Consider the following 115343-nt stretch of genomic DNA (forward strand, 5'->3'; position numbering starts at 1 on the left):
TGAAGGCCGCGGGCATGTGTTGAACGACCAGAATCGGCGGGCTGTCCTTGGGCATTGCCTTGAGCACCGAGAACAGCGCCTCGACACCACCGGTGGACGAGCCGATCGCAATGATCGATCCCTTGCCGACGCCGCCACCTTTGGCGGGCGTGAGATTTGGCGTTGGCCCTGGCCGCACCGAAGCGCGCGCAGCGGCCTTGACCTTCTCGCACAACAAAGCGGCGTCATGGGCGATTTCCTCGGGGTTGCCGCTCGGCTTTGCGATATAGTCGACAGCACCGAGGCGCAGCGCCTCGATCGTGACTTCGGCACCGTGCGCGGTCAGCGTCGAACACATCACCACCGGCATTGGCCGCAGGCGCATGACCCGTTCCAGGAAGGACAGGCCGTCCATGCCCGGCATCTCGACATCGAGCGTCAAGACATCGGGATTGAGCGATTTGATCATCTCGCGCGCGGCAAATGGCTCGGGCGCCATGCCGACGACTTCAATTTCTGGGTCGGCCGACAGCATCATCTTCAGCGTCGCGCGCATCGTGGCGCTATCGTCGACAATCAGGGTACGGACTCGGCGGTTCATGCTTGGCCCTCGATTTTGGCATAGATGGTCTGGCCGCTCGATCGCATCCGGGTCGCCGAGGCCCCGATGAGACGTTCCGAGTGGCCGATGTAGAGATGTCCCGTCGGCGCCAGTTGATCGACGAAGCGTTCTTCCAATTCGGCCTTCGCGATCTCGTCGAAATAGATCATCACGTTGCGGCAGAAGATCACGTCATAGAGCTGGCGCAGCGGCCACGGTTGAAACAGGTTCAGCACCTTGGCGGTGACGAGTGCGCGCGCTTCGTCGACCATGACATAATCCTCGCCGTCCTGGCGCATCCATGTCGAGCGATACTCGGCGGGAATGGGCCGCACGGTCGCGGCGTCGTACACGGCGCGGCGGGTCGCCTCGACCACGGGCGGTGACAGATCGGTCGCGAGCAGCCGGACATCGGCGTGGCGCAGCCAGCTTGCCGAGGCCCGATCGGGCCCGAGCAGGCACATCGTGATGCTGTACACTTCCTCCCCGCTCGAACATCCCGCCGACCAGATACGGATCGGGTGGCCCTTGGCAGCCCGTTGCTTCAATGCGGGCAGGACGACCTTGCGGAAATGGTCGAAATGGTGAACTTCGCGGAAGAAATGCGTGTGGTTGGTGGTCAACGCGACCACCATTGACGCCCGTTCCACGTCGTCGGACTGCACCATCGCCACATAATCGCGGAAATGGGCAAGTCCGTGCTGACGAAGCCGCTTGGCCAACCGTGACTGGACAAGGGTCATTTTACCCGAGCTGAGCGCAATGCGCGCATCGCTCTGCATGATCGCCGCGATCGCCGCGAAATCCGACGGTGTCAGTTCCGCGTTCGTGATGGTCGTACCGCCGGCGGGCGCGGCGGCGGCGCCCCCGGCGGGGCTCACGCTGCGAGATCCAGATGTCGGGTGAGCGAAAGGCCATCGAGATCGAGCAAGAGGATCATTTGCCCGGCATCGTCGCCGCGTGCTTCCATCGTGCGCGATTCAACCCGGACCAGGCCCAGGATGACGCTCGGCTCGCCGATTTCGACGTCCGGGGCCGGCTGGATTTCCTGATCGCCGATCGAGACGATGTCGCTCACCTCATCAACCAGGAAACCGGCCTGCTTGTCGCCGATCGAGACCACCAGCACGCAGCTCCGCGCATGGATCTTGCTCGGTTCCCAGCCCAGTCGTTCGGCGAGGCCGATGACGGGAACGACGTTCCCGCGCAGGTTGGTGACGCCCTTGATGAAGGAAGGAACGGTCGGCAGCGGGGTGGGTTCTTCCCACTCGCGGATTTCGATCAGCGAGTGCATGTCGATCCCGAAAGTTTGGTGGCCGAGCGAGAAGGTGACGATTTTACGGTCGGCTTGTTTGTTGGCGGTGCCGTGGTCGAGCGAGCTCATGCTGCGATTCCTTTTGGAGTGAAGCGGTTGAAACTGTTCGAGGCGACCAAAGCCTCGATATCGAGAATGAGGGCGATCGATCCGTCACCCAGGATGGTCGCGCCACCCAGCCCGCGGATCGGGTAGAGGTTCTGGTCGAGGCTCTTGATGACGACCTCGCGGCGGTCATCGATCGTATCGACGATCAGGCCGACATGGCCGGCGCTTTCGCTTTCGACGATCACCACCAGCGAATCTTCCACGCTTCGATTGCTGCCGGGCAGGTCGAAGATGTCGGTGGCGCGCTTGACCGGCAGATACTGGCCACGCATGTCGATCACTTCGTTGGTCGGGCTGGTGCGCTTGACCTGGCCTGGGGCCGGCTGGACGGTTTCGATCACGTTCGCCAGCGGCAGGACATAGCGTTGCCCGGCCAGCCGCACGATCATCCCGTCGAGGATCGCCAGTGTAAGTGGCAGGATCATCGTGAAGGTCGTGCCTGCGCCAGGGGTCGAGTCGATTTCGACCCGGCCACCGAGTGCTTCGACGTTCGAGCGCACCACGTCCATACCCACGCCGCGGCCCGAGATGTTCGAGATCGTTTCGGCAGTGGAGAAGCCGGGGGCGCAGATCAACTGATCGATTTCTTCATCGGTCAGTTGCGCGTCGGCCTGGATGATGCCCTTTTCGATCGCCTTGGCGCGGACGCGGACGCGGTCGATCCCGCGGCCGTCATCGGCGACACGAACGAAGATGCGTGCGCCTTTCTGCTCCGCCGACAACCGGATCGTGCCTTCAGCCGGCTTGCCCTTGGCGAGGCGTTCGGCGGGCAGCTCGATGCCGTGGTCGATCGCATTGCGGATCATGTGCGTCAGCGGATCGCCGATCTTCTCGATCACGCCCTTGTCGACTTCGGTCGTTTCACCGATCGTCTCCAGGACGACCCGCTTGCCGGTTTCGGCCGAGAGATCGCGCAACATGCGTGGTACGCGGCTGAACGCCTGCCGGATCGGCTGCGCGCGCAGCGACATGACGTTGTCCTGAATCTGGCGCGTAAGGCGCGCCAGCTCGGGCAGCTCGACGCGTTGCTGGTCGGCCGGGGTCAGTCGATCGGCGAGGATCGAGTTGCGGATGACGAGTTCGCCGACCAGATTGAGCAGCAAATCGAGCTTGATGAGATCGACGCGGATCGTCTGGGCGGTTGGCTCGGGGCCGCGTTCCACCTGCGCCGCGATGGGCGAAGGCGTCGTCGCTGCTGCGGAGGAGACCAGCGTGAGGATCGGTGCCGATGGTTCGGACACCGCTTCCACGGGGGCCTCTTCAGTCGCCACCGGCTCGTCCGCAGTGGCTGCGGGGGCGACGGCGTCCGCTGCGCGGGCGATGCTGATGACCGAATCCGGGGCAACGAAATCGAAACAATCGGCCAGCGTCGATTCCTCGACGGACGCGGGTACGCTCAGCGTCCAGCGGATATAGCTCTGCTCGGGTTCGAGATCGCGCAAGGCGGGCAGGTTCGACAGATCGACATTGACGATCGTTCCACCCAACGCTTCCACTTCGCGCACCAGCAACAGCGGTTCACCACCATTGGCCAGTGCAGCGCGCGACGGTGCGAACTCGATCGTCCAGTCGGGCACGACCGGTTCCTCGGGCGCATCGAATATGTCGAGCGCAACCCCGACCGGGCGGAAGCCGAACTCGTCTTCCTCCGTCTCGCCCGATTCCGGCTCGGGTGCCGGATCTGGAGCTGCGGCCTCGGTTGGCGGTGCAGCGGCGGCGGTCGAGCTTCCCTCGATGCCGGCACCTTTTGTTTCCAGCACATTTTCCAGTGCGGCGAGGACGGCTGCGTCCTGCGGCAAGGGTGCGGTGCCGCGCGCGGCGGCAACATGGTCGGTCAGGATGTCGAACGCCGACAGCATGACATCGGTGACGCCAGGCGTGGCGGGGATGCGACCGGCGCGCACTTCGTCCATGACGTTTTCGAAACGATGGGCAAACGCCGTGAGGGCCGTGTGGCCGAAGGCTCCGGCACCGCCCTTGATCGAATGCACCGCGCGGAACACACCGGCGATGGTTTCCGACGATAGATCGCCCGCGCGCATGGCCGACAGTCCCTGTTCGGCGACCGCCAGTCCTTCAGCACATTCTTCGAAGAAGATGTCCTGGATCTCGTCCATTTCGTCGCTCATGAGCACACCCGCCGGATGGCGGCTCCCAGTTTTGCCGGATCAAACGGTTTGGTGATCCAGCCGGTGGCACCAGCCTCGCGTGCGCGCATTTTCTTCTCGTCCGAAAATTCGGTCGACAGCACGAGGATCGGGGTGCCGCGGAAGGCGGGTTCTGCGCGCACCGCCTCCATCAATTCGAACCCGTCCATCTTCGGCATGTTGATGTCGGTAATGAGCAGGTCGGGCTGGACTTCGCGCATCCGCTCAAGCCCGTGCTCGCCGTCATTGGCACTTTCGATACGATAGCCTTGTGCGGTCAACGATGCCTTCAGCAGCATACGCATGCTGGCAGAATCATCGACGGTCAGGATCAATTTGCTCACGCCTGGTCTCCGATGGTTTTGGTGAGGCCGATCGCGTCGGCAAGGCCGCACTTCTCGATCCGTTCGAGGAAGGCGGGGCTGGGGTCGATGATGTGAAACTCCTGTCCGGCGTCGCGCGCTTCGATGCGCGCGGCCAGCAACACCTGGAGCGCCGCCTGGCCGATGCTTTCGCTGGCCGATGCGTCGATCGTCGTCGCGCCATCGTCGGCCGCCAGCACCAGCCGGACGTGCAGATCCTCGGCGGTTACCGTTGTCGCGTGGGGCGGCAAGTGGATCACCGGCGATGGGTTTGCGGATTCAAGCGGGGGTAGCATTGAGTTCATTTTTCGCCTCGTCGAGTGCGGCTTCGAGCTGCTGGAAGGTGGGGGCATGGACCGAGGGTGCCATGCGTCGGGCAATTTCCACCGCGACCTGGACGGGCACGTGCTGCGCATAGGCAACGATCGCGGATTTCGCGACCAGGAAGGGTTTGGAATCGGCTTCGATCACCTCGAGCAGTTTCGATGCGAGCGGGCCGACGATGCAGTAAGACAGCAACACACCGAGGAAGGTGCCGACCAGCGCGCCGCCGATCATCGCGCCGAGCACTTCGACCGGCTGGTCGATCGAGCCCATCGTCTTGATGACGCCGAGCACGGCAGCAACGATGCCGATTGCGGGCAGGCCGTCGGTCATGATCTGCAGCGCGTGCTGCGGGGCCAGTTCCTCGTGGTGGTGCTTGTCGATATCGGCTTCCATCGCCGATTCAAGCTGGTTCGGGTCCTCGAAATTGACCGTCATCATGCGCAGATAGTCGCAGATGAATTCGATCAGGTGATGGTCCTTGAGCAGCCGGGGGTATGGCGAGAACAGCTTGCTCTCCGACGGCGTATCCAGATGCGGTTCGATCCCGGTCGCGCCACCTTTTTTGAAGGTGGTGAGCAGGCCGAACATCATGGTCAGAAGATCGCGATAGTCGCTCGACTTCCAGCGCTCGCCCTTGAACGCGCGCAGCAAGCCGCCCATCGCCTTCTTGGTCGTGCCGAACGAATTGGCGACGATGAACGAGCCGATCGCCGCACCCATGATGGCCATCAGTTCGTGCGGCAGTGCCTCCAGCACGACCTCCAGCTTGCCGCCCGAGAGCAGGAAGCTCCCGAACACGCAGCCGAGGATCACTAGGAAGCCGATGCCGTTGAGCATGATGGATAACGCGTCCGCAATGAAGGGTTGGTGACCCTTTGATTATAGGATGAACGCGCGCGGTTAGGGGTGGGAACGATACTAAATCTGCAATCCGGCGAAGATGACGTCGCGCAACCGCCTAGAATGATAACAGAACCGTAAGAGGAGATTTCATGTCACTGCATGCCTATCAAAGCGCCAGGAGCCGCGCCGAAACGCCGCGCGCCGCCGAAGCGCGTCTGCTCAGCCAGATCACTGGGGAATTGATGGATGCGCAGGCCGCGCAGTTGACCGGCGGCGCCTTGATCCAGCCGCTGCATCGCAACCGCGAGATGTGGTGCGCCTTTGCCAGCGATTGCGCCACGCCCGGCAACGGGTTGCCCGAGGCACTGCGCGCACAGATCATTTCGCTGGCGCTGTTTGTCGATCGCTTCACCACCGAAGTGATGATGGGGCGCGAGAAGATCGAGGCGTTGATCGATTTGAACCGCACGATCATGGAGGGCCTGCGCGCGCCCGCACTGGTGAACTGAACCCGCCGTTACCGTCTCGCCAGGACAGCAAAAAGGGGCGCCGCAGATAACCTGCGGCGCCCCCTTTTTGTTGGGATGGGAAAGGGCTCAGAAGCTCGCCCAATCCTCTCCGTTCACAGTTTCGAGGGCCTTTGCCGGCGAAGCAAGCGCCTTTACTGGCGAGGTATAGGCGGGCGCCTTTTCCTTGCGGGCGGGCGCTGCGGCGCGCGGCTTGGCGGCGGGTTTCGCCACCGGACGCACGGCATTTCCGCCAATGTCGAACCGTGCCGCCTGCTGCGACAGCGAGCCGACCTCGGTCGTCAGGTTGCGCGCGGCTGCCGAGGTTTGTTCAACCATTGCGGCGTTTTGCTGCGTTGCGCGGTCCATGCTGCCGACGGCGGCACTGATCTGCGTGATCGCGGCGGATTGCGCCTGGTTGTCGGCGGCCATGTCGCCCAGCAGTTTGTGAACCTCTCCAACGTCGCCGGCGATGTTGACCAATGCGCCATCGACCTTCTGCACCGCACCGACGGCGGACAGGATTTCGCTTTGCGTAACGGTCAACTGGTCGCGGGCGCGCTTGGCTTCTTCCTCGGCGCGCATTGCCAGCGCGGAGACGAGATCGGCGACGACGGCGAAGCCGCGACCGGCATCACCTGCACGGCCCGCTTCCACTGCCGCGTTCATGGCAAGAACGCGCGTCTGGAACGCGATCTTGTCGAGGCCTTCGATGACGCTGTCGATGCCCTTGGCGCTTTCCGACACGCGGCCCATTGCCTGCACCGCTTCGTCGGCAATTTCGCGACCGCCCGAGACCGTGGCAATCGCGCCGTCGGCACGGGCAACGGTGCGTCCGGCGGCATCGGCACTGGCTTTCAGGCGACCATCGATCTGGCTGATCGCGGCCGAGGTTTCTTCCAGGCTGGCAGCATTGCCTTCGGTCCGGCGCGCAAGATCTTCCGATGCCTGCGCGATTTCGGTCGAGCCAGTGCCGATCGCCGAGGTGCTTTCCACCACGCCGCCGATCAGGTTGCGCAATGCCGAGGTGGCGGCATTGAAGTTTGTCTTCAGTTCGGCATAATTGCCAGGAAAGTCGACATCGATCGAGGCGGTCAGATCGCCATTGGCCAGCGCGCCGAGATTTTCACCGACGGTGGCAACGACCATATGCTGCGTCTCGTCATCCTTTGCCTTTGCGGCCTGGGCTTCTTCAAGCTTTACTGCGTTGTCGCGGAAAATGAGGACGACTTTGGCCATGTCGCCAACTTCGTCCTTGCGGACGGCGCAAGGGACATCGACCGAATTGTCGCCATTGGCGAGCCTGCTCATGGTGCCTTGCAGCTTGTGCAGCGGCCCGGTGATGCCCTTGCGGGCGACGACGATGCTGAGGCCGATGCCGACGGCGATGCCGAAAAGGCTGACGATGGTGAGCATCATGCCGGTGGATGCCGCGTCAGCGCTCAATTGGCCGGACAGCTTGTCGCCCTCGGCGATGATGCGATCGTTGAAGGCCACCGTATCGTTTGACAATGGCTCGAGCATTGCGTCGACCTGGACCAGTACTGCCTTGGCTTCGTCATTGCGGTTCGCTGCACCCAATTTGGCAGCCTGCTCAGTCAAGGTATGGAGCGTGGTGATACGCTGCGCGAACTGCGTAAATTCGGCCGAGTATTTGGGAAGTTTTTCATTGGCCTGTTTGAGCAGATCGAGCGCGGATTTGTAGGATGCCTCCTGTCGCGCAGGTGCGCTCTGCGCCATCTGCGTCGACGCATCATAGGCCATAGCCTGGTACGCAATCAGATCCATTTCGTTCGCGCGGCGAACCATGCGGGCGAGCAATGTCGGGACGGGCAAATCACTCGCGATAAGATCCGAATAGGCCGCATCGGCGCGCGATAGCGACGATATGCCGAGATACGCAATCGTCCCGGTGATCACGCCGAGAAAAACGAGCAAAGACATTATTTTAGGGGCGATTTTCATATTGTCGAGAAAGCGCATCGGGCTCTCCTGGAGTGAGCGTGGACAAGGGTAATTGTTTGTGTTGATCTAATTATAGGATGATTTGCGCTAAACTTATCGGAGCATACGAAGCTGCTTCGGTAAGCGTTGCTCTTGCGCTCCGCCGATCGAGCACGTTGGCGGGATGATTTGGACGGTTGCGCGGTTTCTCGCGCGGCGCCCCATCTTTATTATAGCGGAGTTCGCCATGATCTGGAGCGCAACACCGCAGTCCTCGCGCGTGGCAGGCCGGCCCATACCAATGGATGATGCGCGTCGGCGCGTACTGGCCCGGTTCTTTTTCCGAATGCGTCTATAATGCGGTGAAGGGATCTGGCCCGGGGCTATGCACGTAACTGTGTGGCCTGCGTTCGCCGTGTCACCCGTGGGATGTGAACATGACGAACATTGGAACCAGGGTTGCTAGACTGCAAGTGCTCGGCGCCCTGCTGTTTCTTTCCGTTGCTGCGCTGGTTGCGGGCGGGATGTACCAAATCGGCATGGCGATGACGCAAAATATCGAGGACATCCGTCGCGTGTCTTCGGTGATGGAAGTCGCCGACCTCATTTCTGAAAATCGGGTCGCGCAAGCGTCAGTCCTCCTCGACGACCGCCCTGATGCGCGCACGTTGCTGATGCGGCGTAGCCAGGCGTTGAGCCGGGAACTGTCGACCTTATGTAACATTACGCCAGCCGGCCCGTTCAAGCGCATGGTCTCCTCGATGGAGCGCCGTTGGTATGACTATCAAAAGGTCCAACATCGCTTGATCGCACTGGTCGAAGCCCGAAAATCCTCCGAGGCGCTTGCGCTGTTCCAGGGGGAGCTGGACGATTCCTACATGACGTTTGACGAGCAATCGGACGCGCTCGCCGCCGGTTTTCGACGCGATGCTGCGCAGTCCGGGGAGGCTGCGCGTCGCGTGGCCGAATTTGTCACGGTGTTCGTACTGACCTTTTCCGCGTTCGGTTTTGTCGCGCGCTTCATGGTGCAGATCTTCATTCATCGGCGGATTGTGCGACCGTTGATCCACATCACCGATTCGTTGACGGCGCTTGCGGCTGGCGACACCTGCGTCGAACTGTCTGGCGGCGACCGGCGGGACGAAATTGGTGCAATGGTACGCTCGCTCGAAGTGTTCCGCGCACAGGCCTGTTTGATCGAGGCGGAGCATGAGCGCACGCTCGAAGCCCAGGCGCGCGCCGAGCGACTGGCGCGGCACGATGCCTTGACCGGTTTGCCCAATCGGCGCTTCTTCACCGAAGCCTTGGGCCGCCTCACTGCCGACCTGGAGCACCCCGCTGCGGTCATGATGATCGATTTGGACCGGTTCAAACCCGTCAACGACGCGTATGGCCACGATGCGGGCGACGCGGTTTTGAATGAACTCGCGCAACGCTTCATGGCGCATCGCGATGAACTGGGCACCGTTGCACGGCTGGGCGGCGACGAATTCGCGGTGGCCTTCCCCACTTCGGCTGACAAAAGCCACGCCACGCGCATCGCGCAGTTGCTCCGTGTCATCATTTCCCAGCCGATTCAGCTTGATAATGCCGTGGTCGAGGTTGGCGCGACGATTGGCATCGCGCTCTTCCCGCCAGACGGCACCAGCCCGGCGGCATTGCTGCGCGCGGCAGATTTGGCGATGTATCAGGCCAAGGCCAATAGCCACGGGCGCTATCGCTTCTTCGACCCCTCGATCGAAGATAACGTCCAGGCGCGGGCGGTGTTGCACGCCGATGTGCGTCGCGCCGTTTCCGCCGGAGAAATCGTGCCGTATTATCAACCGCTGGTGGCAATCGACGGCGGCGGATTGGTCGGGTTCGAGGTGCTGGCCCGCTGGATTCACCCCGAGAGGGGGTTAATCATGCCCGATGCCTTCATTTCCGCTGCCGACGAAATCGGGGTGTTGACCGACCTTACGTATCGCCTGCTGGAGCGGGTGTGTCGCGAAGTGCGGGAGTGGCCGAGCACGTTGACCTTGTCGATCAACCTGGCCCCGAGCCAATTGCGTGACCCGTTGATTGCGTCAAACCTGGTCGCAATCCTTGATAATTATGGCATCGCGCCACAGCGGATCGAAGTCGAAGTGACCGAAAATGCGCTGATTACCGACTTTGAGGGCACCAAGCAGGTGTTGAGCCGACTCCAGAAGCGCGGCATCCGCGTCGCGCTGGACGATTTCGGGACGGGCTATGCCAGCTTGAACCACCTGCGCGAATTCAAGTTCGACAAGATCAAGATCGATCGGTCCTTCTTGAGCGGGCTTGACGACGGCAGCAAGAATGAGGGCATCGTGCGTGCCATGATTACGCTTGGGAAGAGTCTCGACCTGTCGATTACCGCCGAGGGAATCGAAGATGTGAGCCAATGGGCCCATCTGTCGGAGTGGGGATGCGATTTCGGCCAAGGCTATCTGTTTGGTAAAGGAATGCCTGCGGGGAAAGCCAAGGCGATGATCGCGGCAACGGGAGGCGGGCTTCGTGCCGCGCCGCCGCACACGCTGCGCAAGCGCCAGTTGCGGGCCTGATGCGCTGCAATGGCGCTGGTTTCAGGCGCCGACGAAATCTCGCAGGCGCTGGAGCAAATGCCGGGCGCGCAGCGATTGGGCGCTCGCTCCTTCGATGAACCCGGTAACCGTCTCTGGCGCGGCGTCTGCGAGCAGGGCGATCTGTGCCGCTGCAAGGAAATTGGTCATCGCCGTCATCGGCTGGTTGAGTTCATGTACCAGAAGCGACGTCGTCGCGCGGCATTCGACGCAAGCCGGGGTCGTGTTCGCCGGCGCGGGTGGAGTGTCCGTGCCGCGCCATGCCGCGATGGGCCGCACGAAACAGGCGAACAGCCGCCGCCCCTCGACAAGGGTGTCCCCAACAAGCACCTCTACCGGAATATCGTAGCCGTCGCGATGCTTGGCGATCAGGATCTGGCCCCGGGCGGAACGTTCGCCATCGACGCTGCCCAGATACTGCGTGATCGTCTGATCGTGAATGTGCCGATGCAATTGCGGCATCAGCACATCGATGCTCTGGCCCGCCGCGTCGTTACCCTCAAAACCGAACAGCAGTTCCGCTTGTCGGTTAAGCGACTCGATCGTCCCGCGATCGTCGATCATCATCATCGGGAAAGGAACGATCTCCAATATCGATCGCGTCGCCGACGGATCGCCATTCCCTTTTGCGCTCAAATTCCGGGCAGTCTCCATTATTCTCCGTTCGCAGCTCTGAACGAGCCGCGCCATACACGATTCGTTGACCCGAGTCCGAAAAGAGCGACGAACGGAGGAGTGACAGCGATGTCCATCGTCGGTTCCTTGTGCTGGACATCCATTCGCGCAACCACAGTCGGTTAATCGACCAGGCCCGCCGCGAAGGCGATCCGCAAGGCATCGGGAAGCGTCCTGACATGGAGCTTGGTCATCAAATTCGCACGATACACCTCGACCGTGCGCGGGCTGATGTCGAGTTCGTGCGCGATGACCTTATTTACCTTGCCCGCGATCAACCCCATCAAAACATCGATTTCGCGCGGGGCGAGGCGCGCAATGGATTGCTGCGCCGCAAGAACCCGCGCCGCGTCAGCCTCGACCTCTTGCAAGCGGCTGTTCGCCCGTTCGATCGTGTCGATCAAGGCACTGTGATCGTATGGCTTTTCCAGGAAATCGATCGCCCCGGCTTGCATCGCCTGAACCGCCATTGCGATGTTGCCGTGCCCGGTGATGATGACACACACCATCGGCAGGTCGCGCGCATTGATCGCGCTTAGGACATCCATGCCGGATGCGCCGGTCATATGGACATCGAGCAGGACCACGCCCGGTTCAAGTGATTGTGCCTCCGCCAGGAATTGGTCGCCCGAGCTGAAGCTGCTGACAACGAATTCCGGTCGCATGTTTAACAAGGATTGCAATGACTTACGCACGGGTTCATCGTCATCCACGATGTAGATCTGTTTCAGCATGGAACCCCCCGCTAGGTGTGACGAAACGTGCATCATAAAATCTCGTGGTCGCGGCGAGACAATGGGCTGTACGCAAACGGACCGTCGGCGGATGCATCCGCCGAACCAAATTTCTTCAAAGAAGCATAAGCGCCGCTGGAGTGTCGATGGTGCATTGCGGCAATAATATGCAAATACACGCTCAGCGTTAATGGCATTTTCTTGGTATGAATTCCGTGAAACGCGAAAAGACGATGAGCAGCAGATTTGTACCGGCGTTCACGTCGGCATAATGGATGGATCGAGGACGCCATTTTTAGAGCCACATCTTATTCTTACACCTAAGAAATGTGCTTTCCATAGCAAAAATGGATGATCCATCGGGATACAAAGCGGGTTTACTTTTCGCCTCAATCCCGAGTCTGACGGGTGTGCAGATCGGTTTTTCGGGGTGCTGCGTCATAATGGTACACGCTGGTTGGTCCATTGTCGCGCCGTCGTGATATTGCGGCCGAGCGTTTCGCGCACATCGACTGTTAGGTCGATCGACCTGGGTCGTTGGTCGACCGCGGTCATACTCCCTATGGTGGTGCTACGCGCTTGGGTCCCCCGCCCGTTGGACCGCGGGTGTCGGCGGACGGGGGCACGGCGCGTTCGCCCGCAGCGCTCGGTTGAGCTCAATCCGCCACCGAAAGGGCGGTACAAGGCGACGAAAGTGTTGGCGCGCGCACTCCGTCGCCACCAGGCGCGCCGCGTGTTGTCAGCGCGTCGGCACCCTTGCGGAATGCGGTTTGCGCCATATCGGATGATTGATTGACACCGAACTGGCCACAATCATCCATGAGTCCGGATGATCCGCATCGTTGGCGCGCGTTAGTTTGTGGCCAGCCCCAACACTCAGCGGTTGGCGATTCGCGGGGCACACGTCAAAGAAGCAGGATGCCACCCACGCCGACCGTATCGACTCTCGCCGAACTGGCCGAACTCGCCGGTGTCTCCGTTGCGACGGTCTCGCGCTCCTTGGCTGGAAACACCGTGATTGCGGAGTCCACGCGGACGCGGATCGTCGCACTGGCGCGTGAACATGGCTTTCAGGTCAATCAGGCCGCGCGCAACCTGCGGCTTCGGCGTACCGGTGCAATCGGCGTGGTGTTGCCGCTGGGGCATGAGGCCGAACAGCATCTGTCGGACCCGTTTTTCATGAGCCTGTTGGGGCCGCTCGCCGATGCGATCGCCGATCGCGGGCACGATTTGCTGCTGTCGCGCATCATTCCGAAGGACGATCGCTGGCTCGATGCGATCGTCGATGCCAGGCGGGTCGATGGCGTAATCGTGATCGGCCAATCCAATCAAATCGACGCGATCGAGCGCGTTGCCCGGCGGTATCGCCCGATGGTGGTTTGGGGGGCCGATATGCCCGACAAGACGCAAATCACCATCGGCTCCGACAACGTCGCGGGCGGGAGGATGGCCGCCGAACATCTGTTGGCGCAGGGGCGGACCCGGCTCGCTTTCTTCGGCAATATCGAGGTCCCCGAATTTGCCGCGCGCTATGCCGGTTTCCAGCAAGCGCTGGCGGCTGCCGGGGGTGGGCAGGCGACGTTGTTGCCGGTCCACCTCACCAGCGAAGCGTCCTATAGCGCGATTGAAAATTATCTGGCCGGTCATGCATCCCCCGACGGCATCGTCGCAGCATCGGACGTAATCGCGATGAGCGCGTTGCGGGCACTGGCGGGGCGCGGCAAGCGCGTACCGCAGGATGTCAGCGTTATTGGCTATGACGACGTGTTGATCGCCATGCACACCAACCCGCCTTTGACCACGGTGCGCCAGGACGTGGCGCGCGGCGCGGCGATATTGGTCGATCTGCTCTTTCGCCGGATGGAGGGGGAGGAGGTGGAATCGGTCGCGATGACGCCCGAATTGATCCTGCGCGCCTCCGCCTGATCAGGCCACCGCTGCGCCCACGGGTGCGGTCGGCGTGCGGACCAGCCATGTTGCCACCGCTGCCGCCAGCATCATGGCGCCGCCCAGCATCAGGACATGGCGGGGATCGCCGCCGAGCAGCGGATGATAAGCGAGCCAAACGAACAGGATCTCGATCATCATCGGGATGACGATGAACATGTTGAAAATGCCCATATAGACGCCGGTGCGTTCGGGCGGGATGGCATTGGCCAGCATGAGATAGGGATTGCCCATCAAGCTACCCCAGCCGATTCCGATGCCGATCATCGCCACCACCAGGAGCGGAATCGACCCGGTTGAAGAGATTGTGAGCATCGCCAAGCCCGACGCGACCATCGCCACCGCGTGAATCGGCTTTGCCCCGAAACGCCGCGCGAACGGCACCATTGCGAAGGCCGAGACGCAGGTCACCGCATTGTAGAAGGCGCCAAGCTGCCCGTTGAGCAAGCCCGCATCGCGGAAGCCGACACTGGCCGGGTCGGCTGTGTGGAAAACGCCGCGCGCGAGCGCGAGCACAACATATTGCCAGTAACAAAACATACCGAACCACTGGAACAGCATCGCGATCGCAAGTTGCCGCATTGGCCGCGGCATGTCACGGATCGCGGACGCCAGACCGGCGATGGTCGAGCGCAGCGACAGCGGATCAGCCGCCATCGCGGCATCCTCTTCGGGGGTTAGCGGCAATTCCGGGACGCGCCACACCGACCACAGGATTGTCGCGATCGACAGCACCGCGCCGATCAGAAAGCTGATCCGGGTAATTTCGGGAATGCCGTTGCTGTCGAGCGTGTCCTTGTTCACGCCCCACCACACGAGCAGGGACGGGGCGAGATAGGACAGGGTTTGCGCCAGTCCGGTAAACCCGCTCTGGGTCAGAAAGCCGAGCGGGCGCTGGGTCGGGTCGAGCCGGTCGCTGACATAAGCGCGATACGGCTCCATCGTGACGTTGTTGGCCGCGTCGAGCACCCATAACAGGCTGGCCGCCATCCACAGCGTGCGGCTGTACGGCATCGCCAACAGGCACAGGCTGCACAGGATCGCGCCGACGAGGAAATACGGGGTACGGCGTCCGAGCCTGCTGCGCGTCCGATCGCTCATCGATCCGATCAACGGCTGGACAATCAGCCCCGTCATCGGGCCCGCCAGCCACAGCAGCGGCATACTGCCTTCATCGGCCCCAAGATAGCTGTAGATCGGCCCCATATTGCTTTGCTGCAGCCCGAAACTGAACTGCAGGCCGAGAAACCCAAGGTTCATCTGCAGGATCTTCGCTAGCGTCAGATGCACTTTGCCGACCGGCATGTTGGTCACGTCTCTCTCCCCACTGACGGGCTATTGCCGCCTGCAGGGTGGTGTAGCGGTTTGCGCAAACGATTGCAATTTCCTCTTGCAAACGTTTGCGGAGGCGGTTTAGGAACCGTGCGAGCCGAATAAACGGCCATGCTGATTCAGGAGAGTGATATGTTGAAAGGGCGCACCCTATTTTTGGCGACGGCCGCTTTGACGGTCGGTGCGCCGGCCTTTGCCCAGCAAGCGTCGCCGCCGGCGGCGGACGCGCAGGTTGACAGCGATGCGCAGGCAAAGGACGACATCATCGTCACCGCGGTCGCGCGCGGGCAAAACCGGCTCGACAGCTCGGTCTCGGTCAGCTCGCTCAATAGCGACGCCATCGCCAGCGCGACGCCGCGCTCGGTTGCCGAATTGTTCCGCAGCTTGCCCGGCATTCGTTCGGAATCGTCGGGCGGCGAGGGCAATGCCAATATCGCGGTCCGTGGCTTACCGGTCGCATCGGGTGGTGCCAAGTTCTTGCAATTGCAGGAAGATGGCCTTCCCATTCTCGAATATGGCGATATCGCCTTCGGCAATACTGATATCTTTTTGCGCGCCGACTTCAACGTCGCGCGTGTCGAGGCGGTGCGCGGCGGTTCGGCTTCGACTTTCGCGTCCAATTCGCCGGGCGGTGTTATCAACCTCATCTCCAAGACCGGCGAGCAGGAGGGCGGTTCGATCCAGGGTACGGTTGGGCTCGATTACGGCGAGTACCGGATCGATGCCGACTATGGCGGCAAGTTGAACGACACGCTGCGTTTCAACGTCGGTGGCTTCTACCGCGTTGGCGAGGGGCCGCGTCGCGCCGGTTATGATGGCAATAAGGGCGGGCAAATCCGTGGCAACATCACCAAGACCTTCGACCGGGGCTTCTTCCGCCTGAACTTCAAATATCTCGACGATCGCGCGATCGCCTATTTGCCGAGCCCGGTGCGCGTTACCGGCAGCAACGCAAATCCGACCTACACCTCCCTGCCTGGCCTGAGCGCCAATAACGACACGATCCACAGCATTTATTTCACGCGGGCGGTGACGCTCGACGGTGCCAACAATCGCGAGGTTGACGACATTCGCGACGGTATTCATCCGATTGTGAAGGCGGTCGGCTTCGAAACCGAATTCGAAGTCGCCGATGGCTGGAAGGTCAGCGACAAATTCCGTTATTCGGATATTTCGGGTCGCTTCATCTCGCCCTTCCCGGCGACGGTCGATACCGCGCAGAATCTGGCTAATGCGATCGGTGGGCCAGGCGCGATCGTAACCTATGCCAACGGCCCAAGCGCCGGTCAGCTCTATGCCAACCCGACAACGTCGAACGCGATTGGCGTGGTGTTGTTCAACACCAAGCTCAACAGCCTTAACAACATCACCAACGATCTGCGCGTGAATCGTCGTTTCAACGCGGGCAGCGGGACGTTCGATTTTTCGGCCGGTTTCTACAAATCGCGCCAGACGATCAATATCGACTGGACGTGGTCGTCCTATCTGCTCGACGCGAAAGGCGACAATGCCGCGCTGCTGAACGTGCGGACAGCCGGCGGACAGTCGCGCACCGACAACGGCCTGGTGGCCTATGGTGCCTCCTATTTCGGCAATTGCTGTCGTCGTAGTTACAATGTCGATTATGACACCAACGCGCCATTTGCCTCGATCGGCTATACCGGCGGCGGGCTCAACGTCGACGCGAGCATTCGCTATGACACGGGCAGCGCGCGCGGCTTCGTGGTTGGCGATGGCCCGGCGACGAGCTTCGACGTCGATGGCAACGGGACGATCTCCTACCCCGAGACGCAGACCACGGTGCTCCCGCTCAACAGCCCACAGCCGGTCAATTACAATTTCCACTACACCTCTTACTCGTTCGGCGCGAATTACCGGTTGGCAAGCGACGTCTCGATTTTCGCACGCTATAGCCGGGGTGGTCGCGCCAATGCGGATCGCTTCCTGTTCAACCCCAACAATGTCAGCCCGACTTCGGGGCGGCTCCAGCCGGGCGCGCGACCGGTCGATTTCGTGCGGCAGGCCGAAGCCGGTGTGAAATATAGCCATGCGGGCCTGAACCTGTACGGCACCGCCTTCTGGGCGAGGACGGCCGAACAGAATTTCGAGGCAACCAGCCAGACGTTCTTCGACCGTACCTACCGTGCTTATGGCCTCGAGCTTGAGGGTAGCTATCGCATCGGCGGGTTCAGCCTGGCGGCCAACGGAACCTTCACCAAGGCGAAGATCGTTAGCGACAACGTTACCCCCGCCGTTGTCGGCAATCGACCCCGGCGCCAGGCCGAGTTTGTGTACAAGGTGACGCCGCAATATACGACGGGTCTGTTCACGCTTGGTGCCAGCGCAATCGGCACGACGTCGAGCTATACGCAGGATAGCAACCAGTTGAAGCTGCCGGGCTTCACGCAGGTCAACGCGTTCCTCAGCGTGCGTCCGGTCAATCGGGTGCAGGTCTCGATCAACGCGAACAATCTGTTCAACACCAAGGGCTTTACCGAGGCTGAAGAAGCAGCGATCCCGGCCAACGGCATCGTTCGCGCGCGCTCGATCAACGGGCGTACCGTGTCCGCTGCGGTCAAGCTCGATTTCTGAGCGAACCGGCCCGGGCGTGGCGCGCGCCCGGGCTATTTGTACGATTAGTCAATGAGTGGTGCCGAATGACGACTATCTGGTCCCGCGATGCGGTTGCCTCCATCGCGCTCCAGCCTGTTCCGCAGGTGCCGCTCATCGACGGAAATGGCGTGTCGCCGATCCTGCCCGGTTACGATTTGTGGGATTATTGGCCGGTGCAGGAACGCGATGGCCGCACGGCGGACATTGCCGGGGGGGCATTGCAGATGTTGCTGTCTGCCCCGGTTCTGCCCGATCCCGAATCGCGTCACGCACTCGCCCGAATCCGCCTGATGCACGAGACTCCGCATGGATGGCGGGATCTGGGCTATCTGCTTCCCGATGGCTTCGCACCGGGCAGTCGCGAATGGTCGGGTTCGGCGATCGTGACGCCCGATCATGACCGGGTAACGCTGTATTTCACGGCGGCTGGGCACCGTGGCGAAGCTGAACCGAGTTTTGACCAACGTCTGTTTGAAACCAGCGCGGTGCTGTCGATCGACGCAGGCGTCCCGCGCCTGTCGGATTGGACGAACCCGGTCGAATCGGTCGTGGCTGATGGTGAGATCTACACATGTGACATGACCGGTGGCGGCGGCATTGGCACGATCAAGGCGTTCCGCGATCCGGCGTGGTTTTGCGATCCGGCGGATGGCGCGGAGTATCTCGTTTTTGCCGCGTCGCTCGCCCAATCGACGTCACCGTGGAACGGCGCCATCGCGGTGGCGCGGCGCGAACAGGGTGCATGGGTGTTGCATCCGCCGTTAATCACCGCTGATGGCCTTAATAACGAGCTCGAACGCCCGCACATCGTCCATCACCGCAATCGCTATTATTGTTTCTGGGTAACCCAGCGCAAAGTGTTTGCAAGTGACGGTCCATCGGGGCCGACGGGCCTGTACGGGATGGTTGCTGACCAGCTCACCGGGCCGTGGAGTGCGCTCAATGGTAGCGGGCTGGTGTGCGGCAATCCGCCCGAAGCGCCGATCCAGGCCTATAGCTGGCTGGTGCTCGGCGAGCTTAGCGTATTGAGCTTTGTCGATCGACCGGGCCTGACCGCAAACCCGCTCGACCCCGAAGAGGCGCGGCGGCACTTTGGCGGCACGCCTGCGACACCCTTCCGCCTCCTGCTCGACGCAGACCGTGCGACGGTCGTGTAACGTAGTTGGTTCGGAAATGGGGCTGGCCGCACGATCTGCGGAAAACTGGTGCACCCGACTGGATTTCAATCGGTAACGTTGCCTCCGTTAGGCGAAGGCCACAAGCTTCAATGTGGGCAGAAAACCCCTCATAAACAGAATAATAGTGTCCGGTTCGAATTCGCTTTCGAACTTGGGTAGGTATTGGGTAGGCGAAGCCCGATTTTACTACCACCGATCAACCCGCTACAGAGGGTTAACGGGGGCGAACACGTATGGCGTTGAAGATTGTCGAATTCTTCGGATACGAACCCTACCAATCCGAAGCCGCGCCCTTCGTCGCGAACAAGCAATGCCCATTTACGAACGGCGACTGTATCAAGCCGAACCACGGGGCTTGCTCGGTCAAGCTAGTCAGCACCGGCTCTATCATCTGTTGCCCGAACCGGCTCTATGCGGACGAATATCGGGCGCTTACCGACGTCGGGCACGAAGTCTTCGGCGCGGGCACCGAACTGATAACCGCAAACGAAGCGCGCGTTCGTAAGGCGCAAGGAACTCTAGCCGAAAAACAGGCCGTTCTGTTCGGGAAGCGTTGGGGTGGCGAACTTCCATTGCCGCGCCCGCCGCGCGCCGATGGCGGTAAGGCGGGTAGTTACTATGTCGATTGGATCGTCGCGAAAATCGATCAGAACGGCGAGTTGCTGGAATTTACCGCGCTCGAAGTCCAAACGATCGACACCACCGGCAACTATAGCGATCAAGCGCAAGCGTATTTTGCGGACGAACCATTCCCCGGCATGGGAGGGCGCGGATATAGCGATGCCAGTATGAATTGGGAAAACGTGAATAAGAGAATCTTGCCGCAATTGATCTACAAAGGCCATGTTCTTCGGCGCGAATCGAAGTGTAGTAAGGGGCTATCTTCATTTGCCCGCACTCGGTCTATCAGAAGATCATGGACCGGCTAGGTAACCATCTGCACGCATACCCGATCGGCAACGGGACAATCACGTTCCGCAGCTACGGAGTTGGCGACGTTGACCCCACCACGCACCAAAGGCCGCTGCTGTTCGATTCGCAGTTCACCACCACAATCGATCAGGTCGCAACCGCCTTCACGTCGCCGATGAACCTACCGCAGCAGGACGTATATGCAGCGGCAATCGCCGCCGCACTCCGCTAAGCCGCTTTACGAACTCGCTCGCGACCGAACTGAAGAGCAAGCCCAAGCTGACGTCCAAGAATAGGTGGGACCGCATTGCCGACCTGAACGAATTGATCGGTCTGACTGCCTTCGAACACAAACCAGTCGGGGAACGATTGAAAGCGCGCCGCTTCCCGAACCGTAAGCGAACGGTTCTGCTCGGGATGAATGTAGGCACCCCAATGAATGTCGCACTTCGTTAGGATCGTCGAAGACTGTCGATCCCATTGCAACCGGCCATAGCGTTTTGTGTGATCGCAGCGCCGCGCCGCTTGCATCCCACGGGGGAGCAAATCGACCGGCACGTCACGCCAGCTTCCCCCTTGTGGGATATGCTTCATGCGCTGCATATTGATGTTCGCCAGACGCGGGGCAGCGTGATTGAAAACGCCATTTGAGCCTTCGCGCAATTCGACCTGATATTCGGTTCGCGGTTCGGACGTGTAATCACGACCGATCGCTGCTTCACCATTGTGCAAAACGGGCAAATCCGAAATGGCATCATAGACCGTTACGAGCGGCTTCAGGCCGGGGCCGTGCGTAGGTTCGGGCCACACGATCGGTTCGCCAGTGCGATTGCCCATGAACACGAACCGGCGACGCTCTTGCGGCACGCCATATTCTTCGGCTCGCAACACACGCCATTCGATCCGATAGCCCAAGCTCGTGAAGCCATCGACGATTGCTCGCAACGCAGCGCCGTTTCCTGCGGACGTAATTCCGGTCACGTTTTCCATGACAACCCAACGAGGCATCAAGCCTTCGACGATGCGCAGATATTCGCGAAAGAGCGTGGACCGGGCATCGTTCATGCCGCGCTTGTGATTATAGACGCTGTAGGCTTGGCAGGGTGGCCCGCCCGTCAACACGTCGAGTTCGCCTACCCGAAGGCGCGCAGCGCGTAGAAAGTCGTCAACCAATAAATCCTGAATCGGTCCGCCTAGAAACTTCGCGTCGCGGTGCGTTCGTTCGAACGTCGCGCCCGCCGCTTCGTTGAAATCGCTACCCGCGAGAACATCGAAACCGGCTTGCCGCAAGCCTTCGGACAATCCACCGGCTCCGCAGAACAGGTCGATCGCGGTCAATTCACGCCGCATCATTTGCCACCCCCTTTTTGCCGAGCGGCAACGCGCCCTGTGGGCTTGCGTTGCGCTCTAGATATTCGATGATCGCCTGACGTGCCACCCACGAACATGACAAGTGGTTTCGATCTGCAAAATCCTGAAGCGTGCTCGCTTCCTGATGGCTTAACCCAACAGACACGCGAGGGTTCTTCGTGGGCAAATTCGGCCTCATTTGCATCGAACATTCCGCCTGTATTCTAGTTCCTTTGGTGCTGCAAGGTGCCGCATCTAGCAGCACCTTCGCCGCGAATCAGCGTTATTCTATATATGTTCCACAGGAACAAAATGCAAACACATGCTGACGCGCCGGCGCGACCGCCAGCGGGCTGCACCCCACTCATGATCTGCCCGAACGCGCGAAGGCGGGCTGAAATGTGGTCTAAGTCCCTGAAAACGTTGGTGCACCCGACTGGATTCGAACCAGTGGCCTCTGCCTTCGGAGGGCAGCGCTCTATCCAGCTGAGCTACGGGTGCCTGATCTTCCGCCTAGCAAAGCCGATCGCGCTGCGCCAGTCCCTACCTGCGCACCAGCGTCACCGGTTGAAATTCGCCGAGACCGCAGCTCGCGCCCGGCGACAGGTTGGGGCTGGAATGCAGCACGGTGATGATGTCGGTCGAGCATAATTGGCTGAGACTCGTCGCATAGCTGAAGCGCTCTTCGAAGCCGAGGCTCGGGCACGCGTTCGGCAGTGTGTTGCGATACACTTTCCTGCCGCTCATGATGAAATCGATGGTGCGGTCGCCGTGGACTTGCGTCTGCTGGATTTGGCGAAGCGGGATGCAGCTTTGCGGCTTGCCCGCAGGCGTGGCGGGGGGAATCTCGGAGCGGTCCCGGGCTGCGCCGGGCGCGGCGATGGCGGCGAAGGTGAGGGCGGCTAGCAACAGGCGCATGTCACGTCTCCTTGGGCACGGCACGCTTTGGCACCGCAGTCTTGGGCTTGAACGCACACAGGTCGCTGACGATGCACCGCCAGCATTCGGGGGTTCGCGCTTTGCAGATATATCGACCGTGCAGGATTAACCAGTGATGAGCGTGCAGCCGAAACGGTTGTGGCGTAGCCTTGTCGAGCTTCAACTCAACCGCCAGCGGCGTTTTGCCACGCGCCAGACCGGTACGGTTCCCCACCCGGAAGATATGGGTGTCGACCGCGAAGGTTTCGGCACCAAAGGCGACGTTCATCACGACATTGGCGGTCTTGCGCCCGACACCGGGCAGCGTCTCCAGCGCGTCGCGGTCGGCGGGCACCTCGCCGCCATAGGCATCGATCAGGCGTTGCGACAGCGCGATCACATTCTTGGCCTTGGTGTTGAACAGGCCGATCGTCTTGATATGCTCCTTCAGCCCGTCCTCACCGAGCGCGACCATTTTGGCGGGCGTTTTGACCTGTTCGAACAGGCGTTGGGTCGCCTTGTTGACGCCGATGTCGGTCGCTTGCGCCGATAGCGCGACCGCAACGACAAGCTGGAAGGGATTGCCTGCCTCCAGCTCGGTTTCCGGATGCGGGTTGTCCGCCGCCAGCCGGGCATAAAAATCGATAATGTCCGCCTTTTTCAAACGCCCAGCACCTGATCCATGCTGTAACGGCCAGCGGGCTTATCGGCGAGCCACAGCGCCGCCGTGATCGCGCCGCGCGCGAAAATCGCCCGATTTTCCGCGCGGTGGCCAATCTCGATCCGCTCGCCCTCATTGGCGAAAATGACGAGGTGGTCGCCCGCGACCGAGCCCCCGCGCAGGCTGGCGAAACCGATCGTCCCTTCGGAGCGGGCCCCGGTCAACCCGGCGCGATCCGACACGCGTGCTTCGGCCAGCGTTATGCCGCGCCCCGCCGCCGCCGCTTCCCCCAGCAGGAGCGCGGTGCCCGACGGCGCATCGACCTTGTGGCGATGGTGCATCTCGGCGATTTCAATGTCCCAGTCGGGCCCCAGCCGGGCGGCGGCGTCGCGCACCAATTTGGCGAGTAGGGTGACGCCGAGCGAGACGTTGCCGGTCTGCAGCACGGCGATTTCGCTGGCGGCGGCATCGATCAGTGCGTGATGCGTCGGCGCAAGGCCGGTGGTGCCGATCAGGATCGGTGTGCGTGCCATTCGCGCCGCGGCCAGCGTCCGTTCGAGCGCGGCAGGGGTGGAGAAATCGACCAGCACACCGGCATCCCGCGCCAGCGCTACGGGATCCCCCCCGGCATCGATTCCGCCGGCCAGTGTCGCGCCCAGGTCCGGCACGGCGGCGGCGAGTGCCTGGCCCATCCGGCCTGCGCTGCCGATAATCCCGATCGCGGTCATCGCACCTCTCCCGATTTGCTGCGTGGCGGCTCTACCGAAGCCGCGCGCGAGACGCCATGCGGGAATTTGCCGAATTGGTCATCAAAACGGTGCCGATATGCGCTGCCCCGCCTCAGAACCGGTAGCTTATCCAGCCCGCGAGAAAGTGCGAATCGCCATAGCCGAGCCGGTCAAGGATCGCGCCGGGCACGAAATATTCGTAGCGACCGACAATCGACACGCGCCGCGTCATTTTCCACGTGGCTTGCAACCGAAGCGCATCGCCGACGTCGCGTCCGGGCACGGTTTCGCTGCCGGCATAAGCGGTGCCGAGACCGCGATAGACGGCGTCGTGTGGGCTGACGCGCCAACTGTGCTGAAACTCGGTGAGGACATCGAGTTTCCTGGATGGCGAGATCGTAAAGTTGGGCGATACCTGGAACAGGTTCGTGAAGTTGAGCGCGCCCTGATAGCTATAGGCGATCGTCCCGGCGAAGGGCGCCTTCGCGGTACGCAGCGTGCCCTTGCCAAAGCTGCCTCCTCCATCGCCAAAGTCGAAATGGATACCGATCTTGGGCTTCCAGTGCTTGGGATCGAGGACATAGGTTTGTGCGATGAACGCATTCCACGCACTGATGTCGCGCCCGTTGAACGATCCATCCTGATGGTCGATCGTCCAGTCGAGCGCCAGCCGGTCGAAATTGCCCCACAGACGCGCGCCGTAATAATAGCGGATTTCACGCGCCGTCACGCTTCCCCATTTCAGCGCATTGTTGCGCTCGCGCCAGATGAACGGGTCGAGGAACAGTTTGCGCGTTGCGGCATTGGCGAACACCATGCCGAGCGTGGCGCCTGAAAAGCGCGTCCCGTCATCGGCGTGGTCATCGCCCAGGCCCTTCACCCCCAGGGCAACCTTCTTGAAATCGAACAGATCGGCGCGGATGCTGCTGCTTTGTGCCCAACCGCGAATCCCCTGAACCGAGGTGTGGATGGTGTTGTTGTCGATCTGCGACACCAGATTGACCGAGCCGTCGGTAAATTGCTGGCGGCCATAGCGCACACCCACCCCATAATTGCCGACCGCGCCGCTGACTTCGGCAAAGAATTGCTGAGCGACCAGCGCATCGCGCGATTTGGGCAACGGAGTCCCGTAATTATGCCCACTCAGGCCGCCGTGGCCGAGTTCGCCGTAAAAGCGGATTGGCCCGATATGCAGGTCGGCACCGCCGACCACGCGCGTCTGCTCTTCGAGACGGTATCCGGCATTCAGCAGGCCGGGGTCGCTGTAATCGTTGATGCGCAGCCGGATTTCGCCCGACAGGGTTACGTAGATATCACCCCGGGAGTCGATCGGGATGTATTTTAGCCGGTCGATCCAGTCCTTGCGTTTCGCAGGGTCGCGCAGGCCTCTCCAGTCCTCGGCCCAGCGGGACAGGGTGTAACCGCCAAGCGTGATGGCCTGGCCATCCGCCTGCTGCGGATAGATGCGGTGTGCGCGGGTGGCGGGCCGTGCTGGCGGCGGGGGGAGCTTGGCTTCGGTGGGCTCGCGCGGCGGAGTCGGCAGAACGCCATCGGAAGCAGATGTGTCGGCGTCGGTTCCGGTCGGCGGCAAAATGCTTGCCGCAGACGCGGGCGGCAGAGAGGCGGTGTTCGGTGCTGCGGGGAGGACGATGAGCGGGAGCGCCGAAAGATTAAGGGCAAAAGGGGGGCAGAAGATAAGCATGATGACCCTCGATCTTGGTACCAGGCTCCGCCCCAGCCCGCGCGGGCGCGTTGTGGCGAGACGTATTGCTCGGACGTGGCCCCAGCCGTCACGGTTACTGGCTCGCCCCCCCTTGCGGTGGCGGCGGACGTATGTTGCTCCATCAAGGCCATTCGAATTTCCGATCGACCCTTTGGTTATTGTAGGGTGACCGGCTCGGATGGTGTGATGAGTTCCGGATGTTTTGTGGAAATCAGCCAGGCGGTAAGCGCAATTCTGAACCATTTCTTGGAGTGGATCGGAACGGACCAATGGCAAATGGCGATCGGCAATGCCGGGTTGGGCGTGGCGCGCGGTGAAATATCCGGATATCCTCCGCCGTGATGCCCAACCCGCACAACATCGTTATTCTCACCGGCGCAGGTGTGTCCGCGGAAAGCGGTATTGCCACTTTTCGCGGGCCGGGTGGTTTGTGGGAGGGACACCGCGTCGAGGAGGTCTGCACGCCGCAAGCGCTCGCGCGCGATCCCGTGCTGGTGCATCGCTTTTACGATGCGCGGCGCGCGGCCCTGGCAACGGTCGCGCCCAATCCGGCGCATCTCGCGCTCGCGCGGCTTGATGCCGCCTGGCCGGGCGCGCTGCTGATCGTGACGCAGAATGTCGACGATCTGCATGAACGCGCAGGCGCGCGGCGCTTGCTGCACATGCACGGCGAATTGCAGTCGGCATTGTGCGCCGCATGTGGAACGCGCGCCGCATGGACGGCGGCGTTGCCGCAGACGGCGGTTTGCAGCGGATGCGGAACTGCGGCTCTGCGCCCCGACATCGTGTTCTTCGGCGAAATGCCCTATGCGATGGACCGGATCGAGCGCGCGCTGGGCGAGGCTGACCTGTTCGTTTCGATCGGGACGTCAGGCGCGGTGTATCCGGCTGCCGGTTTCGTACAAAGCGCGCGCTATGCCGGCGCGCGCACGCTGGAGCTGAATCTCGAACGGTCGGCGGGCAGCGGTTATTTTCACGAGACGCGGCTGGGCCCGGCGGGCGAATTGGTGCCAGTCTGGGTGGACGAACTGCTGGCAACCATTTCCTGAACGATCAACCCGGCGCGAACCCGTCCTCGGCATCGGTCACGCCTAGCCGGGGACGACGATCGACCCGCAATTCAAACACGTCGGGCCGTGCATAATGGCCATCGGTGTCGAGGGCGGTCAGCCCGCGCCCGATGGCATCGAGATCGAGATCGGCGATCAACAGGTCAGGATCGGCGCCGGTTTCGGCCAAAATCGTCCCGTCAGGGGCGATGATGCAGCTCCCGCCCGATTGCAGTTCGGTATCCGCGATGCCCAGGATCAGGTCGCGCGCATCGGCATTGCCGCCGACCCGGTCGAGCCCGTCGAGCAAGTCGCGCCGGTGCTGGACAAGGCCAGCCGCAAGCACGAAGCAGCGCCCCTCAAACGCATAATGTTGCGAGGCGACGCGGTACATCGGCCGCACGGTCGGCCACGCGGCGATATGCACCGCTTCGCCTGCATGGTGCATCGCCGCCCGCGTGAGTGGCATCCAATGCTCCCAGCAAATCAACGATCCGACCTTGCCCCACGGCGCCTCGTGTACATTGAGCGTCGAGCCGTCGCCCCGGCCCCAGATCATGCGTTCGCCATGCGTTGGCACCAGCTTGCGGTGGAGCAGCGGCGGCAAGCCGGGGCGGAAGAGATATTGGGTGTTGGTCAGGCTGGAGCGCACCCGTTCGTGTGCGCCGACGGAAACGAGGATATTGGCCTCGTCGACGAGTTGCTGCAGCGGCGCAAGGCGCGGATCGTTGGGGCGCAGCGCCTGATCGAGCAGGATCGCGTGCAGGGCCTGCGTCCCGCGATGATCCCACAGCGCCGCATTCGGGGCCTCATCCAGCCAGATGGGATAGCCACCGAGAAAACTCTCGCCGAACGCAACCAACTGCGCACCGATATCGGCGGCGTCGGCGACATGATCGAGCAGCGCGGTGATACCGTCGCTGATCGCCAGCGGAATGGGTGCAGCCTGTACCAGCGCGGCCTTCACGATCTTGCTCATTCTACCCAGTCCAATCCCATTTCGCGATAGACGTCGCGTTCATCGTCCCAGCCGGGGCGTACCTTTACGTGCAGATAGAGGTGGACCGGACGGCCCATGATTTCGCTCAGCTCGGCCCGCGCGCGCGCGCCGATTTCCTTGATGCGTGCGCCGCCTTTGCCCAGCACGATCGCGCGTTGCGTCGGGCGCTCGACCAGGATCTGTTGATGAATTTCGACCGAGCCGTCCTCGCGCTCCTTATACTGTTCGGTCTCGATCGCCGAGGCATAGGGCAACTCGGCGTGGAGCTGGAGATAGAGCTGTTCGCGCGTCACCTCGGAAGCAAGGCTGCGTTCGCTTGCGTCGGATACTTGATCCTCGGGGAAGTGCCACGGTCCCTCTGGCATCGCCTTGGCGAGATGCGCCTTCAGTTCGCTCAGGCCATCGCCGGTCGCCGCGCTGACGAAGAAGGTTTCGGCGAAATCGACCATATTGGTCAATTTCTCGGCGTGCAGCAGTAGCTTGCCCTTGTCGGCCAGATCGACCTTGTTGAGGATGAGATATTTGGGTTCGCGGCGGTCCTTGATCGCCTCGGCAATGTCGGTGACCTTCGCGCCGAGCCCGCCCTTGGCATCGACCACCAGCGCCAGCACATCGGCACCCTCGGTGCCGCCCCAGGCCGCCTGCACCATCGCCCGGTCGAGCCGCCGCTTGGGCTCAAAGATGCCGGGCGTGTCGACCAACAAGAGTTGCGTCTCGCCCTCGATGGCGACACCCATCAGCCGCACGCGCGTGGTCTGCGCCTTGGGGCTGACGATCGCGACCTTCTGCCCGACCAGCGCATTGACCAAGGTGGATTTGCCCGCATTGGGCGCGCCGAGAATGGCGACAAGGCCGCAATGTTGGGGGGTGGGGTCAGTCATTGGTAAACGTACTTTCTTCCGTTCGCCCTGAGCTTGTCGAAGGGCTGCTCGCATCTTGGCGATTCCGTGCCAGTAAGCAAAGCCGTTCCCAATCGCCAGCGATCAGTGCCTGTTTCTTGGCGCGGCTCCACCCCTTGATCTGGCACTCTGCCTCCAGCGCTTCGAGGCGAGAGGGGAAGTCCTGGCTCCATAGCAGGGTCACCGGGCGGCGGGTTTGCGTGTAGCCGGGAATCTGGCCGGACTGATGCTGGCCGATGCGGTGCTCGAGCGCGTCAGTATGGCCGGAGTAGAAGCTACCGTCGGAACAGCGCAGGAGATAGGCCCAGAACGCCATTTGTCAGCCTTGCCCGTGTTGAACGGTGCCCTTCGACAGGCTCAGGGCGAACGGTATTGGAGATGTGCTCACCTTATACCCGTTCGCCCTGAGCTTGTCGAAGGGCTTGGCGCGCGCTTAGCGCAATTTTGCGAGCAACGCCGCCGCCGCCGCCGTTTCCGCTTCCTGCTTCGAGCTGCCCTCAGCCTCCGCTTCGGCGAAGGTGCCGAGTGTGGCCTTTACGCGGAAGCGCGGGGCGTGGTGCGGGCCCGAGCGTTCGACCACGTCATAAGCGGGCGTCTTGCGGTTGTGCGCGGCGGCCCATTCCTGCAGCGCGGATTTGGGGTGTTGCGGGGCGGCGATCTGGCGGCTGGGGCGGTCGGCCCAGACCTTGCGGATCGCGCGCCGCGCCCCGTCCAGCCCGGCTTCGAGATACAGCGCGCCGATCAGCGCCTCCATCACGTCGCCCAGCACATTGTCGCTGTCGGAGGCTCCATCGTCGCGCGCTTGCTTGCCGAGGCGCAGTTGCGCGGCGACGCCAAGGCCGCGCGCGACATCGGCGCAAACCGCACCCGTCACCAGCGCATTCAGCCGCTTGGACAGCGCGCCTTCGGGCTCGCCCGGGAACAGTTCGAACAACCATTCCGCCATCACCAGACCGAGCACGCGGTCCCCCAGAAATTCGAGCCGCTCGTAATTGGCCGCCGCCTGGCTGCCATGCGTCAGCGCGCGTTCGAACGGTGCAAGGTCAAGGGGCGCATGGCCGAGCGTCACGGTCAGCCAGTCGTGCAGCGCGCTCGTCAAAAACCCGCCCCGATCCGGTTCCAGCGTGCCGCCGAAAACCACGTCCACGGCAAGAACCAATTGGCCGAGCCATCGGTCGAGAAGAACGACACGACCGCTTTGCCCTCGACGCGCTCCATCGGCACCATGCCCATGCCTTCGGGCGGATCGAAGCGGCTGTCGCCGCTGTCGTCGCGATTGTCGCCCATTACGAAGATATGGCCAGCGGGCACGGCATAGACGCCGGTCTCATCGGCATTGGGCTGCTCGCCCCGGTCGAGCACAGTGTAGCTTTTGCCGTTTGGCAGCGTCTCGCGGAATTGCTGGTAACGACAGATCGGGGTGCCGTTCACGCTGTCCTCGAACTCGCTCGGGCATTCGCTGCCGCCGGGATAATTGGGGGTGAGCGGGATGGTGAAATCGGCGATGCGGACCTTGGGCACCGGCGTGCCGTTGAGAATCACCTGGCCGTGGCGCATCTGGATCGTGTCGCCGGGCAGGCCGATTACGCGCTTGATGACATCGTGATCCTCTCCGGGGGGACCACGAAACACCACGACATCGCCGCGTGCCGGATCGCGCCCAAGGATACGGCCCGGGATCAGCGGCAGCCCCCACGGCAGCGACCAGCGCGAATAGCCGTAATTCCATTTCGACACGAACAGATAGTCGCCGATGTACAAGCGCGGCAGCATCGATTGCGACGGGATGCTGAACGGGGCGAACACGAAGCTGCGGAACACGAATACGATCACCGCAAGCTTCAGCAGGAAGACGAGCGTCTCGCGCGTTTCGGATGTGCGGGCGGGGGAAATGGGATCAGCCATGCGCGCGGTTTGGTGCGGCTCCGGTGTCGCGTCAAGCTGGCGGTTGCAACCGCGCGGCGCTAGGGCAATCTAAGGCGGATCCTCCCCCCGCCCCCATTGAGCAAAGAGGTGCCCTAATGCCTGCCGACTGGACCGCGATCGAAGCCTTGCCCGCGCCGCGCCTGGAAACCCTGTTTGCGGAAGACCCCAACCGGCTGGCGACGTTCAGCCTGGATGTGGCAGGCCTGCATTTCGATTGGTCCAAGACGCATTTGACGCGCGAAGCCGTCGCGGCGTTCGAGGCGCTGGCCAAGGCGCAGGATCTCGCGGGCAAGCGTGAGGCGCTGTTTGCGGGCGAGATCATCAACACCACCGAAGGCCGCGCGGTCACCCATGTCGCCGAGCGGGGCGAAGGCAGCACGGACGATGTCGCGCAGGCACGCGTGCTTCACGCGCGGATGCGCGCGCTGATCGACGCGATCGAAGGCGAAGCATTGGGCGCGGTGCGCCATGTGCTGCATGTCGGCATTGGTGGGTCGGCGCTTGGGCCCGATTTGCTGATCGACGCGTTGGGGCGCGAGGACAGCCGCTATGACGTCGCGATCGTTTCCAACATCGATGGCGCGGCGCTGGAAGAGGTGTTCAAAAAGTTCGATCCGACCGCCACGCTGCTGGTAATCGCGTCCAAAACCTTCACCACCAAGGAAACGCTGACCAACGCCGAATCGGTGCTGCAATGGATGGGCGAAGGCGGCGTGGACGATGTCTATGGCCGCGTCGTTGCGCTGACCGCGGACCCCGACAAAGCGGTGGAATGGGGCGTCGATGAAACGCGCGTGTTGCCCTTCGCCGAGTCGGTTGGCGGGCGCTATTCCTTATGGTCGTCGATCGGCTTTCCGGTGGCGCTCGCGCTCGGGTGGGATTGCTTTGAAGAATTGCTCGAAGGGGCGGGCGAAATGGATCGCCATTTCCGCCAGACTTCCCTCAGCCAGAATGCGCCTGCTTTGGCGGCGTTTGCCGACCTGTATTACACGCAAGTGCGTCACGCCGAGACGCGCGCGACCTTCGCTTATGACGAGCGGCTGCGGTTGCTGCCATCCTATCTCCAGCAGCTCGAAATGGAATCGAACGGCAAGGGTGTGACGATCGACGGTGAACCGCTCGATCGTCCGAGCGCGGCGATCACTTGGGGCGGGGTCGGCACCGACGCGCAACATGCCGTGTTCCAGTTGCTGCATCAGGGCACGCATCTGGTGCCGGTCGAATTCGTCGCGGTGATCGAGCCGGGCGATACGCTGGCCGAGGAACATCACCGCCAGTTGCTGCTCAACGCCTTCGCGCAAGGTGCTGCGCTGATGAAGGGGCGGCCCAATGACGACCTCGCGCGCAGCTATTCGGGCGATCGACCGTCCTCGACGATCCTGCTTGAGGAGCTCGACGCGCGTACGCTTGGCGCACTGATCGCGTTTTACGAACAGCGTGTGTTCGTGAGCGGGGTACTGCTCGGCATCAACCCGTTCGACCAGTTCGGGGTCGAGCTTGGCAAGGAAATGGCCAAGGCGGCGGACGCGGGTGGGCAGGATTTCGATGTTTCGACGACCGATCTTATCAGGCGCGCATTTGGGTGAGCGCCCTGTTTTACTTACGCGATGACCAAGAAAGACTGTTATGACGACTGCCTATGATTACGACCTCTTCGTCATCGGTGCCGGTTCGGGCGGCACGCGCGCGTCGCGCGTGGCCGCGGCACATGGCGCGAAGGTGGCGGTGGCCGAGGAATATCGCGTCGGCGGCACCTGCGTCATCCGCGGTTGCGTGCCCAAGAAGCTGCTCGTTTATGGCGCGCACTTCGCCGAGGATCTGAAAGACGCCAAGCGCTTTGGCTGGGATGTGCCCGACAATCTTGGCTTCGACTGGGCGCGGCTGCGCGATAATGTGATGGAAGAGGTCAGCCGTATCAACGGCGCTTATACCGCCACGCTCAACAATAACGGCGTCGACATCATCCTCGATCGCGCGGAAGTGACCGGGCCGCACAGCGTGCGGCTGGGCGGCGGGCGTGAGGTGACCGCGAAATATATCCTGGTCGCGGTCGGCGCGACGCCGGTGGTGCCGGAATGCCCTGGCCACGAACTTGGCATCACCTCGAACGAAGTGTTCCATCTCGATGCCGTGCCCAAGCGCATCCTGATCGCGGGCGCAGGCTATATCGCCAACGAATTTGCCGGTATCTTCAACGAATTCGGTGCGAAGGTAACGCTCATCAACCGCAGCGACGTGATCCTGCGCGGCTATGATGAATCGATCCGCGATCGGTTGCTGCAGATTTCGATGATGAAGGGCCTCGATTTCCGTTTCCATGCGACGTTTCGCGGCATCGAGAAGCAGGCCGATGGCAGCCTGCTCGTGTCGATGACCAACCATGAGCCGATCGAGGTCGATTGCGTGCTGTTCGCAACCGGACGCACCCCCAATACCGCAGGGCTTGGCCTAGCGGCGGCGGGCGTTGCGCTGGACGACAGCGGTGCCATCGTGGTCGATGCCGACAACAAGTCGAGCTGCGACAGCATCTATGCCGTCGGCGACGTGACCAATCGCGTGCAACTGACCCCGGTCGCGATCCGCGAGGGGCAAGCCTTTGCAGATACGCTGTTTGGCAACAAGCCGCACCGCGTGGATTATGAAAACATCCCGAGCGCGGTGTTCAGCCATCCGCCGATGGCGGGCGTCGGCCTGACCGAGGCGCAGGCGAAGAACAAGTTCGGCTCGGTTAAGGTCTATACCTCGGACTTCCGCCCGATGAAGAACGTGCTGGCCGGCCGCAACGAGCGTGCGCTGTACAAGATGGTGTGCCACGCGGAGTCGGGCGTGGTGCTGGGGCTGCACATGATCGGCCCCGATGCACCCGAGATTTTGCAGGCGGCGGCGGTCGCGGTGAAAGCCGGGCTGACCAAGGACGCGTTCGACCAGACCGTCGCGCTGCATCCGTCGATGGCGGAGGAACTGGTGCTGCTGCGGTAAGCGATCGCCCCTCCCGCGCGGCGGAAGGGGTGATCCATCATTCAGCCTACCAGATGTGCACCCGGTCGGCGGGTGCCAGATACAGCTTGTCGCCGAGTTTCACGTTAAAGGCTTTGTACCAGGCATCGACATTGCGCACCACGCCGTTGACGCGGAAGAAGGCCGGGCTGTGTGCATTGGTCAGCAATTGCTGGCGCAGCGCGCCTTCGCGTTCCTTTTCCTGCCAGACCTGCGCCCAGGCGAGGAAGAAGCGCTGGTCGCCGGTCAGCCCGCCGATCACCGGTGCCTTGCCGTGCTTGGCCTGATAGCGCTGATAGGCGGCATAGGCCATTTCGACACCGCCGAGATCGCCGATATTCTCGCCCATCGTAAGCGCACCCTTGATGTGCGTGCCGGGGATCGGTTCATAGCCGTCATATTGCTTGCCGAGCACGGTGGTGCGCGCGGTGAACGCCTTTTTGGACTCGGGCGTCCACCAGTTGCTGATCTTGCCGGTGCCATCGAACAGGCTGCCCTGATCGTCAAAGCCGTGGCCGATCTCATGCCCGATCACGGCACCAATCGCGCCGTAATTGACCGCGGCATCGGCGTTGGGATCGAAGAAGGGCGGTTGCAGGATCGCGGCGGGGAAGGTGATCTGGTTGGACAGTGGATTGTAATACGCATTCACCGTTTGCGGGGTCATGTCCCACAGGGTGCGGTCGACGGTCTTGGTCAGCCGGTCGAGATCGAGCTGATGCTGAAATTCGCTGCTGCGCATAGCGTTGCCGAGCAAATCGCCGCGATCGATCGTGAGGCTGGCATAGTCGATATATTTGACCGGGTGGCCGATGCGCGGGTCGAACTTGTCGAGCTTGGCAAGCGCCGCGGCCTTGGTCTTGGCGTCCATCCAGCTATTTGCCTTCAGTCGTCCGCCCAGCGCGCCGCGCAAATCGCCGATCAGTTCGCCCATCTTGGCTTCACTCTCGGGCGGGAAATAGCGCGCGACATAGATCTGGCCGACTGCCTCGCCGAGCGCACCGTTGACGAGGGCAACGCCGCGCTTCCAGCGGTCGCGCTGGGTCGGCTGGTCGCGCAGTGTCTTGCCGTAAAAAGCGAAGCTTGCATCGTCGAACGCCTTGGGCAGGAATTGCGCGTGATCGCTGACGAAGCGGAACGCGACCCAGTCCTTCCATGTTTGGAGCGGCACCGAATCGAGCAATTTGCCATTGGCGGTGAGCGCCGTGCTGGTTGCCATGATGACGGTCGGGATGCTGTCCAACCCGGCGGTCTTCAGCATCAAGTCCCAGTCGAATTGTGGCGCGAGCGCTTTCATGCCCGCGCGGTCCATCGGCTTGAACATTTCTATCAGGTTGCGCTGGCGTTCGGGGCTCCATTGCTCCTTGGCCATCGCGGTTTCGAGCGCGATGATCGCATCGGCCTTGGCGGCGGCATCGGGGATGCCCGCCAGCGTCTGCATCTGGATCACATAGTCGCGATAGGCCTTGCGGAAACCGTCATATTTCGCGCCTTCGAGCAGGTAATAATCGCGTCCGCCCATGCCGAGCCCACCCTGGCTGGCGGCAGCGACATAGCGGGTTGGGTCGGACGGATTGGGCAACTGGCCGAGCTCGACCGGCGAGGCATAGCCGACACTGGCGAACAGCGTCTGCAGTGCGGCCTTGTCCTGCACGGCCGCGATCTTGGTGAGATAGGGCTTCAGCGTGGTGAGGCCGTGCGCGTCAATTGCGGCCTCGTCCATCCAGCTTGCGTAAAGATCGCCGATCTGCTTGCCCGACGCGCCAAAGCTGGCGGGGTTGGCGGCAAGATCGGTCAGGATGTCGCGGACGTGTTGCTCGGCTTCGTCGCTGATGACCACCCAATAGCCAGCCGAAGTGCGATCGGCGGCGATCTGCGCGCGCTTGTTCCACGCGCCATTGGCGAAGGTCCAGAAATCGTCACCCGGCTTGACCGTCTTGTCCTGCGTCGTGAGATCGACGCCGAACGTACCGTAGCGCGGCCCGCTCTTTGCATCCTTGGCGAGCGTGGGTGCTGCCAGTGCGACGATCGCAGCCGCAGCCGCGAGCCGAACGAAGGTGGATGTGCGCATGATCGAGCCCTCCCGAAATACTGTTATGCTCGAGCATAACAGTGCGACAAAGGCTCCGCAACAATCGTGCGCAGGCGTCAGGCCACGCGGTTCGCCACCAGATCATCGACCACCGCAGGGTCGGCGAGCGTGCTGGTGTCGCCCAGGCTCGATACGTCGCCCTCGGCGATCTTGCGCAGGATGCGGCGCATGATCTTGCCCGAACGCGTCTTGGGCAGGCCCGGTGCGAATTGCAGCTTGTCGGGCGCTGCAATCGGGCCGATTTCCTTGCGCACCCAGCCGATCAATTCCTTGCGCAACGCATCGGACGGAGCGTGTCCCGAATTGAGCGTGACATAGGCGTAAATGCCCTGGCCCTTAATGTCATGCGGCATCCCGACGACGGCGGCCTCCGCGACCTCGGGGTGCAGCACCAGCGCGCTTTCGACCTCGGCGGTGCCCATGCGGTGGCCCGAGACGTTGATAACGTCGTCGACGCGCCCGGTGATCCACCAATAGCCATCGGCATCGCGGCGCGCGCCGTCGCCGGTGGTATATTTGCCGGGATAGGTGGTGAAATAGGTCTGGAAGAAACGTTCGCGGTCGCCCCAAACGCCGCGCATCTGCCCGGGCCAGCTCCGCGCGATGACGAGATTGCCTTCGGTTGCGCCACTCAGCAGCTCGCCATCGGCATTGACGAGTTGCGGGTCGACGCCGGGCATCGGCTTGGTCGCCGAACCGGGCTTGAGCGCGGTCGCGCCGGGCATGGGCGCGATCATCGCGCCGCCGGTTTCGGTCTGCCACCAGGTGTCGATGATCGGGCAGCGCCCGCCGCCGACGACATCATGATACCAGCGCCACGCCTCGGGGTTGATCGGCTCGCCGACGGTGCCGAGTAGCTTGAGCGAGCTGCGATCGGTCCGCGCCACGAAATCGTCGCCATCCTTCATCAGCGCGCGCAGTGCCGTGGGGGCGGTGAAGATGGTGTGGACCTTGTGGCGATCGACCACTTGCCAGATGCGGCTGGCGTCGGGCCAATTGGGCACGCCTTCGAACATCAACGTCGTCGCGCCATTGGCGAGCGGGCCGTACAGAATATAGCTGTGCCCGGTCACCCAACCAATGTCGGCGGCGCACCACCACACATCGCCCGGGCGATAATCGAAGCACAGTTCGTGGGTGAGGCTCGCCCACAACAGATAGCCGCCACTGGTGTGCATCACGCCCTTGGGCTGGCCGGTGCTGCCCGAGGTGTAGAGAATGAACAGCGGGTCCTCGGCGCCCATCGGCTCGGGCGGGCACGTCGCGGGAACACCCTCGCGTGCTTCGTGATACCAGCGGTCGCGCGTCGCATCGAACGGGACGGTGGCGCCCGTTGCGGCGACCACGATGACGGTCTTGAGGCCGGGCGCATGGGCGGCGGCGGCATCGACATTGGCCTTCAGCGGCACGCGCTTGCCGCCGCGACGGCCCTCATCGGCGGTGATGACGATGCTCGATCCGCAATCCTCGATCCGTCCGGCCAGTGCCTCGGGCGAGAAGCCGGCGAACACGACCGAATGGATCGCCCCGATCCGCGCGCAGGCCAGCACGGCAAAGGCGGCTTCGGGGATCATCGGCAAATAGATGGTGACGCGGTCGCCCTTGTTGACGCCCTGCGCCTTCAGCACATTGGCGAAGACGCACACTTCCTGGTGCAGATCGGCATACGTGAAGCGGCGCGGCTCCTCGCCGGGTTCATCGGGCTCCCAGATCAGCGCGACGGTGTCGCCGCGCTTGGCGAGGTGACGGTCGATGCAGTTGGCGGCGACATTCAATTTGCCGTCGGCGAACCAGCGGATGTGGAAATCGGCTTTGTCGAACGACCAGTCGCCGGCGATTTCGGGCCGCTTGATCCAGTCGAGCCGCCGGGCCTGATCGAGCCAGAAGCTGCCAGGGTCGGCCAGGCTGCGCCCATAAAGCAGGTCATAACCGTCCGCATCGATGCGCGCGCGCGCGGCCCATTCGGGCGGGACGGGGTAAAGCTCCTGCTCGGACATTTTGGTCTCCTGTGGAGGCGCATTTGCCGCTCCCTGCGGGCGCTTGGCAAGGGTGCATGGGTTGCGTTCCGTCACCAAACCGCGAAAAGGGCGCGCACAGGGTTTTAGGGAGTCATCATGTCCTCGACCATCGCCGAACTGGAGCGCAAACGCGAAGCGGCCCGCCTGGGTGGCGGTGAAAAACGGATTGCCGCGCAACATGCCAAGGGCAAGCTGACCGCGCGCGAACGGCTCAATGTGCTGCTCGACGAGGGCTCGTTCGAGGAGCTCGATATGTATGTCGAGCATAATTGCGTCGATTTCGGCATGGCCGAGCAGAAGATTCCGGGCGACGGCGTCGTTACCGGATCGGGTACGATCAACGGGCGGCTGGTGTTCGTGTTCAGCCAGGATTTCACGGTGTTCGGCGGTTCGTTGTCGGAACGCCATGCGCAGAAAATCTGCAAGATCATGGACATGGCGCTTAAGGTCGGGGCACCCGTGATCGGCCTCAACGATTCAGGCGGCGCGCGCATTCAGGAAGGCGTCGCGTCGCTCGGCGGCTATGCCGAGGTGTTTCAGCGCAATGTTTTGGCGAGCGGCGTCGTGCCGCAGATCAGCCTCATCATGGGGCCGTGCGCGGGCGGCGCGGTCTATTCCCCGGCGATGACCGACTTCATCTTCATGGTGAAGGATTCGTCCTACATGTTCGTCACCGGGCCCGATGTGGTGAAAACGGTGACCAACGAAATCGTCACGCAGGAGGAATTGGGCGGCGCGGTGACGCACACCACCAAATCCGGCGTGGCCGATGTCGCGTTTGAAAACGATATCGAGGCATTGCTGGCGGCGCGCGATTTCATCGATTTCCTGCCCGCCTCCAACCGCGAAGGCGCACCCGAGCGGCCCTCGTCGGACGCGTGGGACCGGATCGAGGAGTCGCTCGACACGCTGGTGCCGGCGTCCGCCAACCAGCCCTATGACATGCACGAATTGATCCGGAAGACCGTCGATGAGGGCGATTTCTTCGAGGTTCAGCCGACCCATGCTGGCAACATCATCACCGGCTTCGGGCGGATCGAGGGGCGCACGGTCGGCTTCGTCGCCAACCAGCCGATGGTGTTGGCCGGGTGCCTCGACATCAATTCGTCGAAGAAGGCGGCGCGGTTCGTGCGCTTCTGCGATGCGTTCGAAATTCCGATCGTGACCTTTGTCGACGTGCCGGGCTTCCTGCCGGGCACCGCGCAGGAACTGAACGGCATCATCAAGCACGGCGCGAAGCTGCTCTTCGCTTATGCCGAGGCGACCGTGCCCAAGATCACCGTCATCACGCGCAAGGCTTATGGTGGTGCCTATGACGTGATGGCGTCCAAGCATCTGCGCGGCGACCTTAATTATGCGTGGCCGACCGCCGAAATCGCGGTGATGGGTGCAAAGGGCGCGGTCGAGATTATCTTCCGTGGCCGCACGCCCGAGGAGATCGCCGAGCAGACCGCGCACTATGAAGCGCGCTTCGCCAATCCGTTCGTGGCGGCGAGCAAGGGCTTCATCGACGAAGTAATCCAACCGCACTCCACCCGCCGCCGCATCGCGCTTGGCTTGCGCAAGCTGCGCGGCAAGCAGTTGGAAAACCCCTGGAAGAAGCACGACAACATCCCGTTGTGAGGGGGGCGAACGGGCGCACGCAAAGGGCTGTTCGTGCGGCGATATCGACATCGCCGCTTTCCGATATGTGGCGATCTGGTAGCAGGGGCGTCGTGACTCGTCCCCTCCTCCCGCTTGCGCTTGGCGCGCTGTTGCTGACCGGTGCCGCCGCACCCGAGGCGGTGCCGCCGCCTGTGCCCTTGAAGCTCGTCGAAACGCTGTCGCGTCAGGGCATTCAGGAAATTTCGCCGGGGGCGATCGTCTCCAGCGCGATCATTTCCAAGCCCGATGTGGCGGTGCTGGGGGCCGATCTGGCGCTCGACCATAAGGGGCAGCAACGCCGCTTTGCGCGCGGCGAGGTGTTGCAGACCGGGACCGATGCCGGCTTTGCGAACCCGCCGCCGGTTTATTATTGCGAGAAGACCCGGGTCGGCTCGGTCGGGAAAGCCTTGTCAGGGCAACTCGCCTTCGGGCTGGTCGGGGCGTTGCGCCCGACGCAGCTCAACACGCGCTTCTGCCTGTTCGACAGTGATCGCGACCGTGCGTTCGATCACGCCTTTCTCATCGGGGCCAAGGGGGCGGGGCAGGCGCCGTTCGAAATTCCCGCGACCGATTATGGCGTGATTGAAGGGCGACGGTTGAGCGACGATAGCATCGCGCGGTTGCGGTATGCCGGGCCAGCCGGAACCGACGACCGCATCGCCTTCGATCTCGAGGCGGTTGCCTTTGGCCGGATGCGTGAAGTGCCGCATCCGCGTTATTATGTGTCGGTCGCCAAACTGCCCAATTACTTGATTGTCGGCACCGCCGTGGTCACGGTGCTGCGTTATGATGTCAAAAGCCATGTCGCGACGATCCGGATGGACCATGATCTCGCGCCTGGGCATATTGTGTTGCCGGAGCTGAGCCGTGCCTACTGAGACTCCCCTCGATCGTTTCAAGGCCGTGCTGGGTGGCGCGGCGCGCGCGGTTGCGCATGAGCCCGAGATCGAGCTTGCCTACACCGCCGATTCGCCGAGCCAATCGGGCAAGCATATCAAAGTGCCGATGCCCGCGCGCACGCTGCCGCCCGAGCAAGTGGCCGAGGCGCGCGGTTTTGCCGACGGCTTCGCGCTGCGGCTGCGCTATCACGACACCGCGCTGCATGGCCGGATTGCGCCGCATGAGGCGGTGGCGCGCGCGGTGTTCGATGCGGCTGAGGGCGCGCGAGTCGAGGCGCTTGGTGCGCGTGGTTATGCCGGGATTGCGGCCAATCTGGATGTCGCGTTGGAGACGCGGTTGCGCGCCGATCCGATCACGCGCGCACGGACGCGCGACGAGGTGCCGCTCTCCACCGCGCTCGGGCTGATGGTGCGCGAACGCCTGACCGGAGCGCCGCCACCCGAGGCGACCGCGCCGGGACTGGACCTGGTGCGCGACTGGATCGAACAGAAAGCGGGACGCGACCTTGATGCGCTGGGGCTCGCGATCGACGATCAGCGCGCTTTTGCCAGCCTGACCACCAAGCTGCTCGAAGATCTCGAATTGATTGAAGGGGACATGATCCCCGACGAATCCGAGGAAGGCGGTTCCGAGGATGAAGGCACCGAAGAGCAGCAGGACGATCAGGGCGACGAAGGCGAGGACGACGGCGAGCAGGGCCAGGGTGAAATCGAGGCACGCGGGTCCGAGCAGGATTCGGACAGCGAAGAGGGCGAAGGCACCGAGCAAAGCGACGATTCGTTCGACGACATGGACGGCGAACCCGGCGACGAAGGCGAAGAGGGGATGCTCCCGGTTCGCCCCAACCGGCCGTTTGCGGATTTCTCGCCGCAGTTCGAATATAAGGCGTGGACCACGGCGTATGACGAAGTCATCGCCGCGACCGACCTGTGCGACGCCGATGAGCTGACGCGGCTGCGCTCCTATCTCGACCAGCAATTGGTGCATTTGCAAGGCGCGGTGACCAAGCTCGCCAACCGACTGCAGCGCCGGTTGATGGCGCAGCAGAATCGTAGCTGGGATTTCGACCAGGAAGAGGGCATTCTCGATGCGGCGCGGCTGGCGCGGATCGTGGTCAACCCGACGCTGTCGCTCAGCTACAAGATCGAGCGCGAAACCGACTTCCGCGACACGGTGGTGACGCTGCTGATCGACAATTCAGGATCGATGCGCGGACGCCCGATTTCGATTGCGGCGATTTCAGCGGATATTCTGGCGCGCACGCTGGAGCGGTGCGGCGTCAAGACCGAGATTTTGGGCTTCACCACGCGCGCGTGGAAGGGCGGTCAATCGCGCGAGACCTGGCTTAATGCCGGGCGTCCGCCGCAGCCGGGGCGGCTCAACGACGTGCGCCACATCGTCTATAAGAAGGCCGACGAGCCGTGGCGGCGCGCGCGCACCTCGCTCGGGCTGATGATGCGCGAGGGGCTGCTGAAGGAAAATATCGACGGCGAGGCGCTGCTCTGGGCACATTCGCGCATCATCGCGCGGCCCGAGGACCGCAAGATCCTGATGGTGATCTCGGATGGCGCGCCGGTCGACGATTCGACGCTGAGCGTCAATTCGGGCAGCTATCTCGAACGCCATTTGCGCCAGGTGATCGGCTGGATCGAAGCGAAGTCGCCGGTCGAACTCGCCGCGATCGGCATCGGGCATGACGTGACGCGCTATTATGCGCGCGCGGTGACGATCATGGACGCAGAACAACTTGGCGGGACAATCATCGAGCAATTGGCGGCGTTGTTCGATGCCCCGATGGGGCGGGGGCGTGGTTGAAGCCCCGCCGGGCGGTTTTGTCGGCCCGGTCAAACGCTCCGTTACGATTGCCGGACACCCCACTTCGATCAGCCTCGAGCCGATTTTCTGGCACGCGCTGGAGGCGCAGGCGGCTGCGCGCTTGCTACCGCTCAACGCGTTGATCGCGCAGATCGATTCGGTGCGAATCCTGGCCGACGATCCCCCCAATCTTGCCAGCGCGCTGCGCAGTTGGGTGCTGGCTGCGCAAAAATGCGAATAAATCGCAATAGCGTTGACAATGCGAGTGACTCGCAATAGCTGATCCCCATCGTCAAGGGGATCACACTTTGCCACACGTCGCTCGCAAGCCTGCTTACCTCGCTTTGTCCTGTGTCGGGGCCTTTGCCAGTTTTCCGGCTTATGCGAACGATGTCACGCCGCCGCCGCCCGCCAATGATGAGGACGCGGATCGCAAGCTGGACATCATCGTCAATGGTGCGCGCGAACGGCGCCCGGTCGATCCGAAGCTGGTTGCCCCGCTGATCGACACGCCCAAATCGATCGTGGTGCTCGACAAATCGGTGATTGCGCAGACTGGCTCAACCACCCTGCAAGACGCGTTGCGCACGGTGCCCGGCATCACCTTTGGCGCGGCGGAGGGGGGCAACCCGATTGGCGACCGGCCCTTCATCCGCGGCTTTGACAGCCAGGGGTCGATCTATGTCGATGGTGTGCGTGACCTTGCATCACAGAGCCGGGAAGTGTTCGCAATCGATTCGGTGCAGATCGTGCGCGGATCGGATTCCACGCTTGGCGGGCGCGGCAGCGCAGGCGGGACGATCAATATCCTGACCAAATTGCCGCAGGCGCGCACCTTTGGGTCGATCGCGGGCAGCTATGGCAATGCCGACTACAAGCGTATTGTTGGCGATCTCAACCTCAAACTCGGCGACACCGCCGCCTTCCGCATCGAAGGCCTGTGGCACGATCAGGATGTTGCCGGGCGCGATGCCATCTATCAACGGCGCTGGGGTGTGGCGCCGAGCTTCACGATCGGGCTTGGCACGCCAACGCGGCTGACCATCGGCTATTACCGCCTGGAAAGTCACGAATTACCCGACAGTGGCATTCCCTATCTCTACACCATCGCCAATGCGCCGGGGACGGGCGCGATCCGCACCGAACCCGCGTTGGGGCGGATCACCACCGCCAATGGCCAGACCGGTTATGTCGCCCGCTCGACCTTTTATGGCCTTACCAGCCGTGATTTCCGCGATAGCATCACCGATCAGGCAACAGTGCGGGTCGAGCATGATTTTGGCGGGGTGACGCTGCGCAACACCGCGCGTTTCAGCCATGATGCCCAAGCCTATATCTTCACCCTGCCCGACGATTCGACGGGCAATGTCTATGGCAGCGGGCAGGTGTGGCGGCGGTCGAACACGCGCTACAGCTATGCCGAAAGCATCGTCGATCAGCTCGATCTGTCGGGCAGCTTCAGCACCGGCGGGATCAAGCATGACTTCGCGGTTGGGGCCGAAGTGTCCTGGGAAAAGGCGCGGCGCGGCACCTATGTCACGCGCGGTTTTCTCAATTCCAGTGGCACCGAAATCTTGTCCAACGGGTCGAGCATTTCCCCGCGCTGCAACACCGCCACCGTCGCGCGTTATTATTGTGCAAGCCTCTTCTCGGCCAATCCGAATGACCCCTGGGTCAATTACGCCAGCGACACCTCGTCCACCCCGTCCCCGATCGTGCGGTCGCTGCCGATTGAGGAAACGCAGAACGACGCCGAGACGCAGGCGCTTTACGGGTTCGATTCGATCACGCTGCTGCCGTCGCTGATCCTCAACGTCGGCGCACGCTATGATCGTTTCACCTCGCGGATCACGCCGGGGCAGCCGGCCAATGCGACCACCACGTTCCGCTTCTCGCGCACCGACGAACTGTTCAACTGGCAGGCGGGGCTGGTGTTCAAGCCGACCAAGGAAACCAGCGTCTATGCGACCTATGCCACCGCCGCGACGCCGCCCAACAGCCTGCTCGGCGAGGGCCGTGAGGACAATGCGTTGCCGACGACCCTGGCCACTGCGAACGCGCTCGAATCGTTGAGGGTGCAAAAGACCAAGTCCTATGAGGTCGGCGCGAAGGCGAGCCTGTTCGGCGAAAAGCTGGCGCTTGGCCTCGCCGTGTTCCAGACCGACATCGCCAATGCCCGCGTGACCGATGCCAATAACACCATCGCCTATCTCGGTTCGACGCGGATTCGGGGCGTGGAGCTCACCGCCAGCGGCACCGTGCTGCCCGGCTGGACGGTGTTTGGCGGCTACACTTTCCTTGATGCCAGGATCGTCGATGGTGGCTTCACCGCGTTGACGGTGGCGGCGAATGGGGCAGCCAGGGCGACGACGGTGCAAGTGCCTTCGGTCAACACCGGCAAAAATGTCCCGCAAACCGCGCGCAACAGCTTCACCCTGTCGACCAATGTCGAGCTGACGCGACGCATTTCGCTCGGCGGCGGGGCCTATTATATGGACAAGCAGAATGGCGGCTATGCCGACAACCGCAGCGCGACGCAGACCAGTGCGGGCGTGGTAACGGTCACCCCCGCGACCAAGATCCTTACGCGCGGCATCCCCAGCTATTGGCGCTTCGATGCGCAGGCGCGGTTCAAGCTCAACGACCAACTGGAACTGTCGATCAACGCACAGAACCTGACCGACAAGGTCTATTTCACGCAGACCTATACCAGCCATTATGCATCGATCGCGCCCGGGCGTACCGTGTTCGGCACGGTGAAGGTGGCGTTTTGAACGGGCTGTCGGACGCGGAAGTCGCCGCGCGCCTGTCCGGATCGCCGGAAGAGCGCGCCGCCTTCCTGCGCGAATGCGCGGAAAGCGGCGTGGCCGAGGCGCAGGCGCTATACGGTCAAGTGCTGCTCGATGGCACGGGTGTGGCGCAGGATGCGCCCGCTGCGCTCGGCTGGTTCATCAAGGCGGCGGCGCAGCATCACCTGATGGCGATCAACATGGTCGGGCGGTGTTACGACCTTGGCTGGGGCACCACGCCGGACAAGGGCCGGGCCGCCGAATGCTATCGCATCGCCGCCGAACGCGGGCTCGATTGGGGCATGTACAATTACGCGACGCTGCTAGCGCTCGGGCAGGGCGTGACCGAGGACAAGCCGCTGGCGCTGGAGTGGTTCTGCAAGGCGGCGGGGCTCGGCAATGCCAAGGCGACCAATTTCGTCGGCAGCTTTCATGAAGATGGCTGGGTCGTGCCACGCGATCTTGCCAAGGCGGCGACCTGCTATGCCCGCGCCGCCGAGGGGGGCGATTTTCGGGGCGCATTCAACCATGCCCGGATGCTGGCGACCACGGGCGCGATTGAGGAATCGCTCAACTGGCTCCGCCGTGCAGGCGCGACCGCGACCCCGGTCTTTGTCGAAAAGGCAGCAGCGTGGCTGGCAACCTGCGATATTCCCGCGCTGCGCAAACGCGGCGTCCAGGCACTTAAGGCTGCTGCATCATGCTGACCGTCATTCCCGATCTGTTGAGCGCGACCCAAGTTGCAGATTTGCGTGCGCTGATCGATGCCGCAAGTTGGATCGATGGCAATGATACCTCGGGCCAGCAGTCGGCGTTGGCCAAACGCAATGCGCAACTGCCCGAAGATTCGGATGCGGCCAGGCGCGGTGGGGCGATGGTGCTCGATGCGCTCGCCGCTTCCCCCTTGTTCGTGGCCGCCGCGCTGCCACTCAAGGTGTTCCCGCCGCTGTTCAACCGGTACGCGCAAGGCGATGGCTTCGGCGCACATATCGACACCGCGATCCGCATCCGCCGCGGCAGCGATTTCCGTATTCGCAGCGATTTGTCAGCGACGCTCTTCCTTGCCGATCCTGACAGCTATGACGGAGGCGAACTCGTCATCCAGATGCAGTTTGGCGAACAGCGCGTGAAGCTGCCCGCCGGGCAAATGGTACTCTATCCCGCCTCCAGCCTGCACCATGTCGCGCCGGTGACGCGCGGGGTGCGCGTCGCCAGCTTCTTCTGGATCCAGTCGATGATCCGCAACAATGAAGCGCGCGCCACGCTGCTCGATCTCGATACCGCGATCCAGTCGGTCGGCGCGCGGCTGGGGCAGGGGGATGGCGAGGTCGTCCGCCTGACCGGCGTGTACCACAATTTGCTGCGCCAGTGGGCCGAGGTGTGATGGGCAGGATCGGTATGCGCAACGCTTGGCTTCAGGTGCATAAATGGATCGGCCTGACCCTCGCGATCCTCATCATCCCACTCTCGCTGACCGGGGCTGCGCTGGTGTGGGACGAAGCGCTCGACCATGCGCTCAACCCGCAACGCTATGCGACCAGCGGCAGCAACACGCTGGACCCGCAGCGTTACGTTGCCGCCGCGCGCGGGGTACTCGCGCCGGAGGACCGCATTGTGGCACTGACACTGCCGGGCACGCCGGGGGAACCGGTCGTCGTTTCGGCGAGTCTCGCGGGCAAGGGCATGCGGGTCCAAGGCCCCCCGCCGCGCAAGACAGTCTGGCTCGATCCGCCGAGCGCGCGCGTGCTGGATTTTGCCAATAGCGGCAGCGGGCTGATCCGTATGCTGCACATGTTTCACGGATCGATGCTCATTCCCGGCGTTGGGCGGCAGGTGGTCGGCTGGATCGGCGTTGCGATGCTGCTGTCGTGCGTATCGGGGCTATGGCTGTGGTGGCCAACGGTCGGGCGCTGGGTGCGCGGCTTGCGCTGGCGGCGGCATCGCAACACCGACAGCAATTTGCATCATTTGCTTGGCCTTTGGGTTGCGCTGCCGCTGTTCGTGCTGTCGCTGACGGGGGTGTGGATTTCCTTTCCACAAGTCTTCGGTGGCGGCGGTCCTGCGGCGGGCGGGCGTCCGAATGCAACGCGTCCGGTGGTGCCGTTGGCGCTGCCGCAGCTCGCGCTGGATAGCGCGATCGCCACCGCGCGCGCGGCGATACCGGGCAAGGTGTCCAAAGTGGAATGGCCGACCGATCAAAAACCGATGTGGAAAATCGACTTCGCGCAGGAAGCACGCGGCGTTTTGGTCGATGACCGCAATGGCGTGACCGAGGTGCCTCGCGCCGCGCCAGAGCCGCTCGCGCGCACAATGCGGCGCATCCACGACGGCACCCGGATGGGGCTGGCGTGGCAGATCGTGATCTTCCTGGGCGGGCTGTTGCCCGCGATCCTGGCTGTGACCGGGATTATCATGTGGTGGCGCGCGCGGGGTTGGCGGGCGGAACTGAAGGCGCGACAGCGGGGACGGGCCTGATCCTCCCCGGTCCGGGGAGGATTGACAGTTACCGCCCCAGCAGCACCCGCGCCTGACCCGCAATTTGCGCCAGCATCGCCGCGTTGGGCGCAGGGGCCAGGCGCGCGCGATCAACCACCGCCTTGAATTGACCGACGCGTCCGGCATTGTCGGCCAGCCATGTCTCAACCAGCGCCTGCGGATCGACGTCACTGCCGCTCGCCCCGCGCCCGAGGAACTCCAGCCGCAACTGCTGGAAATCGCGCGCCAGCCCCGCAATCAGCAGGCGCTCCCACGGATCGCTCGATGAGATACGCGCGGCATGGGTTTGCGCCCAATCCAGCCCCAGCGCCTGGCCGAGCCGGGTGAAGGCACGCGTCAGCACGGTCTCGTTCAGCCCCAATCGTTCGCCAAGATCGGCGAGACCGACCGCGCCGTCGAGCTCGAACAGACGCACGACCTTCTGCACCAGCTTCTTGGGTGCGCCCGCCGTTTCCAGCGTGATGGCGATGCGGGCGCTTTGCGCGCTGGCTTCTTCGAGCAGCAACGCCTTGGTCTGCTTGTCGAGTTGAACAATGCCCTTGCCAAGCCGCGCAAGCGCGGCCCCCGGCCCGGTGCCGCTGCGCGTGACGCGGAGCAGATCGGCGATTTGCGAGCGCGTCGCGACCGCGACTTCATCGAACAAGGCGATCCGCGCGTTTTCGGGCATCTCCGCCGTTTCAATCTCGCGCCACAAGGTCGGCAAGTCGAACAAACGTTCGGCGACGACGAACATCGCGGCGATGTCGCTCATCGCCGCGCCTTCTTCCTCGGCGAGTTCGAACGGGTAGAGCACGCCCATGCGGTTGATGATGCGGTTGGCAAGCTTGGTCGCAACGATTTCGCCGCGCAGCCGGTGCTGGTCGATCGCCGCGCCGAACTTCTTGCGCATCGCGGGCGGGAAGGCGGCGTGGAGATCGGGCCGCAAATCGGGATCGAGCCCGAGGCCCGCTTTCTCGATCGATGCCTGCAAGGCGAGCTTGGCGGTCGCCAGCAGTACGGCGAGCTCTGGCCGGGTCAACCCGCGCCCTTCGGCGGCACGGCGCAACAGGTCGTCATTGCCCGCCAGCCCCTCGACCGCGCGGTCGAGCGAACCGCCTGCCTCGAAAATCTCGATCAAGCGGACATAGCTCGGCACGTCGCGCGCGCCATCGCTCTCGGCGATCGACAGCGCGAGCGTTTGCAGGCGGTTATCCTCCAGCACGAGGTGCGCGACATCGTCGGTCATCCCGGCGAGGAAGGTGTTGCGCTTGTCGTAAGCAAGGCGGCCCTCGATCATCTCGCGGTTGAGCGCAATCTTGATGTTGACCTCATTATCCGAGCAATCGACGCCAGCCGAATTGTCGATAAAGTCGGTGTTGATGCGCCCGCCGCGCGCCGAAAAGGCGATGCGCGCGGCCTGGGTGACACCCAGGTTCGCGCCTTCGCCGATCGCGGTGGCGCGTAGATCCTCGGCGTCGACGCGCAGGCGATCGTTCGCCGGATCGCCGACGGCGATGTTGTTTTCGGCGCGCGCCTTCACATAGGTGCCGATGCCGCCGAACCAGATCAGGTCGACCGGGGCCTTCAGGATCGCCGAGATCAGCGCGCCTGGCTCCATCTCGCTTGCCTCGATGCCAAGCGCCGCGCGCACTTGTTTGGACAGCTTGATGATCTTGTCGGTGCGCGGGAACACGCCGCCGCCCTTGGAGATGAGCGATGCGTCATAATCCGCCCAGCTCGAACGGGGGAGGGCGAACATGCGCGCCCGCTCGGCCCAGCTTGCGGCGGGATCGGGATCGGGATCGAGGAAGATATGGCGATGGTCGAACGCCGCGACGATCTTGAGCGTCTGGCTCAGCAACATGCCGTTGCCGAACACGTCGCCCGACATGTCACCGCAGCCGATGACACGGATCGGTTGGGTTTGTACGTCCACCCCGCGCTCGGCGAAATGGCGCTGGACGCTGACCCACGCGCCCTTGGCGGTGATGCCCATCGCCTTGTGATCGTAACCGACCGAGCCGCCGCTGGCGAAGGCATCGCCCAGCCAGAATGTGTGTTCGAGCGCAATCGCATTGGCGACGTCGGAGAAGGTTGCGGTGCCCTTGTCGGCGGCGACGACGAAATAGGGGTCGTCTCCATCATGGATGACGACGTCGGCGGGGTGCACCACCGCACCCTCGACGATATTGTCGGTGATCGACAGCAGCGCGCGGATGAACACGCGGTAGCTTTCGGTGCCCTCAGCCAGCCACGCATCGCGATTGGCGGCGGGCGGCAATTGCTTGGGGTAGAAACCGCCCTTCGCGCCGGTCGGCACGATCACGGCGTTCTTGACGCGCTGTGCCTTCATCAGCCCGAGGATCTCGGTACGGAAATCGTCGCGCCGGTCGGACCAGCGCAAACCGCCGCGCGCGACGGGCCCCGCGCGCAAGTGGATGCCCTCGATCCGCGGCGAATAGACCCAGATTTCGCGCCACGGCACGGGCGCGGGCAGGCCGGGGACGAGATGGCTGTCGAGCTTGAACGCCAGCGCCGTCCGACCGGCGGGGGCAAAGGCATTGGTGCGCAGCGTGGCGGCAATGACGCTGCGCAGCGAGCGCAGGATGCGGTCGTCATCGATCGCGGAAACCGTATCGAGCCCGGCATCGATCGCCGCGTCGGCGGCTTCGATCAGATCGGGTCGTTGTACCGTAGCACCACCCCGCACCCGTTCACCCTGAGCCTGTCGAAGGGCCTTGCCGCGCGCAGGTGCTTCGACAGGCTCAGCACGAACGGGGGTGGCGCGCGCCGGATCATGCGCGGCAGCAAAGCGCTCGATCAACGCGGCGGCGACTTTCGGCGCGCGACGCAGCGCGTCGACCACCGTTACCAGACCATAGGTCAACCCAGCCTGACGCAGATAGCGGAACCAGGCACGGAACAGCACGACCGAAGCCGGAGCTACCCCGGCATCGACGATCAGGCGATTGAATTCATCATTTTCGGCCTTGCCCTCCAGCACCGCCTGGATCGCATTTTCCAGCACGCTGGTGTCATCGGACAAGCGCACGCCCGCCGCCTCGACCAGAAATTCATGCACAAAGCCCTGTTCCTCGCCGATCAGCGCGGTCGGCAATTCCTCGATCACGCGGAAGCCGAAATTCTCCAGCACCGGCACCGCGTCCGACAGCGCCAGCGCGCCGCCCAGGCGATAGATTTTCAGCCGGGCGGCGCCGCGTTCGTCGCGATACATCCGCACCGAGCGATCGGCCGCAGTTTCCAGCCGTGCCAGCCGCACGATGTCGCGCGCGGCCTCCTCGGCGGTGTTGGCGCCGCGATACGCCGTCGGGAAGCTGGCGGCATGTTTGAGCGCAAGCCGCGCGGCGCGTGCCGGGTCGGTTTGTTCGACCAGCGCCGCCTCGACCGCTGGCACCCATCCGCGCACCATCCGCGCGATCCGCGTGTCGAGCGCGTCGGTCTCGGGCAATATGCCACCTTCGCGCAGATCGAGCGTGAAGCGGATCAGCGCGATCGTGTCATCGACTTCGATGGACCAGTTGAGCACGCTCGCCTTGGCCGCCTCGGCCAGCATTTCGCCAATCGCGGTGCGGCGCGCGGTGGTCAAATCGTCGCGCGGCAACCACACAAAGGCGAACAGATGCCGCCCCAGCACGCTGCGCACCAGCCGCAGCTTGGGCCGCGGACGATCCGCCAGTGACATCGCGGTCAGCGCCACATCCTCCAGCGCTTCCGGTGGGAAAGCGATGATGAGGTCATGCGGCAGCCCGGCGAGCGCATGGGTCAGCGCCTTGCCGGTATGGCCCTTGGGGTCGAAGCCGAACTTCGCCTCGAGCCCGGCGAGCCGTTCGCGGAGGACCGGCACGTCCTGCGGTGCGGCCTTGAGCGCACTGCTCGTCCACAGCCCGGCATGGATCGACAGGCCAACCACGGCATCCTTGTCGCGCACCGGCACCACTGCAAGGTCGAGCGGGACATGGCGGTGCACGCCTGAAATCAGGTTGGATTTGAGCAGCAAAGGCGCCTGGCCCCCCTTGGCGAACCATTCCATCGCCAGCGTGCGCGAAGCTTCCGCCAGAATTGGCACCGGGCCCGGGTTACGCGCGATGCCAAGTTTGGTTTCGTTGCGGCCGATCCACAGTTCATGGCCCAGCAGCGTGAACTTCTGGTCGAGCAACCAGAACAGCAAAGCGGCCCCTTCGCCCGCCGGCAGCGTGGCGATATCGGCTGCCATTGCATCCTGCAGCGCCTGCCAGTCATCGACCGCCGTGCGGACATCGGCGAGATTGCGCTCCAGCGCCGCGATCAGATCGCGCCGCTCGCGCGCGTCGGCGCGTTCCAGCTCGATATAGATCATCGATTCGGGCGAGCCCTTGTCATCGACGCTGACCAGCGCGCCATCGGCATCGCGCGTGACGCACACCACCGGATGGATGATCCGGTCGATCGCGATATCGTGGCTGCTGATCGTCGCGGCGATCGAATCGACGAGGAAGGGCATGTCGTCATTGACGATGGCGAGCCGCATCCGGCGACGCGGGTCGGTGCCGGGCAGCGGTTCCAGCGCGATATTGGGCTTGGGCGCGGCCCCGGTCGCCCGGCGTTCGGCGGTGGCGGCGACAAAGGCGGCGGCATCGGCGCGTTCGGTTTTGCCGAACCCTTGCAACTCGCCCGGAAGCGCACCCTTGGTCAGCCGGACGGCGAGTGCATCCGACAGCGATTTCAGCGTGGTTTTAGCCATAGACGCCCTATGCGCCGGTCGCGTGACGACCTCAAGACTTGTGGCACCGCACAAAATTGGCCGGGTTTGGCACCCGACCAGCGGGCGGTCACACCATGCGGCGCACGGCGCGCGCGGTGAGCGCGGCATCGTCGCCGATTTCGGCCACGATATCGAGCATACCATCCGCGCCAGCGCGGGCGAGCAGCAGGACATAGTCCCCTCGTGCAGCGCGGCTTTCGATCGTGACGCTGGCCAGCGTGGGGCGGTCGGCCAGTACGGTCGTGGGATTGGGGCGTGGTTTGGCGATCGGCGCGCGTGCCGCGCGTTCGGCCTTGACCACGCCCTTGATACCCCCCTCGAACGAATCGAGGAACGCCCCCAGCGCCCCGGCGGCAATGCCCATGCGGCGGGCATGGGCCAGGACGGCGGCATATTCGGTCAGCCGGGTCTTGTCATAGTCGCTGCCGAAGATGAGCTTGACCACTGGTGTCATCGGCGCGCGGAGCTGGACGGCGATTCCCGCCGCTGCCAGCAAGGCTTCATACCCTGCCGGATCGGCATCGGCTGCTGCGACGAATTCATGCGCGCGCGACAGGACGCGGTATAGCGTTGCGCGGTGGCGCGTGTCGGCGGCGCGCAGCGCCGCTGCGGTCTGCTGCGCCAGGATCAACTGGTCGTTCAGGCTGGTTCCGGCGATCGCCAGAATCTCGTCTTCGGGGGCTGCCGCATCGTCGATCCCGGCGCTCGGGCCATCGGCCCAGACCGGTGCGGTGGCGATGGCCTTGGGCGCGGTGGTGACAGCGGCGGTGATCTCCGCCTGCAACTTGGCTTGCGTTTCGGCGTCGACCAATTCCTTCCAATTGATGACCCCATAGATGAAGTCGATCGAATCCTCGTCTGAGGAAAAGGGCATCAGAATGCCGCGATACAGGGTGTTGAAGCCGCGCGTGCTGACGAATTCGGCTTCGAAGCCAATCGGCGCGCGATTCGCGATGATTTGCAGATAATGGTCGGTCAACCGTGACAGCAGCGAGCGGCTCGGCACCTGCGCGATATGGGTGACCGACGAATCGAGCGCGCATTCCTCGCGCAGCGCCTTGCCGAGAAAGGCGATGGCGGGGTTTTCGATGCCGGCGGAGAAATCGAGCAGCACGCTGTGCGGTCCAAAATCGGAAATGTTGGCCGGGTCGAGGTCTTCGATCGAGGGATAAGGGCGCCCACCGAGCAGCGATACCCAATGATTATAGGCACGTACGTGCATCCGCCGCTCATCGGTGCCGACCTCGATTTGCGTATCGGCGACGCCGGTGTCGACCGAGTCGTCGACGCGCCCGCCGTCGATCTCGTCCGTGCCGAGCCGATCTTCCTCGAAACCGCGAACACTATCCATTGCGCAAACGCCTCACCTGGCGCGACCCGGCCCGACATGGGCAAGCGTCACCGGCACGCCTTGTGCGCCGTGCGTGGTAAACGCGGGGTAAAGGGCGTGCGTTTTCACCGATGATGGCGCTCGTGTTTCATCGCACCGCTTGTCAGCCCGACAATGACCTGATAAGCGCCCGCCCTCGCCTTGGTCCGCACGGACCGGCGCGTTGCCGCTTTAGCTCAGTTGGTAGAGCATCGCATTCGTAATGCGGGGGTCACAGGTTCGAGTCCTGTAAGCGGCACCAGCCTACACAAAATCTTTGAAAACAATCGTTTAAGGCGCGATTGCGAGGGTAACGTTACGCGACGCTGTCGCACAGCAACGCGCTCGAAACCGTATCAACACATTCAAATCACACAGCTATTCGACCCTAAAATTGTAGCACAAGGGTGTCGCATATGCGATTTTCGGGGCTGTGGCGACCAGGAGCGATCTACCAATATCGGGGTTCGTGTGGCCGTCGATCTTCGCGAGGCTTTGGGATCAACACATATCGACCGTTCCCTGCGGACGGCTTCTGCGACCGATTGGTAAGGACGGACGATGGCAAGCGCCCGAAGACGGTGGCGAGCTATCGGCTGGTGCCGATTCATCCGGAACCGCAACGGAGCGGCGCGGCCTGCGTATTAGTCCCAATGCCGGGGGCGTTCTTCCCTCGTTACCGTGTTTGCGAACCAAGAATCTTTGGAGGCATGCATGAAGACCATATTGCTGTTGGTGCATGACGATGGCGGCCAGGAATCGCGCGTTCAGGCGGCGCTTGATCTGACGCGGACGCTGGAAGGGCATCTGGTGTGCCTCGACGTGACGATCATGCCCACCCTGGTGGTTGCCGATGCGCTGGGCGATGCGGGTTTTGGCATGTTGCTGCAGGAAGAAAAGCAGCGCGAGGCGGGCAATCGCACGCAATTGGAGGCGCGGCTGGCCCATGAAGATGTGAGCTGGGATTGGCGCGATGCGACCGGCGAAGTGGGCCCGTGTCTGCGCGATGAAGCGGCGCTGGCCGATCTCATCGTCGTCAATCGCCAATTGGAGGCGTGCCCGGTGCCCGACATGCGGGCGCTGGCGGGTGATCTGGTGGTCAAGGCCCGCACGCCGGTGCTCGCGGTGCCAGAGGACCTTGTCCGGCTCGACCTCGACCGGGCGCTCATTGCGTGGGATGGCTCGACCGCGTCGGCGGCGGCGCTGCGGGCGGCGGTGCCGCTCCTGCGCTATGCCGAGCGCGTGACGATCATCGCGATTGGCGACGAATCGGATCGGCTCCCCGCCGAAGCGGCTGCGGTCTATCTTTCGCGTTATGACATTCACGCGGAGATCGAACATGTCGCGCTTGACGGGGCAAAGGTCGGGGATGTGCTGTTTGGGCGGGTGTCCGGTGGGCACTTCGGCTATGTGGTGATGGGAGGATTCGGCCACCACCGTGTTGCCGAGGCTCTGTTTGGTGGAGTGACCAGGATGATGTTGACGAAAAGCCCTGTGCCGATCTTCCTGGCGCACTGAACGATCTTGGCGATGTTAGTGTTCGTCCGCCTCGCTGCGGCCCTTTCGGTCGCGGCGAGCGCTTCGGTTGCCAGTGCCGCGGCCCAACAACCGCCGGTGCCGCCCGTTATGGTGCAGGCTCCGCGCTGGTCCGCCGGCGATTTTGCTGCGCTCGTCCAGGAAATTGGTCGATCGGCGCAGGAAGGGTTGAACCCCGAGCGCTATGGCGCGGCGGCGTTGCAACACGCGATCGATCTGCGTGCGCCCGATCTGGAGGCGCAGGCCAGTCGCGCCGCATTGCTGCTTGCGCATGATTATGCCGAAGGTGCCGCACCCGGCGATGCGCGCAAAGGGTGGGAGATCGCGCGCGATCCGATCGACCTCGACCTGTGGCTGCGTGAGGCGATCGCGCGGCACGATGTGGCGGGCGCGCTGCAAGCGCTGCTGCCGCGGACGGCGGGCTATGCCGCATTGCGCGCCGCGCTGCCGACGTGCGATACCCCGGCGCATTGCACGACGCTGAAGGTCAATCTGGAACGCTGGCGCTGGCTGCCGCGCGCGCTCGGTGCCCATTATCTCTGGGCGAATCCGGCGGCGTATCGACTGGATCTGATCGAGGGGGATCACATTATCCAGAGCCACCGCATCATCGTTGGCAAGCCTGCGACGCCCACCCCGGTGTTCGCGGCGTTGGTGACCGGGGTCACCGCCAATCCGTGGTGGAGCGTGCCGAGCAGCATCGTGTCGGAAAGCGTCGGCGCGATGGTGCGCAATCGCCCGGCCCAAGCCGCGCGGCTCGGTTATGTCGCGACGCGCGGGGCGGGGGGGCGGCTGCAAGTGCGGCAGAAACCGGGGCCGCTCAACGCGCTTGGCCAGGTCAAGATCGAGATGCCCAACGCCTATAGCATCTTCCTGCATGATACGCCGTCAAAGCGGCTGTTCGAGCAGGAACGGCGCGCTTTCTCGCATGGGTGTATGCGGACCGAACATCCAGACGTGCTGGCGCGCACGCTGCTCGCGCCGGAGACGGTGCGGAGCTTCGATCAATATCTGGCGCAGGGCACCAATCGCACCTTCGCGCTTGATCGACCGGTGCCCGTTTACGTCGTCTATTTCACCGCCGTGGCGGACCCGGCGGCAACGGGCGGGGTTGCCTATCTGGACGACGTGTACGGGCGCGACGCCGGGCTTGCGAAAGCATCCTGAATCTTTCTCGACCGGGGGATCGATCCACGTATTCTTCCCGATAGAGCGGTTCGGCGTCGCTGCTAACCTTGCGGCGATGAAGACGTCTTCGCCCCTTCCAGAATCCGAGCCGGGCGGGCAGGCGGAGATTCTCGCGTTTCTCGGGTCTGGTGCTGCCTTCGATCTTGCCAGCCCGCCGCGCCGGATCGACACCCATGCTGCGGTGGTGTTTCTATGCCCCGATCGGGCATGGAAGCTGAAGCGTGCGGTGCGCTTGCCCTATCTCGATTTTTCCACGCCGGCGCTGCGCGAACGTGCGCTGGAGGCGGAACTCGCGCTCAACCGCCGCACTGCGCCAATGCTGTATCGTGCGGTTCACCCCATCCGTCGCGGCAAAGGGGGGCAATTGTCGATCGACGGGGCTGGAGAAACGGTCGACTGGCTGCTCGAAATGACCCGCTTCCCCGATGGCGCGCTGCTCGATGAGCTGGCGACGACCGGGCAGATCGACGATGCGCTGCTGCTGCGGCTGGCGGACCGCGTTCAGCGCTTCCACGCGACCGAACCGATCGTGCGAACCAAGACCGCTGCGGACGATTTTCGCAAAGTCGTCGACGCCGCGCTGGATCGATTGGGCCAATTCCCGTCGATCCTCGACATCGCGCAGGTCACCAAGCTTGGTCATGATTTGCGCACGCGGGTTGAGCAGTTCGCGCCGCTGCTCGATGTGCGTGCAGCGGCGGGGCGGGTGCGGCATGTGCATGGCGATTTGCACTTGGCCAATATCGCGGTGATCGATGGCGAGCCGAGGCTGTTCGACTGCCTCGAATTTGACACCGGGCTCGCCACCACTGACGTGCTCTACGACCTCGCTTTTCTGGTGATGGATGTGTGGCGGCGGGGGCTGCGGCGCGGGGCGAACATCGTGTTCAACCGCTATCTCGATCTTTCACCCGAAGATGAGGGCGCGCTTGCGCTGTTGCCTGTTTTCCTGGCGACGCGCGCGGTGATCCGCGCGCACATCGCCGCGACGCGCAGCACGCAGGCTGGCGGCGATGCTGCGCTGGATCGTGAGGCGAGCAGCTATCTTGCCCTGGCGGCCGAGTTGATCGCGCCGGTGCCGCCGCGACTGGTCGCGATTGGGGGGCTGTCGGGAACCGGAAAGTCCAGCATCGCGCGCAGCCTTGGCGCGGATGTCGGGCGCGCGCCCGGTGCCCGTATCCTGCGCACCGATGTGCTGCGGAAGCGCAGCGCTGGCGTTATGCCCGAAATGGGGCTGCCGCCTGCTTATTATGCACCCGATACGACGGAGCAGATCTATCGTTTGCTCGATCGGCTGGCCGCAGCGGCGCTGACGCAGGGGAGCGCCGTTATCGTCGATGCAACCTTTGCGTCGCGCGACCAGCGCGATGCGATCGAGATCGTCGCCAGGCGCGGGCGCGCCGTCTTTTCCGGCGTCTGGCTCGAGGCTGATCTCGATCGTCGCCTGGCGCGGGTCGCGGCGCGGCAGCATGATGCCTCGGACGCGAATGCCGACGTCGTCCGCCGCCAGGCGGCGAAGGCGGTCGGTCCGCTTGGGGACTGGCACCGCATTGCCGCAGACGGCGCGCTTGATGCGGTGTCGCGCGCGGTGCGGACTGCGATGCGCTTCGTCTGAGGCGATGGATGCCGGACGTTATCCCTGCCGGTTTTGCATCCGGCGGCGCGGATGGCCGACCGCGACACCGCCCGACAGGCGCGCGACCCACGGATAGCGCTGGGCGACCTCCTCGGTATAGCCGAGGTTGAAGACGGTCGGGCTCTTCGCCGGACGATCGGCGCGGGAATAGAGCGTGCCGAACAGGCGATCCCACACGAAATTGGTAATGCCGAAATTGCCGTCCTCATTATGGAAATGATGCTCGACGTGCCGCACCTTCATCGTCGCCAGCCATTTGATGCGCGGTTTGTAGGCAAGATGCTGGATACAGTGGAAAAATTCGTAGAAGCAGGTGCAGAGCAGCCCGGTGGCGAAGCCCGCCGCCGCGCCGCCGATCCCGCCGATCAGATAGCCGGGCAAGGCGGCAACCACGAGCAGCGTCGGCAGCGTGGTATAGAGCGCGCCGAACAGCACCTCCAGATGATTGGGGTCGACATGATGGTCGTAATGGATCCGCTTCCAGGTGGAGGCCAGAAACGGCACTTTGAACATCCAGTGGCAATGCAACACCCAACGGTGCAGCACGTACCAGATCAGCGGATAGGCAAACAGGATCAGCGCAACCGTCGCGACCGTCGGCAATGGTGCGGCGGGGTGCCACACGAACAGGCCGATCGAAAGCGCGGTCAGCGCCAGATAGGCGACGATGGTGTAATGCTGAAAATAGGCGACTACCAATTCGCGGAAGGTCATCCGGTCGAGATAATGCGACCGTGTCCAGAAGGTGCCGTTTTGGCCCGTGCGTGCGGTGTTCACTCGATATCTCGCCCGATCATTCCGATTGGGAGCGAGCGATAGCGGCGGGCCAGGCAAGGGCGTTTGACCGCCATCAAATCGCGGAGGGGACCTGCTTATAGGTAAATGTCCCGATGTTCGAATGGCCTTGGGTGGTCGATCTGTGCATGGCCGTGACGCGCCCGTGCCGCGCCTCCAAAGGAGCGAGACCATGCAGAAGACCATGAAAGCCGCCGTTGTCCGCGAATTCGGCAAGCCATTGGTGATCGAGGAGGTCAAGGTGCCGATGCCGGGGCCGGGACAGATCCTCGTCAAGATCGCGGCGAGCGGCGTATGCCATACCGATCTCCACGCCGCCGAAGGGGATTGGCCGGTCAAGCCCAACCCGCCCTTCATTCCCGGGCATGAGGGCGTCGGCCATGTCGTTGCGGTCGGCAGCGGCGTCGTCCATGTCAAGGAAGGCGACCGCGTCGGCGTGCCGTGGCTGTACAGCGCGTGCGGGCATTGCGTGCATTGCCTGGGCGGTTGGGAAACGCTGTGCGAGGAGCAGCAGAATACCGGCTATTCGGTCAATGGCAGCTTTGCCGAATATGTGCTGGCCGATCCCAATTATGTCGGCCATTTGCCCGCCAATGTCGGGTTTGTTGAAATCTCGCCCGTGCTGTGCGCCGGCGTCACGGTCTATAAAGGCCTGAAGGTTACCGATACCAAGCCGGGCGACTGGGTGGCGATTTCGGGCATTGGCGGGCTTGGCCACATGGCGGTGCAATATGCCAAGGCGATGGGGCTGAACGTCGTCGCGGTCGACATTGACGATGCCAAGCTGAAACTGGCCGAGGAACTCGGCGCGAGCTTGACGGTCAACGCGCACCATGCCGATCCGGCGGCCTTCATCAAAAAGGAGATTGGCGGCGCGCAGGGCGTGCTGGTCACGGCCGTCAGCCCGATTGCGTTCAAGCAGGCGATGGGCATGGTGCGGCGTGGCGGCACGGTGTCGCTCAACGGTTTGCCGCCGGGCGAATTTCCAATTTCGATTTTCGATACGGTGCTGAACGGCATCACCGTGCGCGGCTCGATCGTGGGGACGCGGCTGGATCTCCAGGAATCGCTCGATTTCGCCGCCGCGGGCAAGGTGCGCGCGACGGTGACGACCGACACGCTGGAAAACATCAACGACATATTCGATCGGATGCATCGCGGCGAGATCGAGGGCCGCGTGGTGATCGATTTCGAGGATCGGCCAGCCGCCTGACACTCGGCGCAACGGAGCGATCAAGGACGAGGTCGGGCCCATGCCCGGCCTCGTTTGATGTGTGCAGGTGTTTGCCCCCCACACACCACCAACCACGTAACTCTACGTACAGCCCGCGTTCAGAAACCACGGTAGCGGTTTGACGAAGGTCAAAGGCCGTGTCGGCTGGCTTGGCCATAGGCGGGCTGTGATGGCCGCGGAGGGGCGAATGGACGGAATCGTAATGAGGGCGGGGGCATGGCTCCTGGTAGCATTCGCGGCGGTGGGCATGTCCGCCAGCGCGATCGACCACGGCTTTGCCATACAGATGGGGATTGTCGCGCTGGCGGCTTTTATCGCGGCCTTTTATGCCATGCGGCGCGTCGGCAATCCGGCGATTGCGGCGGACGGGTCCTTGCCCGCACCGCGTGATCGCTATGATGACGAGGTTGTGCGCTGGGGCGTGATCGCCACGGTGTTCTGGGCGGTCGTCGGCTTGCTGGTCGGTGTGGTCATCGCCTCGCAGCTCGCTTTCCCGCTGCTCAACTTCCATTCCGAATTCACCACCTTCGGGCGTTTGCGTCCGCTGCACACATCGGCGGTGATCTTCGCCTTTGGCGGCAACGCGCTGATCGCGACGAGCTATTATGTCGTCCAGCGCACCTGCCGTGCGCGGCTGGCCTTTCCCTGGCTCGCGCGCTTCGTGTTCTGGGGTTATCAACTGTTCATCGTGCTCGCGGCGACGGGCTATCTGCTCGGCATCACCGAGGGGCGTGAATATGCCGAACCCGAATGGTATGTCGACATCTGGCTGACGATCGTGTGGGTCTCGTATCTCGCGGTTTATGTCGGCACGATCGTGCGCCGCGCGGAGCCGCACATCTACGTCGCCAACTGGTTCTATCTCGGCTTCATCATCACCGTTGCGATGCTGCATCTCGTCAACAATATGACGGTGCCGGTGTCGTTCTTCGGCTCCAAATCCTATTCGGCCTTTGCCGGCGTGCAGGATGCCCTGACGCAGTGGTGGTACGGCCATAATGCGGTCGGCTTCTTCCTGACGGCAGGCTTCCTCGGCATGATGTATTATTTCGTGCCCAAGCAAGCCGAACGACCGATCTACAGCTACCGGCTGTCGATCATCCACTTCTGGTCGCTGATCTTCCTCTACATCTGGGCCGGGCCGCACCACCTCCATTACACCGCGCTGCCCGATTGGGCGCAGACGCTGGGCGAAGTGTTCTCGGTGATGCTGTGGATGCCGAGCTGGGGTGGCATGATTAACGGCCTGATGACGCTCAACGGCGCCTGGGACAAGATCCGCACCGACCCGATCATCCGCATGATGGTGTTCGCACTCGCCTTCTACGGCATGGCCACCTTCGAAGGGCCGATGATGTCGATCAAGGAGGTCAATTCGCTCAGCCACTATACCGACTGGACGATCGGCCATGTCCATTCCGCCGCGCTCGGCTGGAACGGCATGATTACCTTCGGTGCGCTGTATTACATGACGCCGCGCCTGTGGGGCCGCACCCGGCTCTATTCGCTGCGGATGGTCAACTGGCACTTCTGGTGCGCCACGCTGGGCATCGTCCTCTACGCCTCGTCCATGTGGGTAGCGGGTATCATGCAGGGTCTGCTGTGGCGGGAATATGGAAGCGACGGGTATCTCGTCTATTCCTTCGCCGAAGTCGTCCAGGCGATGCACCCATATTATCTGATCCGCACGACGGGTGGGCTGCTCTACCTCACCGGTGCGCTGATTATGGCCTGGAACATCTGGATGACGATTGCGGGCAAGCTCCGCGACGAAGCCCCGATGTCGTCCCCGGCTTTCGATCCGGCGCGCGACCGTCCGCTCCAGCACGTCCCAGCAGAATAAGGACGCGATCATGGCAAATCTTCTCAACCGTCACAAAGTGATCGAGCGCAACGTCACGTTGCTCGCCGTGTTCGCTTTCCTCACCGTCGCCATCGGCGGCATCGTCGAGATCGCTCCCCTGTTCTGGATCGACTCGACGGTGACCAAGGTGGAGGGCGTGCGGCCCTACACCCCGCTCGAACTCGCCGGGCGCGACATCTACATCCGCGAGGGATGTTATGGCTGCCACAGCCAGATGATCCGCCCGTTCCGCGACGAGACCGAGCGCTACGGCCATTACAGCCTCGCCGCCGAAAGTATGTACGATCACCCGTTCCAATGGGGGTCGAAGCGCACCGGGCCGGATCTGGCGCGGGTCGGCGGGCGTTATTCGGATGAATGGCATGTCCAGCATTTGAAGGACCCGCGCGCGGTGGTGCCGGAATCGATCATGCCGCCCTACGCCTTCCTCGCTGACCGCGAGCTCGACGTCAGCCATATCGGCGATCATCTGGTCGCGCTGCGCCGGGTCGGGGTTCCGTACACCGACGCGGAAATCGCCAAGGCTGCCGACGACGTCACCACACAGGCAACGGGCGAGGGCGACACGGCGGGTCTGGTCAAGCGTTATCCCAAGGCGCAGGCGCGCGACTTCGACGGCAAGCCCGGACAAGTGACCGAGATGGATGCGCTGGTCGCCTATCTGCAGGGCCTTGGCACCCAGGTCGACTTCAAGTCGGCCGCACCACGGGAGCAGGCGCGATGACAACCTATGATGTGCTGCGGGAGTTTGCCGACAGTTGGGGGCTGATCCTGATGGGGGTCGCGTTCCTGACCTTTACCGGCTGGACTTTTCTGCACTCCGTCTCCGCCGAACATCAGCGGGCGGCAATGAGCATCTTCGAGCAAGAGGACGAGGTGGATGGCTGACAATAAGCGCATCGACGAACCCACGGGAACCAGCTTCGTCGGCCACGAATGGGACGGGATCGAGGAACTCGATACCCCGATGCCACGCTGGTGGTTGTACACCTTCTACGCCTGTATCGCCTTCGCGGCGGTGATGGTGGTGCTCTATCCCGCCATCCCGATGCTGCACAGTGCGACCACGGGGGTACTCGGCTGGTCGAGCCACGGTGATCTCTCCAAGGAATTGGCGGTCGATCATGCGCGCCGGGCGCCAGTGATGCACGCGCTGGAACAAACGCCGATCGACAAGATCGCGGCTGACCCCAAATTGCTGCGTGCGGCGCAGGAGGGCGGGCATTCGGCGTTCAAGGTGTATTGCACGCAATGTCACGGTGCGGGCGCTGCCGGAAGCAAGGGCTATCCCAACCTCAACGACGATGATTGGTTGTGGGGCGGTGATTTGGCGACCATCCAGCAAACCTTGCTGCACGGCGTGCGTCAGCCCGGCGACGAAGAGACCCGCATGTCGCAAATGCCGGCCTTTGGTCGCGACGGGATCCTCAAGCCCGCAGAAGTGCAGGATGTGGTTTCCTATGTCCGTGTGCTGTCGAAGCAGGAGGGGGCGACCGCATCGTCACGGCGTGGTGCAGCATTGTTTTCCGCCAATTGCGTCGTGTGTCATGGCGATGCAGGGAAGGGAACCCGCGCGATGGGCGCCCCCAATTTGTCCGATGGCATCTGGCTATATGGCGGGGACCGCGACACCATCACCGCGACGGTGACCAACGCCCGCTATGGCATCATGCCCGCCTGGGGGGCGCGGCTTGACCCGGCGACGATCAAGATGCTGGCGATCTATGTCCACTCGCTGGGTGGTGGTGAAAAGACTCCGGTGGACCCCGCACCGGTGCCGACTGCGACTCCGGCGGCGGTTGCGGCACGCTGATGGCCCATCCCCAAGACCTGATCGGCGAGGAGCAACACTTCTTCGAGGCGCGCCGCAAGGTGTTCCCGAAGGCGGTGGACGGGCCGTTCCGGCGCTTGAAATGGGCGATCATGGTCGTGACGCTGGCGATTTATTACGTCACGCCCTGGCTACGCTGGAACCGCGGCCCTTATGCGCCGGATCAGGCCGTGTTGGTCGATCTGGCGCACCGGCGCTTTTACATGTTCTCGATCGAAATCTGGCCGCACGAATTCTATTATGTCGCGGGCCTGCTTATCATGGCCGGGATCGGGTTGTTCCTGGTCACCTCGGCGGTAGGGCGGGCGTGGTGCGGGTACGCTTGCCCGCAAACCGTCTGGACCGACCTGTTCGTACACGTCGAGCGGGCGATCGACGGGGATCGCAATGCCCAGATCAAGCTGCAGCGCGCACCCTGGAGGCCCGCCAAGGTCGCGCGGCGGATCGCCAAGCACGCAATCTGGCTGGTGATTGGTGCGCTGACGGGCGGGGCGTGGATTTTCTATTTTGCCGACGCGCCCACGCTTGGGCAGGCCTTTGTGCAGGGGAACGCACCGTTCGTTGCCTATGCGACCGTGGGCGTCCTGACGGCGACAACCTATATCTTCGGCGGGCTGATGCGCGAACAGGTGTGCATTTACATGTGCCCGTGGCCGCGCATCCAGAGCGCGATGCTCGACGAGAAATCGCTGACCGTTACCTATAAGGCGTGGCGGGGCGAGCCGCGGACGCGTGGCCTGAAACGCGCCGAGCCGCTGGCGCAAATTGACCCTGCGACACCATCGCTGGTCGCGTTGATCGAGCAACCCGAACTGGCGTCGCGGATCGGGGATTGTATCGATTGCAATGCCTGTGTCGCGGTATGCCCGACCGGGATCGACATTCGCGAAGGGTCGCAAATTGGCTGCATCACCTGCGGCCTGTGCATCGATGCCTGTGACGGGATCATGGCCAAGGTCGGGCGGCCCAGCCGTCTGATTGGCTATACGACCGATCTCGACGCGCGGCGCGCACGGGCGGGGGAGGCGCCGGTTCCGGCGCTCAAGCGCCTGTTCCGGCCGCGCACGCTCGTTTATTTCGGTGCGTGGTCGGGGATTGGCCTGGCGATGCTGTTTGCGCTCGGCAATCGCGAACGGATCGGCATCGGCGTGCTGCAGACGCGCAACCCGCAATGGGTGCGGCTGTCGGACGGCAGCGTTCGCAACGGCTACACCGTCAAGGTCCGCAACATGGAGGAGCGCCCGCGCTCGGTCGAGATTGCGATCGATGGCGTCCCCGGCGCAGTGGTGTGGACCGAGGCGTCTGGCCGTAGTGGTGCCACGCGCAGCGTGCGTCTGGATGTCGCGCCCGATCAGGTCGCGCAAGTCCCGCTGTTCGTGACGGCGGCCGGCGACGGCCCGGCGCGGGCAGACCTGGCCTTTACGGTACGCGCGCTTGACAAAGAGGGGGGATCGGCGCGCGATAGCAGTTTCTTCGAACGTCCGGAGCAAGCGCAATGACTCGTCCTTTCACCGGCTGGCACATGACCGGAATCGTTGTTGGGATGTTCGGGCTGGTTATCGCGGTCAACGTGCTGATGGCGAGCTATGCGATCGGCACCTTTGGCGGCACCGTCGTCGATAACAGTTATGTCGCCAGCCAGCGCTTCAACGACTGGCTGGCGGAGGCACGCACGCAGCGTCAACTCAACTGGAATGTCGATGCGACGGTTGACGGCAACCGCGTCGTGATCGTCACCGCGCTTGCGCCGCGTGGCCCGCTGTCCGATGCGATTGTCACGGTGCGCGCGACGCACCCGCTTGGCCGGATGCCGGAGCGGGATTTGGCGTTCCGTTCGGTCGGCAACGGACGGTTCGTGTCAACGTCGGCGCTGCCGGCCGGGCGCTGGTTGCTGCGCGTTGATGTCCGCCACGGCAGCGAGGACGCGCGCTTCGACGACGAAATCCCGGCGTGAGCACGGCGGCGCCACTCGAAACTTCGATCTTCACGGTCGATGGGCTGCGCTGCGCGGGCTGCATCGCCAAGCTGGAAAAGGGCCTGCCGGAAATTTCGGGCGTAACGTCGGCCCGGGTGAATTTCACCAGCAAGCGCGTACGGATCGAACACGCCGCCAACGTTGCTGATGAGGACCTGCAAGCCGCGATCGGGCGGCTGGGGTTTTCGGCGCAACCCTTTGTCGGGGAAAGCGAAGCTTCGGCCAATCGCGAAAGCCGCATGTTGATGACTGCGCTGGCGGTTGCCGGTTTCGCGGCGATGAATGTCATGCTGCTGTCGGTGTCGATCTGGTCGGGCGCAGACGGCGCGACGCGGACGCTGTTCCACTGGCTGTCGGCGGCGATTGCGCTGCCAGCGGTCGCTTATGCCGGGCGGCCCTTCTTCGGGAGCGCGTGGGGCGCGCTGCGCCACGGTCGCACGAACATGGACGTGCCGATTTCGATCGGTGTCATCTTGACGCTGTCGATGAGCCTGTACGAAACCGTGATCGGCGGTGCCCATGCCTATTTCGATGGCGTGACGATGCTGTTGTTCTTCCTGCTCGCTGGGCGCTTTCTCGACAGTGCGATGCGCGTGCGCGCGGCGGACGGCGTGGCGGCGTTGATGCGGCGCGTGCCAAGCGAAGTACTGGTACGGCGGCCCGATGGCAGCACCGAACAGCGCTTTGCCGCCGAACTGGCACCGGGAATGCGGTTGCTGATTGCGGCGGGCGAACGGATCGGGGCCGATGGCGTGGTCGAGGCCGGGCATAGCAGCGTCGATCGCTCGCTTGTTACAGGCGAGAGCGTCGCCGAGGCGGTGACGGTGGGCGACAGCGTGCTGGCGGGGACGATCAACCTCAGCGGCCCGTTGACCGTGCGCGTGACAGCCGCAGGCGAGGCGACGATTGTCGCCGATATCGCGCGGCTGATGGAAACCGCAACACAGGGCAAGTCGCGCTACGTGCGCATCGCCGATCGCGCGTCGCAATTATATGCGCCGGCGGTGCATACGCTGGCGGCACTGAGCCTGGTCGGCTGGCTGATCGCGGGGGCGGGGCTGCACCAGGCGCTGACGATTGCGGTCGCGGTGTTGATAATCACGTGTCCGTGCGCGCTGGGGCTGGCAGTGCCGATCGCGCAGGTCGTCGCGGCGGGTGCGCTGATGCGCGTCGGGATTCTGCTCAAGGATGGCTCGGCGCTGGAGCGGCTGGCGGTCGCCGATACCGTGCTGCTCGACAAGACTGGCACTGTTACGCTCGGCCATGTTGTGCCACTGGGCGGGATGCCCGCCGACCACAAGGAGCGCGGTGTATTGCTCGCGCTGGCCGAAGCGAGCCGTCACCCTTTGGCGATGGCGTTGAGCGATGCGCTCGCGCGCGATGGCACGGTCGCTGCGGTCGTGTCCGATCTGGTCGAGTATCCGGGACTTGGCGTCGAGGCGCGGTTTGCAGGCGCGGTGGTGCGATTGGGGCGTCCCGACTGGGTCGGTTCGGTCGAAGATAGCGCGCACGTGGCGACGGCGTTCCGCCTTGGCACGGGCCCGGTGCATGTGGTGACGTTCGGTGATGCCTTGCGGCCCGATGCCGTCGCCGCGATCGAGCGGCTCCGCGCAGAAGGGTTCGCGCCGCGCTTGTTGTCGGGCGATGCGGCGGCGGTGGTCGAGACGATTGGCGACACGCTCGGCATCGATGGCAGCGCGCGGATGGACCCTGCCGACAAATGCCACATCGTCGATGATTTTACGGCGCGCGGGCGCAAGGTTCTCATGGTCGGCGACGGTCTCAACGATGGTCCGGCGATGAAGCGCGCCTTTGTCGCGATGGCGCCGTCTTCGGGCACCGATGTCAGCCAGCTTGTCGCCGACCTTGTTTTCTTTGGTGACAAATTGATGCCGGTGCCGATTGCGGTCGCCGCCGCGCGCGGCACGATGCGCGTTGTGCGGCAGAACTTCGCGCTGGCGATCGGCTATAACGTGCTGGCGGTGCCGCTGGCGATTGCCGGGCAAGTGACTCCGCTGATCGCCGCACTCGCCATGTCAGGATCGTCGCTGATCGTGGTCGCCAATGCGCTGCGTTTGCGTGGGGTGGCGCGATGACCGGGCTGGTGGTGCTGATACCGGTGGCGCTGGCACTGGGGTTGGCGGGGCTGGCGGCGTTTTTCTGGGCGGCGCGCTCCGGGCAGTTCGAGGATCTCGACGGGGCGGCGCTGCGCATCCTGATCGATGACGAGGCTCCCCCCGCATTGTCGGCAAAACCCGAGCTTGTGCCGCGCGTCCGTGCGGCTCCGGGGGCGGGGTTGCCCCATGTTTGATTGCGGTCAAAACCGCGCATCGCCCTGCGCTTATAGTCTTGCGATGGGCCACCTTGATCCCGCCGCGCACGAGCCGCTTATGCCGCGCGCGCTGCTGCCTTCGCGCGGAGGAGCGGTGCTGGCGGTCATCGCGCTGATCGGTCTGGCGAGCACGGCGGCACAAGGCGCGATGCCGGGTGACGGTTTTTCGAGCGCGATTTGTGGCGGTCGCGGCTTCGTGACGCTTCCCTTCAACCTCCCGGGGCAACTTCCCGGTCCGCGGCGCGAGTGCCCAGCCGGGTGCCATGCAATGTGCAGCCGCAAGACACCGACCGATTTCGAGGCCGATGTCGACGGCGATTGAGCCACAGCGACGCGAAATCAGGATAATTACGTACAGGCGCGACGCTTCATTCCTGTGATAGCGGGCGCATGGGGACGGGCTGCAACCGATGTGGGGACTGTGATGTACGGGACATGGGCCTGTGCGGGTCGGTCGATCTTGACGAACTGTCGGCACTGAGCGCGATTGGGCGGCGGCGTACACTCGCTGTCGGCCAAGTGCTTGCCTGGGCGGGGGATGACAATCTGCTCTGCGCCAATGTCGTGTCGGGCATATTGAAGGTTACGGTGTCGACCGCCAATGGCCGCGAACAGATTGTCGGTTTGGTGTTTGCGGGCGATTTCGTCGGGCAGCTTTTTACGGAAACCTCGTCGATGACGGTGACTGCCCTCGTCGATAGCGACCTGTGCGTCTATCCGCGCGAGCGCTTCGAGCGGGTGTTGACCGAAGTCTCCGCGATGGAGCGCATGTTGCTGCAACGCACGGTCGCATCGTTGAATGATGCGCGGGAGCGGATGCTGACGCTGGGCAAGCGTGGCGCGCAGGAACGGGTCGCGGGTTTCCTGCTCGATCTCGTCGATCGGACTGCGATGGCCGCGCCGGATGGATCGATCAGCATCGATGTACCCGTCAGCCGTGGCGACATGGCGGATTTCCTGGGGCTCACTATCGAAACGGTAAGCCGTCAGATGACGCGCCTGAAAGCCTTGGGCGCCGTTGCGCTCGCGCGCGGCGGTCGCACGATCGTTGTCAAGGAACGCGCCGCACTGGAGGCACTGGCCAATCCCGACTAGGCACCCGGTTGCGGTGCTGGCGTGGGCTGCTGACTCTCAAGCAACAACAGCAACGCGTCTTCAAGCGCGATGACGCGCCGGCAGCCGTCGAAAAAGCAGCGCAACATATACCCGAATTCACCCGGACGCTCGATCGCTCCGCGCGCGGTACTGTCCCAGAAAACCGTCACCACATCCTCTCCATGCACCGCGTCCAGCGCCTGCATATCGACAATTTGCTGGCCCAGATCGGCGAGGACGGAGGTGTTCAATCCGCGTGCGATCCTGGTCAACAACGCGGCGGCGCGCCGAAAGTTGAGCGTGGTTACGCATTCGATCTGGCTGCAGATGCGCCGAACTCTGGCGGGGGCGGGGAGCGCGGGGAGCATGTCGGCGACGCGTTCCAACTCGGCGCAGAGCGCGAGGCGCGCATCGTGATCGTCCTGAAGCGCGACGCGGCACGATGCGGTTTCGCCGGTTTCGACGGCGGGATCGGGCAAGACGCGGTGATCGATCATGAGCGGGCGCACTTCCTCCTGTTGTGGAACCTCGCAGATTCGCAGATGCCGGGATTTGACGGCGATCAAGCGCGGGGTTTGTGGATTTTCGGGTGGCCGGCGGATAGGTTGGTGGCTTCACCTCCAGCCTTGCGAGAATAAAACGCTGTCCAACCCCGGCCTCTCCCCCGAATTGCGCGAGGCCCGACGGTTGCTCGGCATCGATCCGGTCGCCGCCGCGGAATGGGCGCGGCGGGCAGTGGCGGCGGACCCACGATCGTTCGAGGCGCACTTCCTGCTCGGCGCGACACTGCGGCGCAGCGGGGAAATGTCCGGTGCCTGTGCAGTGCTGGAACCGCTTGCGGCGTCGCGACCCGCGGCGTGGGGCGTGCATTATGAATATGGGATGGCGTTGGCGGCGCTCGGCCAATCGGACGCCGCCATCACCGCGCTGGAACGCGCGACCAGTGCCAATCCGCAATCGTCGCTCGCGTGGCACGCGCTGGGCGATCAACGCGCGCTGCGTGGTGACACCGACGCGGCCGTCGCGGCTCAGGCGCGCATTGTGCCGGGTTATGTTGGCGATGCCGCGCTGGCCAATGCCGCCGATGCGCTGTTCGCGCAGGGGGAGGTGCGGGCGCGCGCGGCGTTACAGGCGCGTTTTGGCCTGGATTTGAATGATGTGGCCGCCGTGCGGCTGCTGGCCGATGTCGGGATGCGGCGCGGGCATTTCGCGGCGGTGGAACCCTTGCTGGCAGCGGCGGTGGCGATTGCGCCCGCTTTCGCGCCCGCGCGTTTCAGCCTCGCCCTCACGCTGCACCGGCTCGAGCGCGGAGCGGAGGCGCTCGCTGCAATTGGCCCGGTGGTAGAGGCGTATCCGGGCGTCGCGATGGTGGTCGGCCTGCAAGCGGCGATCCATATGCAGCTTGGCAATGTCGCGCAGGCGGTCGAGGCGTATGAAAGCGTGTTGCGCACAGTGCCGGACGATGGCGAGGTGTGGCACGCTTATGGCCACGCACTCCGCGCAATCGGGCGGCAAGACGCGGCGGTCGCCGCGTATCGCCGCGCCGTTGCCATCGCGCCCGGTTGCGGGGAGGCGTGGTGGAGCCTCGCCAACCTCAAGACGGTACGCTTCGACGCCGGGGACATCGCACAGATGCAGGCCCTGCCCGACGCAGCCAACGCCAACCCCGGCGACCGCGCCTATCTCGATTTCGCGTTGGGCAAGGCGCTGGAGGACGAAGGCCGCTATGCCGAAGCGTTCGAGCATTATGCACGCGGCAATGCGGCACGAAAGCGACTGGAGCCGCACGATGCGGCGGCGCATCACCGCTTCGTTGCGCAATCGATCGCGGCGTTCGATGCGACGCTGTTCGCGCGGGCGGCGGGTTCCGGGTGCGATACGACCGGCCCGATCTTCGTGGTCGGGATGCCACGATCGGGCTCGACGCTGGTCGAACAGATTCTCGCCAGCCACAGCCACGTCGAGGGCGCGTCGGAATTGCCGACGGTGACCGCGTTGGCGCGGGGGCTCGCGGCGGCGAATCCGGGATATCCTGCGTCGATCGCGGACGTGCCGCTTGAGACGTTCGCCGAACTTGGCCGCGCCTATCTCGCGCAAACCGAGGTGTATCGCAGTGGCGACCGACCGATGTTCGTCGATAAATTTCCGGGTAATTTCCTGCACAGCGGTTTGCTTCATCTGATGCTGCCTAACGCCCGCATCATCGATGTGAGGCGTAATCCGGTCGCCTGTTGCTTTTCGATATTCAAGCAGGCCTTCGCACGCGGGCAGGCCTATAGCTACGATCTGGAAGATCTGGCTCGCTATTATCGCGATTATGTTGCGCTGATGGAACATGTCGACGCGGTTTTGCCCGGGCGCGTGCACCGCGTTGTTTATGAAGATATGGTCGAGGATTCCGAGACGGAAATTCGGAATCTGCTCGATTATTGCGGACTTGCTTTCGAACCGCAGTGCCTGCGCTTTTTCGAAACGGGGCGGAATGTACGCACACCCAGTTCCGAACAGGTACGCCAACCAATCTTTCGCGATGCCTTGGACCAGTGGCGCGCGTTCGAACCGTGGCTCGGGCCGTTGATGACCGCTCTCGGCCCCCTTGCCAGAACGGTTGCCGATCGGCCATAATCACAATTTGGGATGCCCCTATCTGATTATTATCCTTCTCGCTTTTCGGGAATCGGGTGAGCCTCTTAAATCGGGGATCAGGTCCAAATTCTCCGCAAGCAAAAGGCATGAAGCCTGATGCGGCAGCGCGAGGATCTGATGGGGCGTTTACGACAAAGGGGGGACTATGACGAAGTTTCACGATCAATCCGGCCCATTGGGCCGTCGCACGCCTTTGCTTGCGATCTTGCTGACATCGGCAGCAAGTCTGGCGGTATTGGCACCGCAAGCTGCTTTTGCGGCGCCAGAACATGCCCCCACGCTACCCGATACGGATGGTGCCGCGACAGATCCGGCCTCCGCGCAAACGCCCCCAAAGGACGAACTCACCGATATCGTCGTCACTGCCAATCGCTCGGGCGCGGAATCGCTGCAAAAGGTGCCGATTGCGGTGTCGGTGGTGAATGTCGACCAGATCACCAAATCGGGTCAGGGCAATCTGTCCGATATCGCCAAGTTCACGCCCTCGCTCGTCATCACCGAGGGCGCGCCGGGCTTCAACAAGTTCAACCTGCGCGGCCTGGCGACGGGCGGTTATGTTACGTCGGACACGTCCGACCGCCCGCTGGTTGCGGTCTATCTCGATGACACACCGATTTCGGTACAGGGGCAAACCCCCGATCTGAAGGTCTATGATCTCGACCGGGTCGAGGTGCTGCGCGGGCCGCAGGGCACCTTATATGGTGCGGGTTCGGTGGCGGGTACGGTGCGTTTCGTCACCGCCAAGCCCGATGCGAAGCGCTTCTTCGGCACGGGCGAGGTCAGCGGATCGACCACCGAGCATGGCGCGGGCAGCTATAATGTGCGCGGCATGATTAACCTGCCGATCATCGCCGACCAGCTCGCGCTGCGCGGGACGATCTTTGTCGGCAATGACGGTGGCTTCATCGACAATATCGGCAGGCGCAATCTCAAAAATGCCAACAGCAACCGCTCCACCCAGGGGCGGGTCGCCGCGCGCTGGACGCCGACCGACAAGCTGACCGTCGATGCAAGCTTCACCTATGAGGATAGCCGCGCCAAGGGGCTGAACACGGGCTTGAGCGGGCTTGCGCCCTATACCTATTCCAGCAATGGCTATGAAGGTACGCGCGACCTGTTCAAACTGTACGCCGGCAGCGTCGATTATGACGCGGGCTTCGCTAATTTGGCGGTGACGGCGGCCTATACCGATCGCAAGATCGGCTTCAATGCGAGCCCGGACCCGCAAATCGCCTTTTATTTCGCCGATTATTACGCGCCTTATACCGGAGCAGGCAAATATCCGCTGTTCCCGGCGGCGAGCAGCTACAGCCAAGCGACCGCCAATTTGATCCCGGCTGAACTGTACACGATCGACCAGAAATTGAATGATTTCATGGCCGAGGCGCGCCTGGTTTCGAAGAATGACGGCCCGGTCAAATGGACGATCGGCGCGTTTTACGAAAAGCAGAACCGCCATCTGGTGCAGGACATTCCGGTCGCGGGCTTCGATACCTTATCCTATCAGAATGCCGCGTTCGGGCCGTTCAATACGCCAAACGGCCTGTATGATTCAAAGCTGGTCGATGGCGCGTTCAGCTCGAACGATATCTTTTCCGGGTTGCAGGATGTTTCCGAACATCAATTCGCGGCTTATGCCGATGGCACCTGGCATGTCACCGACCGGCTCGATCTGACGGCGGGCGTGCGCTATTTCAATTTCAAGGAAAATTACTTCCTGTACGAAGGTGGCGCGTTCGGCGTCATCGTCAGCAGGGACCCGGTTACCGGTCGTACGATCGGCATCACGCAAACCACCCCGCCGGGGCTGGCGTTGAAGGCGAACGGCGCCAATCCGCGCGCGAACATCTCCTACAAATTGAGCGACGCCGTGCTGCTCTATGCCGAAGCGGCCAGGGGCTTCCGCTATGGCGGCGGTAACCAGCCCTTGCCCACCACGCCCAACCCGTTGCCGACCGGCGGTGGCCTGGCCGACCGCTGTACCCGCGACCTCAACTCCTATGGTTATACCCAGGCACCGGCGACCTTCGGCCCCGACAAATTGTGGAGCTATACGATCGGCGAAAAGGCGAAACTGGCGGGTGGCCGGGTCACGCTGAACGCCAGCGCTTTCTATATCGACTGGAGCGACGTGCAGACGCGCCTGCGGCTGAACTGCTCCTATTTCTTCACCGACAACAGGGGCAAGATCGCGAGCAAGGGCGTCGAAATCGAAGCTGCGGTGAAGGCAACGCCGAACATCACGCTGAACGGCAGCTTCTCGTATAACGATTCCAGCGCGCGCGGTGACATTCCGACCGTGGGTGCGTTCGACGGCGACCGCACGCCGTATTCGCCCGAATTTACCGCCTCGGCGGGGGCGTTTTACGATGCGCCGCTCGGCAACGGATCGATCCATCTCCAGGCGACATACAAATATATTTCGGATCAGCAGACCACGTTCAACAACTTCTCGACCAGGCTGGTCGGGGGCGTGTTGACCAGGAACGGTGCAAGCCAGACGTTCGCGATCATCCCTGAAAGTCACAATGCAAGCGCGTCGATCGCCTATGATATCGGGCAATTCGAATTCGGTTTGTTCGGCAACAACATCTTTAACGGCGTGAAAATTCTCGATGTGCAGCGCGCCACTTATTATGCCGCCTATCAGGCTGGGGATCGCGTAACCTATGCACGCCCGCGCACGATTGGCCTGCGGGCGAAGGTGAAATTCTGACCGATTGGGGAGGGCGGTCATCTGCCCTCCCCATCGCCTTCAGTCGCGGTCCTCGCGCGCTTGCCGGATGGATACCGGCGTTACGCGCTTTGAAGCGGGGCTGTCACTGCCGTCCCGAAAGTCCGCACGCGCAGATCGTCTGCGGCATAGCTGCGCACGCTTGTCCAGTAATGATAGGCCGCCCAGAAACCGGTGAGGGACAGCGCCAGCAACGCATAACGCAGCGACGCGGCATTGCCGCCGAGCGGTCCGGTCAACAGGTCGCTGATCCAGCCGACGACGGTGGGCGCGATGATGAGATTGGCGACATTGGCGGTCAGCAGACTGATCGCCATGCCCTGCGCGCGCATCGGCGCCGGCATGAAATTGAGTAACAACGCCATTGTCGGCCCGACATAGAGATAGATGGCCGGCACCACGACCCACAGCAGCGCGGTCGCCACGGCGAGCGAGTGTGTCCAGAAAATCAGAAAAGACGGGATCGTCGATGCCGCAACGATGATGGCGAGCAGCCGCGCGATCCATTTTGGGTCCTGCATCCGCGGGAGTGCGAGAATGGCGCCGGTGGCGATCGTCGCGGCGGTGCCCGCCCAGAAATAAATCGTGCCCAGCCGCGCGCCAGCCTCGGCGGTCGACAGGCCGTAGGCGCGCTCGAAATAGGTTTGCATCCAGAACAGCAAACCCCAGCCCCACAGGCAGATGACCGTACCAGCCGCGTTAATGTGCCACGCCGACCGCTGCGTCCACAGGAAGCGGCAGGTTTCGACAAAGGTCGCAGCGGGGGCGCTGTCTTCGGTGACGAGTTCGAAGCGGCCCCGCACCGGCTCGCGCACGGTCAGCAGGATCAGCAGGCCGAAGATGACGCCGGGCACGCCCAGCGCAATGAAGGCGGCGCGCCAGTTATGGAAATGCTCGACGATCGCACCCGCCAGGCTCGACCCCATCCACGCACCAAGCGGCAGGCCCAGCGCATAGATGGTCAGCGCATAGGCCCGCCTACCGCGCGGGAAATTGTCGGCGATGATCGAAGTTGAGGGCGGGGTGCCGCCGGCCTCCCCAATCCCGACCGCGATCCGCGCCAGCAGGAATTGCAGATAGTTTTGCGTCAGGCCAAGCACGGCGGTCGCCGCCGACCACAGGATCATCGCGCCCGCCACGATATTCCGGCGATTGGCGCGATCGGCAAAGCGCGCGATCGGCAGCCCGACAAAGATGTAGAAGAAGGCAAGCGAAACGCCGGTCAGCCAGGCAACGCCCGAATCGCTGAGGCTGAACTCCTTGCGGATCGGCTCCAGCACGGTCGAGACGACATAGCGATCCGCGATGTTGACCGCATAGACCAGCCCCAGCACCAGGACGACATACCAGCGCGCCGATTCCAGGCGCGGTGTCGTCGATGTCATCATGCTGGCCCCCATTGTGTCCGTTTCCCCGCCGTCAGGTGTCGCCGGGGTTGTTGCGCGCTGCGGGCGGCGGCTCGGTTACCCCGATGGCGCGCGTCCACAGATCGGCCAGAGTAGCGGCGTAACTGCTTGGCAGATAGACCTCACAGGCGATGTCGCTAGTGGGCGCGATCCACACCGGCACATGGTGGATCGTCGTCGCCGCGATCTGGCCGGGGCCGAAAGCGGGATTTTCCGAATCGAACCAGCCGCTCACGCTCAGCAGCGCGCGCCAGCCGGGGCCGGTGAGCGTGGCGCGGATCAGGCCGCCGCCGATGGGGGATAGCGCGCCACAATCGGCAATCTCGGCAGCGATTGCGGGCGCGTGCTGCGCGGCGTCGATCAACCACCAACGCCGCGGTTCGACCTGGATTATCCGTCCGGTTGGGGGATTTGGCGGCACGTCTTCGTCCCACAGGTCGAGCGCGACGACATCGCCCGCTGCCGCCATCGCCAGGGTAACCCGCGCGTCAGTCACGATAGCGTGTCCCTTCGGCATCATAGAAACGCGGGGCCGTCACGGTCACGCGGGCCGTCTGGTTGCGGGTGGGGGAGGTGGCGAGCAGGCTCTCGCCGATCCGGCTTCGTCCTCCGGCGAGCAATGCCAGTGCGATTGCGCCCTCGCCAAGCACGCGGCTTGTGGCGGAGGTGACATGGCCCAGCACCGGCTCTCCGGTTGCGGTGACGAGCATTGCCCCTTCGGGGATCGGCGTATCACTGGTCAGGCCGATGAGCTGCAGGCGATCGGGGGCTGACAAAGCCGGACGGGTCAACCCCGCCGCACCGATGAAGCCCCCGCTCTTGCGCAGCATCCGTTCAAGCTGGAGGTCGTGCGGGGTGGTGCGGCCATCGGCCTCCGCCCCGATCACGATATGGCCCTTTTCGATCCGCAGAAATTCGAGCGCCTCCAGCCCATAGGGCGCACCGCCGCGCGCACGGGTCGCCGTCTCTAATGCATCCCACACCGCGCCCGCATCGCTGGCCACGGCATAAAGTTCGAAGGCGCGTTCGCCGCTATAGCTGGCGGCGAGGATCAGCACCGCCACGCCTGCGATTTCGGTATGAGCCAGCCCCATATGCGCGGGCGGGGCAATGCCGGTCAGCTCCGCCAAAATGTCCTTCGCGCACGGCCCGGCCAGTGCGATTCCCGCGAAATGCTCCTGTTGCGCCACCACCGACACGCGCAAATGCGGGGAGAGCACGCGGTGCGCATAGCTGAGATGCGCCTCCATCCGCTCGGCCCCGCCGGTCGAACTGGTCAGCAGATAGCGGTTTTTCTCCAGCCGCCAGACGGTGCCATCGTCCATCACCATGCCGTCTTCGCGCAGCATGAAGGTGTAGCGCCCGCGCCCGACCGCGAGCTTGGCGATACTGGTCGCGCACACGCTTTCGAGCAACGCTGCCGCATCCGGCCCGACCACCGCGAATTTGGCGAGCGTCGAGATATCGACGATCCCGGCGACGGTGCGCACTGCACATGCTTCGCGCACCGCCGCCTGATGCAGCGTTTCCCCCGCCACCGGATAGGCGCGCGGCCGGTGCCACAGCCCGAGCGGCTGCCAGAGCGGGGCGAGGCGCTGGTGGCGATCATAGAGCGCCAGCCGGCGGCTCGGCGCGGCATGGCCGCCGCCATCGGCCCCGGCCAGCGCGCCCAGCGTCACCGGCGTGAACGGCGCGCGGAAGGTGGTGAGTCCAGCTTGCGGGATGGTGACCCCGGCGACGCTCGCCAGCCGCGCGAGTGCTGCCATATTGCTCGTCTTGCCCTGGTCGGTTGCCATGCCGAGCGTGGTGTAGCGCTTGAGATGCTCGACCGAGCGATAGCCTTCGGTCCAGGCGAGATCGATATCGGCGGCGGTCACGTCATTCTGGAAGTCGATGAAGCTCGTTTTGGGGTTTGGCAGGTTGGCGACCGCAGTGCCGACCGGTGGAAGATCGCCCGCTGCCGCGCCAACGCTCGATACCGCTTGCCGGGATGCGCCGGGCACGAACGCCTGGATTCCCTCGTTCCAGTCAAGCGCGCCGCCTGCCTGGCTGTGGAGATGCACGACAGGGGTGAAGCCGCCCGAAACCGCCAGCAGATCAGCGTCGAAGCGTGTACGCTCGGTCCAGATGTCGGCCTCGACCGAGTGCAAATGATGCCGTCTGCCCGAGGTCGAGATCGGAAAGGCATTGGTGTGGACCGGGTGCGCGGCGGCGCTGGCGATGGCGCTCTTTTCGGCGCGGGAGTCCAAAATAGCGACGACGGTGCCGCCCGCCGCTGTAATCGCGTCGGCAGTGGCATAGGCATCGTCATTGTTGGTGGCGATGACGACGCGCTGGCCCGGCAGCACTTTGAACCGTTCGATATAGCGGCGCACCGCTTGCGACAGCATCACGCCGGGCCGGTCATTCCCGGCAAAGGTCAGCGGGCGCTCGATCGCGCCGGTCGCGAGCATGATGCGGCGCGCGCGAACATGCCATAGCCGTTGTGCAGGCTGACCGGGGGCAGGGGGCTGGCCGGGCTCCACCAAGCGCTGGACGAGCGTGACGAAGCCATGATCCCACACACCCGTTGCGGTGGTGCGCGTCAGCACGCGCGCTTCGTCGATCGCTTCGCTCACTATGCGGTCCTGCTCGACCAGCAGCACGCGCTCGCCTGCTTGCACCCCGGCACGTGCGGCGGCGATTCCGGCGGGGCCGCCACCGACCACCAGCACATCGCAAAAGGCCGAACGGTGTTCGTAAGGGTCGGGGTCGGGCGTGGTCGGCGCTTTGCCCAGCCCGGCGGCGCGACGGATGAAGCGTTCGTACAGCATCCAGCGTGATGGTGGGCCGAAGAAGGTCTTGTAATAGAAGCCCGCCGTCAGGAAGCGCGCGGCGAGCCCGCTGATCGCGCCCAGATCAAAAGCAAGGCTCGGCCAGCGATTTTGGCTGTGCGCGACGAGGCCGTAATAGACATAGACGTCGGTCGCGCGCGTATTGGGTTCGCGCCGTCCGCCTTCGCCAACCGTGACCAGCGCATTGGGCTCCTCCACGCCTGCGCTCAGGATGCCGCGCGGGCGGTGATATTTGAAACTGCGCGCGACGATGCCGATGCCGTTGGCCAGCAGCGCCGCCGCCAGCGTATCGCCGGGGAGCGCGCGCAGCGGAACGCCATCGAAGGTGAAACGCAGCGTCGGCTCCGGGCCGCCGGGCAAGCGCGATGGGCCGCTCATCGATGCAGCGCCGGGTCAAAGGCGGCGACCGATGTGATTTCGTGCGTCTGGCGGTGGCGGCGCAACACCAGCCACTGCCGACAGCCAAAGGCGTGTCGCCACAATTCCTCATCGAAGCCGCGCGGATTGGCGCGCGCATAGAGCCGCCGGACAGTTTCGTCTGCGGGCATATCCAGCGTCACGACCGAATCGAGCGTGCGTTCATAGCTGAACTCGCTCTGCGCGCGCGCTCCGCAAGAGGGGCAATCGATCTGCAGCATCAGCGCAACTGCGGCAGGACGCCGACGCCCGCTTCATCGATGGTCGCGCCCCGCGCAAAGCGGTCGAACGCAAAGGGTGCGGCGAGCGGATGATTATCGCCCGTCGCCAGCAAATGCGCGTAGCACCAACCCGAAGCAGGCGTCGCCTTGAAGCCGCCATAACACCAGCCGCCATTGAGATAGAGCCCGTCGACTGGCAACGCCGACAGGATCGGCGATCCGTCGAAGCTCATATCGGTCGTGCCCGCCCAGCACCGCACCATCCGCAAGCGCGACAGCGCGGGCACAAGCGCGATCGCTTCCGCCGCTGCTTTTTCGATCCTCGGCGGGAAGCCGCGTTGGGCGTAGCTCGGGAAGTGATCGGGGTCGCCGCCCAGCACGATCCCCCCTTTGTCCGACTGGCTGATATAGCAATGCAGCGACTGCGACATGATGACGGTGTCGATCATCGGTTTGACCGGCTCGGTGACGAAGGCCTGCAGCGTGTGCGCTTCGATCGGAAGCTGGAGGCCCGCGAGCGCCGCGACCGGGCCGCTATTACCCGCCACGCAAATGCCGATGCGACCGGCAGCGATGGGCCCCCGCGTCGTCACGACACCGCTCACCCGGCCGCCGGTCATGGCAAATCCGGTGACTTCGCACTTCTGGATCACATCGACGCCCAGCGCATCGGCGGCGCGCGCATAGCCCCAGGCGATGGCATCGTGCCGCGCGGTGCCGCCCCGGCGCTGGATCAAACCGCCGTGAATCGGGAAGCGCGCGTCGGGTGCCATGTCGAGCAGCGGCACCAGTTTTTGCACCTGCGCGCGCGTCAGCAGTTCGGCATCGATCCCGTCGCAGCACAAGGCATCGCCGCGCTGCGCCAGCGCGGTCATATCGCCGTCCGAATGGCCGAGGAACAGCGCGCCACGCGGGGAAAACATGACGTTGAAGTTGAGCGCGTCGCTCATCTCCTCCCACAAATCGAGCGCGAAATCGAACAAATCGTGCAGGGGTTTCTGGCGATAATTGGAGCGCACGATCGTCGTGTTGCGCCCAGTATTGCCGCCGCCGATCCACCCCTTTTCGAGCACCGCGATGTTGCGCAGGCCGTGCACCTTGGCGAGGTAATAGGCCGTGGCCAGGCCATGCCCGCCGCCACCGATGATGACGATGTCATAGGATTTTTTGGGCTCAGGGTCGCGCCACGCCCGCTCCCAGCCGCGCTGCCCGGTTAGGCCCGCCTTGAGCAGCGCCAGTGCCGAATAGCGCTTCATGCCGCCCATCCGCGCTGCTCGCGCCAATCGGGTTCCAGATTTTTGAAGCGGGCGAGGCCGAGCTTGGTGATATCGGCGAAGGAGCAAGTGCCATCGATCACGAGATCGCGCACGGCATGGCCGCTGGCGGGCGACAGGCCGAAGCCGACCCCGGACATGGTGGCCACGGTGACGTTGGCGGGATGGTCGAGCCGGTCGAGAATCGGGCGGCCATCGGGGGTATTCTCGATCACCCCCGCCCAGGAGCGAATGACGTTCAGGTGCGCGGCCTTGGGGAACATGTCCGCGACGCGGCGGGCAAGGTTGCGGATCAGCGGCGAAGTCGGGCGCGCCTTCGGGCCGGCCTCGCCCATGTCGATCCATTCATGCGGGCCACCGCCAAAGGCGAGATTGCCGCGCAGCGTCTGCCGCCCGTACAGGCCGTTGCCATCGACGCCGCCGATCCGCATCAGCGGGGCGGGTTCGGTCACGATCATTTCGGCGCGCGCCGAGGCGAGCGGGAACTCGACGCCAAGGGGGGCAAGCAGCATCCCCGATTGCGGCCCCGCCGCCACGACCAGGGCATCGCAGGCGATCCGCCCGCGCGGTGTATTCACCGCGACGGCCTTGCCGCCCGCAGTCTCGATCGAGCGGGCCGGGCAATGTTGCAGGATGCGCCCGCCGAGGTCCTGCAGCGCCCAGCCATAAGCCTGCACCGTGCGCTGCGGATTGGCATGGCCGCCGAAGCGCAGATGGATGCCGCCAAGGCAGCTTTGGTCGGTCAGCGACACCATTTCCTGCGCCTGCTGGCTGTCCAGATCATCGACGCGGTAGCCCATTGCATTGCACATCCGCCCGACCGCGCGGTAATGGTCAAGCAGGCCCGGATCGCGCTGGATGATGATGCGTTCGCGGCGATATTCGGTCGGGTAGCCGAGCAAATCGTCCATGTGCGGCCACAGCCGTTGCTCCTCGGCGAAGAGCGGGCTCTGATAATGCGAGGCCCCGCCGCCATTGCGGCCCGAGGCCTCCCAGCCGACGATGCCCTTGTCGAGCACCACCACGTCGAACCCGTCGCGCGCCAGCCACCATGCCGCGCTGAGCCCGGTGACCCCCGCGCCAATCACGACGACCGCTGCGCCTCTGGGCAGGTCTGCCTCAGACATGCATATTGCCGCCCAATCCCGCGACATGCTCCGCCTCTTCCGGCGTGCCGATCACGGCATAGGGCGTCCACTGCGTCGGGATGCCGAACCACACGTCCCATCCCGCCGTCATCGTGGCGCTTTCCTGCCAGTCGGCAAGGATGCGTAGCGGCACGGGGCGCACCGGCGCGCGGAAGCTGGCGACGGGCACCGTGGCGATGGACACGCCTTGCTGTTCGGCGAGCAGGCACGCCACCTGATCGCGGCAACGCCGCCCCTGGCACGCGCCCATCCCGGCGCGGGTCAAGCGCTTGATCTGGTCGGGATGGGCGGGCCCGTCGTTGAGCAGCGAAGCGAGCGAGCGCGCCGCCATTGCCTGTGGCCGATCGAGATAGCGGGGCGGCTGCACGCCAAGCACATCGGCGCGGGTGACCTCTTCGCACTGGCAGACGATCGTATCGGGGGTGGCGTGCTGGCCGAGCGCTGTCGCCCAGGCTTGGAGATAGGCAGGGTCGGGCCGGGTTACGGTGGCGGCGTCGCCGATCAGGCTGATGGTTTCGCCGGGGAGTGTGCCTGCCGCATCGAGCAATTCGGTTGCCGGGGTGGCACCGATGGCGAGCACGATCGTGTCGCAGGGGATTTCCAACTCGTTGTCCTTCCCCGGCGCAGGCCGGGGCCCAGTCGCGGAGGTTTCGGTAACGGAGCGTAGCGCTTCCCAATCGCCGTTTCCCGACTGGGCCCCGGCCTTCGCCGGGGAAGGAAGACGGGTTAGGGTGACGCCTTCAACACCATCGATCCCGCCGTGCGTCGCTGCGATGGTGTGCCCGAGCAGGATCGGCACGCCCGCCGCCGCGACTTGCGCCGCCAGCGCGGTCGAACCCTGCACCGCCTCCGCCACCTCGACCAGTGCCGCAACCGCGATCCCGCGCGATAGCGCCAGCAGCGCCGTTTCCAGCGCCAGCGCGCCCGTTCCAAGGATCACCACCCGACGGCTCGCCAACGCGTCATAGCGCGTCAGCAATGCGGCAAAGCCTTGCGCGCCCATCACCCCCGGCTGGTTCCACCCGGCAAAGCCCAACACCAGATCGCGCGCGCCGGTCGCCAGCACCAGCCGCCCGAACCCGACCATCGTCGCGGCTTCGGCATCGGCAATGCCCAGCATCGGCTCGGGCAAGGCGCGCAGTGCAGGACCGTTGAGGTATAACCCCCAGGCACAGGTGCCGAGCCGGACATCGACTCCGGCGGCGAAGGCGGTTTCGAGCGCGGGATTGCTGGCGAACACCTGCTCCAGCATCCGTGCGGGCTGTTGCACCGCCGCTGTCATGCGACCGCCGTAGAAATGGGGGACGTCGCCGCCGATCAGCGCGCCCGGCACCGGATTTTCGTCGATCAGCAACACCGACGCGCCGTCTTCCGCCGCAGCGATGGCCGCCGCCGTGCCTGCGGGGCCTGCGCCCACTACCACCACATCGAAGCGCGCATCGGGCGCGGGCAGCTTGCCGTCGATCGCGTGGAAATCCCGCGCCGTCATACCGCGTCGAGCGCTTGGCTGAGATCGGCCAGCAAATCCTCGACATGCTCGATCCCGACCGACAGCCGCAGCGTGGCATCGGTAATCCCGCCCGCCGCGCGTTCCGCAGGGGTGAGCGCGTAATGCGTCGTGGTCGCCGGATGCGTGATGAGCGTTTCCGATCCACCAAGGCTCACCGCGAAACGCAACAGCGTCAGCCGGTCGAGAAAGCGGAACGCCTCCGCCTCGCCGCCGACGACCGCAAAGGAAAAGGTCGATCCCGCCGCCTTGCATTGGCGATCATAGACCGCGCGCGCCGCGCTGCCTTCGGGAAGGAAGCCGAGATAGAGGATGCTCGCCACCTTGGGATGGTCACGCAGGAATTCGGCGATGCGGCGGGCATTGTCCATTGCGCGCTCGACCCGCACATGCACCGTTTCCATCGATCGCAGTAGCAACCAACTGGTATAGGGGTCGAGATGGCTGCCAAGCGTGGTGCGCAGCAGCCGGAGTGGCGCGACCAACGCCTCACTGCCGCTGACGCCGCCCGCGAGTAAATCGCTATGGCCGCCGCAATATTTGGTCAGGCTGGTCATGCACAAATCGACGCCCAGCGCGATCGGGCGCTGCATCAGCGGCCCGAGCAGGGTGTTGTCGACCACGACCAGCGGGCGTAGCCCGGTGCGCGCGCCAACGGCGTCGGCAATGTCCACGACCAAGGCGATGTCGACGATCGCGGCGGTCGGGTTGGCCGGGGTTTCGATCACGATCAGCTTGAGCGGCCCGTGGCTGAGTGCTTCCTCGACCGCAGCCTCAATGCTGGCGCGGTCGCACCCGTCGGTAAATTCGGCATGGGCGACGCCGAAGGCCGGCATCAGCCCGGTATAGAGCCCGTTGGTGCCGCCATAGATCGGGCGGCTGAACACCACGCTGTCGCCGGGGCGCAAATGCGCGAGCGCGATCGCCGAATGCGTCGCCATGCCGCTGTTGAACACAGCGGCACCTTCGGCCCCGTCGAGTGCCGCCAGCCGCGCCTCGACCATGTCGAGACCGGGATGGCTTAGCCGGGCATAGATATGGCCGGGCCGCCCGACTTCGGGGCCGGTGCCATCAAAATACGCCTCGTGAATGTCCTTCGCTTGCCGCGCCGAGGCATAAGCGAAGGTCGAGGTCATGTAGATTGGCGGCTTGGCGGCATTGGCGGCGCTCGCCGGATCATAACCCGCGCGCACCGCGAGCGTTTCGGGACGCCAGACGGGAGGAGTCTCGTCGCTCATCGTGCCGCGCGATCAAGGTACGCGTGGGCCTTGGTGCAATACCAGTCGACGAAGCGCAGCGTCAGCGATTCCGCATCGGGGCTGTACGGGCCCGGCGTGTACCCCGGCGAATTGACGCCAAGCTGGTTATTTTCGGCCAGCTCCTTGTCCTGCAAATTGGTGCGCGTCCACAGGTCGGTGAGCGAGGCGATGTCATAGTCCACGCCCTCCACCGCATCTTCATGCACCAGCCATTTGGACACGACATGCGTTTCGGTCGGCGACACCGGATAGGCGCTGAAGGCGAAGGTATATTCGGCGGTCGAATGGCAGAAATTGTTGGGCTCGATCGCCCAGCGCAACGAGCCGGTATCGCCGCCGCCAATGTCGCACATCAGCTTCTTGACGGTGAATTGCCCGTCGGTGCTCATCGCGACGGTTCCGTCATTTAGCGGAAAGCGCACCGCTTGCCACCAATCCTCGCCCGCCGGCCCCATCGGCATCGCCAGATCGGCCATGCGCCGTTCGAAACGCTCCGCTGTGTCATCGGCGAAATCGAAATAGGCCGAGGCATTGATCGGGAAGGAGCGCGAGAGTTCGGGGTGGCCGCTCGCGCAATGATAGCATTCGCGGCCATTTTCCATCACCAGCTTCCAATTGGCATATTCGACCAGCGTCGCCTGATGCGCGAGCTTGGCATGGCCAAGGTTGTGCGGCGCGAGCAGTGGCGTCAGGTCGCGCCGCATCGTGGCGATGTCGGGCGGCGTCTCGGCAAGGCACACGAACACGGCCCCGGCAACGCGCTCCAGATGGATCGGCTTCAGGCTGTGCTCGCCCTTGTCGAAGATTTCGGGCATCCGCCCCGCCGCGAGCAGACGCCCGTCCAGACCATAGGTCCAGTTGTGATAGGGGCAGATCAGTCGCGCGACATGGCCCTCGCCGGGCTTGCACAGGATTGATCCGCGATGGCGGCAGCTATTGTGAAAAGCGCGCAGTTCGCCATCGCGACCGTGGACCACCAGTACCGGCCAACGCCCGATCATGAAGGAGAGATAGTCGCCCGGCTGGCGCAATTCCGCTTCGAACCCGACGAACAGCCACGACTGGCCGAAGATCGCCGCCAGATCGAACTCGAACGCTTCCTGGCCGGTATAGAGCGCCTGGGGCAGCGAATGGCCGACCGGACGCGCCTGTAGCAGTGCCGAAATATCCCCGAGGTTCAAAACCGAAATCCTCCCACCTGCCCACCATAGAAGAGTGACATGGCGAGCAACCGATGCTGAAATCGCATTTGCGCATGGCGATATGCCAAAAGCTGTGGGTTCGGTGCGCCGCCGCGCCGCACCGTTGCACCGCCCGAAAAAACACGCTTGGTATCGAAAAACGGCATAGCCACGCGTAAGGCACGCCAAGCGTTACCAGCCAGCAGGGGGATTCCCATCGCACGCACAACACCCGTCAATCGGCGCTGGTTGCCGCTGAACGCCTTGCGGGCATTCGACGCGGTCGGCCAACGGCTGAGCTTCACCGCCGGCGCGCAGGCGCTCAACGTCTCGCAAAGCGCGGTGAGCCGCCATGTCATTAGCCTGGAGGAACTGCTCGGCCACAAATTGTTTGATCGTTCGGGCCAGGCGCTGGTGCTGACCGAAGCGGGCAAGGTGCTGCTGCCCGAAGTCGGCAAGGCGTTCGACCGGCTGGAGCAGACGATGAACGCGATCTGCGCCAATCCCGCCGCGAGCCGCCCGATCCGCATCCACATCCCGCCGACGCTGTTGCAGCAAGTGGTGATGCCGATGATCCAGGCCTTCCACGCCGAGCATCCCGACATCCGCATCGATATTTCGAGCTCGCACGCGGTCGGCTTGCCCAGCACCGAGACCGATATGGCGATCGTGTTCGACCGCCCCAATATCGACGATCGCGTGACCGATTTGTTGTGGATGGTGCGCGTCGCCCCGGTGTGCGCTCCGCAGACCGCCGAGCGGCACCAGGGCAAGACGCTGGAGCAGTTCCTGGCCGATGCGCCGTTGCTCCACGTCAAGCTGGAGGGGCAGCCGCGCGGCTTGCTGTGGAGCGCCTTTGCCAACCAATGCCGCATCGCGCTCGATTCCGACCGTGGCCTTGCCTTCGATGCCAATGCGCTGGCGGTCAGCTATGCGATGCAGTCCGATGGCGTGGCGCTGGCCGATATCGACATGTTCGCGCCCGAAATCGCGGCGGGTCGGCTCGTTATTCCCTATGACGCGGTCATCAACGATGGCTTTGGTTATTATCTGAAGCTGCGTGCCGACGATCTCGCCGATCCGACGATCAGCATGGTGCGGAGCTGGCTGATCGCCCGCTTCGCCGCGCGGGTACAGACCGAGGGGTGATTGCGCGATGACCAGATTGTCGTCGCCTCGCGCGCGGATTGCACGCCGATTTTGCCTTCCTTTACACCCACAATGTCGTCGACGGGCCGCTGGCGCAGGTATCGGTGAAGGCCCATCGCCGCTTGCCTGAAACTCCCGCCTTTGCCGGCAATGCCGGGCTCTCCTATCGATGGTTGCGGGGGGACAATCTCGCCGATGCCAGCGCCAATCGCTTTGCGCTCGGCAACCCGACGATTCTGGCCACGCGCCAGCAAACCACACCACTGCGCCCGCGCAATTTGCGCTTTGGTGTATCAATCGCGTGGTAACATGCGCCCCGACAGGCACGGCGATTGTGACGCGGAAGCGATCACGATAGGCTTCGCAAAACGCGGTTTTGGCGCTGAAAATGGAGGGGGCATGATCGTCGCACAGGCCGAGACAAACCCGATGCTACGCTTGCGACAGCATGTTCTGGACGATCGCGCGCTGCAACAGCGGCTGGCCGTGATCGAGGATCGCGACGCCTTTTGCGCAGCGGTTGAAGAGGTCGCCGCAGCGGCGGGGATAGACCTCGATTCGGCGGCATTGGCGGCGGCGGTGCAGCCCGATGTGCTCAACCTCGATCGCTTCGTGCCACAAACCGCCACCGATCATGGTTGGCCGGGTGAGGATTGGTTGCCGGTCGACCTTGTGGAGGGGCATGGCGAATGGCTGGTGGTATGGGCCCATTTTGCGGGTGCCGCTTTGCACGAACCCTTTTTCGAGCAATCTCAACACCGGGCGCGCCGCCGCCCGTTCAATCGCCTTATCCGGTATCGCACGCCGCTCGGCGCGTTGTTGGATGCGATGCCTGCGATCCCGCGCCAACCCGACGGTTTCATCTATCATCTCTCACGCTGCGGATCGACGCTCGTCGCGCAAATGATCAGCGCGCTACCAGACGCGCAGGTCGTGTCGGAATCGCCCACGGTGGATGCGATCGTGCAACTGGTACATACTCGCCCCGATTTGCCCGAGGCCGTGCGGGTCGATTTGCTGCGCGCAATCGTTGCCGCTTATGGCCGCCGGGGTGAGGGGCCGTTCGTGCTGAAACTGGACAGTTGGCACACGCTGGCATTGCCGTTGTTCCGCGCGGCCTTCCCGGATGTGCCGTGGGTGTTCCTGTTCCGCGATCCGGTCGAGATTCTTGTGTCGCAAGCGCGAATGCGGGGCCTGCAAACCGTGCCGGGTGCCTTCCCCCGCGACCTTTATGGTATTGAAGACGGGCATCTCCTGCCGATGGAAGAGTATTGCGCGCGGGTGCTGGCAAAGGTGTGCGACGGCGTGTTGGCGGGCGACGGGCAGGGTGGCTTGATGATCGAATATCCAAGCTTGCCCGGCGCCGTGGCGCAAAAAATCCTGCCGCATTTCGGGATTGCACCAGGCGCGGACGGGGCCGTGTCGTTGCAGGCAGCGAGCTTGCGCGATGCCAAGAACCCGCAAACGGTCTTTACCGACGATCGCGCCGCTAAGCAGTCGACAGCGAGCGACGCGATCCGCGCTGCGGTCGACGCGCATCTGGGCGAGCGGTATGCGGCACTTCGGGCGCGCAGCGCTTGAACATTTCAGGGCATCCGACATATCGACGCGATCGAACGGGGGATAGCGGGGTGCATTTTTATCGGGTGTCGGGCCTCGCGGTCCGCAGCGAGATCCCGTTGCCGGGGCTCATTCCATTGGCCGCGGTGCCGAATCCGGATGTTTCGATCCAGCCGATCGATGTTCCGGACACGTTGGGGAACGTCATCACAGCCGGACCGACCTGGCAGCGTAACGCGCAGCAATTCCTGCTCGATATTCCGACGGTCGGTCGCTTCTTGCTTGAAGAGGGACGCAGCATCGGTTTTGCGGTGGCGGCAGAGGCGGACGAGCAGGATGTTGCCCTTTTCCTGGCCGGGAACGTGTTCGGAATCCTGCTGCACCAGCGCAATCATATCGTGCTGCACGCCAGCGCGGTGGTGGTGAACGGCAGGGCCATATTGTTCTGCGGCGCGTCGGGAGCGGGCAAATCGACGCTGGCAGCAGCGCTCGGCGAGCGGGGGTATCGCCTGGTTACCGATGATCAGGCGGCGATCACGCTCGACGGCGAAGGCGTTCCGATCGTTCATCCCGATGGACGCTTGCTCAAGCTATGGGCACCATCGATCGCAGCACTTGATTTGGAAAGCCGCAAAGGGGCCGCGATGCGCGGTCGGCTCGAAAAATTCTACGTAACGCCCGGGGATGCCAGCACCGCTGCGATGCCGGTCGGGGCGGTCTACATCCTCGAAGAGGCGCTCCCGCCGCACCCCGCCGGAATAACCCGGCCCAATCCCGTCGATGGATTGCTGTTGCTGATCGCCAACGCGTATCGCCCGCAACTGGTGCGGCGGATGGACCAGCGACCGGCCTATTTCCGCGTTGGTGCCGCGCTTGCCGATACGGGCGGAATTTTCCTTCTCAAGCGACCGATGCGCTTTGCTGCGATGGCGGAGACGATCGATGGGCTTGAGGCACATTGGGGGGACATCGGGTTGCGAAGTCAGCCGGAACATGCGGGGCAGCACGGGTGAGGCCGACAATCTGGCTTACCTCCTACCCCAAATCGGGCAATACGTGGTTTCGCCTGTTGCTTGCCAATCTTGGTTCCACACGGGCCACGCCCGCCCAGATCAACGCCATCGATAGCGCCGAGACGATCGCCAGTTCCCGCACGGTGTTCGACAACCACGCCCTGATCGAATCTGGCCTGTTGAGCGATGACGAGATCGACGATCTGCGCCCGGCAGTCTATCGCTACCTCGCAACCGACAGGTACACCGACCCCTTCGACCCGGAAGCGTCGTATCCGGTACGGTTCGTAAAATCGCACGATGCGTACACGATGACGCGCGATGGCCAACCGGTGATGGGGGCGGCTGCTGCTGCTGCGGGCGCGTTGTTGTTTGTACGCGATCCGCGAGACGTGGCCCCGTCGCTTGCCAATCATGCGTCATGCAGCATCGACGACGCGATCACGGTGATGAGCGATCCCGCCATTTGTTTCGGTAACGCGTCCAATGAACCCGGGCGATATTATTTCCGCCAGCGGTTGCTCGGGTGGAGCGGCTTTGCGGCGAGTTGGCTCGATCAGACGGACATCCCGGTCCATCTCGCGCGGTATGAGGATTTGCATAATGACGCGCTCGCCACGATCCGGGCAGCGCTTGGTTTTGCGGGCTGGCGGGTCGAGGACGCGGCGATCGAGCGCGCGATCCGCTTCTCCGCAATGGAGGAAATACAACGCCAGGAGGCGGATGTCGGGTTTCGTGAAGCCAAGGCGGGGCGACGCTTCTTCCGTCGTGGCGTCGTTGGCGGCTGGCGCGACGAGCTGACCGACGCACAATGTCGACGGATCGAACAGGACCATCTCGTGATGATGCAAAGGTTCGGCTATGCACCGATGACGGCAAAGGAAGCACAGCAAAATGATCAGTAGGCAGAATGACTGGATCTCCGCCAAGGTTGGCGATGAAATCGTGATGATGAGCGCGTCCGAAGGCAAATATATCGGCCTCAATCAGGTCGGCGCGCGGATCTGGAATTTATTGGATACGCCGCAGACGCTCGAATCGCTCTTTGCGGCCTTGCTCGACGAATTCGACGTAACGCCCGAAACATGCCGCGCCGAAGTCGACGCGTTCCTTGCGACGCTGCAGGGCTATCGCGCTATCGACGTCGCCCAGTGAAAGGCGACCGCTCGCGATGAGCGCCATTTTCGGTCTGATGCGGTTCGACGGCGCCACCGTCGCGGATGCGGATGTGGCGCGTATGGGGCGGGCGATGGCCGGGCGTACACCCGATGGCCGTGCGGTGCTCGCTATCGATGGTGTTGGTCTTGGCCACGGGCTGATGCGCGTCGTGCGTGAAGATGCGTTCGACCAACAGCCGCTTTATGATCGCGATAGCGGACTGATACTGGTCGCGGACTTGCGGCTCGACAATCGCGAGGAACTGGCGGCGGCGCTGGACATTCATGACGAGGCTTTGGTGGAGATGCCCGATAGCGCGCTGCTGCTGCACGCCTATCGCGCCTGGGGGGAGCAATGCCCCGAGCGGTTGATCGGCGATTTTGCCTTCGCCATCTGGGATGCCCGCGCGCAGCGACTGATGCTGGCGCGCGACCATATGGGGCAGCGACAGCTTTATTTTCATCATGGCGATGGCTTCTTCGCCTTTGCGACCGAGCCAAGAGCGTTGTGGACGCTTTCCGAAGTGCCACGCGCGCTCGATCCGACATGGCTGGCCAAGCTCGCCACCAAGACCGTGCGCGAGGCGCCGAGTGTCACGGCCTTCACCGGCATTCGTGCGCTGCTTGGCGGAACGATCGTATCGGTCGAACGCGATGGCCGTACGCGCGAGCGGCGCTATTGGGAGCCCCGCGCCAATCCGGCCGATCTCGGGCAGGATTTGGCTTATTACCAAGCGGCTTATCGCCGGGTGTTGCAGGAGGCGGTCGAATGTCGCCTGCGCCGCCTGGATCGTGCACCAGGGCTGCTGTTCAGCGGTGGCTTTGACAGCGCGGCGGTGGCCGGGTTGGCGGGTGCAGTGTTGCGTGGCGCCGGTCGCAAGATAGTGGCGGCAGCCTCGGTAATGCCGACTGAACGCTATGGTGAAAATGGCGATGCGCGCCCGGCAATTGAACAATGTCTTCGCCATATGCCCCATCTCGAGGTTCACTATGTCGACGGCAGTGGGATGGGTTTGCTCGACGGCGCGAATCAGGCCTTTGAGGAGAGCGGTATCTTGGGCCTTTCGCTCTGCAGCGAGTCTGCCCTGCTCGACCGGCTGGCTGCGCGGGGCGTGCGACAGGTCCTGGACGGGCATGGCGGCGACTACACGATCAACCCGCGTGTGGGGGGCGCCATTGCCAGTGCGGCGCGCGCCGGGCGCTTCCGGTTTGTCGTGCGTGAGCTTCGCGCACATCGCCGACGGACGGGCTTGTCCTGGCCAAGCGTCCTGTGGAACGAAGTGGTGAAACCGCTATTGCCCGCGCGATGGGTCGCCCTGTGGGATTTGGCGCGACGTGGCTTCATGCCCGTTCCTGGTCACGTTGCGCTTACGCCGATGCTACGTGCGCGCTTCGAGCGTGAGGGAGATATTACTCGCCGGCATCGGTCGCGTTTGCGGCGCGCTTTGCCGACTGCACGCGATTACCACCTGGAAGTCCTCAGGCTAATGCAGAACGAACCGGGCCAATATCTCGGATCGGTCGCTGGCGCTCGTGGTATGGAGCTGACCAAGCCATTTCACGACAAGCGAGTCGCGGAATTAGCCTGTGCCATTCCGCTACATTTTCAGCTCGAAGACGGGAAGCTGCGGAAGCTCGCGCGTATCGCGTTGCAAGATATTTATCCCCCAGAGTTTCAGCATCGGGGGGATCGGCAAGATAGTCACATGCCCTATGTCATGGCTATGGCAAAGCTTGGTCGAGATGAACTGATTTCTGCAACGCTACGTCTTAAAGGACGCCCGGTTACCGATCGGATCGTTCTCGATCACGCGTTGGAAATTTTTCAGTCCTTGCCAGATTTAGAGGAGAAACTCCCCGCCCGCGAATCGCTTTATCGCGCAATCCGCCAACTTATCTTTGCCTATCACATTGATCGATTCGAATTGAAAAATCGCAGTTAACGTAAGCAATAGTAATAAATTTATTAACTGTGATTCCCAACTGGAACAGTACTGGCGACATGATCTACTGATGCAAATACGCTATTATTTTGCGTTTCATCAAGATTTGCTACGAAAACTGCCGGGGTAACCCAAATTGTTTTTACACGAACATCTTTGGTCGTTTTTATCTCGTTTCGATTGTCCATATTCATGTTCCTATGCAAAGATATAGCGCTTAATCGTTATGATTCGTATTCGATATTGCATATATCAACGTCGCAATTTTCTTGGCAAGAAATATAATTAGCTATTAAAATCAAGGGTGAAGATTGATCGGCGATGTGCGGTTGATGCAGCGCGATTTATATCGTAGCGTTGAAATGTTGCATATGTATTGTGCGACGCAGCATAAATCCGTCATGCTGCCGTGATGCTTTGATTGAGTGGGGGCAGTCAAAATTCCATCACGGTCCGCAATGCGTGCCGATCGGGATAATGCTTTCCTTCATTTTGCGACAACCTCCTCTCTTAAAGGAGAATCCTAGATGACGATGCCCTATTTAGGCGAAATTCGTTTGTTTTCATGGGGGTTTGCTCCAAAAAATTGGGCTTTTTGTGATGGTCGTCTGCTCGGGATCCGGCAGAATCAGGCGTTGTTTACGTTATTGGGGACCACTTATGGGGGCGACGGTATCAATACGTTCGCGTTGCCCGATCTCCGGGGGCGCGCACCGATCGATCGCTCCGCGCAAGAGCCGCAGGGTTTGAAGGACGGGACGGAGCAGGTTTCGCTTTCGATTTCATCGCTTCCGGCGCATAATCATATACTGATCGGTACGTCGGCTGCAGGAGCGTTCCCCGGGCCGGTTGGTCATGCCTTTGCGAATGACACGTCGTCCACGGTCGATTTTTACGCAGCGGACAGCAATCCGCTTCTGGCGATCGCCCCATCGACGATTGTTGGCACCGGCAGTAATCAACCGCATCCCAATATGCAGCCCTATCTCGTGTTGAATTGTTGCATCTCACTGAGCGGTGTTTTTCCGTCCCGCAATTAAGGGGCAACCGATACGATTTTTAAAAGAGAGGACTTTATGTCTGACCCATTTATTGGCGAAATTCGGATGTTCGGTGGAAATTTTCCTCCGCGCAACTGGGCATTTTGCAACGGACAATTACTCAGTATTTCGGAATATGATACGCTGTTCGCGCTGATCGGTACAACCTATGGCGGCGATGGACAAAACACGTTTGGTTTACCTGATTTGCGGGGCCGCATTCCGGTTGGTGAAGGCAGCGGCCCCGGTCTGACACCGCGCGTCATCGGGGAATCCGCTGGCACCGAAACGGTCACGCTGATGCAGAATCAATTGCCGACGCATAGTCATGCCGCGAATGTGACGGCTGTAACGGGCAACCTTCCCGGGCCGACGATCAATGCGGTACCCGCTGCACTCGCTTCACCGCAGGTGTTTTACGCAGTACCGAGCAATGTCGCGCCGCAGCCGCATACTGTGGCGATGAATCCGGCTTCCATCGGGCCCGCAGGCGGAAATCAGCCGCACGACAACATCATGCCGTCGCTGTGCGTTTCTTTCATCATCGCGTTGGCGGGGGTTTTCCCCAGCCGCAACTAATATTCGGGAAACGGACCATGTCAGAGCCATTTGTCGGTGAAATTCGCATTTTCGGTTTTAATTACCCACCCTACGGTTGGGCATTTTGCGACGGAAGCTTGGTCGCGATTCAGCACAATACGGCCCTTTTCTCTATCCTTGGCACGACCTTTGGGGGGAATGGTACCAGCACCTTTGCACTACCCGATCTCCGAGGTCGCGCGCCGATGCAATGGGGGGACGGCCCTGGGCTGACGCCACGGGTGATCGGGGAGAGTTTTGGCGAGGACTCGGTCACGCTGCTGCAGACCGAAATTCCGGCGCACACGCACCCATTGCAAGGGGCGCTGCCCGGCGACGCCGCTTCACAACTGGTGGGTACGCCAACGGCGCTCGCCAATTTCTCAATCAACCCGGTGAGCAATACCTATCAGGCAACTCTGTCACCGCCGGTTCCGTTTTCGCCGCGCGCGATCGGGATTACCGGAGGCAGCCAGCCCCACGCCAATAATCAGCCACGCAGCTCGCTGAATTTCTGCATTGCGCTTCAGGGCATTTTCCCCTCGCGCAATTGACGTTGGCGTGATCGAAATGTTTGGCCGTCGGCATCCACATAGGCGCGGATGCTGGCGGCCGGTTCGGTTTTGATGTGGCTCGAGCGCCCTTGCCGCTCAGCCCGTGATCCTAATTGAAGGTCGCGGCGTATTCGACGCCTGCTTCCACGCGCCGGAGCGGCACCAGGAAAATCTCCAGCCGCCCGATTACGTCATGATCGATCGCGTAAAGATGCTGCGGTAAAACCTGCTCGCTCGCACTGCGGAACACCAGCGTGAAGGGTTCGCGCTGCTCGCCCGGATATTTCAAGGGGCTTGCTTCCACCAGCGTCACCGGCAGGAACGTCTGATCGTCTCCCTCGATCCGGAATACACCGCCAAGATGTGCCGCGAAATCGTTGCAGGTCAGTGTTGCAAGCGTCATTGGGTCCTCGTGGGAAGGGGGACGTTGCCCGGACGATAGCGTTGCTCGACATGGTTCGCCAGATCGTCGGGGTAGAAATAGACCGGGCGCAACGCACCCTTCGCATAGCGCGTGGCCTGATCGTTGAAGTGCGGAGAAATGGGGTCGCCACTCTCGCCGCCTGCCGTCACCGCCCAGGCACGCAGCTTCGGACCGAATTCGACCACCGCGACAAAACTGTTGCCGCTTGATCCATAGAGCTTCCGGGTATTGGAATAGGGCTTGGCGCCAAACGAAGCGAGGCTGCCCCATTGCGCGGAGGTGAAGGGCACCGGGATGCTGGGCTTGGTATCGTCGAAATTGGGGGCAATGGCATCGTCGATCCGCTGGAAGCGATTGATCTTGCCCCAACCGACGCGCCAATCGCCAAAGTCGCGGTTCAACTGGTCCACTGCCTCGCCAAGTGCGGCGAGTTTACGGTCGGCCGAAACATGCGTGGCGATTGCGGCGGGCACGTTGATTTGTTCGGACTGGATGAAACTGCCGGCGTCGCGCCACATCTGGCCACCCCAGAGCACGCCGAGCGTGGTCGCCACCGAGTCCGCACCCCAGCGATAATCCCATGCCTTCAGCGTGGCGATCGGCTCGGCGAGTTTGGCGCGGCGCGGGTCGCTGGTCGGCAGGGCATCATAAGCCTTTACGAGCGGCGGAATCAGCTCGGCAAAGGCCGGAAGATAGCTGTCATAGGCTGCCGCAATCAGCCGCTGCGGCGTAAAGTCGCGATGCCCGGTCAGTAGCAGGTCGGCATGGACCCCGCGCTGGTTCGGGCCGAATTGGTCCATATAGCGCGGATAGTTCTTGGCCTTGGGGCTGTCGGGCCCGGCGGCGCTCCACGGCCAATCGTTGGTGTTGCGCACCCAGCCGGTGCCCGGATTGATCGCATTGGGCAGTGATGCGACCGTGTGCAGGCCGTTCCAGTCGGTCGCCGGGTCAGCCCCATCGACGGCGTGGGTATAATCGAAGCGATCGTCGCGCACGGGCACGAATTGCGGGTGGAGATAGGCGATTTCGCCCTTGGCATCGGCGAACAGCGTGTCGTTGGACGAATTGGCCTGGCGCTCGGCGACCTGCATGTAGCTCGCGAGATCGTGCGCCTTGGTGCGCAGCCAGCTTTGCTCGAGCGCGGGCACCGGCTTCCACATCAACGCCTCGGCAATCCACTTGCCGCCGCGTTCGGCAACGATCGGGCCGTGGTGCGAGGCGTAGGTGGTAAAGCTGCGCGACGCGAGCGTACCATCCGGCAGGCGATAGGCGAGGGTGACCTGCTTGGTGCGATAGGGGCGGACATCCTTGCCATAAACATAGAAACGCCCCGAGCGCGTCAGCGCGGTTTGTTCGGCAAATTCATCGATATTGTCGACGCCGGACGACGTGTGCATCCACCCGGCTTGTTCGTTGAAACCCTGATAGATGAAGAACTGCCCCCAGGTGGAGGCGCCATAAGCGTTCAGCCCTTCACCGCTGGTCATTTGCAATTCGGATCGGAAATAGAAGCTGGTGTGCGGGTTTATCAGCAGCAGCGCGTGGCCATCCACGGTGTTTTTGGGGGCAATGGCGATGCCGTTCGATCCACGCGGCTCGCGCGGCACCGGGCCGACGTCTTCCGCGGCGACGGCGATCTTCGCTCCGCCATAGAAAGCGGCGAGCTCCGCCAGCGAGATGCGTTCGATATCGCCGCCGATGCTGCCTTCGGTGAAGGACAGCGCCATCCACGGTTCGAAGTGCGTCAGCACCTTGGGATGCACTTGCGGATGGGTTGCCAGATAATAGTTCAGCCCATCGGCCCAGGCGGTCATCAACCGTTGTAGCCAATCGGGGCTGGCGCGGTATTGCGCCTGCAGATCGACCGGATCGACATAGAGCCGCTGGCGCAGATCGGCCCAGATCGCGCCTTCGCCCTCTGCCTCGGCAGTGCGTCCGAGTGCGGTCAGGTAATTGGCTTCGATGCGGCTGAAATCGTCCTCCGCTTGCGCATAGGTCGCGCCGAACACGGCATCGGCGTCGCTCTGCCCGATGACATGGGCGATGCCCCACGTGTCGCGGGTGATGACGGCGCGCTCGGCTTCCTCTCGCCAGCGTGTCTGCTCGCCCGGCACCGGCGCGGCCGCGACGGCCAAAAGGGCAGTGGCGGCGAACAGGGCGTGGGCGGGGCGGAGAAAGGTCATGGCCGTCAGGGTATCGGGCATTGCCGACAACAACAATCGCTTCTGCGCGGAAAACGAGAAAGACGCGTGTGCGTTTAGCTCACCACGCCGTTTTCAACCCGTATCACCTGGTCGCACGCGGCCATGCTTTCGGCGCGGTGCGAAATCATCAGGATTGTCGGGCGGGGTTCGAGCTTTGCCAATCGTTCCAGTAACAGGGTTTCGCTGCCCGCGTCGATCGCGTTCATTGCTTCGTCGAGGACCAGGAGCCGGGCTTGGCGGAGCAGTGCGCGCGCGAGCGCGAGCCGTTGCCGCTCACCACCCGACAGGAGTGCACCGCGTTCCCCGACGATCGTATCAAGGCCCGCTGGCATCCGCCGGACCAGCGCATCGGCACCGACAAAAGCCAGCGCAGCCCACATTGCCGCCTCATCGGGGCCGCGATTGCCCCAGGCAAGATTGCGGCGAACGGTGTCGTGGAACAGGAAGCCCTCTTGCGGCACATAAGCGACGGTTTCGCGCCAGCCCGCGCGCGCTGCGGCATCGAGCACCTGCCCGCCGACCGAAATCGTCCCGCTGTGCGGCTCGGTGAGGCCAAGCAGCAAATCGACCAGCGTTGTTTTGCCTGCGCCCGAGGGGCCCGCAATCCCGACGAAGCTGCCGGGTGCGATCACCGCGCTGGCATGGGAAACGCCGCCGCCGCCCGGATGACGATATACGACGTCGCGGGCTTCGAGTGGGCCGGGCGGCGGGAGTTGCGGGGCCGGTGTGGCGACGTGCTCGGCCAGCATATCCGCCTGAAACCGCTGCATCGCCTCGAAGCTTGGCAACATAAAAAAGAAGTTCTGCGCCGATTGCTGGATCAGGATGGCGGGGCCGCTCATCCGGGCAAAGATCAGCACCAAGGTGATGAGCACTGTTGGCGGAACGGCAGTGACGAAACCGATCAGCACGACGGCGGCGGCGGCAAAGCCCGATCCAATCGCAAAGACGCGTCGACTGGAAGCCTGGCGCATTTGGAACCCGAGCCCGATTTTGCGCGCCTGCGCCTGGATCGTTTCAAACTCGGCGATAAAGGCATTCTGCGTGTTCTGCGCGGCGGCGGCTTTGAGTCCGCTTAGGAAATCGGACGCGCTGCCCATCAGGGCGGCATTGCCGGCCACCATTCCGGCTCCGATGTCCCGGATTTTGCCTTGCGCCAGAAACACGATGCCGCCGCCGAGCAGCACCAACGCGGTGGTCGCCAGTGCGAGCGCGGGCGACAGCGTAACGGCGAGGCACGCCTGCACGACCAGCATTGCGGCGGCAACCGAGCCCTGGATCAGGAAATGTGCGCCCGAGGCCACGCGCCCCACTTCGGTGGTGATCAAGTTGGTGATCCGCGCGTGGCGCAGGCTGACGATGCGGCTCCACGGCGCTGCGGCGAGCGCGCGCATCACGGCGTTGCGTTGATGTTCGGTAAAGTGCATCTGCAAACGCGCGAGCGCCCGGTCGCGCGCATATTGGGTCAACGCCCGCACAATCGACAGCAGCACGAAGGCGGCGAGCAACGCGACAAGCCGTTGGAGCGGGGTATGAAGGCCGACCCTCTCCAGCACGGCGCCAATTCGCGAGGCACCATTGGCGTGGGTGACGACCGAGTCCAGGATCGGGATCAACAGCAGCAATCCCGCCCCATCCAGCAAGGCTCCCGCCGCGACCAGGCCCGCTGCGGCCAAGCCACGGGCCCCTGCAAAATTGATGAAGGTGCGCGCGAAATCGGTCGCCGGGCGCCAGATCGAGGCGAGGGTTGGGCGAGGGGCTGCGGTCATCCCGGTTCCTTGTCACGCGATGGCCCCGCCGTCGAGAGCTTCTCCTCAAGATCAAATTATATCGCTTATTATCAATAGTTTATAAATTTCCATCCGGGGAATTACGGATGTGCTCTTGCAATGCAGCATCCGCAGTCTCACCTCCGGCGGTAGATTTGAAGATCCGCCGCAAGAAGCGGATCGCAAGGCGAGGATGCCTTCACGCCGTGACGTTCAAGGGGATCAAGACGCCGATGATGATGCTTCCGGTGCAAATGCGCTCGATCCTGTCCACAGCCGCCGTTCTGGTGCTTGCAGCTTGTACCGCTAGTGCGCCGCCACCGCCGCCGACACCCCAGGTAACCGTCGCCCTGCCGTTGCAGCGGGAGGTGGTCGACTGGGACGAATATGTTGGCCGCTTCGAGGCGATCCAGGATGTCGAGCTGCGTCCGCGCGTCTCGGGCACGATCGATCGGATCTTCTTTGCCAACGGCCAGCGCGTGCGCGCGGGCGAAGCGCTGTTTACGATCGATCCGCGCCCCTATCAGGCGGCGCTTGCCCAGGCGCGCGCGCAGGTTGCCAAGGCACAGGCTGCGCTGACCAACGCACAATCCGAACTGGCGCGCGCCGACAAGCTGCTGGCCGCCGAAGCGATCAGCAAGGAAGAGTATGAAACCAAGCTTGCCGCGGTGCGCACCGCGCAAGCCGATTTGGGTGCGGGTCGGGCGAATGCCGCCACGGCGGAGCTTAACCTTGCTTTTACCACCGTTCGCTCGCCGATTACCGGCGTGGTCTCGGACCGGCGCGTGAGCAAGGGCAATTACGCGACCGAGGCGACCACCGTGCTGACGCGGGTGGTGTCGACCGATCCGATCTGGTTTTCGTTCGAGGGGGCGGAAAGCTTCTACCTGAAATATCTGCGCCAGGACAAAGCGGGCGAGCGGGGTTCTTCGCGCAGCACGCCCAATCCGGTCGAAGTGCAGTTGGCGGACGAAAAAGGCTATCGCTGGCATGGCCGGATGGAATTTGTCGACAATGCCGTCGATCCCAATTCGGGCACGATCCGCGCCCATGCGGTGATCGCCAATCCTGACGGTTTCTTGACGCCGGGCTTGTTCGGTCGCGCGCGCTTGCTGGGGTCGGGCCATTATCATGCGATGCTGGTGCCCGATGAGGCGATCATCACCGATCAGACGCGCAAGCTGGTCTATGTGGTGGGCAAGGACGGCAAGGTTATTCCTCGCCCGGTCGAAACCGGACCGCAGGTCCAGGGGTTGCGGGTCGTCAAGAACGGTCTCGCGCCGACCGAGCATGTCGTTATCGAAGGGATTACGACGTTGCAGCCAGGCATGACGGTGAAGCAAAATCTGGTGAAGATGCAGCCAAAGGCGGTCGACACCGCGCCGCAGTCCGCACCGGCAAGCGCGCCGCCCGCCTCCGACGCCACCGCCGGTTAAGGCGCCGCACGCGTGAAGTTCCCCCATTTCTTCATCGATCGCCCGATCTTCGCGGCGGTTCTGTCGATCCTCATCGTCGTGTTCGGCGTGGTGGCTTATCCGTCGCTGCCGATCGCGCAATATCCGCAAATTGCGCCGCCGACGGTGGTGGTGAACGCCACCTTCCCCGGTGCCAATGCCGAAACGCTGGCCGAAACGGTGGCTGCGCCGCTCGAGGAATCGATCAACGGCGTCGAGAACATGATCTACATGTCCTCTTCGGCCACTGGTGATGGCGCGTTGGCGATCACGGTGACGTTCAAGCAAGGCACGAACGTCGATCAGGCGCAGGTGCTGGTGCAGAACCGTGTCTCGACCGCCGAACCCCGCTTGCCGACAGAAGTCCGGCAAATCGGCGTGACGGTGCGCAAGAACTCGCCCGACATCCTGCTGGTGATTGCGCTGACCTCCCCCGACGGCTCGCTCAGCGAATCCTATGTCTCGAATTACGCGACGACGCAGATTGTCGATCGCATCTCGCGTATTCAGGGGGTTGGCGGCCTGCGCAGTTTTGGCGGGCGCGACTATAATATGCGCCTGTGGATTGACCCGGACCGGGCCGCATCACGCAACCTGACCGTCGATGAAATCGTCGCGGCGGTGCGTGGGCAGAACGTTCAGGTCGCAGCGGGCGCGGTCGGCGCGCCGCCGTTCAACCAGGGCGGCACCGCGTTCCAGCTCGGGATCCAGGCGACCGGCCGTTTGACGACGCCCGAGCAATTCGGCGAAATTGTCATCAAGCGCGATGACAAGGGGCGGCTTACTCGCCTGCGCGATGTCGCGCGGATCGAATTGGGCGCGCAGGACTATACGATCAACGCCGCGCTCAACGGCAAGCATATGACGGCGCTTGGCATCACGCAGTTGCCGGGCTCCAATGCGCTCAGCACGGCGGAGGCGGTGAAAGCCGAGATTGCACAAGCCGCGAAAAGTTTCCCGCCGGGCCTGGCCTATTCGATTCCTTATAACCCAACCGAATATATTCAGGCGTCGATCGAGGCGGTCGAACATACGCTGGTCGAGGCGCTGGTGCTGGTCGCGCTGGTCGTCCTGCTGTTCCTGCAAAGCTGGCGTGCGGCGATCATCCCGATCGTGGCGATCCCGGTATCGTTGATCGGCAGCCTGGCCGTGTTGGCGGGGTTCGGCTTCAGTCTCAACAACCTGTCACTGTTCGGCATGGTGCTCGCGATCGGTATCGTCGTCGACGATGCGATCGTGGTGGTCGAGAATATCGAGCGCCTGATGGAAGAGGAGGGGCTCTCCCCCCGCGAGGCGGCGCACAAGACGATGGACGAAGTGTCGGGCGCGTTGATCGCGATCGCGCTGGTGTTGTGCGGCGTGTTTATCCCGACCAGCTTTATTCCGGGTATTTCCGGGCAATTCTATCAGCAGTTCGCGCTAACGATCGTTTCGGCAACGGCGATTTCCGCCTTTGTGTCGCTAACCCTGTCGCCGGCGCTGGCGGCGATGGTGCTCAAGCCCAAACATGACGAGGAGCCCAAGCCCGGTTGGCGCGGGCTGGGTACGCGCTTTGCGCGCGCGTTCAATCGCGGCTTCGATTGGCTGGGTCGCACCTTCGGCAAATTCACAGCGCGCGCGGTGCGCAATCTGGCCATTGTCGGCATTGCGTATGTCGTCCTGATTGGCCTGGCCGGATGGCGCTTCACCGCGACTGCAACCGGGTTCATTCCGGCGCAGGATCAAGGGTATTTGATCGTCGCGGCGCAATTGCCACCGGGCTCTTCGCTTCAACGCACCACCGAGTTGATCCAGCGTGCGGGCGAAATTGCGCGCAAAAACCCGGCGACCCGTGACACCGTCGCGTTCTCCGGCCTCGACGGCGCGACCTTCTCGACCGCGCCCAATGCCGGCGCGATGTTTATCGCGCTCAAGCCGCGCGCCGACCGCGCCGATGCGACGGTCGTCGCCAACCAGATGCGGCAGGCCTTCGCACCGCTGGCCGGTGGCCTGTTGCTGGTTATCCCGCCGCCACCGGTGGCGGGCATCGGCACTGGCGGCGGTTGGAAAATGTTGATCGAGGACCGCTCGAACCTCGGCTATAAGGCGCTTGAGGGTGCTGCCTTCGGGATGATGATGAAGGCCAATCAGACGCCCGGCATCACCTCCGCCTTCACCACCTTCAACACGCGCACGCCGCGGCTGTTCGCCGATATCGATCGCGAGCGCTCCGAGCAGATGGGTGTGCCGGTATCCAACGTGTTTTCGACGCTTGGGACCTATCTCGGCTCGTCCTACATCAACGACTTCAACTATCTGGGGCGCACCTATCGTGTAACGGCGCAGGCCGATGCGCCCTATCGCGACCAGATTTCCGATGTCGGGCATTTGCGTACCCGGTCGGCGGCAGGCAATATGGTGCCGCTCGATGCGGTGATGACGCTGCGTAACGACAGCGGGCCGTACCGCGTGGTGCGCTACAATTTGTATCCCTCAGCGGAGCTGCAGGGCGATACCGTTCCCGGCTATTCCTCGGGACAGAGTCTGCAGACGATGGCGAAGCTGGCGGGCGAGATTCTGCCCAAGGGGATGAGCTACGAATGGACCGAAATCGCCTTCCAGCAAACGCAGGCGGGCAATACCGGATCGCTGGTGTTCGCGCTGGCGGTGTTGTTCGTCTTCCTGTTGCTCGCGGCCAATTATGAAAGCCTGGTGCTGCCGTTCGCGGTGATCCTGATCGTGCCGATGTGCTTGCTCGCGGCAATTGTGGGTGTGAACATCATGGGGATGGACAACAACATCCTGACGCAAATCGGTTTGGTCGTGCTGATTGGTCTGGCGGCAAAGAATGCGATTTTGATCGTCGAATTCGCCCGTGCGAATGAAGATCAGGGAATGGAATTGCACGCCGCCGCCGAACATGCCGCCGAGCAACGCCTGCGTCCGATCATCATGACTTCGATTGCCTTCATTCTGGGCGTGTTGCCATTGGTAATCAGCGCGGGGCCTGGTTCGGAAATGCGCAAGGCGCTTGGTGTCGCGGTGTTCTTCGGGATGATCGGGGTGACGACCTTCGGCTTGCTGTTCACGCCGAGCTTCTATGTCATCAGCCGCAAGGGCGGCGATTGGGTGGCGCGCAAGCTGCGTCGCAAGCCCCGCGCACCCAAGCCCGGTGACGCAGCAGAGGTGACCCCGGCATGACGCGCGCGCTGCGAATTCTGGGGGCGGCCCTTCCGGCATTGGCCGTTTCGGCCTGTGTCGTCGGGCCCAATTACCGCCATCCGACAACACCCGTCGCGGCCAAGGGCGGTGCCTTTGTCGAACCCGCCCGCAGCACGGTGGCGGCGGCGAGCCCGCTTCCCGACCATTGGTGGCGGCTGTATGATGATCCAACGCTGGATCGGCTGGTGGCCGATGCGCTGGCGCACAACGCCGACATTCGCGCCGCCGCTGCCAATCTGGAACGCGCGCGCGCTGTCCTGTCAGAACAGAATGGCGCACGCCTTCCCGCAGCAAGTTCGAGCGCCCAATATACCCGCCAACAAGCCAATAGCGCGAGCGCTGCGGCCTTTGGCGGTGCTGCCGCCACGCAACGAACCTTTCGCTTCGATGCCTTCAAGGTCGGTTTCGATGCCTCTTATGAGGTCGATCTGTTTGGCGGCGTAACGCGCGCGATTGAGGCCGCGCGTGGGGATGCGCAGGCGGCGCAGGGCCAGCTCGATGCCGCGCGCGTGTCGGTCGCCGCCGAAACCGCGCGGGCCTATGCCAGCGCGTGCAGCAATGCCGCGCAGCGCGCCGTCGCGGTTGAGACAGTGGCGCTGCAACAGCGCACGCTGGGGCTGACCAATACGCTGTTCACGGCGGGGCGGGGCACGCGTCGCGACGTGGAGCGCGCCGATGTCCTGCTTGCGCAAACACAGGCGACGATTCCCGGATTCGAAGCCGAGCGCCGTGCGTCGCTTTACGCGCTGGCGGTGTTGACCGGTTTGCCGCCCGAGCAAGTCGATGCCGCCGCCGACGCGTGCAAGGCGCCGCCGGCGATGCGCGCTGTGGTGCCCGTCGGTGACGGTGCGGCGCTGATTGCACGCCGCCCTGATGTCCGCGCGGCCGAACGCACGCTTGCGGCGGACACAGCGCGGGTCGGCGTGGCGGTGGCGGATCTTTATCCCAAGATATCGTTGCTCGGCAGCATCGGGCTCAATTCCACGCGTGGCAGCCAGGTGTTCAAGGGCAGCGCGGTCAATTATTCGTTCGGGCCGCTCATTTCATGGAGCTTCCCCAACCAGACCGTCGCACGCGCGCGAATCCGTCAGGCGCGCGCCGGAGCCGATGCCAGCCTTGCAACCTTCGATGGGAAGGTGCTCGGCGCGCTGAGCGAAGTCGAGCAAGCGCTGGCCCGGTACGCCGGGGCGCTCGATCGCAATGCGGCGCTCCGCCGTGCGGAGGCGTCGAGCACGGCGGCGGCCAAGCTGTCGCAAGTGCGGTTCGATTATGGGGCCGACAGTTTTCTGCTGCTGATCGAGGCCGAACGGGACCGTGCCGATGCGCGCGCCGCTTTGGCGCAATCGGATGCGGCGGTGGCCGATGCGCAGATCAGCTTGTTCAAGGCGCTGGGCGGCGGCTGGGAAGATACGCCTGCACCAACCCGGCGGGAGGCACCCGCCCCATAATGCGCGCCATCCGCAGCGCCTTGTTCATGCCGGCGTCAAACGCACGCGCGATCGAGAAGGCGCGGGGGTTGGCGTGCGATGCGGTGATCCTCGATCTGGAAGATGCCGTTGCGCCAGAGGCCAAGGCAAGCGCCCGCGCCCAGGCATTGCAGGCGGCGGCGGATGGCGGGTTTGGCGGGCGGACGCTGGCGCTGCGCGTCAACGCGCTCGACAGCGAATGGGGCATCGCCGATTGCGAGGCAGCGCGCGACGCAGGCTTTGATGCGATCGTGTTGCCCAAGGTATCGCACTGCGATGATCTGTCAGCGGCGCGCGCACTGCTCGGCGACGTTCCGCTGTGGGCGATGATCGAGACGTGCGCGGCGATGCTCGCATTGCCCGCGATCGCGGCGACGCGTGGGCTGGGGTGCCTGATTGCGGGCACCAACGATCTCGCCAAGGACATGCGTTGCACGCCGGGGGCAGAGCGCCTGCCGCTGCTGCCGCATCTGACCGCGATCGTAACGGCGGCGCGCGCGCATGGCCTGATCGCGCTCGACGGCGTGTCCAACGTGCTGGCCGAAACGCCAGAACTGGCGGCGGAGTGCGCGCAAGGTGCGGCGTTCGGTTTCGATGGCAAGACGCTGATCCACCCGGCGCAAATCGCGCCGACCAACCGCGCCTTCGCGCCGTCCGCCGCGCGGATTGCGTGGGCGAAGGCGGTGATCGCGGCCTTTGCGCAGCCCGAAAACGCCGACAAAGGCGCGATCCGCGTTAACGGCGAAATGGTGGAGCGGTTGCACCTGAGCGAAGCCGAGCGGGTCGTCACGCTCGCGCGCTGACCCGAACGGCGCAGCCGCTTTCCTGCCTTCTTCGTGCCTTTGTGCGAGAAAATGCTCGCACGAAGACACAAAGATAGAAGAAGAATTATTTGCCGAGCACGCGCCCTGCGACGGCGTCGAGTTGTGCCAGCACCGCCGGATCGCGCGCGGCGGGGGCGGTAATCAGCGCATGGTCGAGCACGGTGTCGAGTGGGGAGGGCGCGCGTTCGCTCGGCAAGGCTGCGACCAAAGCGGCCAGCGCCTTGCGCGCGATTTCGCCGTTCGCGCCCATTTGCTTGATGACCTCGGCCACCTCGACGAACGCGGCTTCCTCGCGCCAGCAATCATAATCGGTGACCATGCCGATCAGCGCATAGGGCAGCTCCGCCTCGCGCGCGAGCTTGGCCTCGGGCATCGCGGTCATGCCGATCACGTCGGCACCCCATTGGCGGTAGAGCAGGCTTTCCGCGCGGCTGGAGAATTGCGGGCCTTCCATCGCCAGATAGGTGGCGCCTTTGGTCACCGCGCCGCCCGCCGCTGCGACCGCGTCCGCCGCATAGCCCGACAGGCGCGGGCAGACCGGCTCGGCCATCGAGACATGCGCGACCATGCCGGTGCCGAAGAAACTCGATGTGCGCGCGACGGTGCGATCGATGAATTGATCGACCACCACGAAATGCCCTGGCGGTAATTCCTCGCGCAGCGACCCGATCGATGAAATCGCGATAATGTCGGTGCAGCCGCTGCGCTTCAACGCGTCGATATTGGCGCGGAAGTTGAGTTCGGACGGGCTGATGCGATGCCCGCGTCCGTGGCGCGGCAAGAAGACGAGCTCAACGTCGCCGATCGACCCGAACAGCAATTCGTCCGAGGGCTGCCCCCACGGCGTATCGACGCGGTGCCAGCGCGGATTGTGCAAGGCATCGATCGCGTAAAGGCCTGATCCGCCGATGACGCCCAGTTTCCACTTTCCGCTCATGCGGGTTTCCCTTCCTGTGATTCGAGCCGTGCCAGCCACACCTGTGCCTGTTTGGGCTCGCCGACGGCGTGGGCCGATACAGGGCCGCGCGATGCAACGAAATCCACATGGAGCGCGAACGGCGGCATCGACAATTGCGCGCGCAAGTGATCGGCGGCCTCGCCCAATTCGGTCAGTTCCAGCACGGTTGGTGCCGCCTTGGCGGCGTGCGCGCGGTCCTTGGTGTGGCCGAACAAGCCCCATTGGCCCGCTGCGGCGCGTCGCAGCGCGGCGACGAGTAGCGCGCGATACTCGGTTTCGATTTCGGCGCGACGTTCGTCGAGCCGGGCGAGGCGGTCGGCCTTTGCCATTGCTCAGACGACCGTCATGTCGCTTTGATAATGATGCCAGGCGAAGATCGCGGCGGCGCCACGGTGCGGACGCCACGCTTCGGCAAGCTCACGCACCAGCTTCTCGCTTGGCCGTTCCTCATGGCCGAGCAGGCGACCAACCTCGATCTGCACCGCCAGATCACCCGCCGGCCAGATGTCGGTGCGGGCTTCTGCGAACAGCAGATAGATTTCGGCTGACCAACGCCCGATGCCCTTGACCGCGACCAGCTTGGCGATCGCATCCTCGTCATCGGCGGGCAGATTTTGCAGATCGAGTTCTCCGCTCGCCACCAACGCCGCGAGGCTGCGCGCATAGCCCGCTTTCTGGCGCGACAGTCCAGCTTCGCGCAACGTCTCGTCGCTTGCGCTGATAATGTTGGCGGGGTCGTCGAGCGAGCCGACCAGCCCTTCGAGCTTGTTCCACACGCTCTGCGCCGCCTTGGTGCTGACTTGTTGCCCGATGATCGTGCGCAGCAGCGTTGCATAACCGCGCTCGCGCAAGCGCGGCGCAGGATAGCCGACGCGGGCGAGCGCGGCGGCAAAGGCGGGTTCTCGTTCGGCCAGCGCGTCCAGCGCGGTTTTCAACTGGTCGGCGCTCAGGCCCATGCGGTGATACCTTGATCGGGGCCGCATCTGGCGGCATGGCGGTGGAGACAGTCGCTATCGCAAAGGATCGCTCATGCCCAAGCTTATCGTCGTGACCCGCGAAGGGGAAGAACGGGAAATCGAGGGCGATGCTGGCCTTTCGGTGATGGAAGTGATCCGTGACGCGGGGATCGACGAAATTCTGGCGCTGTGCGGCGGGTGCTGTTCGTGCGCGACCTGCCATGTCCATGTCGACCCGGACTTTGCGGCCAAACTGCCCAAGATGAGCGAAGACGAGAACGATCTGCTCGATTCCTCGGCCGACCGCGACGCGACTTCGCGCCTGTCGTGCCAGATTGAGCTGACCGACGCGCTGGACGGACTGAAGGTCCGCATCGCCGCAGAGGATTGAGGCGGCAAGCGGGCGGCGCGGTCGCCGCCCGCTCCAACCGCCTCCGCTAATCGGGCGCTCTCCCGTTCAGCGCGATGCCACCGCGTACAGCGCAATTGCTGCGGCGTTCGACACGTTCAGGCTTTCGACCCTATGGGAGATCGGCAAACGCGCAAGTTCGTCGCAATGCGTAGCCGTGTTCTGCCGCATTCCTTCGCCCTCGGCCCCCAGCACCAGCGCGACGCGCTGCGTGCCCATCGCCTGGGTCAAGGTCTGCGTGGCTTCGCCGGTCAGCCCGACGCGCCAGAAACCGGCCTCGGCAATCTCATCGAGCGCCCGCGCGAGGTTGACCACGCGTACCCACGGCACGATTTCGAGCGCGCCCGAAGCCGCGCGCGCAATCGTGCCCGATTCAGGCGGCGCGTGCCGGTCGGGCGTGACGATGCCGAGCGCATCGAACGCGGCGGCGGAGCGCATGATCGCGCCGACATTATGCGGGTCGGTCACCTGGTCGAGCACCAGCAACGGACGCTGGTCGCCTTCGCCCTGCTGCAGCAAATCCCCAAGCCACATATCCTCCAGCGGATCGACTTCGGCGACCAGCCCCTGATGCGGCGCGTCGCCCGGCACCAGCCGCGCGAGATCGGCGACATCGGCATAGACGATCGGGATCACCGGCGGGATGTCGAGGCTGGCGGCGGCTTCGCGCGTCACCCACAGCTTGCGCACGGTCCGTTCCGGGTTGGCAAGCGCCGCCGTGACGGCATGGCGTCCCCAGAAGCGCGGGCGACCGGCAGGAGCCTGTGACGGGCGATGTCCACGGCGCGCCATCAGTTGCTCTCCACGATCGAGAGACGCGGCGCGCGCACGGGGAACGGGGCACTCTTTGAAAAGGGTACGGGCACGGGTTTATTCATCCTCGTCGGAATAAGCGAAAGGCTCGGTCACCACCGGCTTGGTCGGCAAAGGCGGGCGGGGCAGGGCCTTTTCGGCATTGGCGGCATTGACCAGGAACGACGCAAGAATGGTCGAGGCCTGGCGCATGTCATTGCCCTTCAAATGGTCGAAGGTGTCGATGCTCGAATGGTGGACGCGGCTGTCATAGTCGAGCGGGTCCTGGATGAACTGGAAGCCGGGCACGCCAACCGCCTGCATGAAGACATGGTCGGTGCCGCCGGTGGTGCGGATCACGACGTCCTTCGCCCCCATCGGGCCGAACGGGGCGAGCCAGTCGCGGAAGATCGGCACCACCGCCGGATTGTTCTCGGCATAGATGCCGCGCACCTTGCCCGAGCCATTGTCGAGGTTGAAATACGCGGCGAGATCGCCCCAGCCGGGCTTGGGCGTGATTGGCCAGCGGTTCGACCAGCCGGTATACAGCGCCAGGCCGGTCTGCTTCGGGTCGCTGGGGTTGCCGCGTGTCGCGAGGTGGCTTTCGACATAGGACAGCGATCCGAGCAACCCCTGTTCCTCGCCCGCCCACAAGGCGAAGCGGATCGTGCGCTTGGGGCGGATGCCGGTTTTGGCGATGATGCGGGCTGCTTCCAGCACCATTGCTGAGCCTGCGCCATTGTCGGCAGCGCCATCGCCCGCGACCCACGAATCGAGATGGGCACCGGCCATCACATAGCCGGCCTTGGGATCGGAGCCCGGGATTTCGGCGATGACGTTATAGGCGCGCGTGTCGCTATCGTCGAAGCGCACGTCGCTGTTGATCTCGACCGTCGGCGCGGGACCGATCTTGGCGAGGCGGGCAAGGCGGCGATAATCCTCGGCGGCGATCTGCACGGCGGGCAGCGCGGGCGTATCGCCGACGCCGAAGGTATAGCCTTCGCCGCTGACCAATTTCCCGTCGCGATAGGCCATCGTCGCCATCGCGACCGCGCCTTCGCTCTTGAGGAAGGCATCGAGCTTCTTGGCAAAATCGAGCCGCTTCAGGCGGCGGTCGGCGGCTTCGGGATTGTAGGTGGGCTGCTGATATTGGTCGAGCTTGCCCAGTTCCTCGCTGGTGTAGCGCTGGAACGGGGCCTCGCCCGGCTCGGAGCCGGTGTTGGGCAGCGTGACCATGACGATCTTGCCCGACAGCTTGCCACGCCATTTGTCGAAATCGCGCACGCGCGAAATCGGCGCGACGATGACCGGTGCCGAAATCGGCCCGTTGGTGGCGGGCGTCCACGCGATCGGGATCGCGGTGAGTTGGATCGGGCGCGGGGTCAGCATCTTCACGCTGGAGGCGACGATGTACCAGCCGCGACCGAATTCGAAGCCTTCCTTATGGACGTTTTTCAGCCCCCATTCGGCGAATTTGGCCTGGGTCCAGGTCTCTGCCGTGCGCATCGCGGGGGAATTGGTCATGCGCGGGCCGATCACGTCGGCGAGATGTTCGGCGGTCAGCATCACTTCGCTATGGGCAATGCCCTCGTCGATGATTCGCGCGGCCTGCGTGCGGTCGACCGACTGGCCAAGCGCGGGCGCGGCAACCAGCGCGGCGCACGAAGCAAGAAGCAGGACACGACGCATCATATAAGGACCTCGAACAGAAAAGGGACGGTATCTGCGTGGGTATGCGCGGCGCGGCGCGCGCGCAAGGTCGCTCTTGTCGTCGTTGTGATGACCTTAGCCGTTGACAGGGGCGCATGTGGTCGGCATTGGCACGCCTCGCTTTTTTGAAGCGGCCATCCTTTCCCAAAGGATGCGCGCCTGGGGACAGGTGGCCGAGTGGTTAAAGGCAGCAGACTGTAAATCTGCCGGAGTTTCTCCTACGTAGGTTCGAACCCTACCCTGTCCACCAACCCTACCCGCCGGGGCGCCTGCGGCGGGCAAAAGGCGATGACCAGCGAGATGGATTATCATCACGCTGGATTTATCCCGCAGAACTCTACCCTAAGTGTGTAGACTTAAAGTCTTCATTATCGGACATGAGCTTGCATGAGCGGAGGGGAATTGGAGTCCGGCGGCTTGCAGGCCACGGTCGCGGCGAACGTTAGGTGCAAACGTTTGCGGCTTGGATTGTCGCAGGAACAGTTGGCGGACCTGAGTGGTTTTCACCGGACTTATATTGGCTCTGTCGAGCGGGGCGAGCGGAACATTACCCTTTCTACGCTCGAATCCCTGGCGGCAGCCTTGGAAACCACGCCTACCGAACTTTTGCAGGCAAAAGATGGCCGAATTAGGTGATATTCCCAAAACACCGGCTAATGCACTGGATGAGGCCATGCTCGCGTTGTGTCGCGGTGTGGAGGCAAAGCGTGCTCGCACGGTAATAGACCATATTCTGGAACATGGGATCATCACCACTGAGGAATTGATCTATCTTTACGGTTACTATCACCCACCCCGCGCCATTCGTGACGTGCGGGAAAACGGAATTCCACTGATTACCCATCGCGTCACCAGTCCCAAGACTGGCCGCCGTATGGGTGCGTATACCTTTGACGATATATCAAGGATCAAGGCGGGGCGTGTGGGAGGCCGCAGGGCATTTTCCAAGCAATTCAAGCAGGAGCTTATCGCGCTTTATGGCGCGCGGGATACGATCACGAACCAAGCACTCCACGAACGATACCTTCAGATTGATCACCGCGTACCCTACGAAGTTGCAGGGGACGACAGCGGTCCGTTGCATTCGAGTGATTTCATGTTGCTGGACGCATCATCAAACCGTGCAAAAAGCTGGTCCTGCGAACATTGCGACAACTTTCGGACCAAGCGCGATCCGGTCATTTGCAAAGCGTGCTTTTGGGCATCCCCCGAAGAGTATGCGCATATTGCCGAAACCCCATCACGCCGTGTCACATTGGTTTGGACCGGCAAAGAGGTGGCCGCTTATGAACGTTTGAAAAGCGAGGCGGGAGCAAACGGCACCGAAATTGTCGCATATATCAAGCGACGTTTAGGCGAATAAACGGTCCTGCACTGGGCGAGACTTGTAAATATCCGCGGTGCCAGCGTTCAGGGATCGCGAGACATAAAGGCTTTCAATCGTCTCGTCACTGCGGCCGTTAATGGTGGCTTGCGACGAGCGTCCTGCATGAAGTGCCAGATGGTCTGCGTCCACAGTGTCGGGCAGGGGTTCGCCGTAGATTTTTTCGCCCATTTGCCCGTCATAAGAGAGGATATAGGGAACCCCCCGCGCGTCGAAATTGTGGAGGCCATCAATTAGGCGTTCACGCTCCAGGCCCGCTGCATATCGCTTGTCTGTCCCATATGTTGTGCCTTGGTAGGGCGGGTCCATATAGATCAAATCACTTGCCGCCGCGTTTTGGACACAGTCGCGGAAATCACCACGAAATAGACTGACCCGACCCTTGAGGAGGCGGCTGACCGCGTGGGCAGTGCGCGTAACGCGATCCGGCTTCATGCCGGTACGGCGCTTGTCCGCAGACTGGGTAAAATGCCCACGGCGATTGAACCGCACGGCATTTTTTACGCACCGGGCAACAAGGTAAAGCAGCAATACGGGGTCGCTACTTTCGTTAAACTCGGCGCGGACGTCATTGAAGTGGGATGGGTTTTCAAACTGCCCATGCCACAGCGCCGCATAACGATCGGAAAGCTCGCCTGGCGTATCGATGATGAGCGCCCACAAATCGATCAAAGGCGTGTAGCTATCCCCAATCACGAATCTGTCGGCCAGATCGTGCGTTGCTGCAAACAGCGTGACGGCGGCGGATCCGGCGAAAGGTTCGTAGAGTGTGGGGACACTGTCCGGGAAAAGGCTGCAAATCCGGGGGGCGAGTGCCCGCTTGCTCCCTTGATAGGGAATAGGCTGAATCGAAAGCGGGCTGAGAGTCATGGTAGCGATATGATACTTAAAGTCATCAACGGTCAAGGTGCGCTCGCAATTTCTCACTCGCTTTCGCCGAAGGAACTCCCTTTATAGGGTAAGGGGTGTGGTAATCCCTTGTGTCCGCCCCATCCGGGTGCACCGGTCTGTCCCTTCTTAACCTTCCGCACAGCGGCGCGCGCTCACTTCTCGGTAAAGCGTTTCACCTTAACCGGCAGGTCCTTGCCCTTGGTCCGGCGCGAGGGGATCTGCACCGGGTTCTTCTTCTTCCACGCGGCCCAGGTCATCGGGCCGTCGGGCGTGTCGATGATAGTATCGTCGATGTCGCTCATCGGAAACTGCTCCGGCGTTTGAAGGGCCAGTCGATTGCCCCACCGGCGAACAGCGACCACCACACGATCACCGGTTGAAACAGCAAACGCGGGACATGATACCACAGGCTCAAACCGCCCGTGCCATGTTCGATATAATCGAGCGCGTGCTTCACATTGGCGGGATAGACGCACACCGCATACAGCGCCAGCATTACCCCCGCCCACCACCGCCAGCGCGGCAGGAACAGCGCCACCGCCCCGGCAATTTCACACAGGCCGGTGATGAGGATTACGGCGCGTGGAAAGGGCACGAACGCGGGCGTTATCGAAAGAAACGGCGCGGGCACCGCCAGGTGAAAAATGCCCGCAACCCCATACGCTGCTGCAAGCAGAGCACGAAGGACGGAGCGGGTGCGTGGCGCGATGGCGGGGTTCATCGCGCCTGCCTATCCGCTTATCGCGCGATCGGCAAAGCGCGCCTCCGCATCAGAAGGGGAACCACCGCGATTTGTGGCTGAACTTCATATAGCCAAGGTTCACGCCCTGTCGCCAGCCGACGCCAAGCCGGATCGGGATCAGCACGATATTGCCGCGCCGCAAATAGGTCGCGGCGAACCCGCCGACGAAATAGACCCGACCCTCGCCCGCGGGGAACCGCCGATACAGGTCTTCCGAATCGTAAAGGTTATAGACCAGAACGAACACCTTATTGGCATCGCCGCCAAGATCGAAGCCGACCGAGGGGCCGGTCCAATAGACCGGTTGCTGCCCTTCGATCTTGTGGAACATCGTACCCTTGCCATAGCGCAGGCCAACCACGATCGCGCCCGACGCCTCGCGCCCCGCGATATAGGCGTTGGGCTGGCCCTGTTCCTTCAACGTGCGCTCCAGGATGCCGGCAAGGCCCGCCGCGCCCTTGCCGAAGGTTCCCTCGGCGGCGTTGAGCAGTTCCTGCTTCTGAAAGGTCTGGCTGGCGGCGGATTCGGCGTCGGCTCCTTCGCGCGCAACCGACTGCGAACGCGCATCGCGCGTGGCGCCGTCCTGCGGCGCACCCGCCACCGGGGGCTGTCCCGAAAGCGGCACTGTCGATTGCGGCGCGTCGGGGTAACGCGGCGTATCCGGCGCGGTCGGCCCCGTGGCTGGATCTTGCGGCCTTGTTTGGGCGGAGGTCGCCTGCCTGCGAAGATCGGCGTCGATCGCCTGATTGGGGTCGATCGTCCGCACCTGCCCGGTGACAGGAGCAGAGGCCGTGGCCAGCGCCAGCACGAAAATGGCCCCACTCTTCGAGGCCTTCGCCCAAACTTTGCGCATCGTTCTTCTCCCCACGCTGCAATCCGCTCTCGTAACGCGATCGTGCCTGTCCCGACAATGAACCACCCGATTGACCGCGACCAGCCGAGTCGATTTTAGGCCAGATAACATGCGAACGCGCTGTTGATCCGGAACGCAGGCGCGGCTATAGCCGCCCTTCGCCGTGATCCGGAGACGTGGGTGAGTGGCTGAAACCAGCGGTTTGCTAAACCGCCGTACCGGGTTTACTGGTACCGAGGGTTCGAATCCCTCCGTCTCCGCCAAAACCTATTGAAATCATTAGATTTTTTCTGGTTTTGGGTTTTGCGTCCGGGTCTCCGTCCGGGTTTTTGAAGCGGATTTTTGCGAACTGCTGCGACCAGCCGTGAACGGACTGCGACGAACTGTGGCAATGCGAGCTTGCCGAACCTCGCTGGTTTCAGAGCTTGGGAGTGTCGGCTCGCCCGTGATTAGAGTTTGAGCGACACCAACACCAACACCAACACTGAAACTGACGCCGAGACCGCCTACCTCGCCGAGAGCTTTGCCAGCGCGGCCTTGTAAGCGTCGTAGTGGGTTCCTTCGTCGACTGCGATCTGACGGAACATCGCCGCGACCTTCACGTCGCCATCGGCTTCGGCCTGCTTGGCGAAGTTCACGTACATCGTGACGTTCTCGTAATGCTCGCCGGCCATCGCATCCTCGAGATTGGCGCTGTTCGCGCCGCCAAGCTTCAGCGCCTGGGCCTCGCGATCGAAATGCTCGTTCGCCTCGATGTTGGCGGAGGCGCGGAAGAGCTTTGCGAGCGCGGGCTTGCCTGCCGCCTCAGCCTGATCGGCGTAGCGCAGATATTTGAGGTTGGCATACGCCTCCCCGTGCATAGCGGCTTCGAGGTTCGTGCGGGTCTGCGGTGAAAGTGGTTTACCTTCCGGTGGCGCGGCGATCGCGCTGGTGGAAATTATGGCGACGACGCTGGCGGCCGCAGCGAACAGGGTA

99 protein-coding genes, 4 tRNA genes and 1 pseudogene (2 of these 104 running past the window's edge) are annotated in these 115343 nt (G+C 63.4%); 54 read left to right on the plus strand and 50 right to left on the minus strand.

What is annotated here, in order from left to right; translation table 11 throughout:
* The 7 genes in view from WC704_RS11170 to motA are tightly spaced (each overlapping or abutting the next) and all read right to left on the minus strand, a layout consistent with a single transcriptional unit that may run on beyond the window.
* Nucleotides 1–580, minus strand: the 5' portion of a protein-coding gene (locus WC704_RS11170) for a chemotaxis response regulator protein-glutamate methylesterase (protein ID WP_372889998.1). The gene continues 461 nt to the left of window position 1, outside the view; only the first 580 of its 1041 coding nucleotides appear in the window; the start codon lies at nucleotides 578–580; its stop codon lies beyond the left edge, outside the window.
* Nucleotides 577–1461 carry a protein-glutamate O-methyltransferase CheR gene (locus WC704_RS11175; RefSeq protein ID WP_372889999.1) on the minus strand — a complete coding sequence of 295 codons (885 nt, stop codon included), beginning with the start codon at nucleotides 1459–1461 and terminating at the stop codon, nucleotides 577–579. The genes WC704_RS11170 and WC704_RS11175 overlap by 4 nt, the downstream gene beginning before the upstream one ends.
* The gene (locus WC704_RS11180; protein WP_372890000.1) at nucleotides 1458–1964 is read right to left on the minus strand and encodes a chemotaxis protein CheW; all 507 of its coding nucleotides are present in this window, start codon (nucleotides 1962–1964) and stop codon (nucleotides 1458–1460) included. The genes WC704_RS11175 and WC704_RS11180 overlap by 4 nt, the downstream gene beginning before the upstream one ends.
* A complete protein-coding gene (locus WC704_RS11185; protein ID WP_372890001.1) occupies nucleotides 1961–4132 on the minus strand; it encodes a chemotaxis protein CheA in 2172 nt (723 codons plus the stop codon). The genes WC704_RS11180 and WC704_RS11185 overlap by 4 nt, the downstream gene beginning before the upstream one ends.
* Nucleotides 4129–4494 carry a response regulator gene (locus WC704_RS11190; protein ID WP_033963654.1) on the minus strand — a complete coding sequence of 122 codons (366 nt, stop codon included), beginning with the start codon at nucleotides 4492–4494 and terminating at the stop codon, nucleotides 4129–4131. Before WC704_RS11190 ends, WC704_RS11185 begins: the two co-directional genes overlap by 4 nt.
* On the minus strand, nucleotides 4491–4817 hold the full coding sequence (locus WC704_RS11195; protein ID WP_372890002.1) for an STAS domain-containing protein: 327 nt from the start codon (nucleotides 4815–4817) through the stop codon (nucleotides 4491–4493). Before WC704_RS11195 ends, WC704_RS11190 begins: the two co-directional genes overlap by 4 nt.
* On the minus strand, nucleotides 4792–5676 hold the full coding sequence (motA, locus tag WC704_RS11200; RefSeq protein WP_372890003.1) for a flagellar motor stator protein MotA: 885 nt from the start codon (nucleotides 5674–5676) through the stop codon (nucleotides 4792–4794). Before motA ends, WC704_RS11195 begins: the two co-directional genes overlap by 26 nt.
* Nucleotides 5677–5831: 155 nt before the next feature.
* Between motA and flaF the strand changes: the two genes are divergently transcribed.
* On the plus strand, nucleotides 5832–6191 hold the full coding sequence (gene flaF, locus WC704_RS11205) for a flagellar biosynthesis regulator FlaF (protein ID WP_372890004.1): 360 nt from the start codon (nucleotides 5832–5834) through the stop codon (nucleotides 6189–6191).
* Between the two features lie 87 nt (nucleotides 6192–6278).
* Here flaF and WC704_RS11210 read toward each other — a convergent pair whose 3' ends face one another.
* Nucleotides 6279–8171, minus strand: a complete 1893-nt coding sequence (locus WC704_RS11210) for a methyl-accepting chemotaxis protein (RefSeq protein ID WP_372890005.1) — start codon at nucleotides 8169–8171, stop codon at nucleotides 6279–6281.
* Nucleotides 8172–8569: 398 nt separating this feature from the next.
* Here WC704_RS11210 and WC704_RS11215 point away from each other — a divergent pair, with 398 nt between their 5' ends.
* Entirely contained in the window at nucleotides 8570–10699 is a 2130-nt protein-coding gene (locus WC704_RS11215; RefSeq protein ID WP_372890006.1) for a putative bifunctional diguanylate cyclase/phosphodiesterase, read from the plus strand.
* Nucleotides 10700–10720: 21 nt separating this feature from the next.
* On the opposite strand, the gene WC704_RS11220 is transcribed toward WC704_RS11215, so the two are convergent.
* Both WC704_RS11220 and WC704_RS11225 read right to left on the minus strand, forming a co-directional pair.
* Nucleotides 10721–11308 (minus strand): PAS domain S-box protein, encoded by a 588-nt coding sequence (locus WC704_RS11220; RefSeq protein ID WP_372890007.1) that lies wholly within the window; start codon nucleotides 11306–11308, stop codon nucleotides 10721–10723.
* A 206-nt stretch (nucleotides 11309–11514) separates the two neighbouring features.
* A complete protein-coding gene (locus tag WC704_RS11225; protein WP_372890008.1) occupies nucleotides 11515–12126 on the minus strand; it encodes a response regulator transcription factor in 612 nt (203 codons plus the stop codon).
* A 918-nt stretch (nucleotides 12127–13044) separates the two neighbouring features.
* Between WC704_RS11225 and WC704_RS11230 the strand changes: the two genes are divergently transcribed.
* Nucleotides 13045–14052, plus strand: a complete 1008-nt coding sequence (locus tag WC704_RS11230; RefSeq protein WP_372890009.1) for a LacI family DNA-binding transcriptional regulator — start codon at nucleotides 13045–13047, stop codon at nucleotides 14050–14052.
* On the opposite strand, the gene WC704_RS11235 is transcribed toward WC704_RS11230, so the two are convergent.
* Entirely contained in the window at nucleotides 14053–15378 is a 1326-nt protein-coding gene (locus tag WC704_RS11235) for an MFS transporter (protein ID WP_372890219.1), read from the minus strand.
* Nucleotides 15379–15537: 159 nt separating this feature from the next.
* On the opposite strand from WC704_RS11235, the gene WC704_RS11240 reads away from it, so the two are divergent.
* The 4 genes from WC704_RS11240 to WC704_RS11255 all read left to right on the plus strand — a co-directional run bounded on the left by WC704_RS11240 (nucleotide 15538) and on the right by WC704_RS11255 (nucleotide 20340).
* Nucleotides 15538–17997 carry a TonB-dependent receptor domain-containing protein gene (locus WC704_RS11240; protein ID WP_372890010.1) on the plus strand — a complete coding sequence of 820 codons (2460 nt, stop codon included), beginning with the start codon at nucleotides 15538–15540 and terminating at the stop codon, nucleotides 17995–17997.
* Between the two features lie 65 nt (nucleotides 17998–18062).
* Nucleotides 18063–19175 (plus strand): glycoside hydrolase family 68 protein, encoded by a 1113-nt coding sequence (locus tag WC704_RS11245; RefSeq protein WP_372890011.1) that lies wholly within the window; start codon nucleotides 18063–18065, stop codon nucleotides 19173–19175.
* 254 nt (nucleotides 19176–19429) lie between these two features.
* Entirely contained in the window at nucleotides 19430–20125 is a 696-nt protein-coding gene (locus WC704_RS11250) for a NotI family restriction endonuclease (RefSeq protein WP_372890012.1), read from the plus strand.
* Nucleotides 20113–20340, plus strand: coding sequence for a hypothetical protein (locus WC704_RS11255; protein WP_372890013.1), 228 nt, complete (start codon nucleotides 20113–20115; stop codon nucleotides 20338–20340). Before WC704_RS11250 ends, WC704_RS11255 begins: the two co-directional genes overlap by 13 nt.
* Here WC704_RS11255 and WC704_RS11260 read toward each other — a convergent pair.
* The 6 genes from WC704_RS11260 to WC704_RS11285 all read right to left on the minus strand — a co-directional run bounded on the left by WC704_RS11260 (nucleotide 20337) and on the right by WC704_RS11285 (nucleotide 25467).
* Nucleotides 20337–21446 (minus strand): DNA cytosine methyltransferase, encoded by a 1110-nt coding sequence (locus WC704_RS11260; RefSeq protein WP_372890014.1) that lies wholly within the window; start codon nucleotides 21444–21446, stop codon nucleotides 20337–20339. The two genes, WC704_RS11255 and WC704_RS11260, sit on opposite strands and share 4 nt — an antisense overlap.
* Before the next feature lie 436 nt (nucleotides 21447–21882).
* Nucleotides 21883–21959, minus strand: a tRNA-Arg gene (locus WC704_RS11265).
* Nucleotides 21960–22001: 42 nt separating this feature from the next.
* On the minus strand, nucleotides 22002–22376 hold the full coding sequence (locus WC704_RS11270) for a hypothetical protein (RefSeq protein ID WP_372890015.1): 375 nt from the start codon (nucleotides 22374–22376) through the stop codon (nucleotides 22002–22004).
* A gap of 1 nt (nucleotide 22377) precedes the next feature.
* A complete protein-coding gene (gene nth, locus WC704_RS11275; RefSeq protein WP_372890016.1) occupies nucleotides 22378–23040 on the minus strand; it encodes an endonuclease III in 663 nt (220 codons plus the stop codon).
* On the minus strand, nucleotides 23037–23765 hold the full coding sequence (gene dapB / locus WC704_RS11280; RefSeq protein WP_372890017.1) for a 4-hydroxy-tetrahydrodipicolinate reductase: 729 nt from the start codon (nucleotides 23763–23765) through the stop codon (nucleotides 23037–23039). The genes nth and dapB overlap by 4 nt, the downstream gene beginning before the upstream one ends.
* Before the next feature lie 112 nt (nucleotides 23766–23877).
* Nucleotides 23878–25467, minus strand: a complete 1590-nt coding sequence (locus WC704_RS11285; RefSeq protein WP_372890018.1) for an alginate export family protein — start codon at nucleotides 25465–25467, stop codon at nucleotides 23878–23880.
* 362 nt (nucleotides 25468–25829) lie between these two features.
* Here WC704_RS11285 and WC704_RS11290 point away from each other — a divergent pair, with 362 nt between their 5' ends.
* Nucleotides 25830–26537 (plus strand): NAD-dependent deacylase, encoded by a 708-nt coding sequence (locus tag WC704_RS11290; RefSeq protein ID WP_372890221.1) that lies wholly within the window; start codon nucleotides 25830–25832, stop codon nucleotides 26535–26537.
* 4 nt (nucleotides 26538–26541) lie between these two features.
* Here WC704_RS11290 and WC704_RS11295 read toward each other — a convergent pair whose 3' ends face one another.
* From WC704_RS11295 to lepB, 5 genes are all read right to left on the minus strand, one after another.
* Nucleotides 26542–27516, minus strand: a complete 975-nt coding sequence (locus WC704_RS11295) for a nitrilase-related carbon-nitrogen hydrolase (RefSeq protein WP_372890019.1) — start codon at nucleotides 27514–27516, stop codon at nucleotides 26542–26544.
* Nucleotides 27513–28418 carry a GTPase Era gene (era, locus tag WC704_RS11300; protein ID WP_372890020.1) on the minus strand — a complete coding sequence of 302 codons (906 nt, stop codon included), beginning with the start codon at nucleotides 28416–28418 and terminating at the stop codon, nucleotides 27513–27515. Before era ends, WC704_RS11295 begins: the two co-directional genes overlap by 4 nt.
* Nucleotides 28411–28752, minus strand: coding sequence for a GIY-YIG nuclease family protein (locus WC704_RS11305; RefSeq protein ID WP_372890021.1), 342 nt, complete (start codon nucleotides 28750–28752; stop codon nucleotides 28411–28413). The genes era and WC704_RS11305 overlap by 8 nt, the downstream gene beginning before the upstream one ends.
* Nucleotides 28753–28869: 117 nt before the next feature.
* Nucleotides 28870–29535: a ribonuclease III gene (rnc, locus tag WC704_RS11310; protein WP_372890022.1), complete on the minus strand. Its 666-nt coding sequence runs from the start codon at nucleotides 29533–29535 to the stop codon at nucleotides 28870–28872.
* Nucleotides 29532–30341 (minus strand): signal peptidase I, encoded by an 810-nt coding sequence (gene lepB / locus WC704_RS11315; protein WP_372890023.1) that lies wholly within the window; start codon nucleotides 30339–30341, stop codon nucleotides 29532–29534. The genes rnc and lepB overlap by 4 nt, the downstream gene beginning before the upstream one ends.
* A gap of 116 nt (nucleotides 30342–30457) precedes the next feature.
* On the opposite strand from lepB, the gene pgi reads away from it, so the two are divergent.
* Nucleotides 30458–31948, plus strand: a complete 1491-nt coding sequence (pgi, locus tag WC704_RS11320; protein WP_372890024.1) for a glucose-6-phosphate isomerase — start codon at nucleotides 30458–30460, stop codon at nucleotides 31946–31948.
* A gap of 40 nt (nucleotides 31949–31988) precedes the next feature.
* The gene (gorA, locus tag WC704_RS11325) at nucleotides 31989–33341 is read left to right on the plus strand and encodes a glutathione-disulfide reductase (RefSeq protein WP_372890025.1); all 1353 of its coding nucleotides are present in this window, start codon (nucleotides 31989–31991) and stop codon (nucleotides 33339–33341) included.
* A gap of 46 nt (nucleotides 33342–33387) precedes the next feature.
* On the opposite strand, the gene WC704_RS11330 is transcribed toward gorA, so the two are convergent.
* Together WC704_RS11330 and acs are read right to left on the minus strand one after the other, a co-directional pair.
* Nucleotides 33388–35430, minus strand: a complete 2043-nt coding sequence (locus WC704_RS11330; RefSeq protein WP_372890026.1) for a M13 family metallopeptidase — start codon at nucleotides 35428–35430, stop codon at nucleotides 33388–33390.
* A gap of 77 nt (nucleotides 35431–35507) precedes the next feature.
* The gene (gene acs / locus WC704_RS11335; protein ID WP_372890027.1) at nucleotides 35508–37448 is read right to left on the minus strand and encodes an acetate--CoA ligase; all 1941 of its coding nucleotides are present in this window, start codon (nucleotides 37446–37448) and stop codon (nucleotides 35508–35510) included.
* Between the two features lie 117 nt (nucleotides 37449–37565).
* On the opposite strand from acs, the gene WC704_RS11340 reads away from it, so the two are divergent.
* The 8 genes from WC704_RS11340 (at nucleotide 37566) to WC704_RS11375 (ending at nucleotide 47092) form a co-directional block, all read left to right on the plus strand.
* On the plus strand, nucleotides 37566–39092 hold the full coding sequence (locus tag WC704_RS11340) for an acyl-CoA carboxylase subunit beta (RefSeq protein ID WP_372890028.1): 1527 nt from the start codon (nucleotides 37566–37568) through the stop codon (nucleotides 39090–39092).
* A gap of 92 nt (nucleotides 39093–39184) precedes the next feature.
* Nucleotides 39185–39991 carry a hypothetical protein gene (locus WC704_RS11345; protein WP_372890029.1) on the plus strand — a complete coding sequence of 269 codons (807 nt, stop codon included), beginning with the start codon at nucleotides 39185–39187 and terminating at the stop codon, nucleotides 39989–39991.
* Nucleotides 39981–41828 (plus strand): cobaltochelatase subunit CobT, encoded by a 1848-nt coding sequence (gene cobT, locus WC704_RS11350; protein WP_372890030.1) that lies wholly within the window; start codon nucleotides 39981–39983, stop codon nucleotides 41826–41828. The genes WC704_RS11345 and cobT overlap by 11 nt, the downstream gene beginning before the upstream one ends.
* The gene (locus WC704_RS11355; protein ID WP_372890031.1) at nucleotides 41800–42069 is read left to right on the plus strand and encodes a ribbon-helix-helix domain-containing protein; all 270 of its coding nucleotides are present in this window, start codon (nucleotides 41800–41802) and stop codon (nucleotides 42067–42069) included. The genes cobT and WC704_RS11355 overlap by 29 nt, the downstream gene beginning before the upstream one ends.
* 67 nt (nucleotides 42070–42136) lie before the next feature.
* Complete coding sequence (locus WC704_RS11360; protein ID WP_372890032.1) at nucleotides 42137–44602, plus strand: TonB-dependent receptor; 2466 nt, start codon at nucleotides 42137–42139, stop codon at nucleotides 44600–44602.
* Nucleotides 44599–45324 carry a tetratricopeptide repeat protein gene (locus tag WC704_RS11365; RefSeq protein WP_372890033.1) on the plus strand — a complete coding sequence of 242 codons (726 nt, stop codon included), beginning with the start codon at nucleotides 44599–44601 and terminating at the stop codon, nucleotides 45322–45324. The genes WC704_RS11360 and WC704_RS11365 overlap by 4 nt, the downstream gene beginning before the upstream one ends.
* Nucleotides 45318–46001 carry a Fe2+-dependent dioxygenase gene (locus WC704_RS11370; RefSeq protein ID WP_372890034.1) on the plus strand — a complete coding sequence of 228 codons (684 nt, stop codon included), beginning with the start codon at nucleotides 45318–45320 and terminating at the stop codon, nucleotides 45999–46001. Before WC704_RS11365 ends, WC704_RS11370 begins: the two co-directional genes overlap by 7 nt.
* A gap of 14 nt (nucleotides 46002–46015) precedes the next feature.
* Nucleotides 46016–47092 (plus strand): PepSY-associated TM helix domain-containing protein, encoded by a 1077-nt coding sequence (locus WC704_RS11375; protein WP_372890035.1) that lies wholly within the window; start codon nucleotides 46016–46018, stop codon nucleotides 47090–47092.
* A gap of 28 nt (nucleotides 47093–47120) precedes the next feature.
* Here the strand turns inward: WC704_RS11375 and WC704_RS11380 are convergent, their stop codons facing one another.
* Together WC704_RS11380 and WC704_RS11385 are read right to left on the minus strand one after the other, a co-directional pair.
* On the minus strand, nucleotides 47121–51833 hold the full coding sequence (locus tag WC704_RS11380) for an NAD-glutamate dehydrogenase (protein ID WP_372890036.1): 4713 nt from the start codon (nucleotides 51831–51833) through the stop codon (nucleotides 47121–47123).
* Between the two features lie 88 nt (nucleotides 51834–51921).
* A complete protein-coding gene (locus tag WC704_RS11385; RefSeq protein ID WP_372890037.1) occupies nucleotides 51922–53205 on the minus strand; it encodes a hypothetical protein in 1284 nt (427 codons plus the stop codon).
* 204 nt (nucleotides 53206–53409) lie between these two features.
* On the opposite strand from WC704_RS11385, the gene WC704_RS11390 reads away from it, so the two are divergent.
* From WC704_RS11390 to WC704_RS11405, 4 genes are all read left to right on the plus strand, one after another.
* Nucleotides 53410–53485: transfer RNA gene (locus tag WC704_RS11390), tRNA-Thr, on the plus strand.
* A gap of 452 nt (nucleotides 53486–53937) precedes the next feature.
* Nucleotides 53938–54741, plus strand: coding sequence for a universal stress protein (locus tag WC704_RS11395; protein WP_372890038.1), 804 nt, complete (start codon nucleotides 53938–53940; stop codon nucleotides 54739–54741).
* 12 nt (nucleotides 54742–54753) lie between these two features.
* Nucleotides 54754–55926, plus strand: a complete 1173-nt coding sequence (locus WC704_RS11400) for a L,D-transpeptidase family protein (RefSeq protein WP_372890039.1) — start codon at nucleotides 54754–54756, stop codon at nucleotides 55924–55926.
* A 76-nt stretch (nucleotides 55927–56002) separates the two neighbouring features.
* Nucleotides 56003–57562, plus strand: a complete 1560-nt coding sequence (locus WC704_RS11405; RefSeq protein WP_372890040.1) for an AAA family ATPase — start codon at nucleotides 56003–56005, stop codon at nucleotides 57560–57562.
* An 18-nt stretch (nucleotides 57563–57580) separates the two neighbouring features.
* Here WC704_RS11405 and WC704_RS11410 read toward each other — a convergent pair whose 3' ends face one another.
* Nucleotides 57581–58360, minus strand: a complete 780-nt coding sequence (locus WC704_RS11410) for a sterol desaturase family protein (protein WP_372890041.1) — start codon at nucleotides 58358–58360, stop codon at nucleotides 57581–57583.
* Between the two features lie 190 nt (nucleotides 58361–58550).
* On the opposite strand from WC704_RS11410, the gene adhP reads away from it, so the two are divergent.
* The 11 genes and pseudogenes from adhP to WC704_RS11465 all read left to right on the plus strand — a co-directional run bounded on the left by adhP (nucleotide 58551) and on the right by WC704_RS11465 (nucleotide 68709).
* Complete coding sequence (gene adhP, locus WC704_RS11415; protein WP_372890042.1) at nucleotides 58551–59591, plus strand: alcohol dehydrogenase AdhP; 1041 nt, start codon at nucleotides 58551–58553, stop codon at nucleotides 59589–59591.
* A gap of 208 nt (nucleotides 59592–59799) precedes the next feature.
* Complete coding sequence (gene ccoN / locus WC704_RS11420; RefSeq protein WP_372890043.1) at nucleotides 59800–61455, plus strand: cytochrome-c oxidase, cbb3-type subunit I; 1656 nt, start codon at nucleotides 59800–59802, stop codon at nucleotides 61453–61455.
* A gap of 10 nt (nucleotides 61456–61465) precedes the next feature.
* Nucleotides 61466–62200, plus strand: a complete 735-nt coding sequence (ccoO, locus tag WC704_RS11425) for a cytochrome-c oxidase, cbb3-type subunit II (RefSeq protein ID WP_372890044.1) — start codon at nucleotides 61466–61468, stop codon at nucleotides 62198–62200.
* The gene (locus tag WC704_RS11430) at nucleotides 62197–62364 is read left to right on the plus strand and encodes a cbb3-type cytochrome c oxidase subunit 3 (protein WP_372890045.1); all 168 of its coding nucleotides are present in this window, start codon (nucleotides 62197–62199) and stop codon (nucleotides 62362–62364) included. The genes ccoO and WC704_RS11430 overlap by 4 nt, the downstream gene beginning before the upstream one ends.
* The gene (gene ccoP / locus WC704_RS11435; protein ID WP_372890046.1) at nucleotides 62357–63289 is read left to right on the plus strand and encodes a cytochrome-c oxidase, cbb3-type subunit III; all 933 of its coding nucleotides are present in this window, start codon (nucleotides 62357–62359) and stop codon (nucleotides 63287–63289) included. Before WC704_RS11430 ends, ccoP begins: the two co-directional genes overlap by 8 nt.
* On the plus strand, nucleotides 63289–64806 hold the full coding sequence (ccoG, locus tag WC704_RS11440) for a cytochrome c oxidase accessory protein CcoG (RefSeq protein ID WP_372890047.1): 1518 nt from the start codon (nucleotides 63289–63291) through the stop codon (nucleotides 64804–64806). Before ccoP ends, ccoG begins: the two co-directional genes overlap by 1 nt.
* The gene (locus WC704_RS11445) at nucleotides 64803–65261 is read left to right on the plus strand and encodes a FixH family protein (RefSeq protein WP_372890048.1); all 459 of its coding nucleotides are present in this window, start codon (nucleotides 64803–64805) and stop codon (nucleotides 65259–65261) included. Before ccoG ends, WC704_RS11445 begins: the two co-directional genes overlap by 4 nt.
* Nucleotides 65258–67378, plus strand: a complete 2121-nt coding sequence (locus WC704_RS11450) for a heavy metal translocating P-type ATPase (protein WP_372890049.1) — start codon at nucleotides 65258–65260, stop codon at nucleotides 67376–67378. The genes WC704_RS11445 and WC704_RS11450 overlap by 4 nt, the downstream gene beginning before the upstream one ends.
* Nucleotides 67375–67512: pseudogene (gene ccoS / locus WC704_RS11455) on the plus strand (cbb3-type cytochrome oxidase assembly protein CcoS); the annotation flags it as partial. The gene WC704_RS11450 and the pseudogene ccoS, both read left to right, overlap by 4 nt.
* Nucleotides 67513–67672: 160 nt before the next feature.
* The gene (locus tag WC704_RS11460; protein ID WP_372890050.1) at nucleotides 67673–67936 is read left to right on the plus strand and encodes a hypothetical protein; all 264 of its coding nucleotides are present in this window, start codon (nucleotides 67673–67675) and stop codon (nucleotides 67934–67936) included.
* Between the two features lie 113 nt (nucleotides 67937–68049).
* Nucleotides 68050–68709, plus strand: a complete 660-nt coding sequence (locus WC704_RS11465) for a Crp/Fnr family transcriptional regulator (protein ID WP_372890051.1) — start codon at nucleotides 68050–68052, stop codon at nucleotides 68707–68709.
* On the opposite strand, the gene WC704_RS11470 is transcribed toward WC704_RS11465, so the two are convergent.
* On the minus strand, nucleotides 68706–69206 hold the full coding sequence (locus WC704_RS11470) for a hypothetical protein (protein ID WP_372890052.1): 501 nt from the start codon (nucleotides 69204–69206) through the stop codon (nucleotides 68706–68708). The genes WC704_RS11465 and WC704_RS11470 overlap by 4 nt on opposite strands.
* A gap of 55 nt (nucleotides 69207–69261) precedes the next feature.
* Between WC704_RS11470 and WC704_RS11475 the strand changes: the two genes are divergently transcribed.
* Complete coding sequence (locus tag WC704_RS11475; protein ID WP_372890053.1) at nucleotides 69262–71334, plus strand: sulfotransferase; 2073 nt, start codon at nucleotides 69262–69264, stop codon at nucleotides 71332–71334.
* Nucleotides 71335–71500: 166 nt separating this feature from the next.
* Entirely contained in the window at nucleotides 71501–74071 is a 2571-nt protein-coding gene (locus tag WC704_RS11480; RefSeq protein WP_372890054.1) for a TonB-dependent receptor, read from the plus strand.
* 80 nt (nucleotides 74072–74151) lie between these two features.
* On the opposite strand, the gene WC704_RS11485 is transcribed toward WC704_RS11480, so the two are convergent.
* From WC704_RS11485 to WC704_RS11525, 9 genes are read right to left on the minus strand one after another with little or no spacing between them, the layout of a single operon-like run.
* Nucleotides 74152–75477: a spinster family MFS transporter gene (locus tag WC704_RS11485; protein ID WP_372890055.1), complete on the minus strand. Its 1326-nt coding sequence runs from the start codon at nucleotides 75475–75477 to the stop codon at nucleotides 74152–74154.
* A 31-nt stretch (nucleotides 75478–75508) separates the two neighbouring features.
* Complete coding sequence (locus WC704_RS11490; RefSeq protein WP_372890056.1) at nucleotides 75509–75991, minus strand: sarcosine oxidase subunit gamma; 483 nt, start codon at nucleotides 75989–75991, stop codon at nucleotides 75509–75511.
* The gene (locus tag WC704_RS11495) at nucleotides 75984–78707 is read right to left on the minus strand and encodes a 2Fe-2S iron-sulfur cluster-binding protein (protein ID WP_372890057.1); all 2724 of its coding nucleotides are present in this window, start codon (nucleotides 78705–78707) and stop codon (nucleotides 75984–75986) included. Before WC704_RS11495 ends, WC704_RS11490 begins: the two co-directional genes overlap by 8 nt.
* On the minus strand, nucleotides 78704–78967 hold the full coding sequence (locus tag WC704_RS11500; RefSeq protein WP_033965013.1) for a sarcosine oxidase subunit delta: 264 nt from the start codon (nucleotides 78965–78967) through the stop codon (nucleotides 78704–78706). Before WC704_RS11500 ends, WC704_RS11495 begins: the two co-directional genes overlap by 4 nt.
* A complete protein-coding gene (locus WC704_RS11505; RefSeq protein ID WP_372890058.1) occupies nucleotides 78967–80223 on the minus strand; it encodes a sarcosine oxidase subunit beta family protein in 1257 nt (418 codons plus the stop codon). The genes WC704_RS11500 and WC704_RS11505 overlap by 1 nt, the downstream gene beginning before the upstream one ends.
* On the minus strand, nucleotides 80220–81368 hold the full coding sequence (locus WC704_RS11510) for an NAD(P)/FAD-dependent oxidoreductase (protein WP_372890059.1): 1149 nt from the start codon (nucleotides 81366–81368) through the stop codon (nucleotides 80220–80222). The genes WC704_RS11505 and WC704_RS11510 overlap by 4 nt, the downstream gene beginning before the upstream one ends.
* Nucleotides 81361–82878 (minus strand): FAD-dependent oxidoreductase, encoded by a 1518-nt coding sequence (locus tag WC704_RS11515; RefSeq protein WP_372890060.1) that lies wholly within the window; start codon nucleotides 82876–82878, stop codon nucleotides 81361–81363. Before WC704_RS11515 ends, WC704_RS11510 begins: the two co-directional genes overlap by 8 nt.
* The gene (locus WC704_RS11520) at nucleotides 82875–84134 is read right to left on the minus strand and encodes a cystathionine gamma-synthase family protein (protein WP_372890061.1); all 1260 of its coding nucleotides are present in this window, start codon (nucleotides 84132–84134) and stop codon (nucleotides 82875–82877) included. Before WC704_RS11520 ends, WC704_RS11515 begins: the two co-directional genes overlap by 4 nt.
* Nucleotides 84131–85336, minus strand: a complete 1206-nt coding sequence (locus WC704_RS11525; RefSeq protein WP_372890062.1) for an aromatic ring-hydroxylating dioxygenase subunit alpha — start codon at nucleotides 85334–85336, stop codon at nucleotides 84131–84133. The genes WC704_RS11520 and WC704_RS11525 overlap by 4 nt, the downstream gene beginning before the upstream one ends.
* Before the next feature lie 264 nt (nucleotides 85337–85600).
* Between WC704_RS11525 and WC704_RS11530 the strand changes: the two genes are divergently transcribed.
* The 10 genes from WC704_RS11530 to WC704_RS11575 all read left to right on the plus strand — a co-directional run bounded on the left by WC704_RS11530 (nucleotide 85601) and on the right by WC704_RS11575 (nucleotide 94331).
* Complete coding sequence (locus WC704_RS11530; protein WP_372890063.1) at nucleotides 85601–86485, plus strand: LysR substrate-binding domain-containing protein; 885 nt, start codon at nucleotides 85601–85603, stop codon at nucleotides 86483–86485.
* A 38-nt stretch (nucleotides 86486–86523) separates the two neighbouring features.
* Complete coding sequence (locus WC704_RS11535; RefSeq protein ID WP_372890064.1) at nucleotides 86524–86793, plus strand: hypothetical protein; 270 nt, start codon at nucleotides 86524–86526, stop codon at nucleotides 86791–86793.
* Nucleotides 86794–86884: 91 nt separating this feature from the next.
* Nucleotides 86885–88066, plus strand: a complete 1182-nt coding sequence (locus tag WC704_RS11540; protein WP_372890065.1) for a hypothetical protein — start codon at nucleotides 86885–86887, stop codon at nucleotides 88064–88066.
* A gap of 50 nt (nucleotides 88067–88116) precedes the next feature.
* Complete coding sequence (locus WC704_RS11545; protein ID WP_372890066.1) at nucleotides 88117–89058, plus strand: HPr kinase/phosphorylase; 942 nt, start codon at nucleotides 88117–88119, stop codon at nucleotides 89056–89058.
* Complete coding sequence (locus WC704_RS11550) at nucleotides 89055–89963, plus strand: sulfotransferase domain-containing protein (protein ID WP_372890067.1); 909 nt, start codon at nucleotides 89055–89057, stop codon at nucleotides 89961–89963. The genes WC704_RS11545 and WC704_RS11550 overlap by 4 nt, the downstream gene beginning before the upstream one ends.
* Nucleotides 89953–90213, plus strand: a complete 261-nt coding sequence (locus WC704_RS11555) for a PqqD family protein (RefSeq protein WP_372890068.1) — start codon at nucleotides 89953–89955, stop codon at nucleotides 90211–90213. Before WC704_RS11550 ends, WC704_RS11555 begins: the two co-directional genes overlap by 11 nt.
* Nucleotides 90214–90229: 16 nt before the next feature.
* Nucleotides 90230–92158, plus strand: coding sequence for an asparagine synthase-related protein (locus tag WC704_RS11560; protein ID WP_372890069.1), 1929 nt, complete (start codon nucleotides 90230–90232; stop codon nucleotides 92156–92158).
* Between the two features lie 527 nt (nucleotides 92159–92685).
* Nucleotides 92686–93198: a phage tail protein gene (locus WC704_RS11565; RefSeq protein WP_372890070.1), complete on the plus strand. Its 513-nt coding sequence runs from the start codon at nucleotides 92686–92688 to the stop codon at nucleotides 93196–93198.
* 36 nt (nucleotides 93199–93234) lie between these two features.
* The gene (locus WC704_RS11570) at nucleotides 93235–93777 is read left to right on the plus strand and encodes a phage tail protein (RefSeq protein WP_372890071.1); all 543 of its coding nucleotides are present in this window, start codon (nucleotides 93235–93237) and stop codon (nucleotides 93775–93777) included.
* Nucleotides 93778–93794: 17 nt separating this feature from the next.
* Nucleotides 93795–94331 (plus strand): phage tail protein, encoded by a 537-nt coding sequence (locus WC704_RS11575; protein WP_372890072.1) that lies wholly within the window; start codon nucleotides 93795–93797, stop codon nucleotides 94329–94331.
* A gap of 109 nt (nucleotides 94332–94440) precedes the next feature.
* Here the strand turns inward: WC704_RS11575 and WC704_RS11580 are convergent, their stop codons facing one another.
* The 3 genes from WC704_RS11580 to WC704_RS11590 form a co-directional block, all read right to left on the minus strand.
* Nucleotides 94441–94734, minus strand: coding sequence for a hypothetical protein (locus WC704_RS11580; protein ID WP_372890073.1), 294 nt, complete (start codon nucleotides 94732–94734; stop codon nucleotides 94441–94443).
* The gene (locus tag WC704_RS11585; RefSeq protein WP_372890074.1) at nucleotides 94731–96938 is read right to left on the minus strand and encodes a penicillin acylase family protein; all 2208 of its coding nucleotides are present in this window, start codon (nucleotides 96936–96938) and stop codon (nucleotides 94731–94733) included. Before WC704_RS11585 ends, WC704_RS11580 begins: the two co-directional genes overlap by 4 nt.
* Nucleotides 96939–97012: 74 nt before the next feature.
* Nucleotides 97013–98728 (minus strand): ATP-binding cassette domain-containing protein, encoded by a 1716-nt coding sequence (locus WC704_RS11590; protein ID WP_372890075.1) that lies wholly within the window; start codon nucleotides 98726–98728, stop codon nucleotides 97013–97015.
* Nucleotides 98729–98982: 254 nt separating this feature from the next.
* Here WC704_RS11590 and WC704_RS11595 point away from each other — a divergent pair, with 254 nt between their 5' ends.
* The 4 genes from WC704_RS11595 to WC704_RS11610 are packed head-to-tail and all read left to right on the plus strand — an operon-like array spanning nucleotide 98983 to nucleotide 105652.
* Nucleotides 98983–100164: an efflux RND transporter periplasmic adaptor subunit gene (locus tag WC704_RS11595; protein WP_372890223.1), complete on the plus strand. Its 1182-nt coding sequence runs from the start codon at nucleotides 98983–98985 to the stop codon at nucleotides 100162–100164.
* 12 nt (nucleotides 100165–100176) lie between these two features.
* Nucleotides 100177–103362, plus strand: coding sequence for an efflux RND transporter permease subunit (locus WC704_RS11600; protein ID WP_372890076.1), 3186 nt, complete (start codon nucleotides 100177–100179; stop codon nucleotides 103360–103362).
* Entirely contained in the window at nucleotides 103359–104831 is a 1473-nt protein-coding gene (locus WC704_RS11605; RefSeq protein WP_372890077.1) for an efflux transporter outer membrane subunit, read from the plus strand. The genes WC704_RS11600 and WC704_RS11605 overlap by 4 nt, the downstream gene beginning before the upstream one ends.
* Nucleotides 104831–105652 carry a CoA ester lyase gene (locus WC704_RS11610; RefSeq protein WP_372890078.1) on the plus strand — a complete coding sequence of 274 codons (822 nt, stop codon included), beginning with the start codon at nucleotides 104831–104833 and terminating at the stop codon, nucleotides 105650–105652. The genes WC704_RS11605 and WC704_RS11610 overlap by 1 nt, the downstream gene beginning before the upstream one ends.
* Before the next feature lie 85 nt (nucleotides 105653–105737).
* Here the strand turns inward: WC704_RS11610 and WC704_RS11615 are convergent, their stop codons facing one another.
* Genes WC704_RS11615 through WC704_RS11625 form a run of 3 tightly spaced genes read right to left on the minus strand, consistent with a single transcriptional unit; the run spans nucleotide 105738 to nucleotide 107587 of the window.
* Nucleotides 105738–106610: an S-methyl-5'-thioadenosine phosphorylase gene (locus tag WC704_RS11615; RefSeq protein WP_372890079.1), complete on the minus strand. Its 873-nt coding sequence runs from the start codon at nucleotides 106608–106610 to the stop codon at nucleotides 105738–105740.
* Nucleotides 106607–106960 carry a hypothetical protein gene (locus tag WC704_RS11620; protein ID WP_372890080.1) on the minus strand — a complete coding sequence of 118 codons (354 nt, stop codon included), beginning with the start codon at nucleotides 106958–106960 and terminating at the stop codon, nucleotides 106607–106609. The genes WC704_RS11615 and WC704_RS11620 overlap by 4 nt, the downstream gene beginning before the upstream one ends.
* Before the next feature lie 3 nt (nucleotides 106961–106963).
* Complete coding sequence (locus WC704_RS11625) at nucleotides 106964–107587, minus strand: DNA-3-methyladenine glycosylase (RefSeq protein WP_372890081.1); 624 nt, start codon at nucleotides 107585–107587, stop codon at nucleotides 106964–106966.
* Nucleotides 107588–107660: 73 nt separating this feature from the next.
* On the opposite strand from WC704_RS11625, the gene WC704_RS11630 reads away from it, so the two are divergent.
* Nucleotides 107661–107978, plus strand: a complete 318-nt coding sequence (locus WC704_RS11630; RefSeq protein WP_126847794.1) for a 2Fe-2S iron-sulfur cluster-binding protein — start codon at nucleotides 107661–107663, stop codon at nucleotides 107976–107978.
* Between the two features lie 66 nt (nucleotides 107979–108044).
* On the opposite strand, the gene rlmB is transcribed toward WC704_RS11630, so the two are convergent.
* Both rlmB and WC704_RS11640 read right to left on the minus strand, forming a co-directional pair.
* Nucleotides 108045–108788, minus strand: a complete 744-nt coding sequence (rlmB, locus tag WC704_RS11635) for a 23S rRNA (guanosine(2251)-2'-O)-methyltransferase RlmB (RefSeq protein WP_372890082.1) — start codon at nucleotides 108786–108788, stop codon at nucleotides 108045–108047.
* Between the two features lie 78 nt (nucleotides 108789–108866).
* Complete coding sequence (locus WC704_RS11640; protein ID WP_372890225.1) at nucleotides 108867–110477, minus strand: M20/M25/M40 family metallo-hydrolase; 1611 nt, start codon at nucleotides 110475–110477, stop codon at nucleotides 108867–108869.
* Nucleotides 110478–110661: 184 nt separating this feature from the next.
* Here WC704_RS11640 and WC704_RS11645 point away from each other — a divergent pair.
* The 3 genes from WC704_RS11645 to WC704_RS11655 all read left to right on the plus strand — a co-directional run bounded on the left by WC704_RS11645 (nucleotide 110662) and on the right by WC704_RS11655 (nucleotide 111861).
* Nucleotides 110662–110748 (plus strand) — tRNA-Tyr (locus WC704_RS11645).
* Nucleotides 110749–110885: 137 nt separating this feature from the next.
* Nucleotides 110886–111134 (plus strand): helix-turn-helix domain-containing protein, encoded by a 249-nt coding sequence (locus WC704_RS11650; RefSeq protein WP_372890083.1) that lies wholly within the window; start codon nucleotides 110886–110888, stop codon nucleotides 111132–111134.
* Entirely contained in the window at nucleotides 111118–111861 is a 744-nt protein-coding gene (locus tag WC704_RS11655; protein WP_372890084.1) for a helix-turn-helix domain-containing protein, read from the plus strand. The genes WC704_RS11650 and WC704_RS11655 overlap by 17 nt, the downstream gene beginning before the upstream one ends.
* Here WC704_RS11655 and WC704_RS11660 read toward each other — a convergent pair.
* The 4 genes from WC704_RS11660 to WC704_RS11675 form a co-directional block, all read right to left on the minus strand.
* Complete coding sequence (locus tag WC704_RS11660) at nucleotides 111850–112788, minus strand: DNA adenine methylase (RefSeq protein WP_372890085.1); 939 nt, start codon at nucleotides 112786–112788, stop codon at nucleotides 111850–111852. The two genes, WC704_RS11655 and WC704_RS11660, sit on opposite strands and share 12 nt — an antisense overlap.
* Nucleotides 112789–112925: 137 nt before the next feature.
* Nucleotides 112926–113075: a hypothetical protein gene (locus WC704_RS11665; protein WP_169313335.1), complete on the minus strand. Its 150-nt coding sequence runs from the start codon at nucleotides 113073–113075 to the stop codon at nucleotides 112926–112928.
* Nucleotides 113072–113494: a DoxX family protein gene (locus WC704_RS11670; RefSeq protein ID WP_372890086.1), complete on the minus strand. Its 423-nt coding sequence runs from the start codon at nucleotides 113492–113494 to the stop codon at nucleotides 113072–113074. The genes WC704_RS11665 and WC704_RS11670 overlap by 4 nt, the downstream gene beginning before the upstream one ends.
* Before the next feature lie 49 nt (nucleotides 113495–113543).
* The gene (locus tag WC704_RS11675; RefSeq protein WP_372890087.1) at nucleotides 113544–114368 is read right to left on the minus strand and encodes an EipA family protein; all 825 of its coding nucleotides are present in this window, start codon (nucleotides 114366–114368) and stop codon (nucleotides 113544–113546) included.
* 170 nt (nucleotides 114369–114538) lie between these two features.
* Here WC704_RS11675 and WC704_RS11680 point away from each other — a divergent pair.
* A tRNA-Ser gene (locus tag WC704_RS11680) sits at nucleotides 114539–114631 on the plus strand.
* Nucleotides 114632–114874: 243 nt separating this feature from the next.
* Here the strand turns inward: WC704_RS11680 and WC704_RS11685 are convergent.
* Nucleotides 114875–115343, minus strand: partial view of a ferritin family protein gene (locus WC704_RS11685; protein WP_372890088.1) — the 3' portion only. It continues 8 nt past the right edge of the window; the window shows 469 of its 477 coding nt (coding positions 9–477); its start codon lies off the right edge, out of view — the gene reads right to left on this strand; its stop codon occupies nucleotides 114875–114877.

This window comes from Sphingomonas sp. (assembly GCF_041661885.1).
Classification (GTDB): domain Bacteria; phylum Pseudomonadota; class Alphaproteobacteria; order Sphingomonadales; family Sphingomonadaceae; genus Sphingomonas.

Coding starts and splice junctions, on each gene's coding strand:
- WC704_RS11180 (WP_372890000.1), bottom strand. CDS start 1,964: ATGAGCTCGCTCGACCACGGCACCGCCAACAAACAAGCCGACCGTAAA.
- WC704_RS11185 (WP_372890001.1), bottom strand. CDS start 4,132: ATGAGCGACGAAATGGACGAGATCCAGGACATCTTCTTCGAAGAATGT.
- WC704_RS11195 (WP_372890002.1), bottom strand. CDS start 4,817: ATGAACTCAATGCTACCCCCGCTTGAATCCGCAAACCCATCGCCGGTG.
- motA (WP_372890003.1), bottom strand. CDS start 5,676: ATGCTCAACGGCATCGGCTTCCTAGTGATCCTCGGCTGCGTGTTCGGG.
- flaF (WP_372890004.1), top strand. CDS start 5,832: ATGTCACTGCATGCCTATCAAAGCGCCAGGAGCCGCGCCGAAACGCCG.
- WC704_RS11210 (WP_372890005.1), bottom strand. CDS start 8,171: ATGCGCTTTCTCGACAATATGAAAATCGCCCCTAAAATAATGTCTTTG.
- WC704_RS11215 (WP_372890006.1), top strand. CDS start 8,570: ATGACGAACATTGGAACCAGGGTTGCTAGACTGCAAGTGCTCGGCGCC.
- WC704_RS11225 (WP_372890008.1), bottom strand. CDS start 12,126: ATGCTGAAACAGATCTACATCGTGGATGACGATGAACCCGTGCGTAAG.
- WC704_RS11230 (WP_372890009.1), top strand. CDS start 13,045: ATGCCACCCACGCCGACCGTATCGACTCTCGCCGAACTGGCCGAACTC.
- WC704_RS11235 (WP_372890219.1), bottom strand. CDS start 15,378: ATGCCGGTCGGCAAAGTGCATCTGACGCTAGCGAAGATCCTGCAGATG.
- WC704_RS11240 (WP_372890010.1), top strand. CDS start 15,538: ATGTTGAAAGGGCGCACCCTATTTTTGGCGACGGCCGCTTTGACGGTC.
- WC704_RS11245 (WP_372890011.1), top strand. CDS start 18,063: ATGACGACTATCTGGTCCCGCGATGCGGTTGCCTCCATCGCGCTCCAG.
- WC704_RS11250 (WP_372890012.1), top strand. CDS start 19,430: ATGGCGTTGAAGATTGTCGAATTCTTCGGATACGAACCCTACCAATCC.
- WC704_RS11255 (WP_372890013.1), top strand. CDS start 20,113: ATGGACCGGCTAGGTAACCATCTGCACGCATACCCGATCGGCAACGGG.
- WC704_RS11270 (WP_372890015.1), bottom strand. CDS start 22,376: ATGCGCCTGTTGCTAGCCGCCCTCACCTTCGCCGCCATCGCCGCGCCC.
- dapB (WP_372890017.1), bottom strand. CDS start 23,765: ATGACCGCGATCGGGATTATCGGCAGCGCAGGCCGGATGGGCCAGGCA.
- WC704_RS11285 (WP_372890018.1), bottom strand. CDS start 25,467: ATGCTTATCTTCTGCCCCCCTTTTGCCCTTAATCTTTCGGCGCTCCCG.
- WC704_RS11290 (WP_372890221.1), top strand. CDS start 25,830: ATGCCCAACCCGCACAACATCGTTATTCTCACCGGCGCAGGTGTGTCC.
- WC704_RS11295 (WP_372890019.1), bottom strand. CDS start 27,516: ATGAGCAAGATCGTGAAGGCCGCGCTGGTACAGGCTGCACCCATTCCG.
- era (WP_372890020.1), bottom strand. CDS start 28,418: ATGACTGACCCCACCCCCCAACATTGCGGCCTTGTCGCCATTCTCGGC.
- WC704_RS11305 (WP_372890021.1), bottom strand. CDS start 28,752: ATGGCGTTCTGGGCCTATCTCCTGCGCTGTTCCGACGGTAGCTTCTAC.
- lepB (WP_372890023.1), bottom strand. CDS start 30,341: ATGGCTGATCCCATTTCCCCCGCCCGCACATCCGAAACGCGCGAGACG.
- pgi (WP_372890024.1), top strand. CDS start 30,458: ATGCCTGCCGACTGGACCGCGATCGAAGCCTTGCCCGCGCCGCGCCTG.
- gorA (WP_372890025.1), top strand. CDS start 31,989: ATGACGACTGCCTATGATTACGACCTCTTCGTCATCGGTGCCGGTTCG.
- WC704_RS11330 (WP_372890026.1), bottom strand. CDS start 35,430: ATGCGCACATCCACCTTCGTTCGGCTCGCGGCTGCGGCTGCGATCGTC.
- acs (WP_372890027.1), bottom strand. CDS start 37,448: ATGTCCGAGCAGGAGCTTTACCCCGTCCCGCCCGAATGGGCCGCGCGC.
- WC704_RS11340 (WP_372890028.1), top strand. CDS start 37,566: ATGTCCTCGACCATCGCCGAACTGGAGCGCAAACGCGAAGCGGCCCGC.
- WC704_RS11355 (WP_372890031.1), top strand. CDS start 41,800: ATGCCCCGATGGGGCGGGGGCGTGGTTGAAGCCCCGCCGGGCGGTTTT.
- WC704_RS11370 (WP_372890034.1), top strand. CDS start 45,318: ATGCTGACCGTCATTCCCGATCTGTTGAGCGCGACCCAAGTTGCAGAT.
- WC704_RS11375 (WP_372890035.1), top strand. CDS start 46,016: ATGCGCAACGCTTGGCTTCAGGTGCATAAATGGATCGGCCTGACCCTC.
- WC704_RS11380 (WP_372890036.1), bottom strand. CDS start 51,833: ATGGCTAAAACCACGCTGAAATCGCTGTCGGATGCACTCGCCGTCCGG.
- WC704_RS11385 (WP_372890037.1), bottom strand. CDS start 53,205: ATGGATAGTGTTCGCGGTTTCGAGGAAGATCGGCTCGGCACGGACGAG.
- WC704_RS11395 (WP_372890038.1), top strand. CDS start 53,938: ATGAAGACCATATTGCTGTTGGTGCATGACGATGGCGGCCAGGAATCG.
- WC704_RS11400 (WP_372890039.1), top strand. CDS start 54,754: ATGTTAGTGTTCGTCCGCCTCGCTGCGGCCCTTTCGGTCGCGGCGAGC.
- WC704_RS11405 (WP_372890040.1), top strand. CDS start 56,003: ATGAAGACGTCTTCGCCCCTTCCAGAATCCGAGCCGGGCGGGCAGGCG.
- adhP (WP_372890042.1), top strand. CDS start 58,551: ATGCAGAAGACCATGAAAGCCGCCGTTGTCCGCGAATTCGGCAAGCCA.
- ccoN (WP_372890043.1), top strand. CDS start 59,800: ATGGACGGAATCGTAATGAGGGCGGGGGCATGGCTCCTGGTAGCATTC.
- ccoO (WP_372890044.1), top strand. CDS start 61,466: ATGGCAAATCTTCTCAACCGTCACAAAGTGATCGAGCGCAACGTCACG.
- WC704_RS11430 (WP_372890045.1), top strand. CDS start 62,197: ATGACAACCTATGATGTGCTGCGGGAGTTTGCCGACAGTTGGGGGCTG.
- ccoP (WP_372890046.1), top strand. CDS start 62,357: ATGGCTGACAATAAGCGCATCGACGAACCCACGGGAACCAGCTTCGTC.
- ccoG (WP_372890047.1), top strand. CDS start 63,289: ATGGCCCATCCCCAAGACCTGATCGGCGAGGAGCAACACTTCTTCGAG.
- WC704_RS11445 (WP_372890048.1), top strand. CDS start 64,803: ATGACTCGTCCTTTCACCGGCTGGCACATGACCGGAATCGTTGTTGGG.
- WC704_RS11460 (WP_372890050.1), top strand. CDS start 67,673: ATGCCGCGCGCGCTGCTGCCTTCGCGCGGAGGAGCGGTGCTGGCGGTC.
- WC704_RS11465 (WP_372890051.1), top strand. CDS start 68,050: ATGGGCCTGTGCGGGTCGGTCGATCTTGACGAACTGTCGGCACTGAGC.
- WC704_RS11470 (WP_372890052.1), bottom strand. CDS start 69,206: ATGATCGATCACCGCGTCTTGCCCGATCCCGCCGTCGAAACCGGCGAA.
- WC704_RS11480 (WP_372890054.1), top strand. CDS start 71,501: ATGACGAAGTTTCACGATCAATCCGGCCCATTGGGCCGTCGCACGCCT.
- WC704_RS11485 (WP_372890055.1), bottom strand. CDS start 75,477: ATGATGACATCGACGACACCGCGCCTGGAATCGGCGCGCTGGTATGTC.
- WC704_RS11495 (WP_372890057.1), bottom strand. CDS start 78,707: ATGAGCGGCCCATCGCGCTTGCCCGGCGGCCCGGAGCCGACGCTGCGT.
- WC704_RS11500 (WP_033965013.1), bottom strand. CDS start 78,967: ATGCTGCAGATCGATTGCCCCTCTTGCGGAGCGCGCGCGCAGAGCGAG.
- WC704_RS11505 (WP_372890058.1), bottom strand. CDS start 80,223: ATGAAGCGCTATTCGGCACTGGCGCTGCTCAAGGCGGGCCTAACCGGG.
- WC704_RS11510 (WP_372890059.1), bottom strand. CDS start 81,368: ATGTCTGAGGCAGACCTGCCCAGAGGCGCAGCGGTCGTCGTGATTGGC.
- WC704_RS11515 (WP_372890060.1), bottom strand. CDS start 82,878: ATGACGGCGCGGGATTTCCACGCGATCGACGGCAAGCTGCCCGCGCCC.
- WC704_RS11520 (WP_372890061.1), bottom strand. CDS start 84,134: ATGAGCGACGAGACTCCTCCCGTCTGGCGTCCCGAAACGCTCGCGGTG.
- WC704_RS11540 (WP_372890065.1), top strand. CDS start 86,885: ATGATCGTCGCACAGGCCGAGACAAACCCGATGCTACGCTTGCGACAG.
- WC704_RS11555 (WP_372890068.1), top strand. CDS start 89,953: ATGATCAGTAGGCAGAATGACTGGATCTCCGCCAAGGTTGGCGATGAA.
- WC704_RS11560 (WP_372890069.1), top strand. CDS start 90,230: ATGAGCGCCATTTTCGGTCTGATGCGGTTCGACGGCGCCACCGTCGCG.
- WC704_RS11565 (WP_372890070.1), top strand. CDS start 92,686: ATGACGATGCCCTATTTAGGCGAAATTCGTTTGTTTTCATGGGGGTTT.
- WC704_RS11570 (WP_372890071.1), top strand. CDS start 93,235: ATGTCTGACCCATTTATTGGCGAAATTCGGATGTTCGGTGGAAATTTT.
- WC704_RS11575 (WP_372890072.1), top strand. CDS start 93,795: ATGTCAGAGCCATTTGTCGGTGAAATTCGCATTTTCGGTTTTAATTAC.
- WC704_RS11580 (WP_372890073.1), bottom strand. CDS start 94,734: ATGACGCTTGCAACACTGACCTGCAACGATTTCGCGGCACATCTTGGC.
- WC704_RS11585 (WP_372890074.1), bottom strand. CDS start 96,938: ATGACCTTTCTCCGCCCCGCCCACGCCCTGTTCGCCGCCACTGCCCTT.
- WC704_RS11590 (WP_372890075.1), bottom strand. CDS start 98,728: ATGACCGCAGCCCCTCGCCCAACCCTCGCCTCGATCTGGCGCCCGGCG.
- WC704_RS11595 (WP_372890223.1), top strand. CDS start 98,983: ATGCGCTCGATCCTGTCCACAGCCGCCGTTCTGGTGCTTGCAGCTTGT.
- WC704_RS11605 (WP_372890077.1), top strand. CDS start 103,359: ATGACGCGCGCGCTGCGAATTCTGGGGGCGGCCCTTCCGGCATTGGCC.
- WC704_RS11610 (WP_372890078.1), top strand. CDS start 104,831: ATGCGCGCCATCCGCAGCGCCTTGTTCATGCCGGCGTCAAACGCACGC.
- WC704_RS11615 (WP_372890079.1), bottom strand. CDS start 106,610: ATGAGCGGAAAGTGGAAACTGGGCGTCATCGGCGGATCAGGCCTTTAC.
- WC704_RS11620 (WP_372890080.1), bottom strand. CDS start 106,960: ATGGCAAAGGCCGACCGCCTCGCCCGGCTCGACGAACGTCGCGCCGAA.
- WC704_RS11625 (WP_372890081.1), bottom strand. CDS start 107,587: ATGGGCCTGAGCGCCGACCAGTTGAAAACCGCGCTGGACGCGCTGGCC.
- WC704_RS11630 (WP_126847794.1), top strand. CDS start 107,661: ATGCCCAAGCTTATCGTCGTGACCCGCGAAGGGGAAGAACGGGAAATC.
- rlmB (WP_372890082.1), bottom strand. CDS start 108,788: ATGGCGCGCCGTGGACATCGCCCGTCACAGGCTCCTGCCGGTCGCCCG.
- WC704_RS11640 (WP_372890225.1), bottom strand. CDS start 110,477: ATGCGTCGTGTCCTGCTTCTTGCTTCGTGCGCCGCGCTGGTTGCCGCG.
- WC704_RS11650 (WP_372890083.1), top strand. CDS start 110,886: ATGAGCGGAGGGGAATTGGAGTCCGGCGGCTTGCAGGCCACGGTCGCG.
- WC704_RS11655 (WP_372890084.1), top strand. CDS start 111,118: ATGGCCGAATTAGGTGATATTCCCAAAACACCGGCTAATGCACTGGAT.
- WC704_RS11665 (WP_169313335.1), bottom strand. CDS start 113,075: ATGAGCGACATCGACGATACTATCATCGACACGCCCGACGGCCCGATG.
- WC704_RS11670 (WP_372890086.1), bottom strand. CDS start 113,494: ATGAACCCCGCCATCGCGCCACGCACCCGCTCCGTCCTTCGTGCTCTG.
- WC704_RS11675 (WP_372890087.1), bottom strand. CDS start 114,368: ATGCGCAAAGTTTGGGCGAAGGCCTCGAAGAGTGGGGCCATTTTCGTG.